Source organism: Pseudomonas sp. Root569, assembly GCF_001427465.1.
GTDB classification, from domain to species: Bacteria; Pseudomonadota; Gammaproteobacteria; order Pseudomonadales; family Pseudomonadaceae; genus Aquipseudomonas; species Aquipseudomonas synxantha.
Genome location: NZ_LMGQ01000029.1, coordinates 1 through 115,343, shown reverse-complemented (window position 1 = coordinate 115,343; position 115,343 = coordinate 1). Strand labels below are relative to the sequence as shown.

Here is a 115,343-nt window from a genome sequence, read left to right as displayed (position 1 = left end):
ACGGTTACTACCTGTACCAGCAGCGCATGAAGTTCGAGGGTTTGGCCGAGCAACCGGTACTGCCCCAGGGTGAAGCCCATAGCGATGAGTTCTTCGGCGAGCAGCAGGTATATCGCCAAGGCCTGGAAGTGAAGATCCCCGCCGGCGCCACCGGCCAGGTCAAGCTGGGCTGGCAGGGCTGTGCCGATGCGGGCCTGTGTTATCCGCCGCAATCGATTACCGTGGACCTGGGCGGCAACCCGGCCGTCGCCGCTACCGCGCAGGCCCAGGACCAAAGCCTGGCCAGCGGCTTGCAACAGCGCAGCCTGGGCTGGAGCCTGCTGGTGTTCTTTGGCCTGGGCCTGCTGCTGGCGTTTGCGCCCTGCTCGCTGCCAATGCTGCCGATTCTTGCCGGCCTGGTGGTTGGCAGTGGCGCCAGCCCCCGGCGCGGCTTTGCCTTGGCCGGCAGCTACGTGGTGTGCATGGCGCTGGTGTACGCGGCCCTGGGGGTGATGGCCGCGTTGCTCGGCGCCAACCTCGCCGCGTTACTGCAGACCCCTTGGATCCTGGGCAGTTTTGCCGCATTGTTCGTGATCCTCGCCTTGCCGATGTTCGGCTTCTTCGAACTGCAACTGCCCGCCTTCCTGCGTGACCGCCTCGACAACGTCAGCCGCCAGCAAAGCGGCGGCAGCCTGGTGGGTGCCGGCATTCTCGGCGCGTTGTCCGGCCTGCTGGTGGGCCCGTGCATGACTGCGCCACTGGCCGGCGCCCTGCTGTATATCGCCCAAAGTGGCAATGCGCTGCACGGTGGGCTGATCCTGTTCGCCATGGGTATCGGTATCGGCATTCCGCTGTTATTGCTGGTGACCGTGGGCAATCGCTTCCTGCCCAAGCCGGGCACTTGGATGAACGTGCTCAAGGGCATCTTCGGCTTCCTGTTCCTGGGCACCGCCGTGCTGATGATTCGCCCGGTGGTCGGCGACAGCCTGTGGATCGGCCTGTGGGGCGCCTTGGCCCTGGTAATGGCCTATTGCGGCTGGACGCTGGCCCGTGAGTCCGGCCCCGCAGCCAAGGTGTGTGGCGCAGGCTCACTGGTACTGGGCCTGTGGGGCGCGGTACTGGTGGTGGGCGCGGCCGGTGGCAGCGATGAGTTGTGGCAACCGTTGAAGGTCTACAGCGGCTCGCGGGTCGCCGATGCGCCGAGCGCCCACGATGCGTTCACCACCCTCAACGACCCGGGCGCGCTGCAAAGCCAGCTCGAAAGTGCCAAGGCCCAGGGCCAATGGGTACTGCTGGACTACTACGCCGACTGGTGCGTGTCGTGCAAGATCATGGAGAAACAGGTATTCGGTAAACCCGAAGTGATGGACGCACTGAAAGACGTGCGCCTGCTGCGCCTGGACGTCACCGCCGACAACGCCGCCAGCCGCGAACTGCTGGGCCGCTACAAGGTGCCGGGGCCACCGAGCTTCGTGTGGATCGGCCCGGACGGTGACGAACGCCGTGCCCAGCGCATCACCGGCGAAGTGGATGCCGCTGCCTTCCTGCAACGCTGGACCCAGACGCGGGACGCTCTCTGATGCTGACTTTCACCATCGGCACCTTCGCCATCGCCCTGAATCACCTGCTGCTGATCAGCGCGTTGATGCTCGCCACCCTGGTGGGCTGGCGGGTGGCCAAGCGTGGCGGTGAGAACCCGGAGTCGGTGCTGTTCAGCCTGTTCCTGCTGGGCCTGCTCGCCGCCCGCGTCAGCTTTGTGCTGATGTACTGGAGTTATTACAGCGACGACTGGGTCGAGATGGTCGACCTGCGTGACGGTGGCTTTCTCGCCTGGCCCGGGATCATCACGCTGATTATCGGCTCGCTGGTCTACGGCTGGCGTCGCCCGGCCCTGCGCAAGCCGCTCAGCGCCGGGGTGATCACTGGCCTGCTGTTCTGGGGCATGACCAGCCTGTCCCTCAGCGTCTACGAAAAAGGCACGCGCCTGCCGGATATCACCTTGCGCAATGCCAACGGCGAAGTGGTGCAACTGGCGGACTACCAGGGCGGCCCGCTGGTGATCAACCTGTGGGCCACCTGGTGCCCGCCGTGCCGCCGCGAAATGCCGGTGCTGGAAAACGCCCAGCGCATGCGCCCGGACGTGACCTTCCTGTTCGTCAACCAGGCCGAAAGCATGCAAAGCGTCAGCACCTACCTGGCCACCCAGGGCCTGAACCTCGACAATGTGCTGTTCGACGCCAGCGGCCGCCTCGGCCAGGCCGTGGGCTCCATGGCCCTGCCGACCACGCTGTTCTACCAAGCCGATGGGCGCCTGATCAACAGCCACCTGGGCGAACTCTCCGATGCCAGCCTGGCCCGTGCCATGGAACCCTTCGACAACACCCAGACAAGGAAACCGACATGCCTCGCCTCCGCCACCTGCTGACCCTGCTGCCTTTGACCTTCTTGTCACTCAGCGCAACCGTCACCCTGGCCCAGGCCGAAGACTGGCCGGCACCGATCAAGCAGATCGAAGCCAAGGGCGCCAAGATCCTCGGCAAGTTCGACGCCCCCAGCGGCCTCACCGGCTACGCCGCCCAGTACCAGAACCGTGGCATGGCCCTGTACCTGACGGCCGACGGCAAGAACGTGATCGCCGGCAGCCTCTACGACGCCCGAGGCAATGACCTGAGCAGCGCGCCCCTGGAAAAACTGGTGTACGCGCCGATGGCCAAGGAAGTCTGGGCCAAGATGGAAAAAAGCAGCTGGATCCAGGACGGCGATAAAAACGCGCCGCGCACCGTCTACCTGTTCAGCGACCCCAACTGCCCCTACTGCAACATGTTCTGGGAACAGGCCCGCCCATGGGTCAAGGCCGGCAAAGTGCAGTTGCGCCACATCATGGTCGGCATCATCCGCGAAGACAGCCCGGGCAAATCCGCCGCCCTGCTCGCCGCCAAGGATCCACAGAAGGCCTTGCAGGAACACGAAGCCGCCGGCAAGGGCAGCCAGCTCAAGGCCATTGAGAAGATCCCGGCCGATGTCGAGGCCAAGCTCAATGCCAATATGAAGTTGATGGATGAACTGGAGTTGTCGGCGACGCCAGCGATTTTCTATCTGGATGATAAAGGCGGGTTGCAGCAGCAGCAGGGGGCGCCGTCGCCGGATAAGTTGGTGAAGATACTCGGGCCGAAATAAGCGCTGCCTGAACTGACGCCATCGGAAGCAAGCCCCTCCCACACTTTGAACTGTAAACACATTCAAAAATGTGGGAGGAGGCTTGGCTGGTAACGACTATTACAAGCCCTCCAACTCCGCCATCAGATCACTCAACCGGTCCACCTTCTCGGCACTGATCTCGTTAGCCGCCAACCCGTCGATATACTCGGCCAATTCCGCCACCGTGCTGCATTCGAACATCGCTCGCAACGGCACATCGCGCTGCAGGGTTTTCTGCACCCGCGAGGCGATCTGCGTAGCCAGCAACGAGTGCCCGCCCAGTTCGAAGAAGTTGTCCTGTACCCCAACCCGCTCAACCTTCAACACCTCGGCCCAAATCCCGGCCAGGGTGGTTTCCAGTTCATTGCGCGGCGCCAGGTAGTCCTGGCTGTGCAACTGGCCGATCTCCAGGGCCGGCAAAGCCTTGCGGTCGAGCTTGCCGTTGGCGTTGAGTGGCAGGCGCTCGAGCCAGAGCCAGTGCAGCGGCACCATGTACTCGGGCAGCTCGGCACGCAGGCGTTGCTTGATGCGGTCCAGGCGCTCGCCGGCCTTCAACGTCTGGTCGGCTGCCACCAGGTAGCCAACCAGATGCTTGCCGTTGACGCCCTCTTGCACACCCACCGCCGCATCGCGCACTTCGGGCTGTTCGTGCAGGCGCGCTTCGATTTCACCCAGCTCGATGCGGTAGCCGCGAATCTTCACCTGATGGTCGATACGCCCGACGTATTCCAGCACGCCATCACTGCGGCGCCGCGCCAGGTCGCCGGTACGATAGAGACGCTCGCCCGGTGCACCAAATGGGTTGGGCACAAAGACCTGGGCGGTGCGCAGTGGATCGCTGACATAACCACGGCCGACACCGGTGCCGGCGACGCACAGTTCACCGACCGCACCCTGGGGCACCAACTCAAGTGCACCATCGAGCAGGTACAAACGGTTGTTGTCGGTCGGTGTGCCAATCGGCAGGTAAGTGCCACGGGTCGAGGCCAGATCGACGCGGAAGAACGCTACATCGTCCGAGCACTCCGCCGGGCCGTAGGCATTGACCAGGCCAATCTGCGGGTAACGCAACAGCCACTGGTGGGCCAACTCGGGTGGCATCGCCTCCCCGGTCGGCAGCATCCAGCGCAGGCCGTCGAGGCTGATGTGCTCCTGGGCCAACATGCCCTGGATCAGCGACGGCACACTCTCCAGCACGGTGATGCCGTGGGCTTGAACATGTTCCAACAAACCTTGCGGATCGTGGGCAAGGGTGTTTGGCACAATATCCACCCGCGCACCAAACAGCGGCGCGGCGAGGAACTGCCAGACGGAAATGTCGAAACTTTGCGAAGCGGTCTGGGCGATCACGTCCGCATCAGTCAGATCCAGGTACGGCACCTTGCTCAACTGGTTATTGAGCATGCCGCGCTGTTCGACCATCACGCCCTTGGGCAGGCCGGTGGAGCCCGAGGTATAGATCACGTAGGCGAGGTTGTCGGGGCCGCTGTAGACCCCTGGGTTTTCACCACGGGCGGGCACTTCCTCCCACACCAGCAACTGGCAATCAACACCTTCGAGCAACTCGATGGCCTGTTCGCGGCACGCCTCGGTGCACACCAGCAACGGTGTGCGGCTCAAGTCGATGATTCGACTCAGACGTTGACTAGGAAGACCCGGGTCCAGCGGCAAGTAACCGGCACCGGCCTTGAAGCTGCCGATGATCATGCCCAACAGGTCGAGGTTACGCTCAGCCAGCAACGCCACCGGTTGATCCAGGCCGACACCCGCCGCGATCAGCGCGTGGCCCAGGCCGTTACTGCGGCGGTTCAGCTCGTCGTAGCTCCATTGCTGGTCGAGGCAGCTGGCGGCGATACGTTGCGGATGTTGCGCCACCTGTTCTTCGAACAACTCAACGTAGCTGCGTTCCAGCGGATAGCTACGCTCGCTCTGGTTGCAGCCGTCCACGAGGAATTCACGCTCCTGCTCGCCAATCAGAGCCAGCTCGGCCATGTCGCCATGGAAGCCCTGCATCAGCGCCAGCAGCAGGCGCTTGAATTCGCCGAGCATGCCTTGCACGGTGCTTTCGTCGAAATAGCGCTGGTCATAAGACAGGTGTAAGCCGAGGTCATCGCCCGGATAACACACGGCAGTCAGCGGGAAGTTGGTGTGGGTACGCCCGGAATCGGACGTAGCATTCAGGCTCTGCGCACGGTCCAGCACCGAGACTTCCACCGGCGCGTTCTCGAACACGAACAGGCTGTCGAACAACGGCTGGCCCTTGGGCAATTCGCTGTGTTCCTGGATAGTCACCAGCGGCAGGTATTCGTACTCGCGCAGCTGCATGTTGCTGTCGAGCAAGCCGCTCAACCACTGGCGCACGCTGCAACGCTGGTCATCCTCAGGCAGCTTCACCCGCAACGCGATGCTGTTGATAAACAGGCCGACGGTGCGTTGCATCTGCGGCATGTCTACCGGGCGCCCGGCCACGGTGACGCCGAACAGCACGTCACGCTCGCCGCTCAAACGCCGCAGCACCAAGGCCCAGGCCGCCTGGGCGAAGGTGTTGACGGTGAGCTGGTGGGCCTGGGCCAATTCACGCAATTGCGCACCGTCACAGGCATCAAGACGGGTGTAGCAATCACCCACCACCATGCCGCCGCTGCCACCGGCATGTTCGCGCAGGAACGGGCGGTCGCTCGGGATCGGTGTGGTGCGCTCGAAACCTTGCAGGTTGCGCTGCCACCATTGGCGCGCCTCATCCAGGTCCTGGCGTTGCAGCCAGGCAATGTAGTCGCGGTAGCGCGGCGGCGTCGCCAGTTGCGCGTCGCGGCCCTCGCCCAGGGCCATGTAGATATCGAAGAAGTCATTCATCAGCAGCGAACGGCACCAGGCATCGATCAGGATGTGGTGGTTGCTCATCATGAACCAGTAGCGCGACTCGCCCACACGGATCAGGCGCAGGTGGAAAGGCGCCTGGTTGAGCAGGTCGAAACCGGCTTCGCGTTCGGCCTTGAGCAAGGCTTGCAGGCGCGGCTCCTGCTCGGCTTCGGGGTCGGCGCTCCAGTCCAGGTACTCAATCGGCGTGCTGCCGGGTTTGTGGATCACTTGCAGCATGTCTTCGCCGACGTTCCAGCAGAACGACGCGCGCAAGGCTTCATGCCGGGCGATCACCGCTTGCCAGGCCTGGGCGAAACGCTCGGGGTCCAGGGCGCTGTTGATGCGGTAGCGGTCCTGCATGTAATACAGGCCAGTGCCCGGTTCCAGCAGGGTGTGCAGCAGCAGGCCCTCTTGCATCGGGGTCAGCGGGTAGACGTCTTCGATGGCGCAGGCCGGCACCGGCAAGGCATCCAGTTGCGCCTGCGTCAGACGGGCCAGGGGGAAGTCCGACGGCGTGAGGCCGCCGGCATCATCCTGCAGGCAATGGGCGATCAAGCTGTGCAATTCGGCCAGGTAAGCCTCGGCCAGATCGCGAATCACCTGTTGATCATGACGCTCACGGCTGAAGGTCCATCGCAGCACCAGCTCACCGCCATACACCTGGCCGTCGACGCTCAACTCATTGGGCAACGGCGCATCAGGATCATGGGCCAGGCCGGCGGACTCCTCCAGCGGATGGAACAGTGCGTCGGAGCCAAAGCTCTGGTCGAACTGGCCAAGATAGTTGAAGGTAATCGGCGCGCTCGGCAGTGCGGCCATGCTCTGTTTGCACAGGTCATCGGCCAGGTAGCGCAGCACCCCATAACCCAAGCCTTTGTGCGGCAGGGCGCGCAGTTGTTCCTTGATCGCCTTGATCGAGTCGCCCTGCCCGGCCTGCGGTGTCAGGCGCAGCGGATAGGCACTGGTAAACCAGCCGACGCTGCGGGTCAGGTCAATGTCATCGAACAGGGTTTCGCGGCCATGACCTTCCAGTTGGACCAATGCCGAATCGTGCCCGCTCCAGCGGCACAGCACGCGGGCCAGGGCGGTCAGCAGCAGATCGTTGACCTGGGTGCGATAGGCGCTCGGCGCCTGTTGCAGCAACTGGCGGGTGTGTTCGGCGTCCAGGCGCACGCTGACGGTCTCGGCATCGCGATTACGCCGTGCACCTTGTGGGCGCTGCACCGGCAAGGCCACGGCCGGGCCGGCCAACTGCGCCTGCCAGACGCTCAACTCTTCGCGCAGGGATTCGCTATGGGCATAGGCCTGCAAGCGCGCCGCCCAATCGCGCAACGCGCTGGTCTTGGCCGGCAGGCTGACGGATTGGCCTTCACTGAGTTGGCGGTAGACGTTTTGCAGGTCTTCCAGCAACACACGCCAGGACACGCCATCCACCACCAGGTGATGGATCGCGATTAGCAAGCGTTGCTGGCCTTGCGGCCCGTCCACCAGCAGGGCACGCAACAACGGCCCGTGTTCCAGATCGAGGCTACGCTGGGTGTCGGTGAACAGTGCGGTGCACTGTTGCATATCACCCACCTGGGCCTGCATCAGCACGCCGCCTTCCGGCACGGCCAGGTGTTCGGCGTGCCACTGCGCGTCGCGCCGGGTGAAGCTCAGGCGCAGGGCATCGTGGTGTTCCAGCACCGCCAGCAGGGCTTGCTCCAGGCGATGGGGGTCGAGCAGTTGCAGGGGCTTGAGCACCAACGCCTGGTTCCAGTGCTGGCGTGCCGGGATGTCAGTGTCGAAGAACCAGTGCTGGATCGGCGTGAGCCCCGAGCTGCCGGTCAATACACCTTGCTCGGCGGTGACCTGCTCCGAACGAGTGGCGACGGCGGCCAGGGTCTCTACGGTCTGGTGCTGGAACAGGTCGCGGGGGCTGAAATGAATCCCGGCCTGGCGTGCACGGCTGACCACTTGGATCGACAGGATCGAGTCGCCGCCCAACTCAAAGAAGTTATCGTCGAGGCCGACTTGCTGCACGTTCAACACCGCGCACCAGATCGCCGCCAGGGTGCTTTCAAGCGCGTTGCGTGGTGCCACGTAGTGTTGACGATTGGCCTGCGGATCCGGCTCAGGCAAGGCGCGGCGGTCGAGCTTGCCGTTGGCGGTCAGCGGCATGCTGTCCAGCACGATCAAATGCGCTGGCACCATATAGTCCGGCAGTTGCGCCTTGAGGTGCGCCTTCAGCGCTTCGCGCAGCGCGCCGTGTTCGGCGTCGCTGACCAGGTAGGCCACCAGCTGTTTGCCACTCGGCGCATCCAGCGCCAACACCACCGCCTCGCGCACGTCGGGATGTTCCAGCAGGCGCGTTTCGATCTCGCCCAGCTCGATGCGGAAACCGCGGATCTTCACCTGATGGTCGATGCGCCCCAGGTATTCCACCAGGCCATCGGCGCGTTGGCGCACCAGGTCGCCGGTGCGGTAAAGACGCCCGCCATTGGCGGCAAACGGGTCGGCGACAAAACGCTCCGCCGTCATGCCCGGGCGGCGGTGATAACCCTGGGCCAGGCCGGCGCCGCCGATATACAACTCACCGCTGGCGCCTTGGGGCACCAGCGCCAGGTCGGCGTCGAGAATGTAGGCCACGCGCGCACCGATGATGCTGCCAATCGGCACGCTGCCGGCGCCCTCCTCCAACTGCTGCGGCGCCAGGCTGGCCAAGGGCATCACCACCGTTTCGGTCGGGCCATAAGCGTTGAAAAACACCTCGGGCATGAACGCCGCCCGGATGCGCTGCAGGTGCTCCCCGGTCAATGCCTCGCCACCGGTGATACACATGCGCACCGGCAAGGTCTGCTGCTGGGTCGCCAGCCACTGGGCCAACTGGCTGCCGTAGCTGGGGGTGAAACCGAGGATATTGATGCGATGGGTGCGAATCAGTGTGCAGATCTCTTCGGCATCCCACTGCCCCTGGGCGCGCAGCACCACCTGCGCACCACTGAGCAGCGGCACCAGCAAACGCTCGGTGGCGGCATCGAAGTTGATCGAATAGAAGTGCAGCTCGCAATCATCGGCACGCATGCCAAACCGCTCGATCACCGCCTGGCAATGCATGGCGATTTCAGCGTGGGACACCACCACGCCTTTGGGCTTGCCGGTGGAGCCCGAGGTGTAGATCAGGTACGCCTGGTGTTGTGGCAGGCTGACAAAGGGCAGCGTGTCGGCCGGGTAATTCGCCAGCACCGGCAGGTCATCTTCCAGGCACCAGCACGCCACCGTCGCCGGCAATTCGCCGAGGGCTTCGAACATCGCCGCATCACTGAGCAGCAGGCCGATGCCGCTGTCCTCGATCATGTAGTGCAGGCGGTCCAGCGGGTATTCCGGGTCCAGTGGCACGTAGGCGCCACCGGCCTTGAGGATCGCCAGCAGGCCAATGACCATTTCCAGCGAGCGCGGCAGCGCCAGGCCGACACGCACCTGCGGGCCCACGCCACGTTCGCGCAGCATCCAGGCCAGGCGGTTGGCGCGGGCGTCCAGCTCAGCGTAAGTCAGGGTCACCCCGGCAAAGGTCAGCGCTGGGGCATCGGCTCGCTGGCTGGCCTGCTGGCTGAACAACTGATGGATGCACTGGTCGAGGCGATGCTCGCCCTTTTCAACCCCGAGGCTGTCTTGCAGCGCACGCTGTTCATCTGCGCTCAGCAACGGCAATTCGCTGAGGCGCTGTTGCGGATTGGCGATCAAGCCTTCCAAAAGGTTGCGCCAATGCTCGGCCATGCGCGCAATGCGCGGCTCGTCGAACAGGTCGGTGCTGTAGGTCAGGCAGCAGCCCAGGCGATGATCGAGGTCGGTGACTTCCAGGTTGAGGTCGAACTTGGTCGCCCGTGCATCGTTGGCCAGGTACTCGACGGTCATGCCCGCCAGTTGGCGGCGCTGCTGGAACTCCCAGCGCTGCACGTTGCACATCACCTGGAACAACGGGTTGTACGCCGCGCTGCGCGGCGGTTGCAGGGCTTCGACCAGATGGTCGAACGGCAGGTCCTGATGGGACTGGCCCTCGATCACCGTATGACGGACTTGCTCGAACAGCTGGGCGACACTCATCTGCCCATTGAGCTGGCAACGCAGCACCTGGGTATTGAGGAACGCGCCGATCAGCCCTTCGCTTTCCGGGCGAATGCGGTTGGCCACCGGGGCGCCGATGCGCAGGTCGGTCTGGCCGCTGTAGCGGTAAAGCAACACGGCCAGGGTCGCGGTCATGGTCATGAACAGGGTCAGGCCGCGCTCGGCATTGAAGGCGCGCACACGGGCGGCCAACTCATCACTCAGGTCGAAGCGGTACAGCTCGCCCTGGTGGCTTTGTACCGCTGGCCTTGGGCGGTCGCCGGGCAGCTCCAGCAACGGGTGTTCAGTGCCCAGTTGCGCGGTCCAGTAATCCAGCTGGCGCTGGCGCTCGCCGGACTCCAGCCACTGGCGCTGCCACACGCTGTAGTCGAGGTACTGCACCGGCAGCGGCGCCAGCGGCGAGTCGCGTTCGTCGATAAAAGCTTCGTACAAGGCGCTGAGTTCACGGGCAAAGATGTCCATGGCCCAGCCTTCGGTGACGATATGGTGCAAGGTCAGCACCAGGTAGTGTTCCTGCTCGCCGGCCTTGACCAGGCAGGCCCGCAACAGCGGCCCGGTTTCCAGGTTGAACGGCGTGTGCGCTTCTTGATCCGCCAGTTGTTGCAAACGCTGTTGACGCTCGGTTTCGCTCAGCGCCGAGAAGTCCTGCCAGTCCATGCGCACAGCAGTCTGCGGCGAAACCTTCTGGTATGCCACGCCGTCGACGCTCGGGAAGGTGGTGCGCAGGGTTTCGTGGCGCATGATCAACGCCTGCAACGCCGCCTCAAAACGTTGCACATCCAGCACGCCGCGCAGGCGCGCCATGCCGCCGACGTTGTAGGCCGGGCTGTCGGGCTCCATCTGCCAGAGGAACCACATGCGCTGCTGGGAATAGGACAGCGGCACCGGTTGGCTGCGGTCGACCTTGGCGATTGCCGTTTGTTGGTTGCGTTGGCCCGCGGCCTGGATCAGCCCTACCTGCTCGACAAAGGCGCCCAACTCGCTGGCTTCGAACAAGGTGCGCAACGGCAGCTCGACGTCACACGCCTGGCGGGTGCGCGAGATGATTTGCGTGGCCAGCAACGAGTGCCCGCCCAAAGCGAAGAAGTCATCGCCCAGGCCGATGCGTGGCAGGCCGAGGACCTCGCGCCAAATCGCGGCGATTTGCAGCTGCAACGCTGTGTGCGGTTCGATGTGTTCGCGGGTTTGCCAGACCGGCTCCGGCAAGGCGCGGCGATCAAGCTTGCCGCTCGGGCTCAGGGGCATGGCATCCAGGCGCATCAGCAGCGCCGGCACCATGTATTCCGGCAACTCGGCGGCCAGGGTGGTCCTGACTTGCTGTTCGTCCAGTGCGCTGTGGGCAGTGTAGTAACCAATCAACTGCGCATCGCGTACCAGCACCACGGCTTGGGCGATGCCATCGAGGGCCAGCAGCCGCGCTTGAATTTCTTCCGGCTCCACACGGAAACCACGCAGTTTGACCTGCTGATCCAGACGCCCGAGGTATTCAAGTACGCCATCGGCATTCCAGCGCGCACGGTCACCGGTGCGATACAGGCGTGTGCCCGCCGCGCCCAAGGGGTCCGCGATAAAGCGTTCAGCGGTCAAGCCGGCGCGGCCAAGGTAACCGCGGGCCAGGCCGATACCGCCGATGCACAACTCGCCCGGCACACCGGCCGGCAACGGGTTGAGCTGCTCGTCGAGCACGCGGCAGATCACATTGCCCAAGGGCCGACCAATCGGCGAGCGCTCGCCATCGGCGGCGGTGCAATGCCAATGGGTGACGTTGATCGCCGTCTCGGTGGGGCCATAACGGTTATGCAATTGCACCGCGGGCAGCTGGGCCAGGACGCGATTACGCAACTCGGCGGGCAAGGCTTCGCCACCGGAGAACAGGCGGCGCAGGCTGGTACATTCGGCCACCAACGGCTCGTCGATAAACACCTGCAACAGCGGCGGCACGAAGTGCAGCGTGGTCACGCCATGTTCCTGCACCAACTGCGCGATGCGCTGCGGGTCGCGGTGCTCACCCGGCCCCGCCAGCACCAGGCGGCAACCGGTGATCAGCGGCCAGAAGCACTCCCACACTGACACGTCGAAACTGATCGGCGCCTTTTGCATCAGCACGTCGGTTTCATTCAGTTGGTAAGTGGCCTGCATCCACTGCAAACGTTCGGCCAGCGCGCCATGGGTGTTGCCCACGCCCTTGGGTTGGCCGGTGGAACCGGAGGTATAGATCACGTAGGCAAGGTTGTCGCCATGCAGGTGCAGGCCCGGTGCCTGGGTTGGCCAGCTGTCGAGGTGCAGGCTGTCCATGGCGATCACGCATACGCCTTCGGCAGTCGGCAACTGCGCCAGCAACGCCGTTTGGGTCAGCAGCAGGTGCACGCCGCTGTCCTTGAGCATGTAGGCCAGGCGCTCGGCGGGGTAATCCGGGTCGAGCGGCACGTAGGCGCCACCGGCCTTGATGATCGCCAGCAGGCCGACCAGCAATTGCGGCGAACGCTCGGCGGCGATGGCCACGCACACGTCCGGGCCGACGCCCTTGTCGCGCAAGTAATGGGCCAGGCGATTGGCCTGGGTGTGCAGTTGGGCGAAGGTCAGGCTGCCGTCCTGCCAGACCAGCGCGGTGGCGTCCGAGACCTGTTGATTGAGCAGGTCGGGCAGCCATTGCCGGGCCGGTTCACAAGGTGCTGCGCTCCAGGCGTGCTGTTCGTCGGCCAGCATCAACGGCAGGTCGCCGAGGGCTTGCTGGGGTTGCGCGCACACAGCTTGCAGCAGGTGGATGAAATGCTCGGCCATGCGCTGGATGGTCGCGGTCTCGAACAGCTCGTCGGCGTAGTCAAACGACAGGCTCAAGCGCCCGTTGCGGTCTTCTTCGCTGTGCAATTGCAGGTCGAACTTGGCTTCGCGGCTGTGCCATGGCAGTTCATCGGCGAGCAGGCCCGGCAGGCGACGCAAGGCGCTGAGGTCACGTTGCTGGTGGTTGAACATCACCTGGAACAGGCCCTGTTCGCGGGCCTGGGGGAAGGCTTCCAGCAGTTGTTCGAAAGGCAGGTCCTGATGGGCCTGGGCGGCCATTGCCGTCTCGCGCGTGATCGCCAACAGCTGGTTGAACGGCAGGCGCCCATCCAGTTCGGCACGCAGCACCAGGGTGTTGATAAAGAACCCGATCAGGCCCTGGGTTTCATGGCGCGGGCGGTTGGCACTGGGCACGCCGATGCGGATATCGCGCTGCCCGCTGTAGCGATAAAGCAGGGTCTGGAACGCCGCCAACAACAGCATGAACGGCGTCGACTCGTGGGCCTGGGCGGTCTGGCGAATCGCGGCGCTGAGGCGCGCATCCAGGCGCACGCTATGGCGCGAAGCACTGTGCCGATGGAGCGCGGAACGCGGGTGATCGGTGGCCAGGTCCAAGGCAGGATGCTCTTCACCCAACTGCGTTTTCCAATACGCCAGTTGTCGCTGGCCCTCGCCTTCGGCCAACCATTGGCGCTGCCAACTGCCGTAGTCGGCGTAGTGCAAGCTCAACGGCGGCAGCTCCAGGCTCTGGCCTTGGACGGCAGCGGCGTACAGCCGTGAGAATTCGTCGATGAGGATATTCAGCGACCAACCATCAGCGATGATGTGGTGCAGCGTCACCAGCAGTTGATGGTCTTCATCATCCAGGCGTAGCAGGGTGACCCACAGCAGCGGGCCTTTTTCCAGGTCAAACTGGGTATGCGCCTCGTCTTCGCGGATCTGTTGCGCACGAGCTTCGCGCTCGGCGTGCGGCAGGTCGCTGAGGTCGATGACTTGCAGCGCGAAATCCACCTGCGGTTCTACACGCTGGAAGGCTTGCCCATCGCGTTCGTAAAAGCGTGTGCGCAGGGCCTCGTGACGCTGGATCAGGTGCTGGAAGCTTGAGCGCAGCGCGTCTTCATCCAGCTCGCCGCGCAGGTGCAAGGCGCCGGGAATGGTGTAGGCGCTGCTGTGTGGGTCCAGTTGCCAGGTGATCCACAGACGGTTCTGGGCCAGGGATTGGGGCAGGTCTTCGTGGCGCGACAGCGCATGGATCGCGCCCTGGGCAACGCCGCCGTCCTGTTGCAGTTGCGCCACGCCGGCGGCAAACGCTGACAACGTCGGGGCTTCGAACAGCAGGCGCAGGTTCAGCTCAAGGCCCAGGGTTTCGCGCAGGCGGGCGACCACCTGGGTGGCGGTGATGGAGTTGCCGCCAAGCAGGAAGAAGTGATCGTCGGCGGCCACGCTGGTCAGTTGCAGTTGCTCACACCAGATCGCCGCGATCTGGTTGTGCAGGTCAGACTCCAGCGCCACCTCGCTCGCCTGCGTTGGCAAGCCGGGGAATTGCGCGTAGCTGTCGAGGCTGCCATCGGCGTGGCGAATCGCGCACGCCGAGCGCTGCACCTTGCCGCTGGAGGTCTTCGGCAAGGCACCGGGGTTGAGCAACACCACCACGCTCGGGGCTTCTTGATAAGCCTCGGCCACGGCTTGGCGGATCGCCTTGATCAGCGCTTCGGGTGGCAGGATTTTCTGCACGCTGCGGCTGATTTCCGCCGCGATACCGATGCCTTCCACACCCAGGTCATTCACCGCAAAGGCGGCGACCCGGCCCTTGCGCACCACTTCCACCTCGCGCTCGATGGTCTGTTCGATGTCCTGGGGGTAGAGGTTGTGACCACGCACAATCAGCAGGTCTTTGAGGCGACCAGTGATGTACACCTCGCCGTCGCGGATAAAACCCAGGTCACCCGTACGCAACCAAGTGCGACCAGCGTGCTGGACGAAGGTCCTGGCGCTGGCTTCTGGGTTGCGCCAGTAACCGTGGGCGATGCTCGGGCCCGTGGCCCAGAGTTCACCGATGCTGTTGTCGGCAAGCTCCATGAGGCTGTGGGGATCGGCGATCAGCACGGCGTGGTCCGGCTGGCTGGTGCCACAACTCATGATCGCACTGCCCTGCCCGGGTTCCGCGCGGTTGGCGGCCAGGGCCTGTTCGTCCATGTGCATCGCGGGGATGCCGCGGCCACGGATGCCGCCGGCAACAAACAGGGTCGCTTCGGCCAGGCCGTAGGAGGCAAAGAAACTGTTCGAGGTGAAACCGCAAGGGGCGAATTTTTCTGCGAAGCGTTCCAGGGTATCGAGGCGAATCGGCTCAGAGCCGGAATAGGCCACGCGCCAGCGGCTCAAGTCCAGGCGCTCCAGGGCCGATTCACTGACCCGTTCGCTGCACAGGCGGTAGGCGAAATCCGGGCCGCCGCTGATGGTGCCGCCGTATTCGCTGATCGCTTCCAGCCAACGCGATGGGCGCCCGAGGAAGTAGGCCGGCGACATCAACACGCAGGGCACGCCACTGAAAATGGGTTGCAGCAGGCCGCCGATCAGGCCCATGTCGTGGTAGAGCGGCAGCCAGCTGACGATCACGTCATCAGGGTTGAGGTCGATGCCGAAACCACGTCGAATCAATACTTCGTTGGCGACCAGGTTGCCGTGGCTGACCTGCACCCCCTTGGGCAAGGCGGTAGAGCCGGAGGTGTATTGCAGGAAGGCTATGTCGTCAGCTTGCAGCTCGGGCTCGAGCCAGTGCTCGGCCTGCTGTGCATCCAGGCTGTCCACGCTCAATACCGGCGGTGCATTTTCGATCTGCGCCAGGCCTTCGCTGAGACTGGCAATGGTCAATAGCAGGCGTGGCTCGGCGTCCTGGATGATCGACAGCAAACGCTCCTGGTGATGACGGCGCGTGGACTCCGGCGGATAAGCCGGCACCGCGATCACGCCGGCGTACAGGCAACCAAAAAACGCCGCGACGTAGTCCGGGCCGCTGGGGAACAGCAGCACCGCACGCTCGCCCTGGCCGGCATTGGCTTGCAAGGCGGCGGCGATGGTGCGGGCGCGCAGGTCCAGATCACGGTAGCTGAGCACCTCGCTGTGCTCGGTCGACTCGGCCAGGAAGCGCAGAGCCACCTGGTCCGGTGTCTGCGCAGCTCGGCGTTGAAGGGACTGGACCAAAGTGCGGGGGAGTTCGAAGGCGTCCATCATGGGGTTCCTGCCTGAAATCGGCTTACGGGAAATTCGGCTTGCTTGAAAATCAATAACGGTGAGCAATCAGACCGCGAGCCGTTGCCGCGCCGCGTCGATGCGCCAGCGCGCCAGGTGTTCGTCGGCATAGCGGCGCACACAACGCAGCACGGCGCTTTCGTGCTGCACGAGGAAGAAGTGGTGGCCGTCAAACATGTCCAGGGAAAAACCGCTGGCGGTGTCGAGCTGCCAGTCGAGCAGCTGATCGGCGCGCACGCTGTCCTGCTTGCCGCCGAACACATGGATCGGCAGCCCCAGGGGCTTGCGCTCGCCATAGGTGAAGCTGCCGCACAACAGGAAGTCAGCGCGCAAAATCGGCAGCATCAACTGCATCAACTCGGGGTTGGCCAGCGCTTCTTCAGCTGTGCCCTGCAATTGGCGCAAGCGGGCGATCAGTTCGGCATCGTTTTTTTCGATGGCGTATTCACTGACATCGCGCCGCGCCGGCCCGGCGGTGCCGGAAGCAAACAGCGCCAGGGGCGCCGGCACATCGCGCGCACTCAAGGCATGGGCCAATTCAAAGGCTAGCAACCCGCCAAGGCTGTGGCCAAACAGAGCATAGGGGCCGTCGAGGTCACGGCTGATTTCCTCGGCCAACTGTGCCGCAAGGGCCTTGATATCGCGCTGCAACGGCTCATCCATGCGCAGGCCGCGCCCAGGCAATTCCAGCGGGCACACCTGCAGCCAATCCGGCAGGGCGCGACGCCAGCGAGCGTAAACCGAGGCGCTGGCGCCTGAGTGGGGCAGGCAAAACAAGCGCAGCCGGATTGGCGTACTCATGAGGCGAGGACTCCAAACTGCAACATGCCGATTGCACGATAAAAACCCATCTGGTCCTCCTGCGGGTGCTGATACTTGGCCGTTTGTTAACAGGCCTGTCACCCAGAAGAACGGACGGCCCCGGCAAATAATTAGTCGCAGGCGGCGAGCGAGACGTGGTTCACACCTTCCACAAAGGCATAAGATTAGTTCGCCTTCTCATTTGACAATCATTATCATTCAGCATAATTTGTTGCCCGATGTGTAGGAGGCCTCAGCAGGGACGCCCTCCCCTAACCTAATAGCAGTAAGGTGATTTCCATGACGGAACAAGTATCCACAGGCAGGTGCGACTCACCCCTTCTCCAGGCGTTTGTCGACAATCGGCTGATGTTGGTGAAGATCGCGGCACGTATCACCGGTTGCCGCTCCCGCGCCGAAGATGTGGTTCAAGACGCCTACTTCCGACTGCAGTCTGCGCCAACCATCACTTCATCGTTCAAGGCCCAGCTGAGCTACCTGTTCCAGATCGTGCGCAACCTGGCCATCGATCACTACCGCAAGCAGGCCCTGGAGCTCAAATACTCCGGGACCGAAGAGGAAGGCTTGAATGTGGTTATTCACGGCGCTTCGCCGGAAACCTCCCACATCAATTTCAACACTCTGGAAAACATCGCCGACGCCCTGACGCAACTGCCCCAACGCACCCGCTACGCGTTCGAAATGTACCGCCTGCACGGCGTGCCGCAGAAGGACATTGCCAAGGAACTCGGGGTTTCGCCGACGTTGGTGAATTTCATGATTCGCGATGCGTTGGTGCATTGCCGCAAGGTGTCAGGCAGCCATAGCGATACGTTTGCGCGCAGGGTTTGAACGCGGCGCAAACACATGTGGAAGGAGCGGCGCGGGGATTCAACTGGTCTCTGATGACAGATGTCGAACTCGATCAATGTGGGAGGGGGCTTGCCCCCGAAGACGTCAGCCCAGCAAACATTGACGTTGGCTGACCCACCGCTATCGGGAGCAAGCCCCCTCCCACAGGGGATCTGCGCTTAACTGACCGGCATCAGGGCTTGCCCCGGTGAGCATGGGTATCAACACAACTCTGACGTAACGACCGTCAGTAACCACGATGCGAAGCGAGCCGCTCTTGATCTTGCTTTTGATCTGAGGCGCCCCGTTAAACCACGCTGGCCGCAATTCGACAGGGATTTGGGGGGTAAACCGGCAGGGATGCCGGTTTAGCCGCCCCGCGCCATGGATGGCGCGTGGCGGCGGCCCCCCAAATCCCTGTCGGATTACGGGCACACCGAGCCTAAGCGAGGTGCCGAGTGGTGGGGCAAGAGCGTTTGGTTACTTTGCGCTTTTCAAAGTGACCCGCTGTAAAAGCNCGGGCACACCGAGCCTAAGCGAGGTGCCGAGTGGTGGGGCAAGAGCGTTTTGGTTACTTTTGCGCTTTTCAAAAGTGACCCGCTGTAAGAGCGGAACCAATAGCGGCCGTTACCTAAACAATGGATATGTACACGGTCCAACATCCTCGTCAGCCGCAAGGCCGCTGTCGGGAGCAAGCCCCCTCCCACATTTTGCCCTGAGATCTCAGGGCAGCGGTGTTACATCAATGCGATACGGCTCAAAGATCTTCAGCATCTGGCCATTGTCCCGCAGTCCCTTGAGCAATGCTGAAAACGCATCACCCGTGATCGGTGCCTTGGGACGCAGCAACGCGTAATGGTGATACACCTGGTCAATGCGCTCCGACACCAGGAACTGCCTGGCCATGCTCTCGTTGCGCACCATGAAATCACTCAGGTAAGAACGGGTGACCAGCGCGATATCCGCACGCCCACGCGCCACCATCAGCAAGTTGCTGTCATGGGAATAGGTCAACGTGGCGTTGAAGTGTTCGGCCATGTTTTTGGGGTCGGGGTTGAAGTTGGCGAAGGCGTAGTGATAGCCGCTGAATACCGCCAGGCGTTTGCCGGAGAGATCGGCGAAGTAACTCTGGTCGCGCCCGACCTGGCGTTGGGCGACGAAGATTTCTGCGTCCTCCAGGCCCATGTCGACGCTGGTATGGGCAATCTCCCGCCAGCCCCACGACGGGTTTTCGAAGATCGCCATATCGACCCGACCTTGCTCGAAGTCGCGAAAACGCCGGGGGATAGAGGTGGGTACCAGTACAAACTGATAGTCGGTTTGCTCAGCGTTCAGCGCCTCGAGCAATTGCGGCAGCAAACCGGTGTCTGCCCCTTGCTCGGGACGCACGGTGTAGGGCGGAAAGTGCGCCGCACCCACTCTCACCAATTGCGCAGCGCCCGCCTGCGTCCACGCGGCGCTGCTCAGTGCCCATAATGTCAATCCTGCAGCCAGCCGCCATGGCGAAAACATCGAGGCACACACCGTTGAATTCTTTGATGCCGATAAGCTAGGCGTTTTTATCCGGAGAGACAACTTTCGCCATCAAATTTAATAACTTGCGCCTCAGTCTGACTTAAGCACCATCAGCAACGCCTCTTCAGCCAACTGCTCAAGGGTCAAGCTGCCCTGGGCGCGGAACCAGGTGGTGGTCCAGGACAGCGCGCCAGTGAGGAAGCGCCGGGTGATAAACACGTCGCCCTTGATATAGCCAGCGGCCTTGGCCTCGCCCAATACCTGCAGCCAGATCTGTTCGTACACGTCGCGCAGGGCCAGCACCTGGGCCTGACCTTCGGCCGACAGCGAGCGCCATTCGTACACCAGCACCGCCATGGCCTCGCCACTGCCGCCCATGATCGACTGCAACTCGCAGCGAATCAGCGCCAGCACACGCTCGCGCACGTTATTCGCCTCCTCCAGCGAAGCACGCATCATCGCAGTGTTGTAATGGATGGTTTCCTCCATCACTGCCCGCAGGATCTCATCCTTGCTCTTGAAATGATGAAAGATGCTGCCCGACTGGATGCCCACGGCGCTGGCCAAATCCCGCACTGTGGTGCGCTCAAAGCCCTTGTTGCGAAACAGGTGAGCTGCGGTTTGCAGCAATTTTCCCCGCGCACTTTCCGGATCAGTCAATTGGCCACCGTCGACCATGGTGCGCATCACCCCCAGGGCTTTGTGCTCATCCACGCTACTCTCCTTCACTCTACTGACGTCTTGGGCGGCAATTTAGGCCGTGGCTGTCACCCAAGCAAGCGCTTGGGTCAAACTTGTTTCGACAGTTTACAAACCAAGCGCTTGCTTGGTAGTCTCGACACCAGCCATTGGAGCAGGGACTTCTCATGAGCAAGACGGTTCGTATCGGCTGCGCCAGCGCCTTCTGGGGTGACACCTGCACCGCCGCCGCCCAGTTGGTACACGGCGGCGCCTTGGATTACCTGGTATTCGACTACTTGGCCGAAGTCACGATGTCGATCCTGGCCGGTGCGCGCATGAAAGACCCCAAGGCCGGCTACGCCACGGATTTTGTCGAGGTGCTGACGCCCTTGCTGGCGGATATCCAGCAACAGGGCATCAGGGTGATCAGCAATGCCGGCGGCATCAACCCCCAGGCGTGCGCCGCCGCCCTGCAAGCGGCCTGCGACCAGGCTGGCATCGGCCTGAAAATCGCCGTGTTGCTCGGCGATGACCTGCACCCCCAACTCAAACACCTGCCCACAGCCAACGACATGTTCACCGGTGCCCCGCTGCCGCCCGTGTGTGTGTCCGCCAATGCCTATCTCGGCGCGCCAGGCATTGCCCAGGCCCTGGGGTTGGGCGCCGATATCGTTATCACCGGCCGGGTGGTCGACAGTGCAGTGGTCAGCGCAGCATTGGTGCACGAATTCAACTGGTCATGGCAAGACTACGATCACCTCGCCCAGGCCGCGCTGGCCGGGCATATCATCGAATGCGGCGCACAGTGCACCGGCGGCAACTTCACCGATTGGCGCGACGTACCCGACTATGAGCACATCGGTTTCCCCATCGTCGAAGTCAGCGCCGACGGCCACTTCACCGTTAACAAGGTCGAGGGCAGCGGCGGGTTGATCAGCGAACTCAGCGTGGCCGAACAGCTGCTGTATGAAATTGGCGACCCGCGTGCCTACCTGCTGCCGGACGTGATCTGCGATTTGAGCCAAGTCAAATTGCAGCAACAGGGCAAACACTCTGTACGCCTGCATGGCGCCAGGGGATTGCCACCCACCGATCAGTACAAGGTCAGCGCCACCTACCCCGATGGCTTTCGCTGTACCGCCAGTTGCCTGCTTGCAGGCATTGACGCGGTAGCCAAGGCCGAGCGGGTCAGCCAGGCAATCATCAACAAGACCTCGGAACTGTTCAGCCAACGCGGCTGGGCGCCCTACACCGAAGTCAACATCGAACTGCTCGGCAGTGAAGCCACCTACGGCGCCCAGGCCCGGCGTGAGGATTGCCGTGAGGTGGTGGTCAAGCTCGCCGTACGGCACCCGAGCAAGCAGGCGCTGGTGCTGTTCGCCCGCGAGATCGCCCAGGCCGCCACTGGCATGGCGCCAGGCTTGACCGGCATCGTCGGCGGGCGGCCCACGGTGTATCCGCTGATCCGGCTGTTTTCATTCCTGATCGACAAGGCGTGCTGCCAAGTGGTCATCGACTACCAAGGCCAACGCCATGCTGTCGAGCTGCCCGCCTCTGCCGCCATGCTCACCCCAGCCGCACCCATTGACCCCGTCAAACCCCAAGGCCGCGCCGACGCCAGTGTGCCGCTGGTGAAACTGGCCGTGGCACGCTCCGGTGACAAGGGCAACCACAGCAATATCGGCGTGATCGCCCGCCACCCCGACTACCTGCCGTGGATCGCCGAAGCATTGACCCCGGAGGTGATCGTCGACTGGCTGGGCCATGTGCTCGACCCGGTCCATGGCCGTGTCGAACGCTGGTATTTGCCCGGCAGCCACAGCCTGAATTTCCTGCTGGAAAATGCCTTGGGCGGTGGCGGCATCGCCAGCTTGCGCATCGACCCGCAAGGCAAAGCCTTCGCCCAGCAGTTGCTGGAAATCCCCATCGCCGTGCCGCAGCACATTGCCGATCAACTCAGCTAAAGGACCGTCGCCGTGGCCTTCAACTCGATCTTCAAAGCCGACCTGTTCCAGGGGCAAACCGTGATCGTCACCGGTGGCGGCAGTGGCATTGGCCGCTGCACCGCCCATGAACTGGCGGCCCTCGGCGCCCGTGTCATCCTAGTGGGGCGCAAGCCGGAAAAGCTGCAGAAGGTCGCGGCGGAAATTACCGAAGACGACGGCATCGCCCATTGGCTGGCCTGCGATATCCGTGATGAAGAGGCGGTGAAGACGTTAGTCGCCCAGGTCATGCACGATCACGGCCCGATCCATGGCCTGGTCAATAACGCGGGAGGCCAATATCCGTCGCCCCTGGCCGCGATCAATCAAAAAGGCTTTGAAACCGTACTGCGCACCAACCTGGTGGGCGGTTTCCTGATGGCGCGGGAAGTGTTCAACCAGTCAATGAGCCAACACGGCGGCGCCATCGTCAACATGCTCGCCGACATGTGGGGCGGCATGCCTGGCATGGGCCACTCCGGCGCGGCGCGCTCAGGCATGGACAACTTCACCAAGACCGCTGCGTTTGAATGGGGTTATGCCGGGGTGCGTGTGAATGCCGTGGCCCCCGGTTGGATCGCCTCCAGCGGCATGGACACCTATGAAGGCGCGTTCAAGGCGGTGATCCCTACCCTGCGCGAGTATGTACCGCTCAAGCGTATCGGCACCGAGTCGGAAGTCAGCGCCGCTATCGTGTTTCTGCTCAGCCCGGCCGCGGCCTTCGTCAGCGGCAGCACCCTGCGCATCGACGGCGCCGCCAGCTTGGGCAGCCGGGCGTGGCCGTTGCACAAGGCGCAAGCGTCCAGTGAACCCTTCAACGGTTTCCACCGTGCGTACCTGCCGGATGTGCTCAAGGCGGAGCAATAACCCCATGCCGACAATTGAAAGCCTGATCGACGCCCACAGCCCGCAGTTCGCGCAAAACCGCGAAGCCATGCTGGCCGCCATCGCCCAGTTGCGCCAGCTGGAACACACCCTGCTTGCCAAAGCCCAGGAAGCCAAGCCCAAGTTCGACAAGCGCGGCCAATTGCTGCCCCGGGAGCGCCTCAATTTGCTGCTCGACCCTGGCGCGCCGTTCCTCGAGCTGGCAAGCCTTGCCGGCTACAAACTCCATGACGACAAGGATGGCAGCGCGGCCGGTGGCGGGTTGATCGCCGGCATCGGCTATGTCAGCGGCGTGCGCATGCTGGTAGTGGCCAACAACAGCGCGATCAAGGGCGGCACCATTTCCCCCTCCGGCCTGAAAAAATCCCTGCGCCTGCAACAGATCGCCATGGAAAACAAACTGCCGGTGGTGACCCTGGCCGAAAGCGGCGGCGCCAACCTCAACTATGCCGCCGAGATTTTCGTCGAGGGCGCACGCAGCTTTGCCAACCAGGCGCGCATGTCGGCCATGGGCCTGCCGCAAATTACCGTAGTGCATGGCTCAGCCACGGCAGGCGGTGCGTATCAACCGGGTTTGTCGGATTACGTGGTGGTAGTGCGCGGCAGGGCCAAGCTGTTCCTCGCCGGGCCACCGTTGCTCAAGGCCGCTACCGGCGAAATCGCCACCGACGAAGCACTGGGCGGCGCTGAGATGCACGCGCAAACCGCTGGCACTGCCGAATACCTGGCGGAAAACGATGCCGACGGCGTGCGCATCGTGCGTGAAATTGTCGGCTTGCTGGCGTGGAATCAGCGTCTGCCCCTCGCGCCCAAACGTGCCTACGCAGAGCCGCTATATCCCATTGAAGAGTTGCTGGGGCTGATCCCCGATGACCCGAAAAAACCCTACGACGTGCGCGAGATCCTCGCACGCCTGGCAGACGGCTCGCACTTTCTTGAATTCAAGGGCGAGTTCGACGCCCACACCGTCTGCGGCCACCTGCAGATCCAGGGGCGCGCCGTCGGCGTGATCGGCAACAACGGCCCCATCACGCCCAAGGGCGCGAGCAAGGCCGCGCAGTTTATCCAGCTGTGCGACCAGAGCCGCACGCCGCTGCTGTTCCTGCATAACACCACCGGTTTCATGGTCGGCACCGAGTCCGAACAGCAAGGGGTGATCAAGCACGGCGCGAAGATGATCCAGGCAGTGGCCAATGCCCGCGTGCCTAAACTCACCCTTGTGGTCGGCGGTTCCTACGGTGCCGGCAACTATGCAATGTGCGGCCGCGGCCTGGACCCACGCTTTATCTTCGCCTGGCCCAACAGCCGCACGGCGGTGATGGGTGGCGCGCAGGCCGGCAAGGTGCTGCGCATCGTCACCGAGGCCAAGCAATTGAAGGACGGCCTGGTGCCCGATCCCAAGGTACTGGACATGCTCGAACAGGTCACCGCGCAGAAGCTCGACAGCCAATCCACCGCACTTTACGGCAGCGCCAACCTGTGGGACGACGGGCTGATTGATCCACGGGATACCCGTACCTTGCTCGGGTTTCTATTGGATATCTGTGATGAAGCCGAACGGCGACAACTGCAACCGAACAGCTTTGGTGTAGCGCGTTTCTAACGACGGCCAGGAGAACTATAAAAATGATCTTCACCCAGGAACATCAGGAACTGCGCCGCACCGTGCGCGCTTTCGTCGACCGCGAGATCAACCCCCATGTGGATGAATGGGAAAAAGCCGGGCGTTTTCCCATCCATGAAATCTTCCGTAAAGCCGGCGACCTCGGTCTGCTGGGCATTTCCAAGCCGGAGCAGTTCGGCGGCATGGGCCTGGACTACAGCTACTCCATCGTCGCCGCCGAAGAATTTGGCACCATTGGCTGTGGCGGCATCCCCATGTCCATCGGTGTGCAGACCGACATGTGCACCCCGGCCCTGGCCCGTTTCGGTTCGGATGAGCTGCGCGACGAATTCCTGCGCCCGGCCATCAGCGGCGAACAGGTCGGCTGCATCGGTGTTTCGGAAACCGGCGCCGGCTCCGACGTGGCCGGGCTCAAGACCCATGCGCGCAAGGACGGCGACGACTACGTGATCAACGGCAGCAAGATGTGGATCACCAACTCGCCCAGCGCCGACTTTATCTGCCTGCTGGCCAACACCTCCGATGACAAGCCGCACATCAACAAATCCCTGATCATGGTGCCGATGAACAGCCCGGGCATCAGCGTCAGCGCGCCCCTGGAAAAGCTCGGCATGCACAGCTCCGAGACCGCCCAGGTGTTCTTCGATGGCGTGCGCGTGCCGCAGCGCAACCGCATCGGCCAGGAAGGCGCGGGCTTCATGATGCAGATGCTGCAATTCCAGGAAGAACGCCTGTTTGGCGCGGCCAATATGATCAAGGGCCTGGAGTACTGCATCGACAGCACCATCGCGTACTGCAAGGAGCGCCAGACCTTCGGCAAAGCGTTGATCGACAACCAGGTGATCCATTTTCGCCTGGCCGAACTTGCGACCGAAATCGAATGCCTGCGCGCCTTGGTCTACCAGGCCACCGAGCAATACATCAAGGGCCAGGACGTCACTCGCCTGGCGTCGATGGCCAAGCTCAAGGCCGGGCGCCTTGGCCGCGAGGTCAGCGACAGTTGCCTGCAATATTGGGGCGGCATGGGTTTCATGTGGGACAACCCGGTAGCCCGCGCCTATCGCGATGTGCGCCTGGTGTCGATTGGCGGCGGCGCCGACGAAATCATGCTGGGCATCATCTGCAAACTGATGGGCACCCTGCCCGGTAAAAAGCCATGAACACCCTGCTGCTCGAAGCCCATAGCGGCGTGCTGCATATCACCCTCAACCGGTCGGAGTGCCGCAATGCGATGAGCCTGGCAATGGTCAAGGAACTGCGTGCGGTATTGGCACAGTTGGACAGCCAGGTGCGCGCCGTGGTGATCAGTGGTGCGGGCGGGCACTTCTGCGCGGGGGCCGATGTGAAGGACTTGGTTGGCGCAGGCGCTCAGTTGCAAGCGTTGAACCGGGCATTTGGCACCTTGCTGCAAGAGGTAGAAGCCGTACCGCAGGTGGTGATTGTGTTGCTGCAAGGCGCAGTGCTGGGCGGCGGCTTTGGCTTGGCGTGCGTGAGTGATATTGCGATCGCCGACCACCAGGCCCAGTTCGGCTTGCCCGAGACCTGCCTGGGGTTGCTGCCGGCGCAGATTGCCCCCTTTGTGGTCAAGCGTATTGGGCTGACCCAGGCACGCCGACTGGCGCTGACGGCGGCGCGGTTCGATGGGGTTGAAGCCGAGCGGCTGGGGGTGGTGCATTTTGTCGAGCACGATGCCCAGGCCCTGGCCCAGCGCCTGGACGAAGTGCTGGGGCAGGTGTTGCAGTGCGCGCCGGGGGCGAATGCGCGAACCAAGGCGTTGTTGTTGGCCAGCATGGATGAGCCGCTTGATGCAGTGCTGGACCGCGGGGCGCAGTGGTTTGCCGAGGCAGTCGCGAGCGAGGAAGGGATTGAGGGCACACAGGCGTTTGTGCAAAAGCGCAAGCCACGGTGGTGCGAATGACGCCTTCGCGAGCAAGCCCGCTCCCACAGGTTGGAATGCATTTCAAATGTGGGAGGGGGCTTGCTCCCGATGAGGCCAGAACAGCCAATCCACCCTTCAAGGAATAGACCAATGCCCGCCTTCAGCAAAATCCTGATCGCCAACCGCGGCGAAATCGCCTGCCGCATCCAACGCACCGCCCAGGCATTGGGTTACCGCACCGTCGCTGTGTACAGCGACGCCGACAGCCACGCCCTGCACGTGCAGATGGCCGACGAAGCCGTGAACATCGGCCCCGCCCCCGTCCATCAGTCATACCTGAACATAGCCGCCATCCTCGACGCCGCCCAACGCACCGGCGCCGACGCCATCCACCCCGGCTACGGCTTCCTCTCCGAAAACCCCGACTTCGCCCGTGCCTGCCAGAGCGCCAATATCACCTTCATCGGCCCCAGCGTCGAAGCCATCGAACTGATGGGCAGCAAGCGCCTGTCCAAGCTCGCCATGCTCGATGCCGGCGTACCTTGTATCGCCGGCTACCAAGGCAGCGCCCAGCACGATGCCACGCTGCAACAAGAAGCCCAGCGCATCGGCTTCCCGTTGATGATCAAGGCCAGCGCCGGTGGCGGTGGGCGTGGCATGCGCCTGGTGCACCAACCCGAACAGTTGCTGGAGCAACTACGCACCGCACGCTCGGAAGCCATGAACGCCTTCGGCAACGACGAACTGATCCTCGAACAGGCGCTGGTCGACCCGCGCCACGTTGAAGTGCAACTGTTCGGCGACAGCCATGGCAACCTGATCTACCTCGGCGAGCGCGATTGTTCGATCCAGCGCCGCCATCAGAAAATCATCGAAGAAGCCCCTTGCCCGGTGATGACCGCCGAGTTGCGCCAGGCCATGGGCGAAGCCGCGCTCAAGGCTGGACGGGCGGTGAATTACGTCGGCGCCGGCACCGTGGAGTTTCTGCTCGACCGCAACGGCCGGTTCTATTTCCTGGAAATGAATACACGCCTGCAAGTCGAACACCCGGTGACCGAACTGATCACCGGCCTCGACCTGGTGGCCTGGCAACTGCACATCGCCGCAGGCCAGCCCCTTCCGTTGGCACAGGCCGATGTAGCCCTCAATGGCCATGCCATGGAGGTGCGCCTGTACGCCGAAGACCCGGCCCAGGGTTTCCTGCCGCAAACCGGTGAAGTGTTGCGTTGGGAGCCCGCCCCTGGTGTGCGTATTGACCATGGTTTGTGTGAAGGTGACCAAGTCAGCCCGTTCTATGACCCGATGCTGGGCAAGATCATCGTCCATGGCGCCAACCGTGAAGAGGCCCGACGTAAGTTGCTGCGGGCGGTGGAAGACACGGTGTTACTCGGCGTCACCACGAATCAGCAACTATTGGCTGATTTGCTCAAGCATCCGGGTTTTATCGCCGGCGATTTCAGCACCGCCTTTATCGCAGAACACTTCGGCGAAATACCGCCCCAAGTGCTCTCAAACGAACAGCTCAGCTTGGCAGCAGCGCTGTTTTATAGACACAGCGCCGACCAGCATCCCCAAGGACTGGCAGGATGGCGCAACAATGCCAATGCTTCGTGCACCTACCGCCTTGAGGCCAATGGCGAAATCCACACCGTGAGTGCCGACGCCCAGCAACTCACCACCGACGGGCGTTGGGCCACACAGGTACTCAATGGCATCCGCCGGCGTATCGCCTACCACCTCGACGACTCCCAGTTGTGGCTGCCCGGCATGACGGTGATCAACCGCACCCAGCAAGCCGCCAGCCGCCAGGTCGACGCCAGCAGCGGCACGGTCAAGGCCCCCATGGACGGCGCCATCGTCGACATACGCGTCAGCGTCGGCGAGCGGGTCAGCAAAGGCCAACTGCTGCTGGTGCTCGAAGCGATGAAAATGGAGCACCCGCTGAAGGCTGGCATCGATGGCATCATCAAGGGCGTACAGGTCTTGACGGGTGATCAGGTGCGCAATCGCCAGGTTTTGCTGGAGATCGAATAACGGCCCTGGGCGGAACTACAAGGCCGGGCTACGCTCTATCCCCATCAGAAAGGGACGAGTACGGGAACCTGCACCATGCCTCATTGGCTGATTATTGACCTTGAAGCCACAACGGATGACGGCGGTTGGCCCGTGACGGAGATGGAAGTCATCGAGATTGGCGCCAGCCTGGTCAACCGCCAGGGCCGCGAACTGGATCACTTCCAGCGCTTTGTGCGGCCACTGCGACGGCCACTGCTGACGCCCTTTTGCCGCAAACTGACCCACATCACCCAGGCCAATATCGACGCAGCCGCACCGATCACCGAGGTGTGGCCGCTGTTCGAGCGCTGGCTGGGCCAGCATCAGGCTCGCCTGGAAGGCTGGGCCAGCTGGGGTGATTACGATCGCGTGCAGCTTGAGCTGGAATGGCAACGCCATGACCTGGCCAGCGCCCTGGGCCAAACACCCCATGTGAACCTCAAGCAGCGCTTTGCCAAGGCCCGGCGCCTGGACAAGCCGCTGGGGCTCAACGGCGCCCTGCAATTGGCGGGGATGCAGTTCCATGGCCAGCAGCATCGCGCGTTGGAAGATGCACGCAACACCGCACGCCTGTTGCCGTTGATTTTGCCGGTCTAGGCAGCGCTTGCAGCCTTGGGCATACTGGACAACCACTTTCCTTGATGCTGCCCACCTGTAGGAGCGAGCTTGCTCGCGAAAAACCTGAGAGCACCGCGTTTAACCGGATGCGCTGCGTTATCGTTGACGATCTTCGCGAGCAAGCTCGCTCCTACAGTGGTGGCGTAAGCCTTGACCCTTTTTTGAGGATTCACCCATGTTCAAAGTCAACGAGTACTTCGACGGCACCGTCAAGTCGATCGCTTTCGGCACCGCAGAAGGGCCGGCGACCATCGGTGTGATGGCCCCGGGTGAATACGAATTCGGCACCGCCCAGCGTGAAATCATGCACGTGGTTTCCGGCGCCCTGACCGTCAAGCTGCCCGACAGCAGCGAGTGGGAAACCTTTGCCGCCGGCAGCCAGTTCAACGTGCCGGCCAACAGCAAGTTCCAATTGAAGGTCGCCGTGGACACCGCTTACCTGTGTGAATACCGCGGCTAAGCATCACCGGCAAACAAAAATGCCCGTCTCCAGCGAGACGGGCATTTTTTATTCCAGCACCGTCACCGGCATGCCGACTTCCAGGTGCCCGATGCCGTCGTTGACCAGGTTCTGGCCGAACATCGCGCCCTTCTCGGTCTTGCGATAGGTCTCCAGCGTGGCGAAAGGCTCACGGTCGGGACTGCGCTCGCCGGTCTGCGGGTCAATGGTGGTGAGGATGCAGCGCGAGCACGGCTTGACCACCCGAAACTCCAAGTCGCCGATGCGCAAGCGTTTCCAGCCATCTTCGGCGAAGGCCTCGGCGCCCTCGATCACCAGGTTGGGCCGAAAGCGCAGCATTTCCATCGGCCGGCCGATATGCGCGCACAGGTCGTCCAGGGAAGCCTGCCCGATCAACAGCAAGGGGTAACCGTCGGCGAACCCCACCTGATCGTGATCCTGGCCATAACCGGAGTCGGTAGAACGCGCACGCTCCAAGGGCATATGCACCAGGCGTGTGGGTTTGCCGATGAACGCGCTGACCCAAGCCGCCGCTGCATCGCCCGCATCCGGTACGCGCAAGGTGTCGCGCCAGATGGTGACACCGCGTAAGTCCTCGTCGCCGGGCAAAGCCACCTCCAGCGGCGCATGACCGGGCGAACTGAGGGTCAGGCCGCCCATGCTGTTCCACAGCGCCGACAGTTGGCTCATCTTCGCCACCGCCCGCTGCGTCAGGAACCGCCCGCTGGCTTCGTCCACCAGCATCCAGCGTCGATCCCCCTGCAACCCGAGTTTATCCAGGCCGATCTGCTGCAAAAGTTCGCCCTTGCCGGATTTCAACGGGTAACGGTACAACGCACTGAGACGAAGCATGGGCCTGCATTCCTAGGACACAAAGTGTCATCCTAACCTCAGGCAGGCACTTCGTCCAACATCAGTCGTTGGCGCACCACATCTACCAGCTTGTCCGGCTGGAATTTGGAGAGGAAATTGTCACAACCCACCTTCTTCACCATCGACTCGTTGAAGCTGCCCGACAGTGAGGTGTGCAGTACTACGTAGAGCCCACGCAGGCGCGGGTCATTGCGGATTTCGGTGGTGAGGCGGTAGCCGTCCATCTCGGGCATTTCGGCATCGGTGAAGATCATCAGCAGCTTGTCGGTCATCACCTGGCCCGTGTCAGCCCAGGCCTTGAGCATGTTCAGGGCCTTGAGGCCGTCACTGGCGATGTGCATCTTCACGCCCAACTGGCCGAGGGTGTCACGCAACTGCGACAGGGCCACGTTGGAGTCGTCCACCAGCAGCACTTCGCGGCCACGGGCACGCTCCAGGATCGGGTCTTCAAGTTTTTCCCGGGAGACCTTGGCGTTGTAGGGCACGATCTCGGCGAGGACTTTCTCCACGTCGATGATCTCCACCAACTGGTCATCGACCTTGCTGATGGCGGTGAGGTAATGCTGGCGCCCGGCGCTGGTCGGCGGCGGCAGGATGGCTTCCCAGTTCATGTTGACGATGCGGTCGACCCCGCCTACCAGGAACGCCTGCACCGAACGGTTGTATTCGGTGACGATAATGGTGCTGTTGGGCCCTGGCACCAGAGGGCGCATGCCGATGGCCTGGGACAGGTCGATCACCGGCAAGGTCTGGCCACGCAGGTTGACCACCCCGCACACGAAGGGGTGGCGCTGGGGCATCAGGGTCAGCTTGGGCAGCTGCAGCACTTCCTGCACCTTGAACACGTTGATGGCAAACAATTGCCGCCCGGCCAGGCGGAACATGAGAATTTCCAGGCGATTCTCACCCACCAATTGCGTGCGTTGATCTACCGTGTCGAGAATGCCGGCCATTGAAAGCTCCTGGTGTGCTGAGGGAATGTGCCACTGATGCGAGCGTGGCGCGCTCTCGAGGTTGTCGCGAGCCAACTCGCGCCTGTAGTGGGTTATCGGCGGCAAACGCCAGACCTTGACCTGAGTAAAATGCCATGTAAATTCATTGATGTCACACTGACATCATGCTTTACTGCAACGGCTCCTGCATAGGCAGAGACCATGACCTTGCGCGACATCCAAATCGACGCGAGGTTCCGCTATATAAGGGATTCCCCTAGGCACAATCGGGCCTAACCTGATATTCGCGATATCTAATAGCCATTAATGTGACGCCATTCTCATTGCATGAATGGAGTCAGGCTTTTGTTTGCCATCCCAAGCCCTCGGCCCACCGGCCTTTCAGGCACTTACATGTCGGCTACTAAAGGTGTGCAAGCAGTCCCGATAATGAGGACGAAGTACGGCCTTTGTCGGCATTTCAATAAACGTCCTACAGCAACATCAGAAGCGACCTACAGATTCCCGTCAAATTTCAGCGCTAGTTTTAAGCTATTCGCCCGGTGCGACATCTCATCACCCGACCTAAAGTTGTGGAGACTTGCATGATGAATAGCGCAAACGAATGGCAAACAGCACTTCCCGATTTTCTGCTGGAAGCGGAAATGCTGCTGGCCAAGTCTGAAGAATGCCTGAACCACCTGCATTTGATCCGCAACGACAGCGATGCCATCGACTGCATGAAGGCAAGCCTGGCTAAACTGGCTGAAAAAGCCGACGGCCTGGCCTTGCAGGCGATCAGCGAGTTCTCACGACATATCCAGTACCTGATCGCCAATGCCGTGAGCCCCGTGCAACTGCATGACCAGGCACTGGATGCGCTGCATGACTGCCTGACGCTACTGGCTTGGCAGTTGGAGCTGATCGACATGCGTACCGGCGAGTTGAGTCTGGACGACAGTGAACAGACATCGCTGATTGCAACGGTGACCTCGCAGATCCCGCAAAAAGATTATGCACCTGACCTGCAGTCTCGCTTGCAGCAGGGATCTTGAACCGCAAAGGTCGTATTTAATACCTGGCTATCTGAAAACGACCGTTTTTGCTCAAAAGATGAAACCCACTTAGCCTGTCATTCAATAGTTGTACAAACTACTCTAATTAATACAACTGGCTATCTTTGAACTCTGGGACTATTGCTCAGAGCGCTGACGTGGCCAACACATCCAACAGGGAAAGTGCCAGGCGACCAACGGTAATAGTGGTGGTACTATGCTCCGCTCGAAGTGACTCAACTTCATCATGGATAACCACGATTCGGCACCGCATTCCCAACAGAGCCCAGTCAACCGCCGTGACCGGTCTTCCCGCAGCGAACCCTCATTGGCTCCATCCGCTATGTACGCCAGTCTCAAGTCACTCATCGCAAGGTCCGTGTCCCGCAGTCATGCACCTCGCATAGTCCTTGCCCTGTGCCTGTGCGCAACGCTGGCCAGTCTATGGGCCTACCTGCATGGCGCGTCGCTGCCGTTATTGATCCTGCTGCTCAACTTCGCCACGCTGGTGGTGGTGGGCCTGTACCAGTGGTGCTCGCGCAAAGCCATCAAGTTCCAGCCCCAGGAACTGGCCGACCGCCTGCTGCAAGTCCAGGAAAACGAACGCCACCGTCTCAGCCGCGAACTGCACGACGACATTGGCCAACTGCTGACCGCCGCCAAACTGCAAGGCGAATGGCTGCAACGTCGCCTGCCCCAAGACCTGCAAAACCATTGTTCAGTGCTGTGCAACACGCTCAACGAAACCCTGGCTAAGGTGCGCGACGTGTCCGCGATCCTCAACCCTCGCCAGCTGGCAAGCCTGGGCCTGGAAGCCAGCCTGCGCGCGCACCTGCTCAAGACCTTGGAGAACACCCAGGTATGCTGGAGCCTGGAGTGCCAGCAACGACTGACCGGCATCCCCGAGGAAATGGCCGTGGCGGCCTTTCGCATCACCCAGGAAGCCGTCACCAACATGCTTCGCCATGCCCAGGCGCACAATCTGCTGGTGCGCCTGCAACGCCTGCCCGAAGGCCTGTCGCTGATGATCTGCGATGACGGCCTGGGTTTCTCGCCCGCCACCGACCCCGGCCGGGAAGGCCAGCGGGGCATGGCCGGCATGAGCGAACGGATAGATCAGTTGGGAGGCACGTTGTCCGTCAGCAGCCAGCCAGGCAAAGGCACACGCATCGACGCACTTTTCCCCTGGGCGCCCCGCGCCCTCAAACGGGCCAGCTCCCCTAAGGTTCTCGAGTGACCTGCACCTTACTCCTGGTCGATGACCACGCACTGATTCGCGCCGGCGTACGGGCGCTGATCCTGGATATCCCCGGCTACAGCGTGATCGGTGAGGCCAGCGATGGTGCGCAGTTGCTGGAGCAATTCAGTGCCCTGCAGCCGGACATCGTGCTGCTCGACCTGTCGATGAAACACACCGGCGGCCTGGATGCCTTGCAGCAACTCAAAAGCGCCTACCCCACGTGCAAGGTGCTGATCCTGTCGATGCACACCGACCCCGAGCTGATCATGCGTGCGCTGGAGGCGGGCGCCCACGGCTACCTGCTCAAGGACACCACCGCCAACGAGCTGGAACACGCGCTGCTGGCCCTGCGTAACAACGAACGCTACCTGAGCCCCGCAATCGCCCACACGGTGATCAACCAAGCGCTGATCCGCAGCCAGGGCCCGAACGCACCCGTCGCCAACGGCCATAACCTGACAGCGCGACAACTGGAAATCCTGCGCCTGATCGTGCGCGGCAAGTCCACCCGGGAAATCGCCCACGGCCTGGGCCTGAGCATCAAGACCGTGGAAGCCCACCGCTCGCAGATCATGAAGCGCTTGCAGATTTTCGACGTGGCGGGCCTCGTGCTATTTGCCGTGCGTGAGCAGATCATCAGCCTGGACGACTAGCGGCGACCCCAGCGGCAGGTGCACGCGCAGGGCCTTTGGCAATGCTTCGAAATGCAGATCATCGCCTTCCAGCGGCTCACCATCGAGGTTGATATACAAGCCTTGGGCGACCTTGATATTGACCCATGGCAGGCGTGCGCGAACGAACATGGTGTCCAGGCCCCAGCCGTTGTTCATCAACTCACGTAGCGTACCGACCACCTCCTGGGGGGCCGGCAGGATGCTGACGTCGAGCAATCCATCATCGGCCAATGCGCCAGGGCACAGGACATGCCCGCCACCGGCCTGACGCCCGTTGCCGATACCCAGTGCGAGCAGCTCGCCTTTCCAGTGGAAATCCGGGCCTTCCAGCTCCCCGTAGGCGGCCTTCAATTCACTGAAGCGCGATAAACCGGTGAACAGGTAGGCGGCACCGCCGAGGACCTTCTTCAGGTCTTCGGAGGTGTTGGCCGTGACCTGGCTGCCGAAACCTCCGGTAGCCATGTTCAGGAAGATCTGACCGCCCACCTGGCCAAGGTCGATAGCCCTGGGTTGAACGTCCAGCAACGCCAGGGCGCCAGCCGGTTCCAAGGGCACACCGGCGGCCTTGGCGAAGTCATTGGCGGTGCCCAGGGGCATCAGTACCAGGCTGGCATCGGTCTTGGCCAACGCCATGGCCTCGGCCACATCGCGCAGGGTGCCGTCGCCGCCACCGGCGATGATATGGGTATAGCCGTTATCCAGTGCCTCGTTGACCAGACGCTGGGCATCGCCGCCCTCCCAGGTCACCCGCACCGCCAACTCCCAACCCTGCTTGCGCCTGGCCTGCACGGCGCTGCGCACGTCCTCGTTGAGGGCTTGCTTGCCGTGGAGGATTAACAGGGCCTTGGGGGTTGTCATGGGGGAATCTCCTGGTTCAAAGGTGCTTGAAGGATGTTGACCCTGAAACAGCAGGAAAAAGTCACTGGGGATTGGAAATTAGTGACGAACTTACTCTGGGCTCAAAGATTTCGTACACGGCCCCAGGACATTGCACCTTCGTACCGTGGCCGCACTCCATCAACCTCATCGTGCACGCACCTCTCCAGACTTCAACCAAAACGAGCGGCGAACATGATGAAGATAGAACCCCAACATACAGATCACTCGACACCCCTCGAACTGATCCCCATTGCCAACTTGATCAACTCAGCGCATGAGGACGACTCAACACTCAGCCCTTTGCAGCACATCGCACGCTGGTCCAGTGAATACCTGTGCAAGCCCAGCGCGGACATCGGACGCCCCGGCGTAGTCTGCCCCTGGACGCCCAACGCGATGAAACGAGAAACGTTCTGGCTGACCGAACTGGCGACGCGCGACCGTTGCGACCAGGCCGTATGCGAAGACATGCTGTCGTTAATTGACCACTTCAACCGGGCAGCGCCGACAGAAGGTGATAAAACCCAATTCAAGACTATTGTCGCCGTCTTTCCTGATATTCATCCGGAACATAAAGTCGACGAATTCCACGCCATGTTGAAGCCCGCCTTTCTTGACGCGGGTCTAATGCTTGGCGAGTTCTATTCCACCTGCAAAAAACCTGGCCTCAGGAATCCGGAGTTCCGGCCACTGACCTCGCCCATACCGCTACTGGTGGTCAGGGAGATGGTGGATTTCGACATTGTATTTCTTGCAGATTCGCAGGCCTACGTTAACGCCTACTTGAAACGCCACGGCGCTGCGGGGTTGGACACACTCGAACGGACGCTCAAACACCGCGAACGTTTTGGCCTGGATCCGGACCAGGTTGTCATCCTTGAACGCACCCTGGCTGAACACCGCACCACCGACTCGAGGGTGAGCTAGCGACAGGACTGGCATTGGCGGGCGAGGCGCAATGGGTGCGCGAGTGCTGCCTGGCCGGTGCCTGTCGGCCAAACAGGCTCAGCTCTTGTGCAACTTGCTCATCAACTGCGCCTCGGCCTGGGTCAACCCGCAAGACTGCGTCAACTCATCCACGGTCGCGCCCATGCCCACCAGCTTGGCGGCCTGGGCAAACGACAGGTTCGAAGGATCGCGCTGCTCCAACTGCACCAACTTGTCCGGCAACGGCGCAAGTATCGCGCGCAGTTCATGCACTTCATCCCCGACCCGCACGGCACTTTGCTGGAAGTGGTCGACACGCTTGACCAGTTCCAGGATGCGCCGGTCGCGCACCGCATCGCGTTCGGCCTGTTGCAGGGCCAACTCCCGTTGCTGGCGTACATAGCGCAGCACAAACGCCAAGGTCCCGGCCCATAACAGGGCCAGGACAATCACCGCTGCCTCAAGGAACAATCAGATGCTCTCCAGTTCCGACCATTCTTCTTCGCTCATCATTTTGTCCAGCTCAACCAGAATCAACAGCTCGTTGTTCTTGTTGCACACGCCCTGGATGAACTTGGCCGATTCTTCGTTACCGACGTTCGGCGCGGTTTCCACTTCCGATTGGCGCAGGTAGACCACTTCGGCCACGCTGTCGACCATGATCCCGACCACCTGCTTGTCGGCTTCGATGATCACGATGCGCGTGTTGTCGCTGACTTCGACCGTGTCCAGGCCGAAGCGCTGGCGGGTGTCGATCACGGTTACCACGTTGCCGCGCAGGTTGATGATGCCCAGCACGTAGCTTGGCGCACCCGGCACTGGCGCGATTTCGGTATAGCGCAGCACTTCCTGCACACGCATGACGTTGATGCCGTAGGTTTCGTTGTCCAGTTTGAAGGTAACCCATTGCAGGATCGGATCATCCAAACCTTGTGCGGACGCTGACTTGTTCATCTCTCTGACCCCTTCAAGTGCCGTTCGACACGGCGTATAGGCTGCTCTGACCGCACTCGCGCACGGACCTTATTGTTCAATCAACTGCGTTTGTTCTGCGGCATCGCCTTGACCGCCCCGCTGGCGATCAACTCGGCCAGTTCGGCGACATCCAGCAAGGCGCACATGTGTTCGATCACGGTGCCCGCCAACCATGGCCGCTGGCCACGATGGCTGCGCCATTTGATTTCATTCGGGTCCAGGCGCAACGAGCGGCTGACTTGATGCACTGCCAGCCCCCACTCATAGCCCTGCACCGAGATCACGTATTGCAAACCCTGGCGGAAGTCGTCGCGGTAGCGGTCGGGCATCACCCAGCGCGCGGTATCCAGCACCTTGAGGTTGCCGGCCTGGCTGGGCAGGATGCCGAGGAACCACTCCGGCTGGCCAAACAGCGGCGTCAGCTCGTGGCCTTCCAACGAATAGATCGAGCCCAGGCACACCAGCGGCACCGCCAGGGTCAGCCCGGCGACGTCGAACAGCAGGCACTCGAACGGCTCGGCAGCCCATGCAGGGCGGCCATCGCCGGTCACCGGCGGCGGTGTGATGCTCGGCGGCAAATGCACTTCAACCAATGGCTCGACCACCACGGGCGCAACCGGGTCTGGCGTGACCGGCACCACAGGCGCAGCCTCGGCAAGTGCATCGCGGGCCTGCTCCTCGAGCACCGCCAGCTGGAACTCATCCAGCGTGCCGGGGGGTTCGACAGCAGGCTCCAGCACCAGGATCGGTTCCGGCAGCTCTTCCTCGGTCGCGTCCTGCAGCAAGGCATCCAGGTAGGATTGCAGTGCCAGTTGCGGCCGGGTCTTGAGGTCGACGGGTCGGTTCATCACGCCACCTGCGCCACAAGCTGCTGCGACAGCAGATGCTTGAGCAACGCACGATACGCCAGCACCCCACGGCTCTTGCCATCGAACTGCGACGGCGTGAGCCCGGCGCGGCTGGCGTCACGCAGGCGTGTGTCCACGGGGATATAGCCATTCCAGATCGTCTCCGGGTACGCATCACGCAATACCCGCAGGGTGCCGAGGGACGCCTGGGTACGACGGTCGAACAACGTGGGCACAATGCTGAATGGCAGCGCCTGCTTGCGCGAGCGGTTGATCATCGCCAGTGTGCTCACCATGCGTTCCAGGCCCTTGACCGCCAGGTGTTCGGTCTGCACCGGAATCACCAGTTGCTGGCTGGCCGCCAAGGCATTGACCATCAGCACACCGAGCAACGGCGGGCTGTCGATGATCGCGTAGTCGAACTCCTGCCACAGCTGCGCGAGGGTCTTGGCGATCACCAGGCCCAGGCCACTTTGCCCCGGCGACTGGCGCTCGAGGGTGGCCAGGGCGGTGCTCGACGGCAACAGCGAAATGTTGTCGTTGCTGGTGGGCAGCAACAGTTGCCCAGGCAAATCCGCCGCCACGCTGCCCTTGTGCAGGAACAGGTCATAGCAGCTGTGTTCCAGCGCATCCGGGTCATAGCCGAAATAGCTGGTCATGGAACCGTGGGGGTCCAGGTCGACCACGACCACGCGCTTGCCCGCCTCGGCCAGCAAGCCGGCTAAGGCGATGGAAGTGGTGGTCTTGCCGACTCCACCCTTTTGATTGGCAACTGCCCAGACTCTCATTCGGTTGGTTCCTCCCGGTGGGCACAGGCGCGACCGAGACATTGCATAAGGTTATTGAGCCGGTGACGGAGAATTGACGTTACTCGATCTGACCGGCGACTTGACTACGGGCGGTGCAGTTTGTGTGCCAGCACGCCTCAACGCCGCATCCGGGGTTGCATTGGCGGTGCCGGTACCGGTCAGGCTGCGGCGTACATCCAGGTTGCGCGACACCACCAGCACCACCCGGCGGTTGCGTGCACGGCCTTCCACCGTGGCGTTATTGGCCACCGGCTGGAATTCACCATAGCCCACCGAAGCCAGGCGCTGGGGGTTGACCCCCTGCATGGCCAGCATGCGCACGATGCTCGACGCTCGGGCGGATGACAGTTCCCAGTTGGTCGGGTACTGCGCGGTGCTGATGGGAAAATTGTCGGTGAAGCCTTCAACGTGAATCGGGTTTTCAAATGGTTTGAGAATCGACGCCACCTTGTCGATGATGGTAAACGCCTGGTCGCTCGGCAGCGCATCGGCGCTGGCGAACAACAGGCTGGAGTTCAGCTCGATCTCCACCCACAGCTCGTTGCCGCGTACGGTCATCTGGTTGGAGCTGATCAGGTCGCCAAACGCGGCGCTGATGTCATCGGCGATGCTTTTGAGCGGGTCGCTGGTGCCACCGACGCCGGCGGCGGTTTCATCGCTGTCGTTGACCAGTGCCTTGGCCGGGGTCACGGTCTTGGGCCGCTCGTCGCCAATGGGAATCGGCTTGAGGGCACGCTCGGTATCGTTGAACACACCCACCAGCGCCTGGGAAATGATCTTGTATTTGCCTTCGTTGACCGACGAGATGGAGTACATCACCACGAAAAACGCGAACAGCAAGGTGATGAAGTCCGCGTAGGACACCAGCCAGCGTTCATGGTTGACATGTTCCTCGGGCTCGCGACGGCGACGGCTCACTGGCAGCTCCTTCCCATCAATCCATGAAGCCCTGAAGCTTCAATTCGATGGAGCGCGGGTTCTCACCCTCGGCAATCGACAGGATGCCTTCGAGCAGCATCTCGCGATAACGCGACTGGCGCATGGCAATCGACTTGAGCTTGCTTGCCACTGGCAGCAGCACCAGGTTGGCACTGGCCACGCCGTAGATGGTGGCAACGAATGCCACGGCGATGCCGCTGCCCAGTTGCGAGGGGTCGGCCAGGTTGCCCATCACGTGGATCAGGCCCATCACCGCGCCGATGATGCCGATGGTCGGCGCGTAGCCGCCCATGCTTTCAAAGACTTTGGCAGCGTTGATATCACGGCTTTCCTGGGTATAGAAATCCACCTCGAGAATGCTGCGGATCGCTTCCGGCTCGGCGCCGTCCACCAGCAACTGCAAGCCTTTGCGTGCGTAGTTGTCGGGCTCGGCATCGGCCACGCCTTCCAGGCCCAGCAGGCCCTCCTTGCGTGCGGTGAGGCTCCAGTTGACCACGCGGTCGATGCCGCCTGGCAGGTCGACCCGTGGCGGGAAAATGATCCACACCAGAATCTGCATGGCACGCTTGAACGAGCTCAGCGGCGACTGCAACAACGCCGCGCCCACGGTGCCGCCGATCACGATCAGCGCCGCCGGGCCATTGGCCAAGGCGCCAAGGTGGCCGCCTTCCAGGTAGTTGCCGCCAATGATCGCGACAAACGCCATGGTGATGCCGATCAGGCTCAAGACATCCATCAGAGGCAGGCCTCCACCAGATGCTTGCCGATGTCGTCCAGGCTATAGACCGCGTCGGCCAGGTCAGCCTTGACGATGGCCATGGGCATGCCATAGATCACGCAACTGGCCTCGTCCTGGGCCCAGATGGTGCTGCCACCCTGCTTGAGCAGGCGTGCGCCTTCACGGCCGTCGGCGCCCATGCCGGTAAGCACCACCGCCAGAACTTTGTCGCCGTAGGACTTGGCCGCCGAACCAAAGGTGATATCCACGCACGGCTTGTAGTTCAGGCGCTCGTCGCCCGGCAGGATCTTGATCGCACCACGGCCATCCACCATCATCTGCTTGCCACCCGGGGCCAGCAACGCCAGGCCAGGGCGCAGGATGTCACCATCCTCGGCTTCCTTGACGGTGATGCGGCACAACTTGTCCAGGCGCTCGGCGAATGCCTTGGTGAACGCGGCGGGCATGTGCTGCACTAGTACGATCGGCGCCGGGAAGTTGGCCGGCAATTGCGTCAACACCCGCTGCAAGGCCACCGGGCCGCCGGTGGAGGTGCCGATGGCGACCAGCTTGTAAGCCTTGCGCTTGGGCGCTGGCGAATGAGCACTCGGTGCCGCTGCGGTACGTACCGGCGCCACCGCAGGCCGAGCCACGGGCGCAGGCGCCGGGCGTGCAAACGACGAGCCAGGCGCAGGCGCTGTGGGCGCAGGTGCGGCTGCCGGCGCCGGTGCGCTGAACAGGCTGCGACGGTTACTGCGGGAAATGCTGTGCACCTTCTCGCACAGCATCTGCTTGACCTTCTCGGGATTGCGCGAGATGTCTTCGAAATTCTTCGGCAGGAAATCCACCGCGCCGGCATCCAGTGCGTCGAGGGTTACTCGCGCGCCTTCGTGAGTCAGCGAGGAAAACATCAATACCGGGGTGGGGCAGCGCTGCATGATATGACGTACGGCCGTGATGCCATCCATCATCGGCATCTCGTAGTCCATGGTGATCACGTCCGGCTTCAAGGCAATAGCTTGATCGATCGCCTCTTTGCCGTTGGTGGCCGTGCCGACCACCTGGATCGTTGGATCGGCGGAAAGAATTTCCGAGACGCGGCGGCGGAAGAAACCCGAATCGTCCACCACCAGGACCTTGACTGCCATAAACACTCCGTTAGGCGGGGCGGGCATGACCGCCCTGCCCCACCAGAATCAAATACGCCGTGCGGCGTAACGCTTGAGCATGCTCGGAACATCGAGAATCAGCGCAATGCGACCGTCACCAGTGATGGTGGCGCCCGACATGCCCGGGGTTCCCTGCAGCATCTTGCCCAAAGGCTTGATCACCACTTCTTCCTGGCCCACCAGTTGGTCGACCACAAAGCCGATGCGCTGGGTGCCCACGGACAGAATCACCACATGGCCTTCGCGCTGTTCTTCATGGGCAGCCGAAGCCACCAGCCAGCGCTTGAGGTAAAACAGCGGCAACGCCTTGTCGCGCACGATCACCACTTCCTGGCCGTCCACCACGTTGGTGCGCGACAGGTCGAGGTGGAAGATCTCGTTGACGTTGACCAGCGGGAAGGCGAACGCCTGGTTGCCCAGCATCACCATCAGGGTCGGCATAATCGCCAGGGTCAACGGCACCTTGATGACGATCTTGGAGCCTTGGCCCTTGGTCGAGTAGATATTGATCGAGCCGTTGAGCTGGCTGATCTTGGTCTTCACCACGTCCATGCCCACGCCACGGCCGGACACATCGGAGATCTCGGTCTTGGTCGAGAAACCCGGGGCGAAGATCAGGTTGTAGCACTCGGTGTCGGTCAGGCGGTCGGCGGCGTCCTTGTCCATCACGCCGCGCTTGACGGCGATGCCCCGCAGGATGTTCGGGTCCATGCCTTTGCCGTCATCGGTGATCGACAGCAAGATATGGTCGCCTTCCTGCTCCGCCGCCAGGATCACTTTGCCGTTGCGGGACTTGCCCGAGGCTTCGCGTTCTTCCGGGGTTTCGATGCCATGGTCGACGGCGTTGCGCACCAAGTGGACCAGCGGGTCGGCCAAGGCCTCGACCAGATTCTTGTCGAGGTCGGTTTCTTCGCCCACCAGTTCCAGGTTGATTTCTTTCTTGAGCTGGCGTGCCAGGTCGCGGACCAGGCGCGGGAAACGGCCGAAGACTTTCTTGATCGGCTGCATCCGTGTCTTCATCACGGCGGTCTGCAAGTCAGCGGTGACCACATCGAGGTTCGACACGGCCTTCTGCATGGCTTCGTCGCCGCTGTTCAGGCCCAGGCGCACCAGGCGGTTACGCACCAGCACCAGCTCGCCGACCATGTTCATGATGTCGTCCAGGCGCGCGGTGTCGACGCGCACGGTGGTTTCGGCTTCACTGGCGGGCTTTTCCGCAGCCGCCGGCGCCGCTGCGCGAGCAGGTGCCGGGGCGGCCGCTGGGGCCGGGGCTGGCTTGGCGACCGGCGCGGCAGCTTTGGCGGCAACCGGTGCGGCGGCGACCGCTGCCGCGGCAGCCGGGGCTACCTCGGTGAACTTGCCTTTGCCATGCAACTCGTCCAGCAAGGCTTCGAACTCGTGATCGGAGATCAGTCCGTCGCCGGCCGGTGCGGCGCTGCTGGCCGCTGGAGCCGCTGGAGCTGCGGCAGCAGTGGCGGCGACTTCCGGCAGGGCTTCGGCTACAAACGTGCCTTTGCCGTGCAGTTGGTCGAGCAATGCCTCGAATTCATCGTCAGTAATGTCGGTGCTGGCGCTGGCAGCCGGTGCTTCTGGCGCAGCGGGTGCCACGGCATCGGCTGCGAACTGGCCTTTGCCATGCAACTGGTCGAGCAGGGATTCGAATTCTGCGTCGGTAATGTCTTCGCTGGTCGGCGTGGCAACAGGCGCCGCCGGGGCTTCGGCTTCGGCCTTGACCGCATTGAGCGAATCGAGCAGCTGTTCGAACTCGCTGTCGGTCACATCCGCCTCGGCCTCCACCACTGGTTCCGGCTCAGCTTGTGCTACCGGCGCAGCCGCAGCCGGTTCCGCCAGGCGCGCCAGGGCCGCCAGCAGTTCCGGAGTGGCCGCAGTGATCGGCGCACGTTCGCGCACTTCACTGAACATGCCGTTGACCGCATCCAGTGCTTCTAGAATCACGTCCATCAGTTCCGAGTCGACCTGCCGCTCACCCTTGCGCAGGATGTCGAACACGTTCTCGGCGATGTGACAGCACTCCACCAGCTCATGGAGCTGGAGGAAGCCGGCGCCCCCTTTTACAGTGTGAAAACCGCGAAAAATTGCATTGAGCAGGTTCGCATCATCCGGTCGGCTTTCCAGCTCGACCAGTTGCTCGGACAGTTGCTCTAGAATTTCGCCGGCCTCTACAAGGAAATCCTGAAGGATTTCTTCATCGGCGCCGAAGCTCATGGGTGTGCTCCTTAGAAGCCTAAACTGGATAACAGGTCATCTACGTCATCCTGACCTGACATAACGTCTTCACGTTTATCGGCATGAATCTGCGGACCTTCACCCTTGGCGAGATGTTTTTGTGGATCTTTTTCCGAGAGGATCGCTTCGCGGTCATGCTCGATGCCGGCAAAACGGTCGACCTGGCCGGCCATCAGCACCAATTTGAGCAAGTTGCTTTCCACTTCGGTGACCAACTGGGTCACGCGTTTGATCACCTGGCCTGTGAGGTCCTGGTAATCCTGGGCCAGCAGGATGTCGTTGAGGTTGCTGGCCACCGTGCGGTTTTCCTGTTCGCTGCGCGACAGGAAACCCTCGACCCGACGGGCCAATTCCCGAAACTCTTCAGCCCCCACTTCGCGGCGCATGAAGCGGCCCCAATCAACGCTCAAGGCCTGGGCTTCGCTGGCCATGCCGTTGACCAGCGGCGTGGCGTTTTCCACCAGGTCCATGGTGCGGTTGGCCGCCGCCTCGGTCAGCCTGACCACATAGGACAGGCGTTCGGTGGCGTCGGTGATTTGCGAAATCTCTTCGGCCTGGGGCATGCGCGGGTCAATCTGAAAATTGACGATCGCACTGTGCAGCTCGCGTGTGAGCTTGCCCACTTCCTGGTACAGGCCGCGATCACGGGTCTGGTTAAGCTCATGGATCAACTGCACCGCATCGGCGAACTGGCCTTTTTCCAGGCTGTCGACCAAGCGGTGAGCATGTTTTTTCAGGGTCGACTCGAAGTCGGCCTGCGATGATTCGTTATGCTCCATAGCTCCCCCGTGGCAGCATCAATGACCGATGCGTTCGAAGATTTTTTCAATCTTCTCTTTCAAGGCCAGTGCAGTGAATGGCTTGACCACGTAGCCGTTGACCCCGGCTTGGGCGGCTTCGATGATCTGTTCACGCTTGGCTTCAGCGGTCACCATCAGCACAGGCAGGCTGCGCAGTTTTTCATCGGCACGTACATGGCGCAGCAGATCGATACCGGTCATGCCCGGCATGTTCCAGTCGGTTACCAGAAAATCGATGCTCCCGCTGTTGAGGATCGGAATCGCCGTGATGCCATCATCCGCCTCGACCGTGTTGGTGAACCCAAGGTCACGCAACAGGTTTTTTATGATCCGCCGCATCGTTGAGAAGTCATCAACGATGAGGATTTTCATGTTCTTGTCCAATTCGACCTCCAAGCAGTCTTAAACGCGCCCAGCACCTGGACGCGCCATTTCAATCAACAGGCGTTACACAAAAAGGACTGCCCAGGGCACCACGGAACGAACCCGCGAAACCTTGCGGCTTCGCGGTAGCGTCTGCAGTGTCCCCACACTGCCTGTCAGCGCGCGCGCCACTCTCCCAAACGCCCCCGCAAGCGGGCCGCGCACTGGCTATGCAACTGGCTGACACGCGATTCGCTGACCCCCAGCACCTCACCGATTTCCTTGAGGTTCAGCTCTTCGTCGTAGTACAGCGCCAGCACCAGGCGCTCACGCTCCGGCAAATTGGCAATCGCGTCCGCCAACGCGCTCTGGAAACGTTCGTCTTCCAGGTCGCGGGACGGTTCGAGATGTGCACTCGCGCCGTCCTCGTGCAGCCCTTCGTGTTCGCCGTCCTGCAGCAGGTCGTCGAAACTGAACAGGCGGCTGCCCAAGGTATCGTTCAAAATCCCGTAATAATCGTCGAGACTCAATTGGAGTTCGGCCGCAACTTCATGATCTTTAGCGTCACGACCGGTTTTTGCTTCAATTGCACGAATTGCATCACTGACCATCCGCGTATTGCGGTGTACCGAACGCGGCGCCCAATCCCCTTTACGTACTTCATCGAGCATTGCGCCACGGATGCGGATGCCCGCATACGTCTCGAAACTCGCACCCTTGCTTGCATCGTATTTGGTCGACACTTCGAGCAGGCCGATCATGCCGGCCTGGATCAAGTCCTCGACCTGCACACTGGCCGGCAGGCGCGCCAACAGGTGATAGGCAATGCGCTTGACCAGGGGCGCATAACGCTCGATCAATTCGCCCTGGCTGTCACGTGCCGACTTTTTGTAAAGGTTGTAGCCGCTGGATGTCATAGCACCGGTCCTGCGCTCGTCTGATGCACCAAACGCTCGACGAAAAATTCCAGATGCCCCCGGGGGTTGGCGGGCAACGGCCAGGTATCGACCTTCTGGGCAATGGCCTTGAACGCCAGTGCGCACTTGGAACGAGGGAACGCTTCGTAGACCGCACGCTGCTTTTGCACGGCCTTGCGCACACACTCGTCGTAAGGAACTGCGCCGACGTATTGTAAAGCCACATCGAGGAAGCGGTCCGTGACCTTGGTCAACTTGGCGAACAGGTTGCGCCCTTCCTGCGGGCTTTGGGCCATGTTGGCCAGCACGCGGAAGCGGTTCATGCCGTAGTCACGGTTAAGCAGTTTGATCAACGCGTAGGCATCGGTGATCGAAGTGGGCTCGTCGCACACCACCAGCAGCACTTCTTGCGCTGCGCGCACGAAGCTGACCACCGATTCGCCGATCCCGGCGGCGGTATCGATCACCAGCACGTCGAGGTTGTCGCCGATATCGCTGAACGCCTGGATCAGCCCGGCATGCTGCGCGGGGCTCAGGTGCACCATGCTCTGGGTACCCGAGGCAGCCGGCACGATGCGGATGCCACCGGGGCCCTGGAGCAGCACATCGCGCAGCTCACAGCGGCCCTCGATCACATCGGCAAGGGTATGTTTGGGTGTCAGCCCCAGCAGAACGTCCACGTTCGCCAAGCCCAGGTCAGCATCCAGCAGCATGACGCGACGGCCAAGCTCTGCCAGGGCCAGGGACAAATTCACTGACACGTTAGTTTTGCCGACGCCACCTTTGCCGCCGGTCACCGCGATCACCTGTACGGGATGCATGCTGCCCATTTTATTTCTTTACCTTGTCTTGCTTAGACGCAGGCTACATGGCTTGGCCGCGTGAATCGCTTGCAGACCATCGATGTAGGTACATTTCACGGTGTTCATCCTGCCTTAACCGACCCGTTTAGCCGGGTGGTGGTAAAGGTCGGCGAACATATCGGCCATCGCTTCCTCGCTAGGCTCTTCTTGCATTTGCACACTTACGGCACGGCTGACCAACTGATGACGGCGCGGCAGATGCAGATCATCCGGGATCCGCGGCCCGTCGGTCAGGTAGGCGACCGGTAATTCATGGCTGATGGCCAAGCTCAACACTTCGCCCAGGCTCGCAGTTTCATCGAGCTTGGTGAGGATGCAACCGGCCAGGCCGCAACGCTTGTAACTGTGATAAGCAGCGGTAAGAACCTGTTTCTGGCTGGTGGTTGCAAGCACCAGGTAATTTTTCGACTTGATGCCACGCCCGGCCAGGCTTTCGAGCTGCATGCGCAGCGCCGGGTCACTGGCTTGCAGGCCGGCGGTATCGATCAGCACTACGCGCTTGCGCAGCAGCGGGTCGAGGGCATTGGCCAGGGACTGGCCCGGGTCGACGTGGGTCACCGGCACATTGAGGATGCGCCCCAGGGTCTTGAGCTGCTCCTGGGCGCCGATGCGGTAGCTGTCCATGCTCACCAGGGCGATATTCTGTGCGCCGTACTTGAGCACATAACGGGCGGCCAGCTTGGCCAGGGTGGTGGTCTTGCCCATGCCGGCGGGGCCGACCATGGCGATCACACCGCCCTCTTCCAGAGGTTCGATTTCCGGCGTGGCGATCATGCGTGCCAAGTGCGCCAGCAGCATGCGCCAGGCCTGGCGGGGTTCTTCGACTTCGGCGGTCAAGGCCAGCAAATCGCGGGACAATGGGCCAGACAGGCCGATGCGTTGCAGGCGACGCCAGAGGTTGGCCTGTTGCGGCTTGCTGCCTTGCAGTTGCGTCCAGGCCAGCGAGCCCAGCTGCACTTCGAGCAATTCGCGCAGGCCGTTGAGTTCAAAGCGCATCGAATCGAACACACGTTGGTCGACAGCGGCGGCCGGGGCTGGCGCAGCTGGACGCGGTGGCTCGACGAACGTCGGTTCTACCAGCGGCTCGGCAGCCGTCAACGGCAGGCCGGCGAACAATTGGCGATTGGTGCTGGCGTCGCTGTCGCCACGCATGCTCAGTTCAGCCTGGGCCGACACAATGCGCGAGGCAGTCTTGCGCAGCTCGTCTTCGAGTTCCATGTTCGGCACACGCGGGGCCAGGGCCTGGGGCGTGTAATCCAGCGCAGCCGTCAGCTCGACACCGCCGGCAATCCGACGGTTACCGATAATCGCGGCGTCGGCGCCCAGCTCATCACGGACCAGTTTCATGGCCTGACGCATATCGGCGGCGAAAAAACGCTTAACTTGCATAACCCACTACCTCAGCCATTGGGCCCTACTGTCGCGACGATAGTCACTTGCTTATTGTCAGGAATTTCCTGGTAAGCCAACACGTGCAAATTCGGTACAGCCAGGCGTCCAAACCGCGACAACATCGCCCGAACCGGGCCGGCCACCAAAAGAATGACCGGGTTGCCCTGCATTTCCTGGCGCTGCGCGGCGTCGATCAACGAACGCTGCAGCTTTTCAGCCATGCTTGGCTCCAGCAAAACACCTTCTTCCTGGCCCTGACCGGCCTTCTGAATACTATTGAGCAATATTTGTTCCAACCTTGGCTCCAAGGTGATAACAGGCAGCTCAGACTCAATGCCTACAATGCTTTGCACGATTGCACGGGACAATCCGACGCGCACTGCCGCCACCAGCGCGGCAGTATCTTGACTCTTGGCGGCATTGTTGGCGATGGCCTCGGCAATGCTGCGAATGTCGCGCACCGGCACCTGTTCGGCCAGCAGCGCCTGCAGCACCTTGAGCAATTGCGACAGCGTCAGCACGCCCGGCACCAGCTCTTCGGCCAGTTTCGGCGACGACTTGGCCAGCAAGCCCATCAATTGCTGGACTTCCTCATGGCCGATCAGCTCGTGGGAGTGCTTGTAAAGAATCTGGTTGAGGTGGGTGGCGACCACCGTGCTGGCATCGACCACGGTGTAACCCAGGGACTGCGCCTGGCTACGCTGGCTGACTTCGATCCACACCGCTTCCAGGCCAAAAGCCGGATCTTTGGCGGTGATGCCGTTGAGGGTACCGAACACCTGGCCGGGGTTGATCGCCAGTTCGCGGTCCGGGTAGATCTCGGCTTCGGCGAGGATCACCCCCATCAGGGTCAGGCGGTAGGCACTGGGGGCCAGGTCGAGGTTGTCGCGGATATGCACGGTGGGCATCAGGAAGCCCAGGTCCTGGGACAGCTTCTTGCGCACGCCCTTGATCCGCGCCAGCAATTGCCCGCCTTGGTTTCGGTCCACCAGCGGGATCAGGCGGTAGCCGACTTCCAGGCCGATCATGTCGATCGGGGTTACGTCGTCCCAACCCAACTCCTTGGTTTCCTGGGCGCGGGCTGGGGATGGCAGCAGTTCCTGTTGGCGTGCAACCTCCTGCAGGGCCTGGACCTTGACCTGGTTCTGTTTTTTCCAGAACAGGTAGGCACCGCCACCGGCCAAGGCGGCCATGGTCAGGAACGACACGTGGGGCATGCCCGGCACGATGCCCATGATCGCCATGATGCCCGCCGCCACGGCCAAGGCCTTGGGAGACGCGAACATCTGCCGGCTGATCTGCTTGCCCATGTCTTCGGAGCCCGAAGCACGGGTCACCATGATCGCCGCCGCTGTGGATAACAACAGTGATGGCAATTGCGCCACTAAACCGTCACCGATGGTAAGCAAGGCGTAGACCTTGCCGGCATCGCCGAAGGTCATGCCGTGCTGGAAGATGCCGACCGCCATGCCGCCGATCAGGTTGATAAACAGAATCAACAGGCCGGCGATGGCGTCACCGCGCACAAACTTACTCGCACCGTCCATGGAGCCGTAGAACTCGGCCTCCTGGGCCACTTCCAGGCGGCGGGTCTTGGCTTGGTTCTGGTCGATCAGGCCGGCGTTGAGGTCGGCGTCGATGGCCATCTGCTTGCCGGGCATCGCATCGAGGGTAAAGCGCGCGCTCACCTCGGAAATCCGCCCGGCGCCCTTGGTCACCACCACGAAGTTGATGATCATCAGGATCGCGAACACCACGATACCGACTACGTAGTTACCGCCGATCACCACCTCACCAAAGGCCTGGATCACCTTACCGGCGGCGGCGTGGCCGTCCTGGCCATGAAGCATCACCACCCGCGTCGACGCCACGTTCAGCGCCAGGCGCAGCAGGGTCGCAATCAGCAGGATGGTGGGGAATACCGCGAAATCCAGCGGCCGCAGGGCGTACACGCACACCAGCAGCACCACGACGGACAGGGCAATGTTGAAGGTAAAGAACACATCAAGCAGGAACGGCGGCATCGGCAACATCATCATTGCCAGCATCACCAGCAGCAACAACGGCACACCCAGATTGCCCCGCGACAGGTCAGTCAGGGTGCCACGGGCCGTGTTGAGCATTTGAGAGCGATCTACCACCGGTATTCCTCGTGTCCTTGAAGCAAAGTTTTGACGCTGGAAGGCGACTTGGAGGCGGTATTGCAAGAAGCCTTCCAACTTTGCTTTTGGGCCCGGAGAACCTCGCAAACACCCCGGGTCACCGGGTTTAAATCAATCCAAATGTGGGAGGGGGCTTGCTCCCGATAGCGGTGTATCAGGCACTGATGTTTGGCTGATTCACCGCTATCGGGAGCAAGCCCCCTCCCACATTTGATCTGTGTACAGCCGGTGCTATCGAGGAAATTTCTGACAAGGATTTGGGGTTGCCCCTAGGAAACCGGCTCTCTAGTCTCCGTACACCGCTGCAAACGCAGCGGTCGGGCGTCGCGGCCCGGATTACCTAGGAGCAAAAGCACCATCTCCCTTTCAGTAAAAGGAGCTTCACAGTGATCAAACCCGCCCCAAATTCCCCCACCCGGCTATTTACCGTAGCCGATGGCATCAACACCGAAGACCTGCTGGTCAACCTCAGCGAAACCCTCGCCTCGGCCAATGCCTTGAGCTGTGATCTGGCCTTTGACCTGGAAGGCTCGAAACGAGAGGAATTGCTCGGCGTTGCGCAACTGATCGAACTGGCGCAGTTACTGGCTGATCGCCTATACCTTGGCGCCGGAATAACGAGCGCCGCAAGCGGCGGGTGACACGGTCAAAACTGTGGGAGGGGGCTTGCCCCCGATGGCGGTGTATCAGGCAATGGATTCATTGACTGAGCCACTGCTATCGGGGGCAAGCCCCCTCCCACATTTGAGCCTTTAAATAGGCCGTATATTCACGGCCTGAGGGCCTTTGGGTCCCTGTTCTATCTCAAACTCCACTTTTTGGTTTTCTTCCAGACTTCTGAATCCACCCGACTGAATTGCCGAGTAATGGGCAAAAACATCCGGCCCCTCATCATCCCGGGTAATAAAACCAAAGCCCTTCTCCGCGTTGAACCACTTCACAGTACCCGTTGCCATTGCCTTTCTCCTTACACCTATAGACCCGCCCTGCACGCTCGCGCCGACGGGAAGCGCATAAACGCCCTTGGGTTTATGGATCATCTGAAACGTTATCTGCTCACCAATCGACAGTGCAGCCCAATGCCAATCGCTCCAGTCGATGAAAACGCTTTCTTGCTCGTCGTCCAGCGCAATCAACCACTCGCCCCGGGTCAACTCATAGGATCTGACAGTACCTGTAGCCAGCCTCAATACCACTCTCCCCTGCATCTGGTTTACTACATGCGCGAAGTGCTTGACCTGTACTAAACAACGGCATGCGCCCTTTGGCTACTGTCAAAGTTGACAGGTAGACGCGAGCGGTCGATGGGTGCTAGAGCGCCGGTTCATACATCCGGTGATGGTTTTCGCTTGCGGGGTTTTCGTCGCTTGGGCGCGGCGGGCGGGGCTTCACTGCCCTTGGCATCTTTAGACTCCACTGCAACCTCATTGCCATCACGGTCTCGGGCAATAAAGCCAATGCCCTTGACCGCATCGAACCACCTGACCGTGCCCTTATTCATCTGTGCCTCCCGAGACGCGCATGCCTGCGCGCCTCATCGCTGTATCAAACAGTGAAGGCGGCGTCGTGGCTACTGTCAAAGTTGACAGGTAGACCGCACACCTCTGTAGGAGCGAGCTTGCTCGCGAAGGTGGGTAACGATAACGCGGGGAAACAGGATGAACTCAGCGACTCTGAGTTTTTCGCGAGCAAGCTCGCTCCTACAGAGGCAGGCATAAAAGCGCGTTTTCAGGAATCGCGGCGCAAATCCGGCGGGATCGGCAGGTCTTTGAGCGGGTCCGGGCGCTTACCCTTGCCGGCGCGGTATTGGCGGATCTGGTAGACGTAGGCCAACACCTGGGCAACGGCCAGGTACAAGCCGGCCGGGATTTCCTGGTCGAGGTCGGTGGAGTAGAAAATTGAGCGCGCCAATGCTGGCGACTCCAATAACAGGATGTCGTTGGCCACGGCGATTTCGCGGATTTTCAGCGCGGTAAAGTCGCTGCCCTTGGCCAGCAACATCGGCGCACCACCCTTCTCGGGGTCGTACTTGAGGGCCACGGCGTAGTGAGTCGGGTTGGTAATGATCACGTCGGCGTCGGGCACCGAGGCCATCATCTTGCGCTGGGACATTTCGCGCTGCAGTTGGCGGATGCGTTGCTTGACCTCGGGGCGGCCTTCCTGGTCCTTGTGTTCGTCGCGCACTTCCTGCTTGGTCATCAGCAGTTTCTTGTGGCTTTCCCACAGCTGGATCGGTGCATCCACGGCGGCAATGAGGATCAGCCCCAGGGCCATCCACAGGGAACTCCAGCCCACCACTTGCACGCTATGGATGATCGCGGATTCGAGCGGCTCATGGGCGATGCGCTGCAAGTCATCGATGTCGGACGACAGTACGGCCAGGGCCACGAACAGAATCAGGATGAACTTGGCCAGGGCCTTGAGCAGTTCCACCAGGGCCTTGGCGGAAAACATGCGTTTGAGCCCGGCGCCGGGGTTCATGCGGCTGAATTTGGGCGCCATGCTGCCGGCGGCGAACAACCAGCCGCCGAGCGCCACCGGGCCGATCAGCGCGGCGAGCAACAGGGTGATCAGGATCGGTTGCACCGCCAGGATCGCGATCTGGCCCGAGTGCAGCAGATACTGGCCCATGGCGCCGGGGCTGAGCAGCACCTCGCGGGGCAGGCTGAAGTTGTGCTTCATCAGCTCCATCAGGTCCAGCGCCAGGCCACCGCCGTAGATCAGCAAGGCACCGGCGCCGGCCATCATGGTGGCGAAGGTATTCAGCTCTTTGGAGCGCGCAATCTCGCCCTTTTCCCTGGAGTCCTTTTTACGTTTCTCCGTGGGGTCTTCTGTCTTGTCCTGACCACTCTCGCTCTCGGCCATGGCTCAGCGCGCCCGTGCCAGATCACGTAAGAACTGCAGGGCGTCGGTGGCCAGCGGTTGATACTGATTGAGAATGTCAGCCAGGCCGACCCAGAAAATCCCCATGCCCAACACCAGGGTCAGGGGGAAACCAATCGAGAAGATGTTCAGTTGAGGCGCCGCACGGGTCATCACGCCGAACGCAATGTTGACCACCAACAGCGCCGTGATCGCCGGCAGCACCAGCAACAACGAGGCGCCCAGCACCCAGCTGAGGCGTCCCACCAGCTCCCAGAAATGATTGACTACCAGCCCCGAGCCCACCGGCAAGGTGGTGAAGCTCTCGGTGAGCACTTCGAATGCCACCAGATGGCCGTTCATAGCCAGGAACAGCAAGGTCACCAGCATGGTCAGGAATTGCCCGATCACCGCCACGGACACGCCGTTGGTGGGGTCGACCATCGAGGCGAAGCCCATGCCCATCTGAATCGAGATGATCTGCCCGGCGATCACGAACGCCTGGAAGAACAGTTGCAGGGAGAACCCCAGCAGCGCGCCGATCAGGATCTGTTCGGCAATCAACATCAAGGCACTGAGGTCCAGGGCGTTGACCGGCGGCATCGGCGGCAGGCCAGGCACGATCACCACCGTGATCGCCACGGCGAAATACAGCCGCACACGCTGCGGCACCAGGGTAGTACCGAACACCGGCATGCTCATCAGCACCGCCGCCACGCGAAACAGCGGCAGGATGAACGAGGCCACCCAGGTGCTGATCTGGGTGTCGGTGAGGGCCAGCAACGACTGCATCAGGTCAGCCGATCAACTGCGGAATACTGCCGTACAGCTGCAGGATGTATTCCATGAAGGTTTGCACCAGCCACGGGCCGGCGACGATCAGGGTGACCAGCATCACCAGCAGGCGCGGCAGGAAGCTCAGGGTCTGTTCGTTGATCTGCGTGGCGGCCTGGAACATCGCCACCAACAGGCCTACCAACAGGCTCGGCACCACCAGCACGGCGACCATCATGGTGGTCAGCCACAGCGCTTCACGGAACAGGTCGACGGCGACTTCTGGGGTCATGCTGCTTCACCTAACAAATCACACGCCTCCGAAACTGCCGGCCAGGGTGCCGATAATCAGCGCCCAGCCGTCCACCAGCACAAACAGCATGATCTTGAACGGCAGCGAGATGATCAGCGGCGACAGCATCATCATACCCATGGCCATCAGCACGCTCGCCACCACCAGGTCGATGATCAGGAACGGGATAAAGATCATGAAACCTATCTGGAACGCAGTCTTCAATTCAGACGTGACGAACGCCGGCACCAGGATAGTCAGCGGTGCCTGGTCCGGGGTGGCGATGTCGGTGCGCTTGGACAGGCGCATGAACAGCTCAAGGTCGCTGGAGCGGGTCTGCGACAGCATGAAGTCCTTGATCGGACCCTGGGCCTTGTCGATGGCGTCCTGAGCGTTGAGCTTTTCCGCGAGGTAAGGTTGCAGGGCTTGCTGGTTTACCTTGTCGAACACCGGCGCCATGATGAACAGCGTCAGGAACAAGGCCATGCCGGTAAGGATCTGGTTCGACGGCGTCTGCTGCAGGCCCAGGGCCTGGCGCAGGATCGAGAAGACGATGATGATCCGCGTGAAGCTGGTCATCAGCATGACAAACGCCGGGATAAAGCTCAGCGCGGTCATGATCAGCAGGATCTGCAGGCTGACCGAATACTCCTGGGCACCGGTCGCGTTGGTGCCCAGAGTGATCGCCGGGATCGACAATGGGTCGGCCCCCAGGGCAATCGGCGCGGCCAGCAACAGCATGAGCGTCAAGAAAACGCGCATTACTTCTTATCCTTCTGATCCTTGCCCAGCAACTCCATCAGGCGCTGGGCGAATTCTGGCGTGGCCGGCTGGGATTGATCCACGTTCACCGGTGTCTTGAGTACATGCAGCGGGGTAATGCGGCCGGGAGTGATACCGAGCAGGATCTGCTCCTCGCCAACCTGAACCAGCACCAGGCGATCCCGTGGGCCGAGGGCGCGCGAGCCAACCAGCTCGATGACCTGGGCATTGCCCGGGCCGATACCCTGTACGCGGCGCATCAGCCAGGCCAGCACAAAGATCAAGCCGACCACCAGCAACAGGCCCAGCACCAGCTGGGTCAATTGCCCGCCGACACCGCTGCCGACCACCGGCGCCGCAGCCGCCTGGGCAACCGGCTCCGCCGCCAGGGCGCTCAATGGCAGCGCCAGCAACAGTCCCGCCATCGAATACTTCATCTCAGCGCAACTTCTTGATGCGTTCGCTCGGGCTGATCACGTCCGTCAGGCGAATGCCGAACTTCTCGTTGACCACCACCACCTCGCCGTGGGCGATCAGGGTGCCATTGACCAGCACGTCCAGAGGCTCACCGGCCAGGCGGTCGAGCTCGATCACCGAACCCTGGTTGAGTTGCAGCAGGTTGCGGATGTTGATTTCGGTGCTGCCCACTTCCATGGAGATCGACACCGGGATGTCGAGAATCACATCCAGGTTCGGGCCATCGAGGGTCACCGGCTCGTTGTTCTTCGGCACGCTGCCGAATTCTTCCATCGCCAGGCGATTGCCAGCCGGTGCGGTGGCGGCGTCGGCGGCCAGCAGCGCGTCGATGTCGTCCTGGCCGACATCGCCGGTTTCTTCCAGGGCCGCAGCCCACTCGTCAGCCAGGGCCTGGTCTTCCGCGGAAGTGTTTTCGTGTTCGGTAGCCATTACATGTCCTCGGCGAAGCAAACATTCATAAATAGGGGTGCATCAGCGGCGGTTGATCGGCTCAACCACTTGCAGCGCCAGGTTGCCCTTGTGGGAACCGAGCTTGACCTTGAACGACGGCACGCCGTTGGCGCGCATGATCAGTTCTTCCGGCAACTCGACGGGGATGATGTCCCCCGGTTGCATGTGCAAAATATCCCGCAGGCGCAACTGGCGACGAGCCACGGTGGCGCTCAGGGGCACGTCGACGTCCAGCAGGTCTTCGCGCAGGGCCTTGACCCAGCGCTCGTCCTGGTCGTCGAGGTCGGACTGGAAGCCGGCGTCGAGCATCTCGCGCACCGGTTCGATCATCGAGTACGGCATAGTCACGTGCAGGTCACCGCCACCGCCATCGAGCTCGATGTGGAAGGTCGACACCACAATCGCCTCGCTGGGGCCGACGATGTTAGCCATGGCCGGGTTCACTTCCGAGTTGATGTACTCGAAATTGACTTCCATGATCGCCTGCCAGGCTTCCTTCAAGTCGATGAAGGCCTGTTCCAGCACCATGCGCACTACACGCAATTCGGTGGGGGTGAACTCACGCCCTTCGATCTTGGCGTGGCGGCCGTCGCCACCGAAGAAGTTGTCCACCAGCTTGAACACCAGCTTGGCGTCGAGGATGAACAGTGCGGTGCCGCGCAACGGCTTGATCTTGACCAGGTTGAGGCTGGTGGGCACGTACAGCGAGTGCACGTATTCACCGAACTTCATCACCTGCACGCCGCCCACCGCCACGTCCGCCGAGCGGCGCAACATGTTGAACATGCTGATGCGGGTATAGCGAGCAAAGCGTTCGTTGATCATTTCCAGAGTCGGCATGCGTCCACGGACGATGCGATCCTGGCTGGTCAGGTCGTAGCTTTTGACGCTGCCGGGTTCGGCAGACATTTCGGTCTGTACCAGACCATCGTCCACGCCGTGCAACAGCGCGTCGATTTCATCCTGGGACAGCAGGTCCTGCACGGCCATGTCGTGATCCTACTGCAATACGAAGTTAGTGAAGAGCGCCTGCTCGACCACGACTTTGCCGAGTTCTTTCTGGGCCACTTCCTGCACGCTGGCAGTGACCTTCTGACGCAGCATTTCCTGGCCGACCGGGGTGGCGAGGCTGTCGAAGGCCTGCCCGGAGAACAGCATCACCAGATTGTTACGGATCACCGGCATATGCACTTTGAGGGCATCCAGGTCCGCCTGGTTGCGCGCCAGCAAGGTGATGCTCACCTGCAAGTAGCGCTGACGACCGTTGACGTTGTAATTGGCAACAAACGCTGGAAGCATCTGTTCGAAGATTGCCGGTTGCTTGACGTTAGTGGCGGTTTCAGCGGCGGGCACCGGCTTGCTTGCACTGCTGTGCATGATGTACCAGGTGCCGCCAATCGAGGCACCGATGGCCAGGAGCAAGCCCAGCACAATCAACAGGATCAGCTTGAGCTTGCCTTTGCCTGCTGCGGGGGGAGTTGCTGCGTCGTCGCTCTTCGCCATGCCAATAATCCGTCACTATTCTGGGATTCATAGATCTACGGGAAGGCAAGAGCAAGTGTTATGCCAGAGTTGTCTGGCAATACGGGAAGAACCAACACCACAAAACAAATGTGGGAGGGGGCTTGCTCCCGATTGCGGTGTATCAGCAACGGATTTGTTGACTGACACACTGCTATCGGGGGCAAGCCCCCTCCCACATTTTGACCTTCACAGGGCTTGAATCAGGCGTAGTAGTCGACGGCGCTGGAGCCGATGACAGTCTGGGTCACCGGCGCCACGGCTTCAGCCACATCCACCTGGCCGCCGCTATCGCCACTGCGCCCGCCGCCAGCGCTCATACCACGGGTATGGGCCTGCTGTTGCTGCTGCTCCTGTCCACGGGACTGGTCAGACACATTCACATCCACCTGCCCCATACCCTGCTGGGCGAACATTTCGCGCAAGCGTCCGGACTGGCTTTCCAGGGCTTCACGTACCACCGCATGGCCGCTCATGAAACTGACCTGGGCCTGCTGGTCTGCGGTCATGTTGACCTTGATATCCAGGCGCCCCAACTCGGCCGGCTGCAACTGGATCTCCGCCGACTTGAGGTTGGCGCTGGAGAGGTACATTACGCGGTTGACCACTTCTTCGGTCCAGCCGCTCTGGTGCATGGCCAGCGGCGCATTGTTGACCGGCGGCAAGGCATTCGCGGTTTTCGGCGTGGCGGCCTGGGTCAGCGCGGCCAGGCGGTTGGCGAAATCATCCACGCGGGTGTCACTGTTGGCGTTCTTGAGGTCCTTTAGGCCGTCATCGATCAGCCCGCTGAAAGCATTGTCGCCACCCTGGTCGGTGCTGTCCTTGGTGGCTTGCTGGTCGACCATAGTGGCCAGGCCGGCGGCAAAGCTCTGCGCGGCGGTCGGTTGATCCTGGATCGCGGTTTTCTGCGCCGCCTGGCTGCTGGCCGACACGTGGCCGCCCTGCTCCATCGCCAGGCGCACAGCCGGCATCGCATCCAGGGGGTCAGCCTCCGGGTCGAAGGCCGTCGGCTTGGCTTCATCGGTCACGGCGACGGGCAGGGCCGCGTCCTCGGCGGCCACGGCGGGAGCTGAGGCTTGCACGGGCACAGGCACCGGAGTCACTGCAGCGATCACCGCCGGATCGACCACCGGGTCAACCGGGGGCTGTTGCGCCTGGGACGGGTCGGTGGCTTTGTCGCCGTCGCTGCCAGCGCCGTCGTCGGCCTTGGCCGCCGGCTTGGCAGGCAAGGAATTGCCGCTATCGGCAACCGCTGGTTTGCTGGCGGCAGGGGTGACGCTATCGGCGGCCGGTTTGGCGTTGGTATCAGCAGGCTTGTCACGTGTGACTTTGCCTGGGCTGTCGCCGGCCTTCGGCGCCGGCTTGGGACCTTGGTTGGCAAACACTTGAGCAAAGCCAGCACCCTTGTCACGCGGGGCCGCAACCGCTACCGCCGGGGTGGCGACAGGCGCTTGAGGCTTGGCCGCGGGGGCAGCCTGTAGAAGCGAATTGGGAGCGACTGGCATAAGTAAGGGTCTCCACTGCATGAAGGTCGGGGATGCAGTCTATGGAGTTAGAGCAAGAGTCGGGCCAGGTTTGGCGCGACGATTCAGAAACTGAAGCGCTGGCGTTCGGACTCATACAGCGGACGGACCAACGCGAACTCATGGTCGATCTGGTCAACCAATTCGCCCAGATCCGATGATGGCTTGACGGACTCAGCCTCCAGCCGCTGACACAACTGCGCCAGCCGCACCGCCCCGAGGTTGCCACTGCTGCCCTTGAAACTGTGCGCAATCCGCCCCAATGCCTTGGCATCGTCGCGCGCGTTGCGCAGCGCTTCGATGCGTTTTTGCGAGTCATCAAGGAAGGTGTCGAGCAGTTTGGGATACTCACCCTCCATGACGTCCTGCAAACCCGACAACACGTCGGGGTCCAAATGAATCTCAGCCACTTGCTCGCTCCTTGATCAAGAATCGGCGGATTATGCCAGAGCCTCCCAACAAAATTCCACGCAGACGCTGCGCCCGCCATCGGACCAGCGTACGGCGCTGCTCAATTGACGCACCAGGCTCAAGCCCCGGCCAGACAGACGGTCGGCGTCCACCGGCCGCGCCAATTCCTTGTCTACGTCAAAACCCGACCCGCTGTCTTCAACCCGCAAGGTCATAGTGCCGCCCTGGTCGGTCGGCGCCACCTGTACATGCACGCGCACATAGCCACTATTCAATTGCGCCAGCCGCTCATTGCGTTGACGATAATACTGCGCAAAACCCTGCGCATCGCGCTTGAGCGCTGAATCCAGGCCCAGCACGCCATGCTCCAAGGCATTGGAATACAACTCGGCCATCACGCTGTAGAGCGCCCCGCTCTGCTCGCGCAGGCCGTGGACCTCCAGCAGCAGTTGCAGCAAGTACGGCAGCGGGTTGTAGTTTTTGAGAGTCTGGGCGCGAAACTCGAAACTCACCGACCAGTCCAGCGGGCTCGACTGGCCGCTGTCGGCATACATCGGCTCAGCCACACGCAGCGGCGGAGCGGACAGCAAAGTGATCTCGACCATGCTCACATCGTCCCGCGCCTGGCCGCGAAAGGCTGCCAGGGCCTGTTCGATATCCTCGAACAGGCGGTCGGGCTCGCGGTTGGCCGCGAACACCTGTTGCAAGCGGGCGGCGCCGAACAGCTGGTCGTTGGCGTCAGCGGTATCCAGCACGCCATCGGAGAGCAGGAACACCCGGTCGCCCAAGGCCATGGGCCAGACCTCGGTGCTGTCATCGAACGCCTCCGCCGACAACACCCCCAAGGGCAGATGTCGCGATATCAACGGCGTGCGCCGGCCGGTGGCGACTTCATGCACATAGCCTTCGGGCATGCCGCCGTTCCACACCTCCACCGCCCGCCGCTGGGCGCTCAGGCACAGCAAGGTGGCGCAGCAGAACATGTCCACCGGCAGGATACGCTTGAGCTTGGCGTTCATCTCTCGCAACGTCTGGGTCAAGCCATAACCCTTGGCGGTCATGCCGTAGAACACTTCGGCCAATGGCATGGCGCCGATGGCGGCCGGCAGGCCATGGCCGGTGAAATCGCCGAGCAGTATGTGCATGTCACCGGACGGTGTGTAGGCCGCCAGCAGCAAGTCACCGTTGAACAGCGCATAGGGCGATTGCAGGTAGCGGATATTCGGTGCGGCGTTAATACAACCGGAATGGGCAACCTTGTCGAACACCGCCTTGGCCGCCCGCTGCTCATGCAGCAGGTGTTCGTGGTGCCTGGCGATCAGGTCACGCTGTTGCAGGACCGTGGCCTGCAGGCGCCGCAGGCGGTCCATAGCGTTGATCTTCGCCGCCAGGATCAGTGGGTTGTAGGGTTTGGCCAGGAAGTCGTCGCCACCGGCATCCAGGCACTGGGCCAGGGCTTCGCTCTCACGCAACGAGGTGAGGAAGATAATCGGCACCAGCGCCTCCCCCGCCAATTGCTTGATCTGTCGGGCGGCTTCGAAGCCATCCATCAGCGGCATCAGCGCGTCCATCAACACCAGTTGCGGGCGCTCGTGGGCAAAGACCTCAACCGCCTCGACACCATTACTGGCAGTCAACACCTGATGGCCCTGGCGACGGATGATGGTCGACAGCAACAGACGGTCGGCGGCGCTGTCTTCGGCGATCAGGATGGTCAGCGCCTCAAGGACAGGGGCCAGGGCGCTCAACTGATGTCGAACAGCTTGTCGAAGTTGGAGATGGCGAGGATCTTGCGCACGTCGGAGTTGCTGTTGAGCACACGAACCTCGGCGTCATCTCCGCCCGCATGATCACGTAGCAGCAGAAGCATGCCCAAGGCAGAACTGTCCATATAGGTGGTCTCCTTGAGATCGACAATATAGGTCTCGGGCACCTTGTAGAACCGCTCGTAGGCCTCCCGAAACGCCTGATGGCTACCGAAATCGAACCGGCCCTTGATTGCGATCGTCAACTTCTTCCCATCCAGGGATACTTCTGACTCGATTGACATGTGACTGCTTCCTTGTCGTTGGCACTGTGCAACAAGGTGTAGCAGGCGAACCGGATCCAAGCAACACATCGAATCAAATGTAAGAGCAAACCCCTCCCACATTTGTCCTGCGTCGTTAGTTAGAACTGTTCGTGGCGGGGAAGCCGCTGTGACAGCTCATCCAGCAGCTTTTGCTCGCGCTTGTCTTCAATCGCCCGCGCTTCGTCGATATAACGCTGCACCAGCTTGCGCAACCCTTCCACACGGGCAAACGCCGCTTGCCAGGCCTCGCGGGCCTTGTCGAGGTTGTTCTGGTGCCAGGCCAGGCTTTGGCGCTGTTGGCCGACAGCCGTCTCAAGCTGGTTGAGAAAGCCCTGGTAACCCATCAGCCACTGGCCCGACACGCCTTTGCTGCCGCGCTCGATCCATTGCTGCTGGTATTCGACGCGAAAGCGCTCCAGGTCGCCCAGCTTGCTCTCCGCCAGGCGCACCTGGCCCTGGAAATAACCCAGGCGCTGCACGGCGGCTTTTTCGGCCTTCTCGGCCATGTCCACCACCGGGGCCAGGCGGGCGGCGCGGCTGTTGGCCATGGCTTAGCCGCCCGGCGCGGGGGCGAAGATGGACTGCAGATGCGCCTGGCTTTCGGCCATGCTGATCTTGTCGTTGAGGCCCTGGCGCAGGTAGGTCACCAGTTGCGGTTGCAAGGCGATGGCCAGGTCGGTGTCGCGGTCGCCACCGGCTACATAGGCACCGACGCTGATCAGGTCGCGGCTCTGCTGATAACGCGACCACAGCTGCTTGAACTGCTGGGCACGGGCCATATGCTCAGGGGTAACCACCGACGGCATGACCCGGCTGATAGATGCTTCGATGTCGATGGCCGGGTAGTGCCCCTCTTCCGCCAACCGCCGCGACAGCACGATATGCCCGTCGAGCACGCCCCGCGCCGAGTCAGCAATCGGGTCCTGCTGGTCGTCGCCTTCGGACAATACCGTATAGAACGCCGTGATCGAGCCACCGCCGGCCTCGGCATTACCAGCGCGTTCCACCAGTTTGGGCAACTTGGCGAATACCGACGGCGGGTAGCCCTTGGTGGCGGGCGGTTCACCGATGGCCAGGGCGATTTCCCGCTGGGCCTGGGCGAAACGCGTCAGCGAGTCCATCAGCAACAGGACATTCTTGCCCTTGTCGCGAAAATATTCAGCGATGCGCGTGCAGTACATGGCGGCGCGCAGGCGCATCAGCGGCGCATCGTCCGCAGGCGAGGCCACTACCACCGAACGCTTGAGCCCTTCTTCACCGAGGCTGTGCTCGATGAACTCCTTCACTTCGCGCCCCCGCTCACCGATCAAGCCCACCACAATGATGTCGGCCTCGGTAAAGCGCGTCATCATGCCCAGCAACACCGACTTACCCACGCCGGTACCGGCGAACAGGCCCAGGCGCTGGCCGCGACCGACCGTCAATAAACCGTTGATGCTGCGAATGCCCACGTCGAGCGGCACGCTGATGGGGTTGCGCTTGAGCGGGTTGATGGTGGGGCCGTCCATGGGCACCCAGTCTTCGGCTTTCATGCCGCCCTTGCCATCCAGCGCGCGCCCGGCGCCGTCGAGCACGCGACCGAGCATGCCCATACCCATGGGCAGGCGGCCGGTATCGGCCAGGGGCACCACGCGGGCGCCGGGGGCGATGCCGGCGAGGCTGCCCACCGGCATGAGGAAAATCTTGCTGCCGGAAAAGCCCATTACTTCAGCTTCGACCTGCACCGGGTGGTAGCTGTCGCTGTTGATCACCAGGCAGCGGCTGCCCATGGCGGCGCGCAACCCCTCAGCTTCGAGGGTTAGGCCGACCATGCGCAACAGGCGCCCTTCGAGAATCGGCTGGCCGGGCAACTCGGTCGCCTCGGCGTAGCTGCCCAGGCGCTTGGCGAAACTGGTGCGATCAAGGCGCATCGGGGGCGTCCAGGTCAACGCTCAAGTCTGGCTCTGCCGGGTGCAGTGCTTGCTCATGCAGTTGGTCCAGCAATTTGTCCATGATCTGGCTGATGCGGGTTTCCACCGTGGCATCGATGCGGCTGTGTTCGGTCTCGACACGGCAACCACCGGGCAACAACGCGGCGTCCTCGACGATGCGCCAGGTTTCTTCATGGCGCTCGCGCAGGGCCTTGACCTGCTCGAAATCCTGCGGGTTGATGTACAACCGCACATTGCCGACACCCAGGGGCAGCAGCTTGAGGGCTTCGCGCATCACGCTTTCGATCTGGCTGGAATCCAGCACCAGCTCGCGCTGGATCACCTGGCGGGTGATGTGCTGTACCAGGCCGACCATGGATTTTTCCAGCTGCGTGTCCTGTTCGGCAATCGGGTCGAACAGGTTACCCATCAGGCGCTCCAGGCTGGCCAGCTGGGTGGCCAGCGCCGCCTCGGCTTCCTGGCGGACCTTGAGGGTGGTGCTGCGAAAACCGTCTTTTTCACCCGCGGCAAAGCCTTCGTTGTAGGCCTCCTGGCGGATGGCCTCCAACTCGTCGAGGGTCAGTGGCTGGACTTCATCCAGCGGCACCTCTTCCATCTCCACCGGCGTTTCTACGACCGGTTCAGGCTCAGGCTGCGGCACATGGGGATCGAAGCTGGGCAGCGACCAGATGTCGAACCCACCGACATCCCGCGCGCGAATCAGATCGCTGGGCGTCTCATCTTTGTTCGACATGGGAGGCGCCTTAGATCATTTCTTCGCCGCCCTTCCCGCCGAGAACGATTTCTCCGGCTTCGGCCATACGGCGGGCAATGGTGAGGATTTCCTTCTGGGCGGTTTCCACGTCGCTGACGCGCACCGGGCCTTTGGCTTCCAGGTCGTCGCGCAACAGTTCCGAGGCCCGCTTGGACATGTTCTTGAAGATCTTCTCCTTGACGTTTTCGTCCGAACCCTTGAGGGCCAGCACCAGCACGTCGGAGGACACTTCGCGCAGCAGCGCCTGGATGCCACGGTCGTCGACATCGGCAAGGTTGTTGAACACGAACATCAGGTCTTCGATCTGGCCGGACAGGGTGTCGTCGATCTCGCGGATCGAGTCCATCAACTGGCCTTCGACCGAGCTGTCGAGGAAGTTCATGATGTCGGCCGCGCGCTTGATGCCACCCAGGGTGGTGCGCGAGGCATTCGAGTTACCCGAGAATTGCTTCTCGAGAATCGTGTTGAGTTCTTTCAGCGCCGCCGGCTGCACGGTGTTCAGCGACGACACGCGCAGGATGATGTCCAGGCGCACTTTATGGTCGAAGTGGCCGAGCACTTCACCGGCCTGGTCCGGGTCCAGGTAGGCCACCACAATCGCCTGGATCTGCGGGTGCTCGTAGCGGATCACGTCAGCCACCGCACGCGGCTCCATCCATTTGAGGCTGTCCAGGCCACTGGTGTTGCCACCCAGCAGGATGCGGTCGATCAGGCCGTTGGCCTTGTCTTCGCCCAGGGCCGAGGTGAGCATCTTGCGGATGTAGCTGTCGGAGCCGACGCCCAGGCTGGTCTGGTCGCCGACGATCTCGACGAACTCACTCATCACCTGCTCGACTTGCTCGCGGTGCACATTGCGCATCTGCGCCATGGCCACGCCTACACGCTGGACCTCTTTAGGGCCCATGTGGCGCAGCACTTGGGCGGCGTCGGTTTCACCCAGGGACAGCAGCAGGACTGCGGCTTTGTCGACCCGGGAGAGCTTGGCCACAGCGGCTCGATCATTCATCTGCGTTAATCCACTCTTTCACGACCTGAGCCACACGGCCCGGGTCTTCTGCTACCAGACTCTTGATTGCGTTCAACTGAGCGTCATAGCCTTCGCTCGGGCTTGGCAACAGGATGCTTTGCGGGCCGCCGAGGCTGACGCGGTCGTTGGCCAGCTCGCCGTCCAGGCCGCCCATGCCACCCAACTCCACATCGCCACCGGCCAAGGCCAGCTGTTTCTTGCTGCCACCGGTGATGTTGTTGAGCACCGGGCGCAGCACGCCGAACACCAGCACCAGGATGAACAACACCCCCAGCACTTGCTTGACGATGTCCCAGAACCACGGCTGGGTGTAGAACGCAGGGTCGGCGATCACTTCACTGCGTTCGGCGGAGAACGGCATGTTGATCACGCTGACGCTGTCACCACGGCTGGCGTCGAAACCGACGGCGTCCTGCACCAGGCGCGTGAAGCGCGCCAATTCGTCGGCGGTCCAGGGTGCACGGGTGACAGCACCGTCAGCGGCGTTGACCTTGACCTGGTCATCGACCACCACCGACACCGACAGGCGATTGATCTTGCCCTGTTGCTGCTTGGTGTGGCTGATGGAACGGTCGAGTTCGAAGTTCTTGGTGGACTGGTTACGCTTGTCCGCCGGGTATGGCGCAAGCATCGGCTGGCCGGTGGCCGGGTCCATGATCTGCTGGCCGTTGGCATCCAGCAGCGGCTGGCCGGGCTGGATCGCGCCAGCAGTGGCAGCGGCGCCACCGGTGGTCTGCGGTGCCGAGGCGGCCGACGGTGGCTGGTTGCTCAAGGCCCCCGGCACACCTTGCGGGCCATTGGCGGCGGTGCGCTGCTCGCTGGTGGACTGCTCGCTGCGCAGCGCCGGCTGGTCAGGGTTGAACTGCTCGGAGGTGGACTCAACGGCGCTGAAGTCCACGTCGGCAGACACTTCCGCCTTGTAGCGGTCGTTGCCCAGCACCGGTTGCAGGATGTTGTGCACGCGCTGGGTGAGCATGCTTTCCATGCGGCGGCTGTAATCGAATTGCTTGCCGGCCTGGGTCAGCGCCGAGTTTTCCGCCATGTCGGAGAGCAGGTTGCCCTTCTGGTCGACCACGGTGATTTGCGACTTGCTCAATTCGGGGACGCTGGTGGCCACCAGGTTGACGATCGCCAGAACCTGGCCAGGCTCCAGGGAGCGGCCGGAGAACAGCTCCACCAGTACCGAGGCGCTAGGCTTGCGTTCGTCACGCACGAACACCGAGCTTTTCGGAATCGCCAGGTGCACACGGGCACCCTTGACGTTATTCAGGCTGGAGATGGTGCGCGCCAGTTCGCCTTCCAGGCCACGACGGTAGCGGGTGGCTTCCATGAACTGGCTGGTCCCGAGGCCCTGGTCCTTGTCGAGGATTTCAAAACCGATATTGCTGTCGGACGGCGTCACGCCAGCGGCAGCCAGTTTCATCCGCGCACGAGCCACATCATCGGCCTTGACCAGCAGCGCCCCGGAGTTGGGCTCCACGGTGTAGGCGATGTCGGCGGCGGCGAGGGTTTCCATGATCTGCTTGGAATCCATGCCCGCCAGGCTGCCGTACAGCGGGCGGTAATCAGGTTGTTGCGACCACAACACCACGGCAAAACCGATCGCCACGCTGGCCGCCAGGCCGACCATCAGGCCTACCTGACGCAGCATGGTCATTTCCGAGAGGTTTTCCAGGAACGACAGGCCAAACAGCGGCGGCTTGCCGTCTGTCTTGGCGGGGAGGTTGTCGGAGAGTGCTTCTGCCATGACTTAAATCTCGTCCTTAAACCGGCATCTGCATGATGTCTTGGTAAGCCTGAACCAGCTTGTTACGCACTTGAGTCAGGGCCTGGAAAGACACACTGGCCTTCTGCGAGGCGACCATCACATCGGTGAGGTCCACGCCGCTTTTACCGATCTCGAACGCAGTGGCCAGTTGGCTGGACGCCTGCTGGGTATCACTGACTTTATTGATTGCCTGGCCGAGCATGTCGGCAAAACTGCTTTGGCCCAATTCCGGTGCTGGCGCGACGGATTTCGGCTGAGCCATGGCGTCCATTTGCATGGCGCGCATATCCAACATCAACCGATTGAACTCAATACCCTGGCTCATGAACTTCTCTCTCCGACAACCCGCATTTTTTTGACGCTACGCCGCTCTTACAGGGGAGGTAGCAACAAGGGTGCCAGGTCCGTGGCGACTCGTAAGAAAAGGCGACAAACCATGTCAGCCGAAGCATTTTTCAGGTGGCGAAAAGGTAGGCTTCCACGTCCATTCCGGCATCGCGCATCTGTGCCAGCTTGTAGCGCAAGGTGCGCGGGCTGATGCCCAGGCGCTCGGCCGCTTCTTTGCGGCGGCCGCGTTCGGCGCGCAGGGTGTCGATGATCATCTGGAATTCGCGGCGACGCAGGTCATCGCCCAGGGCACCGGCCGATTCCGCCTCGGCAACCACCGGCGCCGGCGCCAGGCTCGGCAACGGCGCCGCGCCATTGCCCATGGCCAGGCAGAAGTCCTGGGGCTGGATCAGGCCGCCCTGTTGCAAAATCAACGCACGCTGGATCGCGTTGTCCAGCTCGCGCACGTTACCCGGCCATGGGTAGCTGACCAGGCAGGCCTGGGCCTCGGCCGACAGCCGCGCCTGGGCGTGCTTCATTTTTTTGACGTGGTTGTTCAGCAGGCGCTCGGCCAGCGGGAGGATATCCGCCGGGCGTTCGCGCAACGGGCGCCAGGCCAGCGGAAACACCGATAGCCGGTAGAACAGGTCTTCACGGAAGCGCCCCGCCGCTACCTCGCCAGCCAGGTCGCGGTTAGTGGTGGCGACCACGCGGATATCCAGCTGGATCGGCTTGCGTGCGCCCACGCGCTCCACTTCGCGCTCCTGCAACACGCGCAGTAACTTGGCTTGCAGGCCCAGGGGCATTTCCGAGATCTCGTCGAGCAGGATGGTGCCGCCGTCGGCCTGTTCGAACTTGCCGGCCTGGGCCGCGATGGCGCCAGTGAACGAGCCCTTTTCATGGCCGAACAAGGTGGCTTCAAGCATATTGTCGGGGATCGCCGCGCAGTTGATCGCAATGAAGGGTTGCTTGGCACGGCTGGATTGCTGGTGAATATAACGCGCCAGCACTTCTTTACCGGTGCCGGACTCGCCGGAAATCAGCACGGTGGAATCACTGCGCGCTACCCGCGCCGCCAATTCCAGCAATTGCGCGCTGGCCGGTTCAAAGGCAATCGGGCCATCGCCCTCGCCCGCCGAAATCACACCCAGGGCGTGTCGGGCCACCAGTTCGATCAATGCCTTGGGTTCGAACGGCTTGACCAGGTAATCCGCCGCGCCCTGGCGCATGGCGTCCACCGCCCGCTCGACGGCACCGTGGGCGGTCATCAGCAGCACCGGCAGCTGCGGCTGGCGTGCGCGCAGCAGGCCGAGCAACTGGTGACCGTCCATGCCGGGCATGTTGACGTCGCTGACCACCAGGCTGAAGGCTTCCTGCTCGACTGCCTCCAAGGCTTCCTCGGCAGAGCCGACCGCACGGTAGTCATGGCCCGCCAACAGCAGCGTGTCAGCCAATGCTTCACGCAGGGCGCGATCGTCTTCCACCAATAAAACCTTGATAGCCATAATTCTTTTACTCCGCGCTTGCCGCACTGGAAAACAGCGGCAAGGTCATCAATGCACAGGTGCCACGCCCCAGGCGGGAACGCAGCTGCAATTGTCCCTGATGGGCCCGGGCCACCGCCTTGACCACGGTCAGGCCCAGGCCAGTACCGTTGGTCTTGGTGGTAAAAAACGGTTCGCCCAGGCGTTGCAACACCTGGGGGTCGATGCCGCTGCCGCTGTCGCTGATACACAGGCGCAGGGTTTGTTCACGGGTATAGAGGTGCACTTTCAGGCGTGCGCCCGGGCCGCTGGCCTGGGTGGCATTTTCGATCAGGTTGAGCAGCGCGCCGACCAGGGTGTCGCGGTTGCACAGCAACTCGCCCTGGTGGCTGTCACACTGCCAACGCAGGTTGGCGTCCTGGACATGGGTGGCCGCCGCCGCTTGCAGGGACTGCATCAGGCCGGCAGGCGTGACGCGGTCGGTCAGCGGCAATTCGCCGCGGGCAAACACCAGCATGTCGCGCACCTGGTGCTCCAATTCATGCAGGCGCTCCTTGAGGCGCCCGGCAAAGCGTTGGTGGGTGGCGGCCGGCAATTGCTCATCAGTCAAATGACTGGCGTAGATCAACGCCGCCGACAACGGCGTGCGGATCTGATGGGCCAAGGACGCGACCATTCGCCCCAGCGACGACAAGCGTTCGTGGCGGGCCAACTGGTCTTGCAGGTGACGGGTTTCTGTCAGGTCGTTGAGCAACACCAATTGGCCCGGCTCGGCGTCCAGGGAGCGGGTGGCAATAGAGAGGCGACGCCCGTCCTTGAGGGAGACTTCATGGCCGTCGTCTTCACGCGGCGCAAAGCAGCGGGTGATGACTTCACGCCACAGCTCGCCTTCCAGCGGCAGGACGAGCAGGTCGCAGGCCGCCGGGTTGGCTTCGCGCACGCGGCCCTGGTCGTCAATGACGATCACGCCCCCGGGCAGCAGGTCCAGCAGGTTTTGCAGACGGTTGGCCAGGCGCTCTTTCTCGGCCAGCTCTTGCATGCGCTGGGCGCTGACCACCGCCAGTTCGCCTTTAAGCTCGGACACCCGGGCTTCCAGCAGACTGTAGGAGTCGGTCAGTTGGCTCGACATCTGGCTGAACTGTGAGAACGCTTGCTCCAGGCCCTGGCGGGTCGGCGGTTCTACAGGCGAAACCAGCCCCTGGATGGCAGGGGCCGTAGCTAGTTGGGCGGCGTGGGGCATGATGCTCTCTCGCTTGGCTGACCGTCAGTTAAACGGAACGTTGCGAGGGCTGTAGCAATACCCGTGCCGAAAAAATCGCCGGTGTCCGACCTCGCCAATACAGTTCCGTTTTGACGAGTGACTGTTGCTGTCAGACAAGGCGCCGCGACGACTCATAGCTCGCTATGGGGAGGAGCGGCAACGCAGTATGACGGCAACAGGCACCGTCATAAACTGAACAGTATTGGTGAGGTCGGGCACCCTAAATCAATGTGTTGAAAAACAGGCGTCAATCATCCGCCTGTTCATCACCTTCTTTGCGGCTCATACCGTACTTGCGCATCTTCTCCACCAGGGTGGTTCGACGGATACGCAAACGCTCGGCGGCGCGGGCGACGATGCCATGGGCGTCGTCCAGGGCCTGTTGGATCAGCCCCTGTTCCAGGTTGCCGAGGTAGTCTTTCAGGTCCAGGCCTTCGGGCGGCAACAGCGCGGTAGCACCGAAGTCCGGGGTATGGCCGTTGATCGCCACGCGCTCTTCCATGTCACTGCGCAGGCTGTCCAGTTGCTCGTCTTCATCGTCGACGTAGCGGAATTTCTTCGGCAACTCGACCACGCCGATCACACCGTAGGGGTGCATGATCGCCATGCGCTCCACCAGGTTGGCCAATTCGCGGACGTTGCCCGGCCAGCCGTGGCGGCACAGGGACATGATCGCGGCGGAGTTGAAGCGAATCGAACCGCGTTTCTCATGCTCCATGCGCGAGATCAGCTCGTTCATCAGCAACGGGATGTCTTCCACGCGCTCACGCAGCGGCGCCATCTCGATGGGGAATACGTTGAGGCGGTAATACAGGTCTTCGCGGAAGCTGCCGACCTCGATCATGCTTTCGAGGTTCTTGTGGGTGGCGGCAATGATGCGCACGTCGACGCTCTGGGTCTTGTTGCTGCCCACGCGCTCGAAGGTACGCTCCTGCAGCACGCGCAGCAGCTTGACCTGCATCGGCAGTGGCATGTCGCCGATTTCGTCGAGGAACAGGGTGCCGCCATTGGCCAGTTCGAAACGCCCGGCACGGCTGGTGATCGCCCCGGTAAAGGCGCCCTTCTCGTGGCCGAACAGTTCGCTTTCAAGCAGCTCTGCCGGGATCGCCCCGCAGTTGACCGGCACAAAAGGCCCGTCGCGGCGCTTGGAGTGATAGTGCAGGTTACGTGCGACCACTTCCTTGCCGGTGCCCGACTCGCCGAGGATCAGCACACTGGCGTCGGTATCGGCCACTTGCTGCATCATCTGGCGCACGTGCTGGATCGCCCGGCTGGTGCCGACGAGGCTGCGGAACAGGTTGGGTTCACGGTGACGGCCGCGCTCGCGGGCCTGGTCGTACATCTCGCGATAGACCTGGGCGCGGTGCAGGGAATCGAGCAATTTGCTGTAGCTGGGCGGCATTTCCAGATTGGAAAGCACACGGCGGCGCTGGTCTTCCGGCAGGTCCACGGAAGAAATATCGCCCATCAGCAACACCGGAAGGAACTCATCCCAGGTTGACAGTGTCTTTAACAAGCCCAGAACTGCGCCAGGAGCGTTTACCGTCCCGATCAACACACAGATGACTTCACGGCTCGACGCCAACGAGCTGACCGCCTGCTGCCAATCGTGGCTGCCGCAGGGCAAATTTTCTTCACCGAGAAAATTTAAAATCACCGCTAAATCGCGGCGGCGGACGCTATCGTCATCGATCAGCAGAATTTTGGTTTCACGCCACATGCAATAGCAACTTCCCTAGTAAAACTTCCTGCCCCGGAATGAGGGCAATCAAGACGCTTGTAAGATTTCTTACTTACTAGACGTCTGAAATCTGAAAACAGCACTAGTTAAGTCAAAAATGCTGGCACAGTCAAATATATGACGCACCGTTCGGACCAACTGAGCCCATTCATCCGAACAGATGGTAAACCTTTGACGCATTTTTAGCTTGGTTGATCTGCGACATCTCTTCGAAAATCGCCTGGCGCTCGCCGGTCGTGACTTCCAGCAACTGCTGATAAACCACCAGCAGGCTCTCCAATTTCTCGCGCAATGCACCCTCGTCCACCGGCACTTCGCTGAGCACCTCATCAATCACCGCACGGCAACCCAGGTCCAACTCGCCGACAGCTTCCCAATTACGCTCAGCCAGCGCGCCGAGAAGGGCTTCGCGGGTTTCGTCGATGCGTTGCAGTGCATGGCTCATGATGTGTACCTCAAGGCGATCGGCCTTATTGTGGAGCGATGGCATCCCAGCCTTCTTTGACGGTTATCAGCAAGCGGGCAACTTCATCGATGATTTCTGGGTCATTGCTGGCGTTTGCTTTCAACAGGCGCACGTTCATGTAGTCGTACAACGCCGCAAGACGCTGGATAGTGGCGGGATCCTCGGCCTTCGTTTCGTCCAAGCCTTGACGCAACCCGGTGATGATGTCGATAGCCTTTGTGAGTAACAAACCTTTTTGTGGAATATCCCCACGCGCCATTGCGCCCTTGGCTTGGGCGAGGCGCTCAAGCCCACCTTCCATCAGCATCTGAATCAGACGATGAGGGCTGGCCTCGGATACTTGAGCGTGGGAATTGACCTTCTGGTATTGGCGAAGGGCTCTCATAGGGTTCATGTTGCTACCTCAAAACAGGCCACGGGCGAATAGGATTGCTCTATCCAGTCTTTCGACTGCACCGGCAAAAACTTTAATCCAGAACCGAAGCCGAGGGCGCAAAGCGCGCCCTACTTCAATCAGTTCGATTTAGGATTATTCAATGCGTTGAGCGTGGTCATGATGCTGGAGCTGGTGTTGTTGATCTGCGCAATCATAGTGTCCATCGCGGTGTACTTAGCCGTGAGAGACGTCTGCAGGGCCTCCATTCGGCGATCCAGGGTGCTCTGCTCAGTGGTCAGCTCCGTCAACTTGTTGTTGAGGTCTGTTGCGCGTGCGGCCAGCGTGCCAGTGGCGCCAACATAGCCTGAGGTCACATTGTTCATGCGGCTGATCAAGCCTTTGTCACCGGTGAACATCTTGGCAATATCACCCGCTCCGGTGACCACAGCCTTGTCCCAGGTCTTGTCGTCAAGGCTGAGCAGGCCGGTCTTCTGGTCGGTGGTGATGCCCATTTGGGCCAGGCTGCTGATGGCGCCGCTGCCCGAACCGTTGACCAGCTCACCACGCAAACTGTTCACCAGTTGGCGCATCGATGAGTCGCCAGTCAAAGCCGCCGCGGTAGTAGTCGAGGAATCACCCGTGGCCGTGACTTTGGTCTGCGCATTGACTGATGTCATCAGCGCGTTGTAGGCCGTGACGAACGATTGCACCGACGTCTTCAGAGTCTCAGTGTTACTGCCCACGGTAATGGTGGTAGTGAGCGGCTTGGTCGGGTCCTCAGTCAGCAACTCCAGGCTTACACCACTGATCGCCGAGCTGATCTTGTTGGTGGTGGACTCCATCGCAACGCCATCGATCGAGTATTTGGCGTTCTTCGGAACCTGGCCCGGATCATAACCGGCGGCCAGCTCCGAGTTACCACTGAGGGTAATCGCAGTGCCGTCACCGCTGTTGCTGGAGCCGATAACCAGACGCGAACCCTTAGAGTCACTCAATACGTTGGCATTGATACCTTGCGCCGACAACTGAGTGTTGATGGAGTCACGCACCTGCTGCAAGGTCGCACCACCGGGTATGGTCACATCGTAACTTTTACCCGACTGATTGATAGTAAGCGTCTGATTGTCGTCAGAGCTGTTTGCCTTGGCAGAGGTACCGCCCTCGAAAACCTTGGTCGTCACTTTCGACGTCGTTGCCAGGTTGTTCACGATGAGTGTGTACTTCCCGCTGGAAGCCCCATCCCCGAGGGTAACCTTGACGTTCTTCTCTTCGGAACTGGTAGCCGCAAGACCGTTGAACGAGGAAATGTTGTCCAACTTGGTGATTGCCGCCCGGTAGGCTTCCAACGCCGTCTTCACCGTGCCAACGGCCGACAGTTTGACGGTCGTATCTTTTTGCTGACTGGTGATCTGGGTCTGCTTCGGCGCCCTTTCAGCACCTACCAGAGCCTTGACGATAGATTGCGTGTCGTAGCCCGAACCCGGGCCGGAAATCGTTGAACTTGCCATTTGCAATTCTCCTTGTCCTGCGGCTGCTGCTTTTTTGGCGCATTAACGCTCAGGCAGCAATCAGAAACATGTTTCGTGCCAACTCACGCCTTGGTATCAAACAACAGGCTGCCGGCCTTGCTCAGATCCTGGGCCAGCTTCAGCGCAGTTTCCGAGGGAATCTGTCGGATCACTTCACCGCTATCGGTGGCGATCACTTTGACGACGACTCTATGGGTAGTGTCATCTATGGAGAAGTCCAGGTTGCGTTGGCTCGCCTGAACAAACTCACGAATATCGGTTACAGCTTGCTCCAATGCCGCACGCTTGGGCTCATCGGCAAGAGCTGATTCAGCCTGCGCCACAGGTTTGGCCACGCTAGCAGGCGTGCCAGCGGCAGGGGTTGCACCAGACGGGTAAGACGCGTTCAGCTTAATGCTCATGTCCATGTCATCACCTCATAACTGAAAAAACGAAAGGGTACGTAAACGCACCCTTCCGTTAGTCAACCGTTACCGATGTTACTGAAGCAGCTTCAGTACAGCGGATGGCAGCTGGTTGGCCTGTGCCAGGATCGCAGTGGAAGCCTGTTGCAGGGTTTGTTGCTTGGTCAGCTCAGCAGCTTCGGCAGAGAAGTCAGCATCTTCTACGCGGCCTTTGGCAGCGCTGGAGTTCTGCGAAATGCTCTGCAGGTTGGCAGTGGTGCTGTCGAAGCGGTTTTGTACGGCACCCAGCTGCGAACGCTGGCTGTCGATCTGCTGCATGGCGCCTTCCAGAGCCTGGATGGCCTGTTGCGAGCTTGCCGCAGTCAGGACGCTCAGGTTGGAAACGGTGGTTTCCAGGGTGGTAGCTTTGCTGGAGCCAGCAGTCAGACCCAGTGCAGCCAGGCCAGTGCCCGCGCTACCGTCAGCCACTACGATGTCTTTCTTGGAGAACAGAGCCAGGCTGCCGTCAGAGTTTTTGCTGGCGGTAGCACCGGTGCTTGCACTGTTGATCGAGGAAACGATCGCGTCAGTGTTATCACCTGCCTTGAACTTCACTTCAACGCCGTTCAGGCTGATCGAGGTGTCAGCGCTCAATTTAGCCTGGGAGGTACCGGCCGACAGACCCAGAGCCGACAGGGAACCAGCAGTGGTGTTGGACAAGGCTACGTCAGCACCGCCAGAAGATTTGACCTGGATACGACCATCAGAACCGATAGTCGCATCACCAGTGCCGCCTACAGCAGTTTTGATGCTGGCCAGTACAGTAGTAATAGTTGCGTTGGCAGCCCAAGTTACAGCTTTGCCATTGACGCTGATTGCGCCGGCAGCGGACAGGGTAGTGGCACCCGTGGCAGGCGTCGTTGGAGTGGTCACGTCAGTCAGGCCAACAGCAGCGCCGCCAGTTACGCTGATCGCGCTAGGAGAGCTCAGGGTCATTTTGTTGGCAGTGTCATCCCAAACAGCGGTTGCACCGGTGTTGGCAGCATTGATAGCGGTAGCGACGGCAGCGCCTTTGTCAGCAGCAGCGATCGCAACATCTTTGCCATTGATGGTCAGAGTGGACGCAGCAGCAGCACCAGCACCAGCGGAGTTCAGGGCGGCAGTAGCAGCACCCGTCACTTTGGCACCCGACAGAGAAGCGCCGGTTGCAGTGGCGCTGATACCAGCCAGAGCAGCACCGTTCACACTGGCTTCGCTGTACGAACCTTTCAGGGCAGTGGCGCTGGTGTCACCCATACCGAACGAAATAGTCTCGTTGGCGTTGGCACCAATCTGGAAAGCAACGTTGTTGAACGTACCGTCCAGCAGGTTACGACCACCGAAGGTAGTGGTGTTGGCGATACGGGTCAGCTCACCCACTTTAGCGGTGAATTCTTGCTGCAGGGAAACACGGTCAGCGTCGCTTTTATCACCGTTGGCCGCTTGCAGGGCGAGTTCACGCAGACGCTGCAGGGTGTTGGTGGATTCCTGCATTGCGCCTTCAGCGGTCTGGGCGATCGAAGTACCGTTGGCGGCGTTGGCGATTGCAACGTTCAAGCCTTTAACCTGGTTGCCCAGACGGTTGGCGATCTGCATGCCGGCAGCGTCGTCTTTGGCGCTGTTGATTTTCTTGCCGGTCGACAGACGGTTCATCGCAGTGCTCAGAGCGTCGGAAGCTTTGTTCAGGTTCTTCTGGACACCCAGGGAGGTGATGTTGGTGTTTACTGATAATGCCATGACGAAATCCTCGTTGGTTGGATACTGCGGCTTCCGGCCCTGGCGACCGCCGGGTGTGGCCTAGAGAACCTACGTAATAGTTATCGTCGTGGTAGCCGGTTGCTTGAGGACTTTTTTGATTTTTTTTAGTAGCCCTGTGCCAGCCCTTGTATTTCAAGGCCTTATAGAGACGTGAAACGCCAGCAATCACGGGTTACTGGCGCCAAAACTTCGCCTTCAAGACAGCCCCCTGTAGGAGCGAGCTTGCTCGCGAAGAGCGTTAACGATGACGCGGGCATTCAGGATGCACGCGGCGCTCTCAGGTTCTTCGCGAGCAAGCTCGCTCCTACAGGGGGCACAAAAAAACGCCGATGATCGAAGGATCATCGGCGTTTTTTATGCAGCGGCTAAAACATCACGGGCGATAGAGAATCGCCGAGCCCCACGACAGGCCCACACCAAAACCACTGATCGCAACACGCTTCCAGGTGGCGTCCATCACATGCTTTTCCAACAGCAACGGAATGCTCGACGACACGGTGTTACCGGTCTCGACCATGTCCTTGATGAACTTGTCCACCGGCGCTTCTTCAAAGCGGCGTGCCACGGCATCGACGATGGCCGCACTGCCCTGGTGGATACAGAAGGCGTCGATGTCATCGGCCTTGAGGTCCGACTCGGCGAGCAACTCGTGCAGGTGCGCCGGCACCTTGAGCAAGGCGAAGTTGAACACCTGGCGGCCATTCATGAAAAACACACCGTCGCTGACCTTCAGGTGCGGCGCGCCGGAGCCGTCGGTGCCGAACTTGGACTTGCCGAGCAACCACGGCGCGTCTTCGCCCATCCAGGTGGCGGTGGCCGCATCACCGAACAGCATGGTGGTGTTGCGGTCTTCGGGGTCGACAATCTTCGAATACGGGTCGGCGGTGATCAGCAGGCCGTTTTTCAGGCCGGCGGCTTCCATGAAGCCCTTCATCGCGTAGATGCCATAGACGTAGCCGGAACAGCCCAGGGAGATATCGAAGGCTGCCACGTGGGTGGGCAGGCCCAGTTTGTCCTGGACGATGGCTGCGGTGTGAGGCAAGCCCTCTTCATCGCCGTTCTGGGTGACGACGATCAGCGCGTCGATAGACTCGCGCTTCAACGCCGGGTTGTTGGCAAATAAAGCGTTGACCGCTTCGACACACAGGTCGGACGTCTCCTGTGCAGCTTCCTTGCGCGGCAGGAACGCCGAACCGATCTTGCCGATGATGAACTCTTCATCCTTGGCGAATTTGGCACCCTGGGCGTAGTTATCGATCCCGTCTGCCGGCACGTAACTGGCGATGCTTTTTATGCCAATCATTATGGCTTCCCAATACTAAATAGCTGGAGAACACCCCTCGGGCTACGCCGGGAGTGCTGACAATGAAGGGGATAACCCCATGAAAATCTCGCTGAAAGCCACCGCGCAAGGACCCTGCGACGACTTATCCTTTTCACACGATACAGTGAAGATGCGCTTTATGACTCACAGGTCACTCAATTTTGTGTGCTTTGTGCAAAACCTTTCAACAATTAAACCCCATAAACGACAACGGCCCGCCCTGTTTCCAGAGTAGGCCGCTTGACGAAACACCGTTTACATCTTGTTGAACAGGCTCAACTGCGAGATTTTCACAAAGGCCAGCTGCGAGGCCTGCAACATGGTCTGCTGCAAACTCAGGTTGATGGCCGCTTCGGCGAAGTCGACGTTGCCCAAGGCGCTCATGGTGGTGGTATTGGCCAGGTCCAGACTGACGTTTTCCTTGGACTGAATGTCCAGGCCATTGAGGCGCGCGCCCAGGGAACCACGCGCCTGGTCGATCTGGCCGTAGGCATTGGTCAGATTGCCGATGGACTTGGCCACCACGTCCTTGAGCTCCTTCTGCGCCGCTGGATTGCCGTCTGACGGGGTTTCCAGGATTTTGCGCAAATGGCTCAGGGTGTCGAGGACGTTTTCGTTCTTGTTGCTGGTGGCGCCGATCGAAAATTGGTCGCCAGCGGCTGGAGCCGGTGCGGTGGTGACATCGAAGGTCACCCCTGCCGCCGTGATCGAAGTTGCGCCAGCCGCCAGGGTACCGCTGGCGATGGACTGGCTGTCTGCCGTATAAGGCTGCGCGTACAGGTCATAGGCGCCGGCCGCACCGAACTTGACGATGACGCCGGAGTTGGGAAAGGTGCTGGCGTAGGCCGCCGGATCGCTCACCGTGCCGCCGCTCAGCTGTGCCGTGGAGGGGTTACTCGGGGTGCGCGATACGCTGAAGGTGTCCGGCTTGACCGAGAGGCTGAACTCACGATCCTTGACGATGGCGTCCGCTGGCGCGCCGGGCAGTATGTCCTTGCCCAGCGCGTCCTTGCCCAGATTCAAGCCAATGTCGAACTTGACCCCACGCAGCTTGATACTCGATCCGCCTTCCTTAGTGGCATCGAAGGTGCCATTGCCCGGAATCTCCGAGGTAATGTCCTTGCCGGCATTGTCGGTTACTACATATTGGGTGCTGCTGGTGAACGTCAGCTTATACGGCTGGCCATCCGAAAAGCTGCTGTCGTAGTTGGAGTTAGCCGCAATCAGGCCGGCCGACACCGTGACCTTCCCATCATCGACCGCTGGCGGCACGAGGATAGGTGCTGTTTGCGTACGGCCAGTGTTCGCCGAGCTTTCCAGCATGCTTTTGGCGGTATTGCCCATGGCTACCGACAGATTTTCCGCAACTTTCAGGCTCAACGGCGTGTCATCGCCCTGGTAGCTGTAGGTGCCATCATTGTTACGGGCGTAGGGAGGCGTGTCGGTCTTGCTCCCGGAGAACATGTAATTACCACTGGAGTCCTTGGTATTGAGCAAGCCCAGGACCTGGTCTTCAATGGCGCCGATCTCCGCGGCGGTCGATTTGCGGTCAGCGTCACTGATGCCGACGTTGCCCGCTTTGAGCGCCAACTCACTGGCCCTCTGAATCGCGATATTGATATTTTCCAGCACGCTGTCCTGGGTGGTCAGCGAGTTTTTCAGGGTGTCGATGTTGCCATTGAACTGCCCCAGCATGTCTTTCTGCTGTTGCAGCATCAGCAAGCGCGCCGCCGCCACCGGATCATCCGCGGCGGTTTGCACGCGTATACCGGTGGTGGCCTGGTCCTGGGCCTTGACCACACTGGAATAGTTGCTCTGGTACTTGGCGGAACTGGTCTCGAAATACTGCTGTGTAGAAATACGCATCGTCCCAGCCTCCCTTAAAGAGCATTCATCAGTGTGGTGAAGGTTTCCTGCGCAGCCTTGATGATTTGCGACGACGCGGTGTAGTACTGCTGGAACTTGATCATGTCACCCGCTTCATCATCCAGGTTGACCCCGGACACCGAGTTGCGCGCTTCCTTGTTGGCGCTCAGCAACGCGCCGGTGGCGGCGGTGTCGACCCCGGCCTGGCTGGCCTTGGCCCCCACTTGCGAGACCAGCTTGCTGTTGGCCCCCACCAGGCTGGTGCCGCCGTTGCCATCGCCCATGCCAACGGTGGCTTTGGTTTGCAGGTTCAGCAGTTCCTGGGCGTTGCGGCCGTCGGACTTGCCGCCACTGTTGAAGGCGAAGGTGGTGCTGTCGCCTTGTGCCGGTGAGCCGTTGACGGTGGTGTCGAACTTGAAGCTCTTGCCGGGGATCGCGGCCCCGTTGGCGTCACGCATCGGCACGTCCACGGTGATCTTGTTGCCCTGCCCCGGAATAATCGAGCCGGTGCTGATCGGGTTGCCCTTGGAATCGCTGATCGTGTAGGACTGCGTACCATCAGCGGCCGGTTTGGCAAAGACCATTTTCACCGGCATCGAGTTTTCAATACCGGCGCGCAGCTGTGCGGTGTCGGCGCCGCCATTAATATCCAGCGGTACTGTCAGGGACGGCTGGGTGAACGTGCCCGTGCCACTGTTGGTGTTGCTGCTGGTACCCGCCAACGGGCCGGCAAACGCCAGCTTGTTCGCATCGGTGAGCGCCACGCCAATCGCGCTGGCCCCAGTGGCAGTCGGGCTGACCTTGAAGCTGTCGCCATAGGCCATCGTGCCCTTGCCATCCAGTGCCAGGGTGAAGCCGTCCATGGTCGGCGGCGGCGTGGCGGACATATCAAAGGTGCCCATGGCCTTGCCGTCCGAGCGCAGTACCGTGACCTTGTTGGGGTCGGTCTTGTCGTTGAAGCTCACGGTGTAGTCAAACGCGGACAACTTGCTGCTGTCCTTGATCGTCACATTCAGGTTGCCTGCCCCGGCACTGTTGCCCAATGCGCCCTGGCTGCGCGAGGCAACGGCGACGGCGCTGTTGATGTCTTTGAACAGCGAAACGCCAAAGTCACCATTGAGGTCCAAGCCCTGGCCCAGTTGGTTGTTGATGGTGTCTGCGGTCGCTATGGCGATACGGCCCAGGTCATTGATAGCCGGCATCAAGGCATCACTGCGATAACGCAACAGGCCGCCGATGCTGCCGCCGCTGATCACGCCACCCAAGTCCATGGGGGTGCCGTTGGTATTCAACTGGATGGTGTACTGGCTGTTATCGGTTTTGCTCGGCACTGCAGAAATCGTATTGGAGATCCCGCCTTCTACCAGGGACTGGCCGGTGCCGGTGGTCACGCTGAATTGGCCGTTCTTCTCGGTGGCCGTTACGCCGATCAATTCATTGAGCGAGCGTACCGCCTCGTTGCGCGAGTCCAGCAGGTTGGCCGGCGCATTGCCCGACGCGCCTTGCACCTGGGTGATCTGCTTGTTAAGCGAGGCAATCGAGGCGGTCAATTGATTGACCTGCTCACTCATGCTGCTCAGTTGGTTGTTGATGGTCTCTTTCTGCTGGGTCAACTGCGTCGAAATCGAGTTGAAACGACTGCTCAGGGTCTGGGCGTTGGTCACCAGCAGCTGCCGCGCAGACAGGTCACTGGGGTTGGACGCCGCGGTCTGCAGGGTGGCGAAAAACGAACTGAGCACCGAGGACAAACCGGTGGTCTTGTCCGACAACACTTTGTCGACGGCACCGACCTGATCCAGATACGCCTTGGCATCGTTATTCAGGGCCGTGCTGTTCTGGTAGGCGGTGTCGAGGTATTCGTTGTACACCCGGCGCACGTCAGCCAGGGTGGTACCGGTGCCGATGAACACACCGCCGAACGGGTTCGACGCGTTGGTATTCTGCGTGGTCTGCTGCCGCGAGTACCCTGGGGTATTAACGTTGGCGATGTTATTACTCAAGACCGACAGCGATCCTTGAGCGGCGTTGAGCCCTGACATCCCGATACTGAGCAAACTCATGGTTCAGACCTTATAAATGTGTGGTTGCGCCAGCGGCAGCGTAGTTCTGGTAACTGTTCATATTTTTTGCGATCTGCGAAATCTTGCTGGCGTAAGCCGGGTCGGTTGCATAACCGGCTTTTTGCAACTCGCGTACAAACTGTTCCGGGTTATCGGCTGATTTCAAGACTTCTTTATAGCGATCATGGCTTTGCAGCAGGGTCACAAGGTCGTGGAAGCTGTCCTGGTAGGAGCTGTAGGAACGGAACTGCGCCGTTTCCTTGACCATCGCGCCATCGCGGAACTCGCTGGTGATCGCACGGGCCTGGCCGCCCTGCCAACTCTGGCCGGCCTTGATGCCGAACAGGTTGTGGCTGCTGCTGCCGTCCTCGGCGCGCATCACCGATTTGCCCCAGCCGGTTTCCAGCGCGGCCTGGGCCACCAGGTACTTGGGGTCGATACCGATACGCGCGGCGGCCGCCTTGGCCATCGGCAACATGGTGGCGACGAATTCGTCCTGGGAGCTGAAGGCTTTTTTCGCCGGCGCCAGCGGTGGCTGGGCAATGGCGCGGCCATAGACCTGCATTTGTCCGCTTGGCACGGCAAAGCTGCGGGCGGCGCTGCTGACCACATTGTCGTCGGCGGCGCTGTTGCGCAGGGGCGCGCTTTTGGCTTCGGCGGCAACCGGGGCACTCGGCACGATGCCAGCCAGCAGGCGGTCGGCCAGTTTGCTTGGCAAGGCGATACGGCGCTGGTTCATCAGCTCCATGTCGTTGGTGTGCGCACTGGTGCCCTCAGGAACCGCCACGCGATAAGCCCACAAAGGCCGCTGGCCATTGGAGCGGCCCAGCGGCCCGTCGGCCTGGGTACCGGCGCCAATCTCGGTCGGCACATCGACTTTCTTCACCGGCACATCCGCCGCCGGGCCTTGCAAGGTGGCGGCCTGGGCCTGCACCGGCTTGTTCTTCTGCATCTGGCGCATCAGCACGTCGGCCAGGCCGATACCGCCGCCTTCGCGGGACATCGAGACCGCCAGCTGCTGGTCGTACATTTCCTGATACTGCTTGGCCGCCGGGGTGTTCAGCGGGTTGTCCTTGCCCAGGGCGTCGGTGGCCGAGCGCATGGACTTGAGCATCTCGTTGAGGAACAGCGACTCGAACTCCTGCGCCACCTTGCGCATATTGCCGTCGCTGTTCTTGTCGGCGCCGACTTTGAGCTGGTTAAGCCGGTTCAAGTCGGAGTAAGACCCCGAGTCCGCCGTGCTGCTGATGCCGCTTTTGCGCATATCCATGGCCATGGCCTCAGATCACAATGAGGTCGGCTTGCAAGGCGCCGGCCTGTTTCAAAGCTTCAAGGATCGCCATCAAGTCACCGGGCGCTGCGCCCACCTGGTTCACCGCGCGGACAATCTCGTCCAGGGTGGTACCGGGGCCGAACTTGAACATCGGCTTGGCTTCTTGCTGGGCATTGACCCGCGAGCGCGGGACCACGGCGGTCTGGCCGTTGGACAGCGGCCCCGGCTGGCTGACGATCGGGTCTTCGGTGATGGTCACCGTCAGGCTGCCGTGGGTCACCGCTGCCGGCGAAACCTTGACGTTCTGGCCGATCACGATAGTGCCGGTACGCGAATTGATAATGACTTTTGCCACGGCCTGGCCAGGGTCGACCTCAAGGTTTTCCAGGATCGACAGGTAGTCCACGCGCTGGCTTGGGTCCAGCGGCGCGGTGACGCGAATCGAGCCGCCGTCGATGGCCTGGGCTACACCAGGGCCAAGCATGTCGTTGATCTTATCGACCACGCGCTTGGCGGTGGTGAAGTCGGAACGGTTGAGGTTCAGGGTCAGGCTGTTGCCCTGGTTGAACCCGCTCGGCACGGTGCGTTCAACCGTGGCGCCACCGGGGATGCGCCCGGCCGACGGCACGTTGACGGTGATCTTCGAGCCATCGCGGCCTTCGGCGTCAAACCCGCCCACCACCAGGTTGCCCTGGGCGATGGCGTAGACGTTGCCGTCGATACCTTTGAGCGGCGTCATCAGCAGGGTGCCGCCGCGCAGGCTCTTGGAGTTGCCCATGGACGACACCGTGATGTCCACCACCTGGCCCGGCTTGGCGAACGGCGGCAAGTCGGCGCTGATCGACACGGCAGCGACGTTTTTCAACTGGACGTTGCCCGAGCCTGGCGGCACCTTGATGCCGAACTGCGAGAGCATGTTGTTGAAGGTCTGCAGGGTGAACGGCGTCTGGGTGGTCTGGTCACCCGTACCGTTGAGCCCCACCACCAGGCCATAGCCGATCAACTGGTTGGAACGCACGCCGGAAATACTGGCGATGTCCTTCAGGCGTTCGGCCTGGGCCACAGCGCTTAAGGCCAGCAAGAGTGCCGTCGCCATCAGCTGTTTGAAGTTCAAAGTGGCCACCTAGAAAGGGAACAGCGGGCTAAGGAAGAACCGGTCGAACCAGCCCGGCTGACTGGCATCAGCAAACGAACCCGTACCCGAGTAGGTGATGCGTGCATCGGCAATCCGCGTCGAAGGCACGGTGTTGTCGGTGGAAATGTCATCGGCGCGGACCATCCCGGCAATGCGCACCAGCTCGTCGCCGGTGTTGAGGGTCATCCACTTTTCACCGCGTATGGCAATGATGCCGTTGGGCAATACGTCGGCCACAGTCACGGTGATCGAACCGGTCAGGCTGTTGCCCTGCCCCGCCGCACTCTTGCCGTTGGTAGCGCGGTCGCCGCTGTAGCCGGCATCCAGGCTCAGGTCACCACCGCCCAGGGGGTTGTTGGTGCTGAGGCCACCCCCGAACAACGAGGTCAGGCCGATGCTCGCCTTGCTGTTCTTGCCGATCTGCGAGTTGGCGTTCTTGCTGGCCTGGGTCTTCTCGTTAAGGGTGATGGTGATGATGTCACCGACCCGGAACGCCTTGCGGTCGCTGTACAGGTTCTGTTCGAAACCGGCCTGGTAGATCGAGCCGTTATTGGCCGCCGCCGGCAATGGCGTGCGCGGCAACACCGGCGCGTAGTACGGGTCATTGGGCTTTGGCGTCGGGGCAACACACCCCGCGAGCACGGCGATCCCACTCAATGCCAAAACGGAAACATAGCGATTCATGACCCTTACCTCATGGTGTTGCAGGCGCTTTCGAAAGCGCCCCAGACTGGATTACAGATTCTGCGTAACGAACGAAAGCATCTGGTCGGCGGTGGAAATCACCTTGGAGTTCATCTCGTAGGCGCGCTGGGTGGTGATCATGTTGACCATCTCCTCAACGGTGCTGACGTTGGAGGTTTCCAGGGTGCTTTGCAGGGTGGTGCCGAAACCGTTCAAGCCAGGGGTGCCGATTTGCGGCGCGCCGCTGGAGGCGGTTTCCAGGAACAGGTTGTTGCCCATTGCCTGCAGGCCGGCCGGGTTGATGAAGTCGGCGGTTTGCAGGTTGCCGATCACTTGCGACGCCGGGTTGCCGGCCACGGTGATCGACACGGTACCGTCGTTGCCCACGGTAAAGGTCTTGGCATCCGGTGGTACCACCACGGCAGGTTCCAGGGCGAAACCGTTGGCGGTGACGATCTGGCCATTGGAGTCCAGGTGGAAAGTACCGTCACGGGTATAGGAAGTAGTGCCATCCGGTTGCAGCACCTGGAAGAAGCCACGGCCGTTGATGGCCATGTCCAGGGGTTGTCCGGTTTGTTGCAGGTTGCCGGCGCTGAAGTTTTTCTGGGTGCCGACGATCTGCACACCGGTACCCAGTTGCAGGCCCGACGGCAATTCGCTGTCCTGGGTCGACTGGGCACCTGGTTGCTTCTTGATCTGATAGAGCAGGTCTTGGAACTCGGCGCGATCACGTTTGAAGCCCGTGGTCGAGACGTTCGCCAGGTTGTTGGAAATGGTGGTCAGGTTGGTGTCCTGGGCGGACAGGCCTGTCTTGGCAACCCATAGAGCCGGAAGCATGCTGTTCTCCTTCGTGCGCCTGTTTGTTGGCGCCGTGCGACGAAATTAATTAGGGGCTTAGCTCATCTGCATGACGCGAGTCATGGCCTGGTCGTCTTCTTTAGCGCTGTTCATCATCTTGATGTGCAGCTCGAACTGCTTGGAGAGCGCCAGCACCGCGGTCATTTCCTCCACCGCGTTGACGTTGCTCGCCTGCAGGAAGCCCGAGGTCAGGGTGACGTTCGCGTCGGCCTGGGCCGGCTGGCCATCCCTGGTGTGGATGGTGCCGTCCAGGCCCTTGGTCATGTTTTTGAGGTCGGGCTGGACCAGCTTGATGCGGTCCACTTCCGCCATCACCCGTGGGCCTTCGCCCATGGCACGGATACTGATGGTGCCGTCTGCACCCACTTCGATTTTCTGCTGGGGTGGCACGGCAATCGGGCCGCCGTTGCCCATGATCGGCATACCGTTGCCGGCACGCAGCACGCCCAGGGCATCCACATTCATGCTGGCGCTGCGCACGTAGGCTTCGCCGCCATCCGGAGTTTGCACGGCCATCCAGCCGTCGCCGCTGACGGCTACATCCAGGTCACGACCGGTTTCGATCATCGCCCCCGGAGAGAAGTCAGTGGCCGGCCGCTCGGTCATGGCAAATGCCCGCGCCGGAAAGCTGTCACCGAACACCGGCATCGAACGCGCCTGCTCCAGGTCACGCTGGAAGCCGTTGGTGGAAATGTTCGCCAGATTGTTGGCATGGGCCTTCTGCGCCAGTGCGTTCTGACTGGCGCCGGTCATTGCCACATAAAGGTATTTGTCCACGCTCTATCCTCTTTCTGACGGACGCTTGCCGTCCACCGCTGTACTAATGAGGCTTAAGCAATTTGCGAACCAACTTTTAAAAAGAGGCTGAAGTCCAGGCGCGACGGGGGTTTGCGGCGAAACAGGATGATTTGAGGCTTGAGCGCGAGTCGAAAAAACGGCGGACTACTGCCGCCTGCGGCAACCACCGACCTGGAAAACGACGAAGATCAAATGTGGGGCTTGCTCCCGATGGCGGTGTGTCAGCTCACCTGTAGCTGACACACCGCCATCGGGAGCAAGCCCCCTCCCACATTTTTGACCGCGTAGTGTCAGCGAATTATTTGTCGGCCTTGAGGATTTCGTAATCGCGCAGCTTATTGGCGATGGTGGTGTGCGACACGCCCAAGCGTTTGCCAAGCTGCCGGCTGCTGGAATGCTCGGCATAAAGGCTTTCCAGCACGGCCTTCTCGAACCGTCCAACAATCTCCTCTAACCCGCCCTCCAGGGAAAAATCGCCAAGGGGCTGGCGCACCCCGTAGTCCGGCAAGCGGATATGCTCGGCCTTGACCACCCCACCGTCGCACAGCGACACGGCCTGGAACAGCACGTTTTCCAGCTGCCTTACGTTGCCTGGCCAGTGGTAGTGACTCAAACGATCCATCGCGGCGGGCGCAAGCTTAGGCAAAGGGCAGCCGATCTGTCGGCTGGCCTGGTCGAGGAAGTGCTCAACCAGTGGCACCAGGCCGTCGAGGCATTCGCGCAACGGCGGGATATGCAACGACAGCACATTGAGCCGGTGATAAAGATCCTGGCGAAACTCACCTCGGGCGCAGAGTTCCGACAAGTCCACCTGAGTGGCGCAGATCACGCGCACATCCAGGTACACCTCTTCGTCACTGCCAACCCGCCGGAAACAGCCGTCCTGCAGGAAGCGCAACAACTTCACCTGCAAGCGCGCGCTCATTTCCCCCACCCCATCAAGGAACAAGGTGCCGCCCGCCGTCAATTCCAGCAGCCCGAGCTTGCCTTCCGCCCGCGCGCCTTCAAAAGCGCCGGGGCCGTAGCCGAACAGTTCGGTCTCGGCCATCGACTCGGGCAAGCCTGCGCAGTTGAGCGCCATCAGCGGTGATTGCCCACGGGGGCTGGCCAAGTGGCACGCACGGGCCAGCAACTCTTTACCGGTGCCGGTTTCACCTTCTATTAATAGAGGCGCATCCAGTGGCGCCATGCGCCGCGCTTCGCGGACCACCGCGGCCATGACCTTGGAGCTCTGGAAAATGCTGTCGAACCCGCGCAGCTCTTGCTTGCGCACGTTATAGATACGCTCACCGACGCGGTCGGCGCGATGCAGGGTGAGCACCGCGCCGGCCATGGCTTCGCTGTCATCGTGTTCGGAGGATTGCAGCGGCGCGATATCCGCCAGGAACACGTCCCCCTTGACCTTGACCCGAAGCCCATTGATGCGCGATTTGCTGGCGCGTACCAACTCCGGCAAGTCGAAATCCTCAGCGTAGCGCGACAACGGAATGCCCGGCACTTCGTCCACACGCACGCCGAGCAACTGCGCCGCCGCACGGTTGGCGGCCACGATGGAGCCGCCCATGTCGATGGACAGCACTGGAAACTCCAGGGCGCCGAGCAGCGCATTGAGTTCCATATGCCGCCGCTCGCTGGGCATCAGCCCCACTCGCTTGACGCCGAACACGCCGCCAATCGCTTCGAACTGCGGGCGTAGCGCCTGGAACTGCATATTCACCAGGTTCGGGCAGAACAGGTAGACGGCATTGCCATGCTCCCCGCCGACCTCGCCCTTGGCGACGTTGACGCCGTACTCCACCAGCAGGTTGAGGATGTCCCGCAGGATGCCAATGCGGTTCTGGCAATGCACTTTGATACGCATGAAAAGGCTCGAAAAGTAGGTAGGCGCCGCGTCTTTTTGTCGCCCAGCGCAGATAGTCGTCAAGATTATGTGACAGAGCGTAGGCGTTTCCCAGCCCATAACGCGGATAAGTCATCCATTCGTAACGAATACTTTACGAAAAACGGTAATTTTTCCTACATACCCTGGTGCAACGTAGATGGAATCCTGGGCCCACCGGGTTATCAATAATGCATCGCAGGACATAACAAGAACGAATGCCTAGCAGGAGAGCCGTATGAAGCAGACGCACTACGTGGCCCGCGAGCCCGATGCGCAAGGTTTTATCCACTACCCGCCGGAAGAACACGCGGTGTGGAATACCCTGATCACTCGTCAACTCAAGGTGATCGAGGGTCGCGCCTGCCAGGAATACCTGGACGGCATCGACAAGCTCGGCCTGCCCCTGGATCGTATCCCCCAGTTGGGCGAAATCAACAAGGTGCTGGCCGAAACCACCGGCTGGCAAGTGGCCCGCGTGCCGGCGCTGATTCCCTTCCAGACCTTCTTCGAACTCCTCGCCAGCAAGCAGTTTCCGGTGGCGACGTTCATTCGCACCCGCGAAGAATTGGACTACCTGCAAGAGCCGGATATTTTCCACGAGATCTTTGGCCACTGCCCTTTGCTGACCAACCCTTGGTTCGCCGAATTCACCCACACCTACGGCAAGCTCGGCCTGGCGGCGACCAAGGAGCAACGGGTATACCTGGCGCGTCTGTACTGGATGACCATCGAGTTCGGCCTGGTGGACACCCCCCAAGGGCGGCGCATCTATGGTGGCGGCATTCTGTCGTCACCTAAAGAAAGCGTGTATTGCCTGTCGGACGAGCCGGAGCATCAAGCCTTCGACCCGCTGGAAGCGATGCGCACCCCATATCGCATCGACATCCTGCAACCGCTGTACTTCGTATTGCCCGAACTCAAGCGCCTGTTCGACGTGGCGCAGGAAGACATCATGGGCATGGTTGAACGCGGTATGGAATTGGGGCTGCACGCTCCGAAATTCCCTCCGAAACCCAAAGCCGCGTGAACCTCAGGTTTTAACGCCAGGTGAGTCTGTTCCCTGGCCCCGCGTTGCTTTAGGGTGACGCCACTGACCTTCAAACATTCGAATTCAGGACACCGCCCATGACCACCTTGAACCAAGCCCACTGCGAAGCCTGCCGCGCCGATGCCCCGCAAGTCAGCGATGAAGAACTGCCAGTGCTGCTCAAGCAGATCCCCGACTGGAACATCGAAGTGCGCGACGGCGTCATGCAGTTGGAAAAGGTTTTCCTGTTCAAGAACTTCAAGTTCGCCCTGGCCTTCACCAACGCCATGGGTGAAATCTCCGAGGCCGAAGGCCATCACCCTGGCCTGCTCACCGAATGGGGCAAAGTCACTGTGACTTGGTGGAGCCACTCGATCAAGGGCCTGCACCGCAACGACTTCATCATGGCCGCACGCACCGATGAAGTGGCCAAGACCGCCGAGGGCCGCAAGTAATGCACTTCGACGCCATTGGCCGCGTGCCCGGCGACCCGATCCTCGGGCTGATGGACCTGTATGCCCAGGACGCCAACCCGGACAAATTCGACCTGGGTGTGGGCGTCTATAAGGACGACCAGGGCCTGACGCCGATTCCCCACTCGGTGAAGCTTGCGGAGCAGCGCCTGGTCGATACCCAGGTGACCAAGACCTACATCGGCGGCCATGGCGATGCGGCTTTCGGCACGCTGATCAGCCAGTTGGTACTCGGTGCCGATTCGGCCTTGCTGCGCGAGCGCCGTGCCGGCGCCACCCAGACCCCAGGCGGCACCGGTGCCCTGCGCTTGAGCGCCGATTTTATCGCCCAGAGCCTGCCTGGCCGTGGCGTGTGGCTGAGCAATCCGACCTGGCCGATCCACGAAACCATCTTCGCCAAGGCTGGACTCAAGGTCAGTCATTACCCTTACGTGGGCAGTGACAACCGCCTGGATGTGGCGGCGATGCTGGCAACCCTGGCGACGGTGCCCGAGGGCGATGTGGTGCTACTGCACGCCTGCTGCCACAACCCGACCGGCTTCGACCTGTCACAGGATGATTGGCGCCAGGTGTTGCAGATTGTGCGTGAACGCCAGTTGCTGCCGCTGATCGACTTTGCCTACCAGGGCTTTGGCGATGGCCTGGAGCAGGACGCTTGGGCGGTGCGATTGTTCGCAGCTGAACTGCCGGAAGTGCTGGTCACCAGTTCCTGCTCGAAAAATTTTGGTTTGTATCGCGATCGTGTGGGCGCGTTGATCGTATGTGCAGCGGATGCGGAAAAACTCACCGATGTGCGCAGCCAACTGGCGAATATCGCGCGCAATCTGTGGTCGACGCCGCCTGATCATGGTGCTGCCGTGGTCGCGACCATTCTTGGTGATGCCGAGCTGAAAAAACTGTGGAGCGAGGAAGTCGAGGCCATGCGTTCGCGGATCGCGCACTTGCGTTCCGGGTTGGTGGAAGCCTTGGCGCCCCATGGCTTGGCCGAGAAGTTTGCCCATATCGGCGCACAACGCGGGATGTTTTCCTATACCGGTTTGAGTGCCGATCAGGTCAAGCAACTGCGCGAGAAGCACAGCGTGTATATGGTCAGTTCAGGCCGGGCCAACGTGGCCGGGGTGGATGCGACACGTTTGACGCTGCTGGCCCAAGCTATCGCCGACGTTTCCAGCTGAAAACCCCGGGACCCAATGTGGGAGGGGGCAAGCCCCCTCCCACATTTTTAACCGAGTTGGTTTTTAGCCCGTGACCATTTCAGCCTTGAGCTGCGCCTCCCTGGCCTGAGCATCCGCCAACCGATACAGCTCGATATGCCCATCCCAGTGCTCGATCAACGCCGTGCATGACTCCACCCAATCCCCGCAATTGAGGTAATCCACCTCCCCCACCTTGCGAATCTCGGCATGATGGATATGCCCGCACACCACCCCATGCAGTTCGCGCCTGGTGACTTCGTGGGCGATGGCCTCTTCGAAATCGCTGATAAAGCTCACGGCGGTTTTCACCTTGTGCTTCAGGTACGCCGACAGCGACCAGTAGCCGTAGCCATAGCGTGCACGCCAATGATTGAGCCAGCGGTTGAGGGTGAGGGTGAATTCGTAGGCCGAGTCACCGAGGAACGCCAACCAACGGTGATAGCGGGTGATCACATCGAACTGGTCGCCGTGGATGACCAACAGATGCCGACCATCGGCGGTTACATGCACGGCCTCGTCCACCAACTGGATATTGCCGAGGATCAGCTTGGAATAGCGTCTTAAAAACTCATCATGGTTGCCGGTGACGTAGATCACCTCGGTGCCGCGCTTGGCCATGGTCAGCAGGCGGCGGATCACGTTGGTGTGGGCCTGGGGCCAATACATGCCGCCGCGCATTTTCCAACCGTCGATAATGTCGCCCACCAGGTAAACCTTGTCGGCGTGATAGCCCTTGAGAAACTGTGACAGGTGTTCAGCCTGGCAATCCCGGGTGCCCAGATGCACGTCGGAAATCCACAGGGTTCGCACCCGTTGCTTGCGGCTGGGCTTGGTGAACTCGGCATGGCTCATGGGCATCCCTCGACGCTGTTTTCGCGAGCTTGCGCCTTGGCGATTAATAGCCCATGACAGCCATGCGTCAGTCTGATGACAGCGCTCGATGCCCGCAAAGCGTTGTAGACTGGCGCATTGCCGCCCTGGAGACCGCGATGAGCCCGAGCCTCACGCTACGCCATTACCTCGAAGCGCCCATCGCCCACAGCCATGATCATGCGCAGCTGGTGTTCGGTCTGTCCGGGCACCTGGACCTGGAAGTCGATGGCCGTGGCAGCCAGGTACGCGAAAGCAGTGTGATGGTGCTGCCCTTCTCCACCCACCACGCCTGTGGCAGCCGCGACGGTAGCCGCTGCCTGGTGCTGGATGTACCGACCGAGCATTGGGTGGTGCAATCTTTGGGTGAGCATGCCGATGCCAGTCGTCGCTTGCTGGGGCAACCGTCGCGACTGACGCTGAATCCGCGGCAAAGCCAACTGGTGCAGTGGCTGGCGCACAGCCCGGTGCACGACCCGCTGATCGTCCAGCAAGGTGCGGTGCTGTTACTGGCCAGTCTCAATCAGCCCCAGGCCCAAGCGCTGCCAGGTCGACGCTTGCCTTATGCGGCGTTCAATGCCCATATCCAGCGCCACGCTGCGCACCCGTTGCAGGTGGCTGACCTTGCGCGTATCGCCGGGCTTAGCGTGGCGCGCCTGCATGCACGCTTCATGGCCGAATGCGGGCAGACGCCGATGGATTATCTACGCAGTCGTCGCCTGCATATGGCGCTGGAGCTTTTGCGCGGCACACCGTTGGCCATCGGTGAGATTGCCGAGCGCGTTGGCTATGCCTCGCAGAGCGCATTCAGTGCAGCCATGCTTCGCGAGTTTGGCGCCTCCCCTAGCGCCCTGCGCCGGGGCGACTGACAAGAGCCCCACGCTAAAAAACGCGAGACCGGCGACAGACGCCCGCGAACCAACCCTCTAGACTGCGAGGCTGTTACCCCGTTGGTTCAAGGATCACAATGACTCCCCGCTCAGCCCTTGGCGCCCTGCATATCGGCGCACTGATGTTTGGCCTCACTGGCGTATTCGGCAAGCTGGCAGCGGCCTCCCCTGCCATCATCGTGTTTGGGCGTGCGGCGTTTGCCGTGCTTGCCCTGGCGGTGTTTGCCCGCTTTGCCAGCAACGCGCCCTGGAAGAAACTGGAGATGCGCGACTGGCGCCGCTTGCTGGTCAGCGGTGTGCTGCTGGCCGCCCATTGGGTGACGTTCTTCATTGCCGTCAAAGTCGCCGGCGTGGCCGTGGCAACCCTGGGGTTCACGGCCTTCCCGGCCTTTACCGTGATCCTTGAAGGGTTGATCTTCCGCGAGCGCATTCGTGCCAATGAAGTGCTGTTGGTGGTCCTGGTCAGCGTTGGCCTGGTGCTGGTCACCCCGGATTTCAACCTCGCCAGCGAGGCCACGGGCGGGTTGCTGTGGGGGATCGCCTCGGGGTTGTTGTTCTCCTTGTTGTCGCTGAACAATCGCGCCAGCTCCGGGCGCGTTCCTGCCGTGCAGGCAGCGCTGTGCCAGAACGTGGTGGTCGCCGTGTGCCTGCTGCCGGTGGCCGCTCCGGGACTCGCGGACGTGCGCGCCATTGACTGGTTGTGGATCGGGCTGCTGGGCGTGTTTTGTACTGGCCTTGCCCATAGCCTGTTTGTCGCCAGCCTCGCCGTGATCAAGGCACGCACCGCCTCGGTGGTGTTTGCCATGGAACCGGTCTACGGCATCACCGTAGCCTGGCTGTTGTTCGCCGAAACGCCGACCTTGCGCATGCTGCTGGGCGGTGCCTTGATCATCGTCGCCATCGTGCTTTCCGGCTTGATGGGCAGCGCCAGCCAGGCGAAACAACCGACGGCAACGGCCTGATCTATACTTCAAGCGTCCGCAACAGTCTGTAGTCGTTCAACGGATAAAGACTCCTCGACGACAGCCATGGTGTTTTCTGAAGTTGCTGCAAGCGAGTGGTCATCCCTCAATGCGATGCAGGAGCTTCATCATGGAAATGCTCATCAGCTTGCTGGTCCAGATCATCAGCGGTGCCGTCGGCGGCAACATTGCCGGCATGACCAGGCAGAGCCTGGGGACAGGGCTCAATACCTTTCTCGGCGGGGTCGGCGGCCTGGTGCTGGGCCAGATTGTCGCCGCACTCACCGGCACCACCCATGGCGAAGCGCTGGATGTGGCTGCGGTCGGCAGCAATATTGTCGGCGGTGGCGTCGGTGGCTTGGTGTTGACGTGGGTGGTCGGTTTTATCAAGCAAAAGCTTGCCGCCAAGTAGCGATAGGGTCACCGCCCCTCTGTGGCGGTGACCTTCATTGCGTACGATCGTTATGGCCCAGGTCGCGCTGCGGGTCGATCTGGTCACGCACCCGCTGTTTAAGCACCTTGGCTTCGGGAAAGCCGCCGTCGGCCTTGCGCTCCCAAATCTGCACCCCATCGCAGGTGATGCGAAAGGTGCCGCCGGTGGCCGGTTCCAACGCCACGCGCCCCAGGTCATCGGCAAATGTACTGAGCAGCTCCTGGGCCAGCCAGGCAGCGCGCAACAGCCACTGGCACTGGGTGCAATAAGTGATAACGATCTCAGGTTTGCTTGCAGACATAATTTAAGCGGCTCCTCACATGACGGGCCCGGCGAATCGGGTGGCTATAATAGCGGCCTTTATCGCCCAGCCTCGAGATTGATGATGCGCCGCCTGTTGTCCTGCCTGCTCCTGTGCCTTGTCCCCCTGCTTGCCGACGCCTTGGAAACATCACGCCCCAAAATCGGCCTGGTGCTGTCCGGCGGTGCCGCCCGCGGCCTGGCGCATATCGGCGTGCTCAAGGCCCTTGAGGAACAGGGTATCCATATCGACGCGATTGCCGGCACCAGCATGGGCGCGGTGATCGGTGGGCTGTACGCGTCGGGCTACAAGATCGATGAACTGGAGAAGCTGGCGCTGGGTATCGACTGGCAGCAGGCCCTGTCGGACGCCCCACCGCGGGAAGACGTACCGTTTCGACGCAAACAGGACGACCGGGATTTCCTGGTCAAGCAGAAACTCAGTTTCCGCGACGACGGCAGCCTCGGCCTGCCGCTGGGCGTGATCCAGGGCCAGAACCTGGCGCTGCTGCTGGAAAGCATGTTTGCCCATAGCAGCAACACCCGTAACTTCGACAAGCTGCCGATCCCGTTCCGCGCCGTGGCCACTGACATCACCACCGGCGAAAAAGTCGTGTTCAGCAAGGGCCACCTGCCCCAGGTGATACGCGCCAGCATGTCGATCCCTGCCGTGTTCGCTCCGGTGGAGCTCGACGGGCGCCTGCTGGTGGACGGCGGCATGACCGACAATATTCCGTTGGATGTGGCGCGGGAGATGGGCGTCGACATCGCCATAGTGGTCGATATCGGCACCCCGCTGCGCTCGCGCAAGCAACTGGCAACCGTGGTGGACGTGCTCAACCAATCCATCACCCTGATGACCCGGCGCAATTCCGAAGAACAACTCAAGGCCCTGAACCCCAAGGATGTGCTGATCCAGCCGCCCCTGGCCGCCTATGGCGTGACGGACTTCGGCCGCGCCAAGGACATGATCGACGCCGGCTACCGCGCCACCCGCGCCCTTGATGTACGCCTGGCGCACCTGCGCCCCGCCGAGCCTATCGACCCTGAGCTGGTGGCTGCTCGCACGCCAGGCGAGCGCACCCCGGTGATCACCGCGATACAGGTGGAAAACGACTCCAAAGTCAGTGACGACGTGATCCGCTACTACATCCGCCAGGGGCTGGGCGAGCCACTGAACCTGGGCCGCCTGCAATCGGACATGGGCACCTTGTACGGCCTGGATTACTTCGAGCAGGTGCAATACCGCGTGGTGAAAAAAGGCCAGGACAATACCCTGGTGATCAGCGCGCGCGGCAAACGCAGCGGCACCGATTACCTGCGCCTGGGCTTGAACCTGTCCGATGATATGCGCGGCGACAGCGCCTTCAATCTCGGCGCCAGCTATCGCGTCAACGGTATCAACCGCCTCGGCGCCGAATGGCTGACGCGGGTGCAGATCGGTGATCGGCAAGAGCTGTACAGCGAGTTCTACCAGCCGATGGACACCGGCTCGCGTTACTTTGTCGCGCCGTATATCAGAGCCGAGGCGCAGAACGTAGAACTGGTCCTGGACAATGACCCCATTTCCGAATATCGCCTGGAACGCTACGGTTTCGGCTTGAACGTGGGCCGGCAGATCGGCAACAGCGGCGAGATCCGCTTCGGCGTTGGCGAAGCCTGGGGCAAGGCCGACGTACGTATTGGCGACCGCGACCTGCCGAGCGTGAGCTTCAGCGAAGGCTTCTATGAACTTAAATATTCATTCGACTCCTTTGACAACGTGTACTTCCCCCATAGCGGCGAGGACATCGGCCTGGCCTATCGTGAGTTCGAACCGGGGCTGGGCTCGGACCAGCGTTACCGCCAATGGGAGTTCAAGCTGGACAAGGCCATGAGCCATGGCCCGGACACGTTGATACTGGGCGGTCGTTACGGACGTACCCTGGATGATTCCGATGTGGTGATTTCCAGCTTCCAGCTGGGTGGAGCGCGGCAATTGTCGGGCTTTCGCCAGGATGCGATCTCTGGGCAGAACGTCAGCCTGATGCGTGCGGTGTACTTCCGCCGACTGACCCCGCGTTCGTACCTGCCGCTGGACTTCCCGTTGTACCTGGGCGCCTCACTGGAACGGGGCCGGGCGTGGAATAACGATAATGAGTTCGACAGCGGCTATATCAACGCCGCGAGTATCTTCCTCGGGTTTGATACGCCTCTGGGACCGCTGAATTTCAGCTATGGGTTCAATGATGATAACCAGAAGGCGGTGTACCTGAACCTCGGCCAGACCTTCTGACACAACACCGAACTAATGTGGGAGGGGCTTGCTCCCGATGGCGGGGTATCAGTCAACAATTCTGTAGCTGGCCCACCGCAATCGGGGGCAAGCCCCCTCCCACATTTTGATCCCCAGTGAATGGGCGATCAGGACTTTTCCAGGTTCGCCAGGATGTGCTCATGCACACGCATGCACACGCGCAGATCCTCTTCATTCACCCCAACGAACAACTCATGACGCAACGCCGTGGCAATGGTCTCGATCTGATCAATCAGCGGCTGGGCGGTATCACACAGCAGGATGCGTTTGGCGCGGCGGTCTTCCACCACGGCCTGACGTTGCACCAGGCCCTGGCCTTCCAGGCTGTCGAGCAGACGCGCCAGGGTCGGCCCTTCCACGCCAACACTTTGTGCCAATTCACGCTGGGTAGGGGCTTGTGCAAAACGGGCCAAATGCAACAGCACCAGCCATCGCGCCTGGGACAAGCCCAGCCCCGCCAGGCGGCGGTCCAGCTCGGCGCGCCAACCTCGGGACATTTGCGCCAATTGCATGCCAAAACGGTGTTGATCGGTTAACGGCATAAAAAACTCATGTTTAAGACTGAAAATAAAGTATGGCTAATTATTAGTCAGCTAAGCATGAGCCATGTCAGTAGGCAAGGCCCGGTATGTACTGATTCGTTACATTGTCGTAATTGGCGCATTAAATTTCGAATTCCGACTGCAAAGCGGCACGTACGCAGTACAAAACGCCCTCAGGAACACGTCCGGTGAACAACGAGGCGATCTCCGCGACAGGTGGCAATTCGCCTTCTCCATCGAGAAATGCATCCTGAATCTCGCCGAGCAAATCCTCAGGCAAATCAAGGGCCTGCTCCAACGACAATTGCTGCTTGCCGATGGCTTCGGCGAGCAAGGTATACACATTTTTTTCCGAGCATTGCAGCTGGCCAGCGATCTGGATCGGGGTCATTCCGGCGCGGGCCAGGCTGATCAGTTCGTGGCGAATATCGGCCACTTCCTTCGGTGCTTCGGCCTGGCCACCAAGCACTTCGAGGAACGCCTGGCCGTAACGCTCAAGCTTGCGCGCACCCACACCGCTGACCCGGGCCATCTCGGCCATGGTAGTGGGTTGTTCGCGAAGCATCTCCAGCAAGGTGGAGTCGGGGAAGATAACGTAGGGTGGCACGCTGTGTTCCTGCGCCAGTTTGCGCCGCAAGGTGCGCAGGGCTTCCCACTGTTCGCGCTCCTCGCCCCGTACAAGCTGACTGGCCTGGCTGGTGCTGCTGCTCTTGGCGGTGGTCTGGGGCTTGAGGTCACGGCGCAGCTCCAGGCTCACCTCACCCTTGAGCAACGGTCGGCAACTGTCATTCAGGCGCAGCCCGCCGTAACCCTCAATGTCGATATCGACGAGGCCACGGGCAACCATCTGCCGGAACAGCGAGCGCCACTCGCCTTCGGCGCGGGCCTTGCCAACGCCGTAGACCGAGAGTTTCTCGTGGCCGAAGCTGCGGATTTTTTCGTTGTCCTTGCCCAGCAATACATCCACCAGGTGACCCACGCCATAGCGCTGGCCGGTGCGGTAGATCGTCGACAATGCCTGGCGCGCCGGCTCGGTGGCGTCCCAGGTCTGCACACCGTCGATGCAGTTATCGCAGTGGCCACAGGGCTCGGGCATGTCTTCGTCGAAATAGGCCAGCAGCGTCTGGCGCCGGCAGCGGGTCTCTTCACACAATGACAGCATGGCATCGAGCTTGTGCTGCTCCAGGCGTTTATGGCGTTCGTCGCCTTCGGAGTTCTGCAGCATCTGCTTGAGCATCACCACGTCTTGCAGGCCGTACACCATCCAGGCATCTGCCGGCAGGCCATCACGGCCGGCGCGCCCGGTTTCCTGGTAATAGGCCTCCAGGGACTTGGGCAGGTCCATGTGCGCGACGAATCGCACGTTGGATTTGTCGATGCCCATGCCGAAGGCGATGGTCGCCACCATGATCAGGCCCTCCTCGTTGAGGAAGCGCTTCTGGTGATAGGCACGCAGATCGTTCGGCAGGCCTGCGTGGTAAGGCAACGCCGGATAGCCCTGTTCGCAAAGGAATGCGGCGACTTCGTCGACCTTCTTGCGCGACAGGCAATAGACAATGCCCGCATCGCTACGCCGCTCGGACAGGAACGCCAGCAACTGTTTGCGCGGCTGCTCCTTGGGCACGATGCGGTAGAAAATATTCGGTCGGTCAAAGCTCGACAGGAAACGCTCGGCGTTCTGCAAATGCAGGCGCTCGACGATCTCTTCGCGGGTACGTTTGTCGGCGGTGGCGGTCAGGGCGATGCGCGGCACGTCGGGGAACAGTTCCGCCAACTGGCCAAGCTGCAGGTATTCGCGGCGGAAATCGTGCCCCCATTGCGATACACAGTGGGCTTCGTCAATGGCGAACAGGGCAATGTCCAGGCTCTGCAGGAAGGACAGCATGCGCGGCTGCACCAGGCGCTCGGGTGCCAGATACAACATCTTCACCTCGCCACGCTTGATGCGGGCGGCCAGGTCGCGCTGCTGTTCGGCGCTGAGGGTGGAGTTCAACGACGCAGCGGCGACACCGAGCTCTTCAAGGGTGGCGACCTGATCGTCCATCAGCGCAATCAGTGGTGACACCACCACGGCCAGGCCATTGCGCAACAGTGCCGGCACCTGGAAGCACAAGGATTTGCCGCCACCGGTAGGCATCAGCACCAGGGCATCGCCGCCATTGGCCACGCGCTCAATGATCGCACCCTGGCGGCCACGAAAACTGTCGTAGCCGAAGATGTCCTTGAGGACGCGTTGAGCCTGCTCGAGCATGTAAAACTCCAAAATGGTGCCGAAATCCCTCTGTACAGGCTGGCCGAAAAAATGCGCTGCCACGGTAAATAATCCGTAAGCGAAGTTTTCCCGGATTGGCGCTGGGCCTGCAGGGGCATCACAAAACGCGGCAGTATACCCGAGCATCATCCGCCAAAGGGCGCGCCTGACGAATAGACGCCCACGCTAAAACCGGGCAAATGTGCGGTGCGGCTGGCCTGGGCGCTCAAGAAAGCCTAGAATTCAGCATCGTTTATTCCCAAGGTAGCCCTTCAATGTCCTTCGCTGAGCAACTAACCCGCCTGCAAGCCTTCCTCGACGCCGATGAGCTGCATGACGAGGCGCTGGACTACGTGGCCGCCCACGGCTACCTGACCGCCCTGTCGATCTCTTCTGACGTGGTACCGGACCGTGAGTGGATCGACGCCTTGTTCGCCGAAGAGCCTCACTACGCCGACGCCGCCCAGCGCGAAGAAATCGAAGCCACCCTGCTGGCCCTCAAGGCCCACATCGGCCGCCAGCTGGCCTCCGATGAGGAATTCGAGCTGCCATGCGACCTGGACCTGGGTGAAGAGCCGGACGACTCCGACCTGCGCGGTTGGTGCATCGGTTTCATGGAAGGCGTGTTCCTGCGCGAAGCCGCCTGGTTCGAAACCGCCGAGGAAGAAGTCAGCGAAATGCTGCTGCCGATCATGGTCGGTTCCGGCCTGTTCGACGACCAGCCGGAGTTCGCCGACATCGCCGCCGACGCCAACCTGATGGACGACATGATCGTACAGATCCCGGAAGCCCTCACCGCGCTGTACCTGCTGTGCAACGCGCCTGACGAAAAACCGGCGATCCTCAAGCCACGTCACCACTGAGTCGCTTGCCCGTGGCACCCATGGGCAACCGCTCGCTGCTCCTGCGCTACGCGCTGCTGGCCATTGGCTGGCTCAGCGTAGCGCTGGGAGTGATAGGCATTTTCCTACCGGTGTTGCCGACCACGCCCTTCCTCCTGCTCGCCGCCGCCTGCTTCGCTCGAAGCTCCCCGCGTTTCTACCGCTGGCTGGTGGAGCACCCGCGCCTGGGCCCCTGGATCCGTGACTACCTGGACGGCAATGGCATCCCGCTCAAAGGCAAGGTCTACGCCATCGGCTTGATGTGGTTGAGCATCGCGATCTCCTGCTATCTGGTACCCCTGCCCTGGGCACGCGGCTTCATGCTGACCAGTGCGGTCCTGGTGACGATCTATATCCTGCGCCAGAAAACCCTGCCACCGCGCTGACGCACCTGCGACATTAGATCCCACACGACCTTGGTCGACACTGACTAACCCCAGGCATCATGCGAGACTGTCCAACCGGGCCTGGAGTGCCTGGGTGTTCTTATGCTCGGAGTTACCATGACGCTGTCCAGCGGGCTGATTGCCGCCGTTGCCCTGGCCTATATGGCCATTATGTTTGCCATTGCCTTTTACGGTGACCGCCGCCATGCGCCGCTGCCACCGCGTGTGCGTGCGTGGGTCTACAGTTTGTCGCTGGCCGTGTACTGCACCAGCTGGACTTTCTTTGGCGCTGTAGGCCAGGCCGCCGAACAGTTGTGGGCATTTTTACCGATCTACCTGGGACCGGTGCTGCTGCTGGTGTTGGCACCCTGGGTGCTGCAGAAGATGATCCTGATCAGCAAGCAGGAAAACATCACGTCGATTGCCGACTTTATCGCCGCCCGCTACGGCAAATCCCAGTCCCTGGCGGTGGTGGTGGCGTTGATCTGCCTGGTCGGCGTGCTGCCCTATATCGCGTTGCAACTCAAAGGCATCGTACTGGGGGTGAACCTATTGATCGGCGCCGGCCCCGACACCACCGGCACCCGGGCCCAGGACACGGCTTTGATCGTGTCCCTGGTGTTGGCGCTGTTTACCATTGTGTTTGGTACGCGCAACCTCGACGCCACCGAACACCATCGCGGCATGGTGCTGGCGATTGCGTTTGAGTCCCTGGTCAAGCTGTTTGCTTTTCTTGCCGTCGGTGCGTTTGTCACCTACGGCTTGTACGACGGTTTCGGCGACCTGTTCAGCCAGGCGATGCTCGCGCCACGCCTGGAGGAATACTGGAAAGAGACCATCAATTGGCCCTCTATGGTGGTACAGACCGGCGTCGCCATGATGGCGATTATCTGTCTGCCACGGCAATTCCATGTGACCGTGGTTGAAAACATCGACCCCCAGGATCTGCGCCTGGCCAAATGGGTGTTCCCGGCCTACTTGATCCTGGCTGCACTGTTCGTGGTGCCTATCGCCCTCGGTGGCAAGATGCTGCTGCCTGGCTCGGTGCTGCCAGACTCCTATGTGATCAGCCTGCCAATGGCCCAGGCCCATCCAGCTCTCGCTGTGCTGGCGTTCATTGGCGGTGCCTCGGCCGCCACCGGCATGGTGATCGTGGCCAGCATCGCCTTGTCGACCATGGTTTCCAACGACATGCTGCTGCCCTGGCTGTTACGGCGCTCCAGCGCCGAGCGGCCATTTGAAGTATTCCGCCACTGGATGCTCTCGGTACGCCGGGTGAGCATTGTGATTATCCTGTTGCTGGCGTATGTGAGCTACCGCCTGCTGGGTTCTACCGCCAGCCTGGCTACCATCGGCCAGATCGCCTTTGCCGCCGTGACCCAACTGGCCCCGGCAATGCTCGGCGCACTCTACTGGAAGCAGGCCAACCGCCGGGGCGTCTTTGCCGGCTTGGCCGCGGGTACATTCCTGTGGTTCTACACCTTGGTCCTGCCAGTTACCGCGAAAAGCCTGGGTTGGTCGCTCAGCCTTTTCCCCGGCCTGACCTGGATGCATTCCCACCCGTTCGGACTATCGGTGACATCGCTGACCTTAGGCACCGTATTTTCCCTGGCGGGTAACTTCACCTTGTTCGTGTGGGTGTCAATGCTGTCACGCACACGGGTGTCCGAACACTGGCAGGCTGGGCGTTTTATCGGCCAGGAAATCAGCCAGCGTGCCAATGCCCGGTCCATGTTGTCGGTGCAGATCAGCGACCTGCTCAGCCTGGCGGCACGCTTTGTCGGCGAAGAACGTGCCCAGCAGAGCTTTATTCGCTTTGCCTATCGCCAGGGCAAAGGCTTCAACCCCAACCAGAATGCCGATAACGATTGGATTGCCCACACCGAACGCTTGCTGGCGGGTGTACTGGGTGCCTCTTCGACGCGAGCCGTGGTGAAAGCGGCGATTGAAGGGCGGGAAATGCAGCTGGAGGACGTCGTACGAATCGCCGACGAGGCCTCCGAGGTGCTGCAGTTCAACCGTGCCCTGCTGCAAGGCGCCATCGAGAACATTACCCAGGGCATCAGCGTGGTGGACCAGTCCCTCAAACTGGTGGCCTGGAACCGGCGCTACCTGGAGCTGTTCAACTACCCGGACGGCCTGATCAGCGTCGGCCGGCCGATTGCCGACATTATTCGCTACAACGCCGAGCGCGGCTTGTGCGGGCCTGGCGAGGCAGAAGTGCACGTGGCGCGCCGCCTGCATTGGATGCGCCAGGGCCGTGCGCACACATCCGAGCGCCTGTTTCCCAATGGTCGGGTGATCGAGCTGATCGGCAACCCGATGCCCGGCGGCGGCTTTGTCATGAGTTTCACCGACATCACCGCGTTCCGCGAAGCCGAACAAGCGCTGACCGAGGCCAACGAGGGCCTGGAACAGCGGGTCACCGAACGCACCCATGAACTGTCGCAGCTCAATGTGGCCCTCACCGACGCCAAGGGCGTGGCCGAGTCCGCCAGCCAATCGAAGACGCGATTCCTGGCGGCGGTGAGCCACGATCTGATGCAACCGCTGAACGCCGCACGGCTGTTCTCCGCCGCCCTCTCCCATCAGCACGACGGCCTGTCCAGCGAGGCACGGCAGTTGGTGCAGCACCTGGACAGCTCGTTGCGCTCGGCCGAAGACCTGATCAGCGACCTGTTGGATATCTCCCGCCTGGAAAACGGCAAGATCAATCCACAACGCCAGCCCTTTGTACTCAATGAGCTGTTCGACACCCTGGGCGCTGAGTTCAAGGCGCTGGCCCATGAGCAAGGCTTGCGCTTCCGTTGGCGCGGCAGCCGCTTGCGGGTAGACAGCGACATCAAGTTGCTACGGCGGATCCTGCAGAACTTTCTGACCAATGCCTTCCGTTATGCCGACGGCCCAGTGCTGCTTGGCGTACGTCGACGCCAAGGCGAACTGTGCCTGGAAGTCTGGGATCGCGGCCCAGGCATTCCGCTGGATAAACAAAAGGTGATTTTCGAAGAGTTCAAGCGCCTGGACAGCCACCAGACCCGGGCTGAAAAGGGTCTGGGCCTGGGCCTGGCGATTGCCGACGGCTTGTGCCGTGTGCTGGGGCATCAATTGAGCGTGCGCTCCTGGCCGGGCAAGGGCAGCGTCTTCAGCGTGTGCGTGCCGCTGGCGCGCAACCAGGCCAGCCCGCAACCCAAGGCGCCGGCGGAAAACGGCCTGCCTTTGAGCGGCGCCCGGGTGCTGTGTGTGGATAACGAGGAGAGCATCCTGATCGGCATGCGCAGCCTGCTCACGCGCTGGGGCTGCGAAGTCTGGACCGCAGCCAATCAGGCCGAATGTGCGGCACTGCTGGCCGACGGCATGCGCCCGCAACTGGCACTGGTGGATTACCACCTGGACCATGGCGAAACCGGCACCGAGCTGATGGGCTGGCTACGAGCGCAACTGGCCGAGCCGATTCCCGGTGTGGTGATCAGCGCCGACGGGCGCCCGGAGATGGTCGCCGAGGTGCATGGCGCGGGGTTGGATTACCTGGCCAAGCCGGTGAAGCCGGCGGCGTTGCGGGCACTGTTGAGCAGGCACCTGCCTCTGTAAATGGCTTGTACTCGGTCAAAATGTGGGAGGGGGCTTGCCCCCTCCCACATTTTGACCCTGTGTTTATTCGGGGAGATGCGCTACGCCATCCGAATCTGTCATCGCCCGTTCCAGCAGATCCGCCGGCAGGCTCTTACTGGCACGGGCACCGAGCAGCCTTAGTTGCTCGGTACGACTGACCAGATTCCCGCGTCCATCTGTCAGTTTGTTTCGCGCCGCGCTGTAAGCCTTGTCCAACTGCTGCAACCGATTGCCCACCTCGTCCAGGTCCTGGATAAACAGCACGAACTTGTCGTACAGCCACCCGGCACGCTCGGCGATTTCCCGGGCGTTCTGGCTCTGGCGCTCCTGCTTCCACAGGCTGTCGATCACCCGCAGGGTGGCGAGCAAGGTGGTCGGGCTGACAATCACGATATGGCGGTCAAAGGCCTCCTGGAACAGGTTGGGCTCGGCCTGCAATGCCGCGGAAAAAGCCGCTTCGATCGGCACGAACAGCAGGACGAAGTCCAGGCTGTGCAAACCTTCGAGGCGCTTGTAATCCTTGCCGGCCAAGCCTTTGACGTGATTGCGCAGAGACAGCACGTGCTGCTTGAGCGCCGCCTGGCCAATTACCTCATCATCCGCCGCGACGTATTGCTGATAGGCGGTCAAGCTGACCTTGGAGTCGACCACCACCTGCTTGTCGCCCGGCAACATGATCAGTACGTCCGGCTGGAAACGCTCGCCATCCGGGCCTTTGAGGCTGACCTGGGTCTGGTATTCACGGCCTTTCTCCAGGCCCGCGTGCTCCAGCACCCGCTCAAGGATCAGCTCGCCCCAGTTGCCCTGGGTTTTCTGGCCCTTGAGGGCCCGGGTCAGGTTGGTGGCTTCATCCGACAGGCGCAGGTTCAGTTGCTGCAAGCGCTCCAGCTCCTTGGCCAGGGAAAAACGCTCGCGGGCTTCGTTCTGGTAGCTTTCTTCGACTCGCTTCTCGAACGACTGGATGCGCTCCTTGAGCGGATCGAGCAGTTGGCCCAGGCGTTCCTGGCTGGTTTCGGCAAAGCGCTGCTCACGCTCATCGAAGATTTTGCCGGCCAGCTCGGCGAACTGCGCACGCAGCTCATCCCGTGAGCCTTGCAGGTCAGTGAGGCGTTGTTGATGGCTCTCTTGTTGCTCGCGCAGCTCCGCGCTCAGGGCCGCCGCCAGGGCGTCGAGACGCCGCAGCTCGGTTTCCTTGGCACTGCGGTCGAGGTTCCAGGCGTGGGCGGCGTCGCGGGCGTTATCGCGGTCGATCTGCAGCAGCTCGACTTCGCGGCGCAGGGCAGCCAGGTCGGCCTGTTTGGCGGCATTAGCGTGGCTCAGGTCACTGATCTCATCGCGGCTGGCGTCCAATTGGGCAGCGAGCCCCTCCTGGGCCAGTTGCGCGGTCGCCAGGCGCTCTTCCAGCAGTTCCCAGCCGGTGGCCCGCGCGCTTAGACGTCGCTGGAGTTGCCAGCACAGCGCCAACAAAGGTACTGCTGCGCCAACAAGTCCCAAGGCGATACTGGTCCAGTCAACAACCATAGCCATTTCTGCCATCACCGAAAAAAACAAGGGTAACCAAGCGCAGGGCTGGAGGACAGCTCAGTCTTCGACCTGCCCCAGTTCGCGCTGGGCGCGCCGGTCGCCGGCGCGGGCGGCCGAGCGCAGCAGGTCGTAGCCTATACGGCGGTCGCGGGCGTTCCCGCATTCCCGACACATCAGTTGGCCCAGACGGCTCTGCGCGGCCACCACCCCTTCCCGGGCTGGCTGTTTGAGCAAGCGTCCAGCGAAGTGTTTGATGTTGGTACTTTGCCCCAGGCGAGGGCTATCGAGCAGCCACAAAGCGACCTTCAAGGAGAAACGCTTGGGGGCGGTAACAGTTTGACGAGTGTCGGTAACAGAAGGTGATACTGAGCGAAACTTCATAAAGCACTGCGGGACAGAACAGAAGGCGCGCCACTCTACTCTTTTTTTCGTACAGGTAAAGCTGAAAAAACCCGGCACGCCCGTTCTAGAGCAAGCGCTCGGGACAATCCACAGAAGCTGTGGATAACTCAGTGGACAACCCCCCTTGAACGGGCGCAAAGGCCCACGGAACGGGGGCCGCAGTCAAACTGACGATTTTTTCACCAATAAAAAAAAGCGAGATTTTTCATTGACTTAAATTTTGAATGCAGGCAAATGCGCGCCGTTCAAGGTCAGGAACAGAGGGGTTACACACGTCGCAACCAATGTGCACAAGTACCCGCGTGGGGGTTATAAGGTCAGCGTTTTTTGATTCAACATGCCTTAAACATGTTACTGCCCGGACAAACCCAGGGACTTTCCAAATGTGTCGCGTCTCGCCACACTGCCCCACCGACAACGCAACCCTGTAGGGCCGATGAAAGGAATTCTGTTATTCGCCGTGCTGCTATTGGCCATCTGCGCGACCTCCCTGGGCATCAATGCCGTGCTACCTTCCCCGGACGGCGCGCTGTTCGCCAGCGCGATCCTGTTGGCGGCGGCTTTCACCGCAGTGAGCCTGTGCATTGAATTGGGTGACGGCAGGATCAATGACATGCGCGAGGTCATGGGCGTGATCGAGAGCGGGCAGTCCTTGCGCCTGACGCTTGCGGCCTACGGCTTGGGTTGCGCTCTAGCAGCCTCGATAACGGTACTGGTCTACCGCGGGTGGCTCGGCGGTTGATTGAAGTTTTTTTGCCATTGCCCTTCCCTTCCCCGTTTCGATCCGTTACTATCCGCGGCGTTAGTACCAAGCTGAAAGTCAATTCTGGTCGAACAAATCCCCTGAACACATGGGATCGACCACCTCGATGGTTTCCAGGTATTCCTTGCGACGACACAGCCTTTGAACAAGCAAAGGGTGTCGCGAAGTTTCAATACTCTGACCGAACCAACCTGCAAATTGATCAGGATCTTCACCCTGGGCCCAGAACCTTTGCCCCTGTTGTGTTGCCTGCCCTCCTAAGTACCTACCTGCCAGCCCAAGCGCGCCTAATTTATCAGCGCTTCAAACTGGCTGCTTTGTTCCAGTCAGGTTCTTCGCTTGATCAATGGTGATCAGCGTTACTGGAACGTTTTAACGTTGCACGGTTCTTATCCGTGTCATTTGTAGGAACACCAATAATATGAACGCTCAAATCCACACTCAGGATGCCATTCGCACCCTCACTAACGCTTTTGCCCCAATGAACTGCCTGATCATGGCCGCTCGCAAAGGCTGCTTCAGCTTCACCCTGGTCAACGAACACGGCATCGCACGTCACAGCGAACGCCTGTACCCCGATCAATACTCCAGCGCAGAGCCGCTGCAGGCCGTGATCGAGCGTACCCGTCAGGCATTGACTGCCTGATCGACCCGAGTCGCTGAAATACAAAAACCCTGTCTGAAAAACAGGGTTTTTTATTGCCTGGAATATGGTCGCCAAGCCCTTGAATTAAGTACAAATAGATATAAACGTTATAACCGAATGAAGAAGATGTTTTAAAAACAGTCCTTTACATCATAAATATGACACTACACTTCAACTCGAGCGGCATGATCCGCTTGCGACGGGCCTGAGATCCGATTCACCGCTGCCAAGCCCTCCCTTCTCAGGCTCGTCCCCCCCTATATTGGACTGAGGCTTGTATGGGTATTGCCGCCAGCGAATTGTGTCGTTATGTGATCAGGCCGACGTTGATGTACCTCGGCCGCCATGACGCTGCAGCCGAATCCCTGCTACTGGGCATTGCTGCCAGCCAATCGGAACTGGGTTCGGCCTTGCATGATCGACGCGGCCATGGCCTCTACAGCATCACCGAACCGCGCCACCGTGCGCTCTGGGATGACTACCTGGCGCTGGACCCCGAGCGGGCGAGCCTGGTCCGCGGGCTGGCCAGCCAACATGCCTTCCTCAGTGCACCTCAGTTGGAACTGACTGTAAACCTGCGCTACGCCACGGCCATCGCTTGGCTGTTGGTGGAACAGCGTCGCTACACCCTGCCTGCGCCCGGCGATGTGCTGGCCATGGCGCGTATATGGAAAGAAATTTTCCATCCACAAGGTCGTCTGCGGGATTTCACTCAAGCGTGGCAAACCTGCGCCTGCCCCATAAAACAGGCGGCGTGTTGACCGGGCAAAATGCAAGATTCGCCAAAAAACCTGAATTCTGGTCTGATTGTCCTACAAAACCGCTCTATCTCCTGTATTACAGCCTATAGCGCGATGCGAAATTTATTGATACTTTCCGCAGCGGTGATCACCACGGAGTTCTAATAATGAAAAAAGTAATGCTCAAGACCACACTTAGCCTCGCCGTTGCCATGGCATCCTCCCAACTGTTCGCCAGCGGCTTTGCCCTGAACGAGCAGAGCGTCAGCGGGATGGGTACCGGTTTCGCAGGTCGCTCGTCCTCTGCCGATGATGCAAGCACTGTGTTCGGTAACCCTGCCGGTATGGCACGTCTGGAAGGTCAACAGATCACCGGCGGTGTTGCTGCCATTGATGCCTCCACTGATATCAGCGACGTCAGCGGCCGCTCCCGCGGTAGCAACAAAGGCGACATGGTGCCTTTCACTGCCGTCCCTTTCGGTTTCTACACCAATAAACTCAATGATCAGTGGGCTGTCGGCTTCGGCGTCTATGCACCGTTCGGGCTGGTGACTGACTACGAAAGCGGCTTCCAGGGCCGTGGCTTTGGCAGCAAGAGTGAAGTGAAAGTCATCACCTTCCAGCCAACGGTCAGCTACGCCTTCAACGACCGTGTTTCCGTTGGTTTTGGCCCGACCATCAACCGCATCGCCGGCACCCTGGAATCAGACCTGACGCTGAATGCTCGTGCGCCAGACACCAACATCAAGATCAAGGGCGACGACACCGCGCTGGGCTTCAATATTGGCGTGCTGGTACAAGCCACCGATACTACCCGCGTTGGCCTGACCTATCACTCCAAGGTCAGCTACAAGCTGGACGGCCACACTGAAGTCACTGCCCCTGCAGCGACCGCTGCAGCCCTGCGCAGCAATCGCTACGATGCATCGCTGAAGATTGATACACCTGAGTCCTATGACCTGTCGGTCACCCAAGACCTGACCGACGCCTGGAAACTCTATGCGGGTGCAACGTGGACACGCTGGAGCCGCTTGAAAGACATCACCGTCAAGAACGACGGCGTGAGCGGCGCAACGGGTGGTGCGCTCGCTCCTGCCCTGGTGGGCACTATCAAGGAAGACCAGAACTGGCACGATACCTGGGCCTACGCCGTGGGTACCTCGTACCAGCTCACCAAGCAAGTGGTGTTGCGTACCGGCCTGACCTTTGACCAATCGCCAACCAACAACACGGATCGCTCGCCACGCATCCCGACTGGCGACCGCACGATCTTCAGCCTGGGCCTGGGCTACGAGGTCATGCCGAACATGACCGTCGACCTGGCCTACTCCTACCTGAAGGAAGAAGACGTCAAGGTTTCGCGCTCCAACGCATTGGCCAGCTACAACGCCAAGTATGAAAACAGTGCCAACGGTTTCGGCCTGGGTATGACCTACCGCTTCTGATTCGCAGCGGTATAAAAAAGCCCCGCTCTTCTGCACAGGAGGCGGGGCTTTTCATTGGTCGCGGCTCAGGGTTTGGACGCCAATGCCTCTTCCACCGCCTTGATCAGGTCCGGGCTGTCCGGCTTGGTCACACTGGAAAAGTTGGCAATTACCTTGCCCTGGCGGTCCACCACGTATTTATAGAAATTCCACTTCGGCGCACTGCTCTGCTGCGCCAGCAGCTTGAACAGGTGCACTGCATCCGGCCCCCTGACTTTCTGCGGCTCGGTCATGGTGAAGGTCACGCCGTAGTTCACGTAGCAGACCTTGGCGGTCTCTTCGCCGGTCTTGGCTTCCTGCTTGAAGTCATCCGACGGCACGCCAATCACTTCCAGACCTTGGTCCTTGTAGCGCTGGTATAACGCCTCGAGGCCTTTGAATTGCGGTGCAAACCCACAAAAGCTCGCCGTATTTACGATAACGAGGGGCTTGCCGGCGAAGCGCTGGCACAGGTCAATGGATTCCTTGGCCCGCAGCTTGGGCAGTTGGCCCTCCAAGAGCGGCGGGCAGTCGGCAGCCATGGCCAAGCTGCCAACAGCCATGAGGACGGGTACAGCGAGCCAGCGCATCAGCATGATCAAAGTCCTTGAGTCAGTTCAGGCATTGAACTTAACAGATCGCCATGCCCAGTTGCATCAACGCCAGACCGCCCTGTTGCCAACCCCACCAGGCCAGCAGCAACAGGACCAACCCGGCCGCCATGGCCATAACGCGCACCGCTAGCCTCATGCCGCCTCCATCTGCGCCTGCATACGCGCCACCGGGCGCTCACGCACCGGCCAGTTCAGGGCCGCAGCGAGCAGGCTGAGCAGAATCGCCACCTGCCAGATCAAATCGTAGCTGCCGGTTCGATCATAGACCACCCCGCCCAGCCAACCACCAAGGAATGAGCCGAGTTGGTGGAACAGGAACACGATCCCACCGAGCATTGAGAGGTTGCGTACACCAAACAAGGTCGCGACGGTGCCGTTGGTCAGGGGGACGGTGGACAACCACAGGAACCCCATCGCCATGCCAAACAGATAGGCGGTGACTTCAGTGACCGGCGCCCATAGGAACAATACGATCACCACGGCCCGTAACAGGTACAGGCCGGTGAGCAGGCGCGGCTTGGACATGCGCCCGCCCAGCCACCCGGCCGTGTAAGTGCCGAACACGTTGAACAGGCCGATCAAGGCCAGCACCGTCGTGCCCACCGTGGCCGGCAGGTGCTGGTCGACCAGGTATGCCGGCAAATGCACACCGATAAATACCACTTGGAAACCACAGACAAAAAAACCGAAGGACAACAGCCAGAACCCTGAGTGAGAGCAGGCTTCCTTGAGAGCTTCGCCCAGGGTTTGCTGACCGACCGTGGCCGGCAGCGGCCGATCCTTGAGCATCGCGACCAGCGGCAGGATCAACGCCACCATAAAGCCCAACGCCAGCAGTGCCGCAGACCAGCCCAACCAACCAATCAAGCCGAGGGTGCCGGGGACCATGGCGAACTGGCCGAAGGAGCCGGCGGCGCTGGCGATGCCCATGGCCATGCTGCGTTTTTCCGGGGCTACGGCGCGGCCGACCACACCAAGAATCACCGAGAACGAAGTACCGGACAGGCCAATACCAATCAGCAAGCCTGCGCTCAGGGACAGCGACCACGCAGAGTCGGACATGCCCATCAGCACCAGGCCCACGGCATACAACACGCCGCCGACAAACACTGCCTTGGTCGCGCCGAACCGGTCTGCCAAGGCCCCGGTAAACGGTTGGGCCAGGCCCCAGATCAGGTTCTGCAAGGCAATGGCGAAGGCAAAGGTCTCACGCCCCCAGCCAAATTCGCTGCTCATGGGCGACAGGAACAAGCCGAAGCCATGCCGTACGCCCAGGGAGAGCGCCAGGATCAGCGCACTCCCCACAAGGATCCAACCGCTGGTGCGCCACATCGAGGTCATTTCTTATTCTCCGCTCGCGGGTATATACCCGCTTATAGTCGAACAAACCGCGCGTCAGGCGAGTTCGTCCAGCAAGGCCAACAACGTTTCGCGCTTTTCGGCGCCCAACTTATCAATCAGTTTCTGTTGCGCCGCTTCCCAGGCCGGCAAGGCCGCGGCCAGTCGCTCCTGCCCCGTTTCGGTCAACACCACCAGGCGGTTGCGCAGATCGTCACCCTCGACCAACTGCACCAGCCCTTCGCCTTCCAACACGCGCAGATTACGCCCCAAGGTGCTACGGTCCAGGCCCATGGCCTCGGCCAGGCTGGAAATGCTCGGTTGGTCAAGGCGCTGCAAGTTACACAGCAGAGAATACTGGGCAACGTTGATCCCGAAGCCGTCGAGAGCGCCGTCGTAGTGCCTGCTGACGCCACGGGCGGCGCGTCGCAGGTTGGTGCATAAACATTGGGAGGCAAGCATGGAGCGTGTATATACCCGGAGTTAAGGAAATGCAAGAAAGGGTTACAGGGCCAGCCCGACCAGTACAGCGACTTCGAGCAACTCCAAGAGCGCGCCAGCCGTATCGCCCGTGGTACCACCCAGACGCTTGACCATCAAGTGACGCAGCCACACGAAGCACAGCGCCGCCAGCAACACCGCGATGCCGCCGTTGAAACCACCAATCAGGACGCACGCCAGGCCGCTGAGGATCAGCACCTGTTGGCCGACAATCCGCGGTAAATGATCGGACAATGCCTGGCCCAATCCTCCTGCACGTACGTAGCGCGTGGTGAGAAACAGCGCCAACATCGAAGCCCGCCCGATCAGCGGCGCCAGGATCAAGGCCACGCCATTGTGCTGTTCGATCAGGGCCACCAACGCGCTGAACTTGAGTAGCAACACCAGGCCCAGGGTGACCACCGCAATCGGCCCGCTGCGCGGGTCTTTCATGATGCTGAGGGTGCGCTCGCGGTCACCAAAGCCACCCAACCATGCATCGGCGCTGTCCGCCAGGCCATCCAGGTGCAGGCCGCCACTGAGCAGCACCCAGGCCACCAATAGTAGTGCGGCATGCAGCAACAAGGGCGCGCCCATCAACATCAGGTTCAGGCCCCATAGCAATACGCCGAACAGCAACCCCACCAGCGGATAAAACAGCAACGAGCGGCCCAGCTCCTGGGGCTGTGGCATGCCCGGCAAGCGGATCGGCAGGCTACTGAGAAATTGCAGGGCGATCCAAAATGGCAGCATCGTCAGGCTCCTTCCTTCAAGACACTGTCGGCGCCAACCTGCAGGCTGAACAAAGCGCCGTGGCCGACTTCGACATTAAGCAATTGCTCACGGGGCAAACCGCGTGCGCGGGCCAACAGCAGGCGCATCACGCCGCCGTGGCTGATCAGTAGCACGCGCTGGCCAGCATAAGCCCGATGCAGTCGTGAGACAGCGCCGAGCACGCGCTCGGAAAACTCACTGACCGGCTCGCCTTGCGGCGGCGTGAAAGCGTAGGGATCCGCCCAGAACAGGCCGAGCCCTTCGGCATCAGTCTGCATCAACGCGGCTGCGCTCTGACCTTCCCAGGCGCCGAAGTGAAGCTCCTGCACATCAGGCTCAAGACTTACCGGCACATTAAGCTGCGCCCCCAACTCCTGGGCAAACAAGGCACAGCGTTGCAGCGGTGAACTGATCAGACGATCCCACGGCCCCTGCCCCACCACGGCGGCACGCATCTGCGCCCAGCCCGTGGCAGTCAATGCATCGTCCAGGCTGCCACGCAAGCCGCCACCCAACTCGGTTTCGCCGTGACGCAGCAGGTCCAGGTGCAAGGTCATGCGGGGCGATCCGCCACGGCCGCTTCGGCAAACGTTGCCATCTGCCCATGCAGTGCACACGCCAGGCGCAACAACGGCACCGCCAGCGCCGCGCCACTGCCCTCGCCCAGGCGCAGGCCCAGCTCCAGCAAAGGTTGGGCATCCAGGCTGTGCAGCACATGGCGATGGCCCGGCTCGGCGCCCCGATGGCCGAACAACAGCCATTGGCGGCACGCCGGGTTCAAGCGCACCGCCACCAGTGCGGCAACGCTGCAGATAAAGCCATCCACCAGCACCGCAATACCTTCTTGGGCACAGGCCAGATAAGCGCCGACCAGCGCCGCGATTTCAAAGCCGCCGAGGTTGAACAGCGTTTGCAACGCATCACCACGCTGAACGGCATGCAACGCCAATGCCCGCTCGATGACCGCAATCTTGTGGCTGACACCCGCGGCATTCAAACCCGTGCCCGGGCCTGTCAGGTCACTCACCGGGCAATCCAGCAAGGCACAGGCCAAGGCGCTGGCCGCAGTAGTATTGCCGATGCCCATCTCGCCGCCGATAAACAACTGCGCGCCGCTGTCCAGGGCGCGGCTCACGCTGTCTCGTCCGGCTTGCAGGGCCAGTTGCCCCTGGGCCTGAGTCATCGCCGGGCCTTCGACAAAATTGGCCGTGCCCGCGCCGATATTCAGGTGACGCACGCCGGGCAAATCCAGCGACGGCGTGACGGTGCCGAGGTCGACCACTTCCAACTGCGCACCCAGCTGCCGCGCCAACACGCTGATCGCCGCACCACCGGTGACAAAGTTATGCAGCATCTGCCCAGTCACCTCCTGAGGAAATGCCGACACGCCTTCGGCAACCACGCCATGATCGCCGGCAAAAATCGCGATCCACAGTCGATCTACCGACGGTTTGACCTGGCCTTGCAAGCCCGCCAACTGCACCGCCAGCGCTTCCAACTGCCCGAGGGAACCAGCCGGCTTGGTCAACTGCTGCTGGCGTGCCAGCGCCTGTTCGTGGGCAGCGGCATCAATGGCCTTGCAGGGCTTGAGCCACCAGGAATCCGTCATAACGCAGTACCTTTCAAAGTCAGGGGCAGACCGGCGACCGTCAACACAACACGCTGACACCGCTCGGCCAAAGCTTGATGCAGCCAACCGGCTTCATCCACATAACGGCGAGTCAATTCGCCCAGCGGCACGACACCCAGACCGGTCTCGTTGCTGACAAAAATAATTTCCCCCGGCAGCGACGCCAGGGTTTGCAGCAGTTGATCACGCTCGAACGCCAGGCGATCGGCGTCTTCGAGCATCAGAAGATTGGTGAGCCATAACGTCAGGCAGTCCACCAACAGGCAATGGTCGGCAGCGGCGTATTCACCCAGTACCCGCGCCAGCTCAAGGGGTTCTTCAATCAACCCCCAATGGTCTGGACGACGCCCACGATGCAGGGCAATCCGCTGATTCATTTCACCGTCCAGCGGCTGGCTGGTGGCGATATACGTGACGGATAAACCGCTGTCGCTGGCGAGCTTTTCAGCAAGGCGACTCTTGCCAGAGCGTGTGCCGCCCAAGATCAGTTGGAGCATGGAATAAGCCCTGTAAAAGTCATGAATGGAGCGGAAAGCCAGAATGAACGCGGCGCTCTCAGGTCTTTCGCGGGCAAGCCCGCTCCCACAGAAAAGCAAAAGCCCGCCGCCAACCGTAACCACGATGCGCAGCGAGCCGCTCTTGATGTTGCTTTTGATCTTAGGCGCCCCGTTAAACCACGCTG

At 61.3% G+C, this 115,343-nt stretch carries 102 protein-coding genes (1 of these 102 running past the window's edge); 31 read left to right on the top strand and 71 right to left on the bottom strand.

All coding sequences use genetic code 11. The features are described from left to right. The 3 genes in view from dsbD to dsbG are tightly spaced (each overlapping or abutting the next) and all read left to right on the top strand, a layout consistent with a single transcriptional unit that may run on beyond the window. Window positions 1-1,559, top strand: the 3' portion of a protein-coding gene (gene dsbD / locus ASD70_RS27185) for a protein-disulfide reductase DsbD (RefSeq protein WP_056847938.1). It extends 169 nt beyond the left edge of the window; 1,559 of the gene's 1,728 nt are visible here — the last part of the coding sequence; its start codon lies off the left edge, out of view; the stop codon is at window positions 1,557-1,559. Then, complete coding sequence (locus ASD70_RS27180) at window positions 1,559-2,404, top strand: TlpA disulfide reductase family protein (RefSeq protein WP_056847937.1); 846 nt, start codon at window positions 1,559-1,561, stop codon at window positions 2,402-2,404. The genes dsbD and ASD70_RS27180 overlap by 1 nt, the downstream gene beginning before the upstream one ends. Continuing rightward, window positions 2,380-3,156: a thiol:disulfide interchange protein DsbG gene (gene dsbG, locus ASD70_RS27175; RefSeq protein WP_056847936.1), complete on the top strand. Its 777-nt coding sequence runs from the start codon at window positions 2,380-2,382 to the stop codon at window positions 3,154-3,156. The genes ASD70_RS27180 and dsbG overlap by 25 nt, the downstream gene beginning before the upstream one ends. A gap of 99 nt (window positions 3,157-3,255) precedes the next feature. Here dsbG and ASD70_RS27170 read toward each other — a convergent pair whose 3' ends face one another. Both ASD70_RS27170 and ASD70_RS27165 read right to left on the bottom strand, forming a co-directional pair. Next, on the bottom strand, window positions 3,256-16,152 hold the full coding sequence (locus tag ASD70_RS27170; protein WP_056847935.1) for a non-ribosomal peptide synthetase: 12,897 nt from the start codon (window positions 16,150-16,152) through the stop codon (window positions 3,256-3,258). 66 nt (window positions 16,153-16,218) lie between these two features. After that, window positions 16,219-16,971 carry a thioesterase II family protein gene (locus ASD70_RS27165; protein ID WP_046071825.1) on the bottom strand — a complete coding sequence of 251 codons (753 nt, stop codon included), beginning with the start codon at window positions 16,969-16,971 and terminating at the stop codon, window positions 16,219-16,221. A 300-nt stretch (window positions 16,972-17,271) separates the two neighbouring features. Between ASD70_RS27165 and ASD70_RS27160 the strand changes: the two genes are divergently transcribed. Then, on the top strand, window positions 17,272-17,823 hold the full coding sequence (locus tag ASD70_RS27160; RefSeq protein WP_043049829.1) for an RNA polymerase factor sigma-70: 552 nt from the start codon (window positions 17,272-17,274) through the stop codon (window positions 17,821-17,823). A gap of 723 nt (window positions 17,824-18,546) precedes the next feature. On the opposite strand, the gene ASD70_RS27155 is transcribed toward ASD70_RS27160, so the two are convergent. Continuing rightward, window positions 18,547-19,335 (bottom strand): substrate-binding periplasmic protein, encoded by a 789-nt coding sequence (locus ASD70_RS27155; protein ID WP_056847934.1) that lies wholly within the window; start codon window positions 19,333-19,335, stop codon window positions 18,547-18,549. A gap of 93 nt (window positions 19,336-19,428) precedes the next feature. Beyond that, on the bottom strand, window positions 19,429-20,052 hold the full coding sequence (locus ASD70_RS27150; protein ID WP_046071823.1) for a TetR/AcrR family transcriptional regulator: 624 nt from the start codon (window positions 20,050-20,052) through the stop codon (window positions 19,429-19,431). A 152-nt stretch (window positions 20,053-20,204) separates the two neighbouring features. Here ASD70_RS27150 and ASD70_RS27145 point away from each other — a divergent pair, with 152 nt between their 5' ends. From ASD70_RS27145 to ppnP, 8 genes are all read left to right on the top strand, one after another. Next, a complete protein-coding gene (locus ASD70_RS27145) occupies window positions 20,205-21,983 on the top strand; it encodes an acyclic terpene utilization AtuA family protein (protein WP_046071822.1) in 1,779 nt (592 codons plus the stop codon). 12 nt (window positions 21,984-21,995) lie between these two features. Further along, window positions 21,996-22,868 (top strand): SDR family oxidoreductase, encoded by an 873-nt coding sequence (locus tag ASD70_RS27140; RefSeq protein WP_056847933.1) that lies wholly within the window; start codon window positions 21,996-21,998, stop codon window positions 22,866-22,868. Between the two features lie 4 nt (window positions 22,869-22,872). Next, a complete protein-coding gene (gene atuC / locus ASD70_RS27135; protein WP_046071820.1) occupies window positions 22,873-24,489 on the top strand; it encodes a geranyl-CoA carboxylase subunit beta in 1,617 nt (538 codons plus the stop codon). Between the two features lie 23 nt (window positions 24,490-24,512). Then, the gene (gene atuD / locus ASD70_RS27130; protein WP_056847932.1) at window positions 24,513-25,670 is read left to right on the top strand and encodes a citronellyl-CoA dehydrogenase; all 1,158 of its coding nucleotides are present in this window, start codon (window positions 24,513-24,515) and stop codon (window positions 25,668-25,670) included. Beyond that, window positions 25,667-26,428, top strand: a complete 762-nt coding sequence (locus tag ASD70_RS27125; RefSeq protein WP_056847931.1) for an enoyl-CoA hydratase/isomerase family protein — start codon at window positions 25,667-25,669, stop codon at window positions 26,426-26,428. Before atuD ends, ASD70_RS27125 begins: the two co-directional genes overlap by 4 nt. Before the next feature lie 111 nt (window positions 26,429-26,539). Further along, entirely contained in the window at window positions 26,540-28,423 is a 1,884-nt protein-coding gene (locus ASD70_RS27120) for an acetyl/propionyl/methylcrotonyl-CoA carboxylase subunit alpha (protein ID WP_056847930.1), read from the top strand. A gap of 75 nt (window positions 28,424-28,498) precedes the next feature. Next, entirely contained in the window at window positions 28,499-29,041 is a 543-nt protein-coding gene (locus tag ASD70_RS27115; protein WP_046071816.1) for an exonuclease domain-containing protein, read from the top strand. 196 nt (window positions 29,042-29,237) lie between these two features. Next, the gene (ppnP, locus tag ASD70_RS27110; protein WP_046071815.1) at window positions 29,238-29,522 is read left to right on the top strand and encodes a pyrimidine/purine nucleoside phosphorylase; all 285 of its coding nucleotides are present in this window, start codon (window positions 29,238-29,240) and stop codon (window positions 29,520-29,522) included. Window positions 29,523-29,570: 48 nt separating this feature from the next. Here ppnP and ASD70_RS27105 read toward each other — a convergent pair whose 3' ends face one another. Beyond that, entirely contained in the window at window positions 29,571-30,374 is an 804-nt protein-coding gene (locus ASD70_RS27105) for an MOSC domain-containing protein (RefSeq protein WP_056847929.1), read from the bottom strand. A 38-nt stretch (window positions 30,375-30,412) separates the two neighbouring features. Further along, the gene (locus ASD70_RS27100) at window positions 30,413-31,348 is read right to left on the bottom strand and encodes a chemotaxis protein CheV (RefSeq protein ID WP_046071813.1); all 936 of its coding nucleotides are present in this window, start codon (window positions 31,346-31,348) and stop codon (window positions 30,413-30,415) included. A 584-nt stretch (window positions 31,349-31,932) separates the two neighbouring features. On the opposite strand from ASD70_RS27100, the gene ASD70_RS27095 reads away from it, so the two are divergent. The 3 genes from ASD70_RS27095 (at window position 31,933) to ASD70_RS27085 (ending at window position 34,275) form a co-directional block, all read left to right on the top strand. Beyond that, window positions 31,933-32,382 carry a hypothetical protein gene (locus ASD70_RS27095; protein ID WP_046071812.1) on the top strand — a complete coding sequence of 150 codons (450 nt, stop codon included), beginning with the start codon at window positions 31,933-31,935 and terminating at the stop codon, window positions 32,380-32,382. Window positions 32,383-32,725: 343 nt separating this feature from the next. Continuing rightward, a complete protein-coding gene (locus ASD70_RS27090) occupies window positions 32,726-33,619 on the top strand; it encodes a sensor histidine kinase (protein ID WP_046071811.1) in 894 nt (297 codons plus the stop codon). Continuing rightward, on the top strand, window positions 33,616-34,275 hold the full coding sequence (locus tag ASD70_RS27085) for a response regulator transcription factor (RefSeq protein ID WP_046071810.1): 660 nt from the start codon (window positions 33,616-33,618) through the stop codon (window positions 34,273-34,275). The genes ASD70_RS27090 and ASD70_RS27085 overlap by 4 nt, the downstream gene beginning before the upstream one ends. On the opposite strand, the gene yegS is transcribed toward ASD70_RS27085, so the two are convergent. Further along, window positions 34,234-35,154: a lipid kinase YegS gene (gene yegS, locus ASD70_RS27080; RefSeq protein WP_056847928.1), complete on the bottom strand. Its 921-nt coding sequence runs from the start codon at window positions 35,152-35,154 to the stop codon at window positions 34,234-34,236. The two genes, ASD70_RS27085 and yegS, sit on opposite strands and share 42 nt — an antisense overlap. A 213-nt stretch (window positions 35,155-35,367) precedes the next feature. On the opposite strand from yegS, the gene ASD70_RS27075 reads away from it, so the two are divergent. Beyond that, the gene (locus tag ASD70_RS27075; protein WP_056847927.1) at window positions 35,368-36,102 is read left to right on the top strand and encodes a DUF6875 domain-containing protein; all 735 of its coding nucleotides are present in this window, start codon (window positions 35,368-35,370) and stop codon (window positions 36,100-36,102) included. Window positions 36,103-36,180: 78 nt separating this feature from the next. Here ASD70_RS27075 and ASD70_RS27070 read toward each other — a convergent pair whose 3' ends face one another. The 14 genes from ASD70_RS27070 to flhA form a co-directional block, all read right to left on the bottom strand. Beyond that, complete coding sequence (locus ASD70_RS27070; RefSeq protein ID WP_046071807.1) at window positions 36,181-36,573, bottom strand: DUF2802 domain-containing protein; 393 nt, start codon at window positions 36,571-36,573, stop codon at window positions 36,181-36,183. Further along, the gene (locus ASD70_RS27065) at window positions 36,574-37,056 is read right to left on the bottom strand and encodes a chemotaxis protein CheW (protein ID WP_005790025.1); all 483 of its coding nucleotides are present in this window, start codon (window positions 37,054-37,056) and stop codon (window positions 36,574-36,576) included. It abuts the gene before it with no gap. Between the two features lie 80 nt (window positions 37,057-37,136). Next, window positions 37,137-37,925, bottom strand: a complete 789-nt coding sequence (locus ASD70_RS27060; RefSeq protein ID WP_046071806.1) for a CheW domain-containing protein — start codon at window positions 37,923-37,925, stop codon at window positions 37,137-37,139. Continuing rightward, complete coding sequence (locus ASD70_RS27055; RefSeq protein WP_043051089.1) at window positions 37,925-38,713, bottom strand: ParA family protein; 789 nt, start codon at window positions 38,711-38,713, stop codon at window positions 37,925-37,927. The genes ASD70_RS27060 and ASD70_RS27055 overlap by 1 nt, the downstream gene beginning before the upstream one ends. A gap of 51 nt (window positions 38,714-38,764) precedes the next feature. Then, window positions 38,765-39,652 (bottom strand): flagellar motor protein MotD, encoded by an 888-nt coding sequence (gene motD, locus ASD70_RS27050; RefSeq protein ID WP_056847926.1) that lies wholly within the window; start codon window positions 39,650-39,652, stop codon window positions 38,765-38,767. Window positions 39,653-39,668: 16 nt separating this feature from the next. Next, window positions 39,669-40,409 (bottom strand): flagellar motor protein, encoded by a 741-nt coding sequence (locus ASD70_RS27045; RefSeq protein ID WP_043051091.1) that lies wholly within the window; start codon window positions 40,407-40,409, stop codon window positions 39,669-39,671. Beyond that, window positions 40,409-41,539, bottom strand: coding sequence for a protein-glutamate methylesterase/protein-glutamine glutaminase (locus ASD70_RS27040; RefSeq protein WP_056847925.1), 1,131 nt, complete (start codon window positions 41,537-41,539; stop codon window positions 40,409-40,411). The genes ASD70_RS27045 and ASD70_RS27040 overlap by 1 nt, the downstream gene beginning before the upstream one ends. A 48-nt stretch (window positions 41,540-41,587) precedes the next feature. Further along, a complete protein-coding gene (locus ASD70_RS27035; RefSeq protein WP_056847924.1) occupies window positions 41,588-43,786 on the bottom strand; it encodes a chemotaxis protein CheA in 2,199 nt (732 codons plus the stop codon). An 11-nt stretch (window positions 43,787-43,797) separates the two neighbouring features. Further along, a complete protein-coding gene (locus tag ASD70_RS27030) occupies window positions 43,798-44,586 on the bottom strand; it encodes a protein phosphatase CheZ (protein WP_043049702.1) in 789 nt (262 codons plus the stop codon). 18 nt (window positions 44,587-44,604) lie between these two features. Then, complete coding sequence (locus ASD70_RS27025; protein ID WP_005790040.1) at window positions 44,605-44,979, bottom strand: chemotaxis response regulator CheY; 375 nt, start codon at window positions 44,977-44,979, stop codon at window positions 44,605-44,607. 167 nt (window positions 44,980-45,146) lie between these two features. Further along, complete coding sequence (gene fliA / locus ASD70_RS27020) at window positions 45,147-45,887, bottom strand: RNA polymerase sigma factor FliA (protein ID WP_046071802.1); 741 nt, start codon at window positions 45,885-45,887, stop codon at window positions 45,147-45,149. Beyond that, on the bottom strand, window positions 45,884-46,717 hold the full coding sequence (gene fleN, locus ASD70_RS27015; RefSeq protein ID WP_003192912.1) for a flagellar synthesis regulator FleN: 834 nt from the start codon (window positions 46,715-46,717) through the stop codon (window positions 45,884-45,886). The genes fliA and fleN overlap by 4 nt, the downstream gene beginning before the upstream one ends. Before the next feature lie 105 nt (window positions 46,718-46,822). Then, window positions 46,823-48,139, bottom strand: coding sequence for a flagellar biosynthesis protein FlhF (gene flhF / locus ASD70_RS27010; RefSeq protein WP_005790047.1), 1,317 nt, complete (start codon window positions 48,137-48,139; stop codon window positions 46,823-46,825). A gap of 11 nt (window positions 48,140-48,150) precedes the next feature. Next, on the bottom strand, window positions 48,151-50,265 hold the full coding sequence (gene flhA / locus ASD70_RS27005) for a flagellar biosynthesis protein FlhA (RefSeq protein WP_046071801.1): 2,115 nt from the start codon (window positions 50,263-50,265) through the stop codon (window positions 48,151-48,153). 425 nt (window positions 50,266-50,690) lie between these two features. Here flhA and ASD70_RS27000 point away from each other — a divergent pair, with 425 nt between their 5' ends. Next, window positions 50,691-50,945, top strand: coding sequence for a DUF6124 family protein (locus ASD70_RS27000; RefSeq protein ID WP_056847923.1), 255 nt, complete (start codon window positions 50,691-50,693; stop codon window positions 50,943-50,945). 111 nt (window positions 50,946-51,056) lie between these two features. On the opposite strand, the gene ASD70_RS26995 is transcribed toward ASD70_RS27000, so the two are convergent. The 37 genes from ASD70_RS26995 to ASD70_RS26820 form a co-directional block, all read right to left on the bottom strand. Further along, complete coding sequence (locus ASD70_RS26995) at window positions 51,057-51,260, bottom strand: cold-shock protein (protein ID WP_056848033.1); 204 nt, start codon at window positions 51,258-51,260, stop codon at window positions 51,057-51,059. A gap of 368 nt (window positions 51,261-51,628) precedes the next feature. Then, window positions 51,629-51,805: a cold-shock protein gene (locus ASD70_RS29030; protein ID WP_156382950.1), complete on the bottom strand. Its 177-nt coding sequence runs from the start codon at window positions 51,803-51,805 to the stop codon at window positions 51,629-51,631. Window positions 51,806-52,032: 227 nt separating this feature from the next. Next, window positions 52,033-53,169 (bottom strand): flagellar biosynthesis protein FlhB, encoded by a 1,137-nt coding sequence (gene flhB, locus ASD70_RS26990; protein ID WP_043049695.1) that lies wholly within the window; start codon window positions 53,167-53,169, stop codon window positions 52,033-52,035. A 3-nt stretch (window positions 53,170-53,172) separates the two neighbouring features. Next, a complete protein-coding gene (fliR, locus tag ASD70_RS26985; protein WP_046071799.1) occupies window positions 53,173-53,958 on the bottom strand; it encodes a flagellar biosynthetic protein FliR in 786 nt (261 codons plus the stop codon). 4 nt (window positions 53,959-53,962) lie between these two features. Continuing rightward, window positions 53,963-54,232 carry a flagellar biosynthesis protein FliQ gene (gene fliQ, locus ASD70_RS26980; protein ID WP_003175300.1) on the bottom strand — a complete coding sequence of 90 codons (270 nt, stop codon included), beginning with the start codon at window positions 54,230-54,232 and terminating at the stop codon, window positions 53,963-53,965. An 18-nt stretch (window positions 54,233-54,250) separates the two neighbouring features. Continuing rightward, window positions 54,251-54,994, bottom strand: a complete 744-nt coding sequence (gene fliP / locus ASD70_RS26975; protein WP_046071798.1) for a flagellar type III secretion system pore protein FliP — start codon at window positions 54,992-54,994, stop codon at window positions 54,251-54,253. Continuing rightward, window positions 54,994-55,431: a flagellar biosynthetic protein FliO gene (gene fliO, locus ASD70_RS26970; RefSeq protein WP_046071797.1), complete on the bottom strand. Its 438-nt coding sequence runs from the start codon at window positions 55,429-55,431 to the stop codon at window positions 54,994-54,996. The genes fliP and fliO overlap by 1 nt, the downstream gene beginning before the upstream one ends. Window position 55,432: 1 nt before the next feature. Continuing rightward, the gene (gene fliN, locus ASD70_RS26965; protein WP_043049691.1) at window positions 55,433-55,900 is read right to left on the bottom strand and encodes a flagellar motor switch protein FliN; all 468 of its coding nucleotides are present in this window, start codon (window positions 55,898-55,900) and stop codon (window positions 55,433-55,435) included. Window positions 55,901-55,942: 42 nt separating this feature from the next. Then, window positions 55,943-56,911 (bottom strand): flagellar motor switch protein FliM, encoded by a 969-nt coding sequence (gene fliM / locus ASD70_RS26960; protein ID WP_046071796.1) that lies wholly within the window; start codon window positions 56,909-56,911, stop codon window positions 55,943-55,945. Between the two features lie 9 nt (window positions 56,912-56,920). Continuing rightward, on the bottom strand, window positions 56,921-57,424 hold the full coding sequence (gene fliL / locus ASD70_RS26955) for a flagellar basal body-associated protein FliL (protein WP_043049689.1): 504 nt from the start codon (window positions 57,422-57,424) through the stop codon (window positions 56,921-56,923). A gap of 221 nt (window positions 57,425-57,645) precedes the next feature. Next, entirely contained in the window at window positions 57,646-58,947 is a 1,302-nt protein-coding gene (locus tag ASD70_RS26950) for a flagellar hook-length control protein FliK (RefSeq protein WP_056847922.1), read from the bottom strand. A gap of 83 nt (window positions 58,948-59,030) precedes the next feature. Beyond that, the gene (locus ASD70_RS26945; RefSeq protein ID WP_056847921.1) at window positions 59,031-59,375 is read right to left on the bottom strand and encodes an Hpt domain-containing protein; all 345 of its coding nucleotides are present in this window, start codon (window positions 59,373-59,375) and stop codon (window positions 59,031-59,033) included. A gap of 30 nt (window positions 59,376-59,405) precedes the next feature. Then, window positions 59,406-61,124, bottom strand: a complete 1,719-nt coding sequence (locus ASD70_RS26940; RefSeq protein WP_046071793.1) for an ATP-binding SpoIIE family protein phosphatase — start codon at window positions 61,122-61,124, stop codon at window positions 59,406-59,408. Then, window positions 61,121-61,426, bottom strand: a complete 306-nt coding sequence (locus ASD70_RS26935) for an STAS domain-containing protein (RefSeq protein WP_046071792.1) — start codon at window positions 61,424-61,426, stop codon at window positions 61,121-61,123. The genes ASD70_RS26940 and ASD70_RS26935 overlap by 4 nt, the downstream gene beginning before the upstream one ends. Before the next feature lie 119 nt (window positions 61,427-61,545). Further along, entirely contained in the window at window positions 61,546-61,995 is a 450-nt protein-coding gene (gene fliJ, locus ASD70_RS26930; RefSeq protein ID WP_043049684.1) for a flagellar export protein FliJ, read from the bottom strand. A gap of 3 nt (window positions 61,996-61,998) precedes the next feature. After that, window positions 61,999-63,357, bottom strand: coding sequence for a flagellar protein export ATPase FliI (gene fliI, locus ASD70_RS26925; RefSeq protein WP_046071791.1), 1,359 nt, complete (start codon window positions 63,355-63,357; stop codon window positions 61,999-62,001). Beyond that, window positions 63,347-64,111, bottom strand: coding sequence for a flagellar assembly protein FliH (gene fliH, locus ASD70_RS26920; protein ID WP_046071790.1), 765 nt, complete (start codon window positions 64,109-64,111; stop codon window positions 63,347-63,349). Before fliH ends, fliI begins: the two co-directional genes overlap by 11 nt. Window positions 64,112-64,121: 10 nt before the next feature. Further along, the gene (gene fliG, locus ASD70_RS26915; RefSeq protein WP_003192957.1) at window positions 64,122-65,138 is read right to left on the bottom strand and encodes a flagellar motor switch protein FliG; all 1,017 of its coding nucleotides are present in this window, start codon (window positions 65,136-65,138) and stop codon (window positions 64,122-64,124) included. Beyond that, the gene (gene fliF / locus ASD70_RS26910) at window positions 65,131-66,906 is read right to left on the bottom strand and encodes a flagellar basal-body MS-ring/collar protein FliF (protein WP_043049681.1); all 1,776 of its coding nucleotides are present in this window, start codon (window positions 66,904-66,906) and stop codon (window positions 65,131-65,133) included. Before fliF ends, fliG begins: the two co-directional genes overlap by 8 nt. A gap of 16 nt (window positions 66,907-66,922) precedes the next feature. Continuing rightward, window positions 66,923-67,252 (bottom strand): flagellar hook-basal body complex protein FliE, encoded by a 330-nt coding sequence (gene fliE / locus ASD70_RS26905; protein WP_005790083.1) that lies wholly within the window; start codon window positions 67,250-67,252, stop codon window positions 66,923-66,925. 130 nt (window positions 67,253-67,382) lie between these two features. After that, entirely contained in the window at window positions 67,383-68,759 is a 1,377-nt protein-coding gene (locus tag ASD70_RS26900) for a sigma-54-dependent transcriptional regulator (protein WP_043049680.1), read from the bottom strand. Window positions 68,760-68,766: 7 nt separating this feature from the next. Continuing rightward, window positions 68,767-69,978 (bottom strand): sensor histidine kinase, encoded by a 1,212-nt coding sequence (locus tag ASD70_RS26895; protein WP_056847920.1) that lies wholly within the window; start codon window positions 69,976-69,978, stop codon window positions 68,767-68,769. A 268-nt stretch (window positions 69,979-70,246) separates the two neighbouring features. Beyond that, window positions 70,247-71,719, bottom strand: a complete 1,473-nt coding sequence (locus ASD70_RS26890; protein ID WP_043049678.1) for a sigma-54 dependent transcriptional regulator — start codon at window positions 71,717-71,719, stop codon at window positions 70,247-70,249. A gap of 169 nt (window positions 71,720-71,888) precedes the next feature. Beyond that, complete coding sequence (locus ASD70_RS26885; protein ID WP_005790088.1) at window positions 71,889-72,185, bottom strand: hypothetical protein; 297 nt, start codon at window positions 72,183-72,185, stop codon at window positions 71,889-71,891. A 25-nt stretch (window positions 72,186-72,210) separates the two neighbouring features. Continuing rightward, entirely contained in the window at window positions 72,211-72,600 is a 390-nt protein-coding gene (gene fliS / locus ASD70_RS26880; protein ID WP_034117091.1) for a flagellar export chaperone FliS, read from the bottom strand. A 119-nt stretch (window positions 72,601-72,719) separates the two neighbouring features. After that, entirely contained in the window at window positions 72,720-74,090 is a 1,371-nt protein-coding gene (fliD, locus tag ASD70_RS26875; protein ID WP_056847919.1) for a flagellar filament capping protein FliD, read from the bottom strand. Window positions 74,091-74,173: 83 nt separating this feature from the next. Beyond that, window positions 74,174-74,518: a flagellar protein FlaG gene (locus ASD70_RS26870; protein WP_056847918.1), complete on the bottom strand. Its 345-nt coding sequence runs from the start codon at window positions 74,516-74,518 to the stop codon at window positions 74,174-74,176. 72 nt (window positions 74,519-74,590) lie between these two features. Beyond that, entirely contained in the window at window positions 74,591-76,270 is a 1,680-nt protein-coding gene (locus tag ASD70_RS26865; protein WP_056847917.1) for a flagellin N-terminal helical domain-containing protein, read from the bottom strand. A gap of 394 nt (window positions 76,271-76,664) precedes the next feature. After that, the gene (locus ASD70_RS26860; RefSeq protein ID WP_046071783.1) at window positions 76,665-77,594 is read right to left on the bottom strand and encodes a ketoacyl-ACP synthase III; all 930 of its coding nucleotides are present in this window, start codon (window positions 77,592-77,594) and stop codon (window positions 76,665-76,667) included. A gap of 276 nt (window positions 77,595-77,870) precedes the next feature. Further along, window positions 77,871-79,481, bottom strand: a complete 1,611-nt coding sequence (locus tag ASD70_RS26855; protein ID WP_056847916.1) for a flagellar hook-associated protein 3 — start codon at window positions 79,479-79,481, stop codon at window positions 77,871-77,873. Window positions 79,482-79,495: 14 nt separating this feature from the next. Further along, window positions 79,496-81,541, bottom strand: coding sequence for a flagellar hook-associated protein FlgK (gene flgK / locus ASD70_RS26850; protein WP_056847915.1), 2,046 nt, complete (start codon window positions 81,539-81,541; stop codon window positions 79,496-79,498). Window positions 81,542-81,551: 10 nt separating this feature from the next. After that, complete coding sequence (gene flgJ / locus ASD70_RS26845) at window positions 81,552-82,817, bottom strand: flagellar assembly peptidoglycan hydrolase FlgJ (protein WP_046071780.1); 1,266 nt, start codon at window positions 82,815-82,817, stop codon at window positions 81,552-81,554. Between the two features lie 4 nt (window positions 82,818-82,821). Further along, window positions 82,822-83,910 (bottom strand): flagellar basal body P-ring protein FlgI, encoded by a 1,089-nt coding sequence (locus tag ASD70_RS26840; RefSeq protein ID WP_162252765.1) that lies wholly within the window; start codon window positions 83,908-83,910, stop codon window positions 82,822-82,824. Between the two features lie 27 nt (window positions 83,911-83,937). Continuing rightward, window positions 83,938-84,633, bottom strand: a complete 696-nt coding sequence (gene flgH / locus ASD70_RS26835) for a flagellar basal body L-ring protein FlgH (RefSeq protein WP_046071779.1) — start codon at window positions 84,631-84,633, stop codon at window positions 83,938-83,940. 51 nt (window positions 84,634-84,684) lie between these two features. Continuing rightward, window positions 84,685-85,470, bottom strand: coding sequence for a flagellar basal-body rod protein FlgG (flgG, locus tag ASD70_RS26830; protein WP_003192986.1), 786 nt, complete (start codon window positions 85,468-85,470; stop codon window positions 84,685-84,687). A gap of 57 nt (window positions 85,471-85,527) precedes the next feature. Further along, complete coding sequence (locus ASD70_RS26825) at window positions 85,528-86,268, bottom strand: flagellar basal body rod protein FlgF (protein ID WP_046071778.1); 741 nt, start codon at window positions 86,266-86,268, stop codon at window positions 85,528-85,530. Window positions 86,269-86,587: 319 nt separating this feature from the next. Further along, complete coding sequence (locus tag ASD70_RS26820; RefSeq protein ID WP_056847914.1) at window positions 86,588-88,150, bottom strand: sigma-54-dependent transcriptional regulator; 1,563 nt, start codon at window positions 88,148-88,150, stop codon at window positions 86,588-86,590. A gap of 256 nt (window positions 88,151-88,406) precedes the next feature. On the opposite strand from ASD70_RS26820, the gene phhA reads away from it, so the two are divergent. The 3 genes from phhA to ASD70_RS26805 all read left to right on the top strand — a co-directional run bounded on the left by phhA (window position 88,407) and on the right by ASD70_RS26805 (window position 90,846). Continuing rightward, window positions 88,407-89,198, top strand: a complete 792-nt coding sequence (gene phhA, locus ASD70_RS26815; RefSeq protein ID WP_043049667.1) for a phenylalanine 4-monooxygenase — start codon at window positions 88,407-88,409, stop codon at window positions 89,196-89,198. A 98-nt stretch (window positions 89,199-89,296) separates the two neighbouring features. After that, window positions 89,297-89,653 carry a 4a-hydroxytetrahydrobiopterin dehydratase gene (locus tag ASD70_RS26810; protein WP_005790113.1) on the top strand — a complete coding sequence of 119 codons (357 nt, stop codon included), beginning with the start codon at window positions 89,297-89,299 and terminating at the stop codon, window positions 89,651-89,653. Further along, window positions 89,653-90,846, top strand: coding sequence for an amino acid aminotransferase (locus tag ASD70_RS26805; protein WP_046071776.1), 1,194 nt, complete (start codon window positions 89,653-89,655; stop codon window positions 90,844-90,846). The genes ASD70_RS26810 and ASD70_RS26805 overlap by 1 nt, the downstream gene beginning before the upstream one ends. 63 nt (window positions 90,847-90,909) lie before the next feature. Here the strand turns inward: ASD70_RS26805 and ASD70_RS26800 are convergent, their stop codons facing one another. Continuing rightward, on the bottom strand, window positions 90,910-91,719 hold the full coding sequence (locus ASD70_RS26800) for a UDP-2,3-diacylglucosamine diphosphatase (RefSeq protein ID WP_056847913.1): 810 nt from the start codon (window positions 91,717-91,719) through the stop codon (window positions 90,910-90,912). A gap of 137 nt (window positions 91,720-91,856) precedes the next feature. On the opposite strand from ASD70_RS26800, the gene ASD70_RS26795 reads away from it, so the two are divergent. From ASD70_RS26795 to ASD70_RS26785, 3 genes are all read left to right on the top strand, one after another. After that, on the top strand, window positions 91,857-92,606 hold the full coding sequence (locus tag ASD70_RS26795) for an AraC family transcriptional regulator (protein ID WP_056847912.1): 750 nt from the start codon (window positions 91,857-91,859) through the stop codon (window positions 92,604-92,606). Between the two features lie 98 nt (window positions 92,607-92,704). Then, the gene (locus ASD70_RS26790) at window positions 92,705-93,589 is read left to right on the top strand and encodes a DMT family transporter (RefSeq protein ID WP_056847911.1); all 885 of its coding nucleotides are present in this window, start codon (window positions 92,705-92,707) and stop codon (window positions 93,587-93,589) included. A gap of 130 nt (window positions 93,590-93,719) precedes the next feature. Then, window positions 93,720-94,001, top strand: a complete 282-nt coding sequence (locus tag ASD70_RS26785; RefSeq protein WP_056847910.1) for a hypothetical protein — start codon at window positions 93,720-93,722, stop codon at window positions 93,999-94,001. Between the two features lie 34 nt (window positions 94,002-94,035). Here the strand turns inward: ASD70_RS26785 and ASD70_RS26780 are convergent, their stop codons facing one another. Beyond that, the gene (locus tag ASD70_RS26780) at window positions 94,036-94,323 is read right to left on the bottom strand and encodes a SelT/SelW/SelH family protein (RefSeq protein ID WP_046071771.1); all 288 of its coding nucleotides are present in this window, start codon (window positions 94,321-94,323) and stop codon (window positions 94,036-94,038) included. Between the two features lie 84 nt (window positions 94,324-94,407). On the opposite strand from ASD70_RS26780, the gene ASD70_RS26775 reads away from it, so the two are divergent. Beyond that, complete coding sequence (locus ASD70_RS26775) at window positions 94,408-96,597, top strand: patatin-like phospholipase family protein (protein WP_056847909.1); 2,190 nt, start codon at window positions 94,408-94,410, stop codon at window positions 96,595-96,597. Between the two features lie 128 nt (window positions 96,598-96,725). Here the strand turns inward: ASD70_RS26775 and ASD70_RS26770 are convergent, their stop codons facing one another. After that, entirely contained in the window at window positions 96,726-97,160 is a 435-nt protein-coding gene (locus ASD70_RS26770; protein WP_046071769.1) for a MarR family transcriptional regulator, read from the bottom strand. A gap of 121 nt (window positions 97,161-97,281) precedes the next feature. Next, complete coding sequence (recQ, locus tag ASD70_RS26765; protein WP_046071768.1) at window positions 97,282-99,411, bottom strand: DNA helicase RecQ; 2,130 nt, start codon at window positions 99,409-99,411, stop codon at window positions 97,282-97,284. Between the two features lie 275 nt (window positions 99,412-99,686). On the opposite strand from recQ, the gene ASD70_RS26760 reads away from it, so the two are divergent. The 3 genes from ASD70_RS26760 to ASD70_RS26750 all read left to right on the top strand — a co-directional run bounded on the left by ASD70_RS26760 (window position 99,687) and on the right by ASD70_RS26750 (window position 104,266). Then, window positions 99,687-100,274, top strand: a complete 588-nt coding sequence (locus tag ASD70_RS26760; RefSeq protein WP_043049657.1) for a UPF0149 family protein — start codon at window positions 99,687-99,689, stop codon at window positions 100,272-100,274. Window positions 100,275-100,294: 20 nt separating this feature from the next. After that, entirely contained in the window at window positions 100,295-100,678 is a 384-nt protein-coding gene (locus ASD70_RS26755; protein ID WP_046071767.1) for a YbaN family protein, read from the top strand. Window positions 100,679-100,795: 117 nt separating this feature from the next. Further along, the gene (locus ASD70_RS26750; RefSeq protein WP_056847908.1) at window positions 100,796-104,266 is read left to right on the top strand and encodes a hybrid sensor histidine kinase/response regulator; all 3,471 of its coding nucleotides are present in this window, start codon (window positions 100,796-100,798) and stop codon (window positions 104,264-104,266) included. Between the two features lie 63 nt (window positions 104,267-104,329). Here ASD70_RS26750 and rmuC read toward each other — a convergent pair whose 3' ends face one another. Both rmuC and ASD70_RS26740 read right to left on the bottom strand, forming a co-directional pair. Continuing rightward, entirely contained in the window at window positions 104,330-105,694 is a 1,365-nt protein-coding gene (gene rmuC, locus ASD70_RS26745; protein WP_177342334.1) for a DNA recombination protein RmuC, read from the bottom strand. Between the two features lie 174 nt (window positions 105,695-105,868). Beyond that, window positions 105,869-106,192 (bottom strand): sel1 repeat family protein, encoded by a 324-nt coding sequence (locus ASD70_RS26740; protein ID WP_046071764.1) that lies wholly within the window; start codon window positions 106,190-106,192, stop codon window positions 105,869-105,871. A 457-nt stretch (window positions 106,193-106,649) separates the two neighbouring features. Here ASD70_RS26740 and ASD70_RS26735 point away from each other — a divergent pair, with 457 nt between their 5' ends. The 4 genes from ASD70_RS26735 (at window position 106,650) to ASD70_RS26720 (ending at window position 109,807) form a co-directional block, all read left to right on the top strand. Then, window positions 106,650-106,955 (top strand): hypothetical protein, encoded by a 306-nt coding sequence (locus tag ASD70_RS26735; protein ID WP_046071763.1) that lies wholly within the window; start codon window positions 106,650-106,652, stop codon window positions 106,953-106,955. A gap of 442 nt (window positions 106,956-107,397) precedes the next feature. Continuing rightward, on the top strand, window positions 107,398-107,622 hold the full coding sequence (locus ASD70_RS26730; protein WP_005790139.1) for a hypothetical protein: 225 nt from the start codon (window positions 107,398-107,400) through the stop codon (window positions 107,620-107,622). 278 nt (window positions 107,623-107,900) lie between these two features. Continuing rightward, complete coding sequence (locus tag ASD70_RS26725) at window positions 107,901-108,383, top strand: hypothetical protein (RefSeq protein ID WP_046071762.1); 483 nt, start codon at window positions 107,901-107,903, stop codon at window positions 108,381-108,383. A gap of 146 nt (window positions 108,384-108,529) precedes the next feature. After that, the gene (locus ASD70_RS26720; RefSeq protein WP_046071761.1) at window positions 108,530-109,807 is read left to right on the top strand and encodes an OmpP1/FadL family transporter; all 1,278 of its coding nucleotides are present in this window, start codon (window positions 108,530-108,532) and stop codon (window positions 109,805-109,807) included. A 65-nt stretch (window positions 109,808-109,872) separates the two neighbouring features. Here ASD70_RS26720 and ASD70_RS26715 read toward each other — a convergent pair whose 3' ends face one another. The 7 genes from ASD70_RS26715 to cobU all read right to left on the bottom strand — a co-directional run bounded on the left by ASD70_RS26715 (window position 109,873) and on the right by cobU (window position 115,158). Beyond that, window positions 109,873-110,421 carry a glutathione peroxidase gene (locus ASD70_RS26715; RefSeq protein ID WP_046071760.1) on the bottom strand — a complete coding sequence of 183 codons (549 nt, stop codon included), beginning with the start codon at window positions 110,419-110,421 and terminating at the stop codon, window positions 109,873-109,875. 150 nt (window positions 110,422-110,571) lie between these two features. Then, on the bottom strand, window positions 110,572-111,771 hold the full coding sequence (locus tag ASD70_RS26710; RefSeq protein WP_162252764.1) for an MFS transporter: 1,200 nt from the start codon (window positions 111,769-111,771) through the stop codon (window positions 110,572-110,574). 63 nt (window positions 111,772-111,834) lie between these two features. Beyond that, complete coding sequence (locus ASD70_RS26705; protein ID WP_046071758.1) at window positions 111,835-112,239, bottom strand: MarR family winged helix-turn-helix transcriptional regulator; 405 nt, start codon at window positions 112,237-112,239, stop codon at window positions 111,835-111,837. Window positions 112,240-112,281: 42 nt separating this feature from the next. Further along, a complete protein-coding gene (locus tag ASD70_RS26700) occupies window positions 112,282-113,010 on the bottom strand; it encodes an adenosylcobinamide-GDP ribazoletransferase (RefSeq protein WP_056847906.1) in 729 nt (242 codons plus the stop codon). Between the two features lie 2 nt (window positions 113,011-113,012). Further along, a complete protein-coding gene (gene cobC / locus ASD70_RS26695) occupies window positions 113,013-113,588 on the bottom strand; it encodes an alpha-ribazole phosphatase family protein (protein WP_056847905.1) in 576 nt (191 codons plus the stop codon). Beyond that, window positions 113,585-114,640 carry a nicotinate-nucleotide--dimethylbenzimidazole phosphoribosyltransferase gene (cobT, locus tag ASD70_RS26690; RefSeq protein WP_056847904.1) on the bottom strand — a complete coding sequence of 352 codons (1,056 nt, stop codon included), beginning with the start codon at window positions 114,638-114,640 and terminating at the stop codon, window positions 113,585-113,587. The genes cobC and cobT overlap by 4 nt, the downstream gene beginning before the upstream one ends. Next, window positions 114,637-115,158: a bifunctional adenosylcobinamide kinase/adenosylcobinamide-phosphate guanylyltransferase gene (cobU, locus tag ASD70_RS26685; RefSeq protein WP_056848032.1), complete on the bottom strand. Its 522-nt coding sequence runs from the start codon at window positions 115,156-115,158 to the stop codon at window positions 114,637-114,639. Before cobU ends, cobT begins: the two co-directional genes overlap by 4 nt. Window positions 115,159-115,343 lie beyond the last annotated feature (185 nt).

Excerpts from the sequence above, each read along its gene's own strand:
- ASD70_RS27180 (WP_056847937.1), top strand. The coding sequence starts at position 1,559 with ATGCTGACTTTCACCATCGGCACCTTCGCCATCGCCCTGAATCACCTG.
- dsbG (WP_056847936.1), top strand. The coding sequence starts at position 2,380 with ATGCCTCGCCTCCGCCACCTGCTGACCCTGCTGCCTTTGACCTTCTTG.
- ASD70_RS27170 (WP_056847935.1), bottom strand. The coding sequence starts at position 16,152 with ATGATGGACGCCTTCGAACTCCCCCGCACTTTGGTCCAGTCCCTTCAA.
- ASD70_RS27165 (WP_046071825.1), bottom strand. The coding sequence starts at position 16,971 with ATGAGTACGCCAATCCGGCTGCGCTTGTTTTGCCTGCCCCACTCAGGC.
- ASD70_RS27160 (WP_043049829.1), top strand. The coding sequence starts at position 17,272 with ATGACGGAACAAGTATCCACAGGCAGGTGCGACTCACCCCTTCTCCAG.
- ASD70_RS27155 (WP_056847934.1), bottom strand. The coding sequence starts at position 19,335 with ATGTTTTCGCCATGGCGGCTGGCTGCAGGATTGACATTATGGGCACTG.
- ASD70_RS27145 (WP_046071822.1), top strand. The coding sequence starts at position 20,205 with ATGAGCAAGACGGTTCGTATCGGCTGCGCCAGCGCCTTCTGGGGTGAC.
- atuC (WP_046071820.1), top strand. The coding sequence starts at position 22,873 with ATGCCGACAATTGAAAGCCTGATCGACGCCCACAGCCCGCAGTTCGCG.
- atuD (WP_056847932.1), top strand. The coding sequence starts at position 24,513 with ATGATCTTCACCCAGGAACATCAGGAACTGCGCCGCACCGTGCGCGCT.
- ASD70_RS27125 (WP_056847931.1), top strand. The coding sequence starts at position 25,667 with ATGAACACCCTGCTGCTCGAAGCCCATAGCGGCGTGCTGCATATCACC.
- ASD70_RS27120 (WP_056847930.1), top strand. The coding sequence starts at position 26,540 with ATGCCCGCCTTCAGCAAAATCCTGATCGCCAACCGCGGCGAAATCGCC.
- ASD70_RS27115 (WP_046071816.1), top strand. The coding sequence starts at position 28,499 with ATGCCTCATTGGCTGATTATTGACCTTGAAGCCACAACGGATGACGGC.
- ppnP (WP_046071815.1), top strand. The coding sequence starts at position 29,238 with ATGTTCAAAGTCAACGAGTACTTCGACGGCACCGTCAAGTCGATCGCT.
- ASD70_RS27105 (WP_056847929.1), bottom strand. The coding sequence starts at position 30,374 with ATGCTTCGTCTCAGTGCGTTGTACCGTTACCCGTTGAAATCCGGCAAG.
- ASD70_RS27100 (WP_046071813.1), bottom strand. The coding sequence starts at position 31,348 with ATGGCCGGCATTCTCGACACGGTAGATCAACGCACGCAATTGGTGGGT.
- ASD70_RS27095 (WP_046071812.1), top strand. The coding sequence starts at position 31,933 with ATGATGAATAGCGCAAACGAATGGCAAACAGCACTTCCCGATTTTCTG.
- ASD70_RS27090 (WP_046071811.1), top strand. The coding sequence starts at position 32,726 with ATGTACGCCAGTCTCAAGTCACTCATCGCAAGGTCCGTGTCCCGCAGT.
- yegS (WP_056847928.1), bottom strand. The coding sequence starts at position 35,154 with ATGACAACCCCCAAGGCCCTGTTAATCCTCCACGGCAAGCAAGCCCTC.
- ASD70_RS27075 (WP_056847927.1), top strand. The coding sequence starts at position 35,368 with ATGATGAAGATAGAACCCCAACATACAGATCACTCGACACCCCTCGAA.
- ASD70_RS27065 (WP_005790025.1), bottom strand. The coding sequence starts at position 37,056 with ATGAACAAGTCAGCGTCCGCACAAGGTTTGGATGATCCGATCCTGCAA.
- ASD70_RS27060 (WP_046071806.1), bottom strand. The coding sequence starts at position 37,925 with ATGAACCGACCCGTCGACCTCAAGACCCGGCCGCAACTGGCACTGCAA.
- ASD70_RS27055 (WP_043051089.1), bottom strand. The coding sequence starts at position 38,713 with ATGAGAGTCTGGGCAGTTGCCAATCAAAAGGGTGGAGTCGGCAAGACC.
- ASD70_RS27045 (WP_043051091.1), bottom strand. The coding sequence starts at position 40,409 with ATGGATGTCTTGAGCCTGATCGGCATCACCATGGCGTTTGTCGCGATC.
- ASD70_RS27040 (WP_056847925.1), bottom strand. The coding sequence starts at position 41,539 with ATGGCAGTCAAGGTCCTGGTGGTGGACGATTCGGGTTTCTTCCGCCGC.
- ASD70_RS27035 (WP_056847924.1), bottom strand. The coding sequence starts at position 43,786 with ATGAGCTTCGGCGCCGATGAAGAAATCCTTCAGGATTTCCTTGTAGAG.
- ASD70_RS27030 (WP_043049702.1), bottom strand. The coding sequence starts at position 44,586 with ATGGAGCATAACGAATCATCGCAGGCCGACTTCGAGTCGACCCTGAAA.
- ASD70_RS27025 (WP_005790040.1), bottom strand. The coding sequence starts at position 44,979 with ATGAAAATCCTCATCGTTGATGACTTCTCAACGATGCGGCGGATCATA.
- fliA (WP_046071802.1), bottom strand. The coding sequence starts at position 45,887 with ATGACATCCAGCGGCTACAACCTTTACAAAAAGTCGGCACGTGACAGC.
- fleN (WP_003192912.1), bottom strand. The coding sequence starts at position 46,717 with ATGGGCAGCATGCATCCCGTACAGGTGATCGCGGTGACCGGCGGCAAA.
- flhF (WP_005790047.1), bottom strand. The coding sequence starts at position 48,139 with ATGCAAGTTAAGCGTTTTTTCGCCGCCGATATGCGTCAGGCCATGAAA.
- flhA (WP_046071801.1), bottom strand. The coding sequence starts at position 50,265 with ATGCTCAACACGGCCCGTGGCACCCTGACTGACCTGTCGCGGGGCAAT.
- ASD70_RS26995 (WP_056848033.1), bottom strand. The coding sequence starts at position 51,260 with ATGGCAACGGGTACTGTGAAGTGGTTCAACGCGGAGAAGGGCTTTGGT.
- ASD70_RS29030 (WP_156382950.1), bottom strand. The coding sequence starts at position 51,805 with ATGAATAAGGGCACGGTCAGGTGGTTCGATGCGGTCAAGGGCATTGGC.
- flhB (WP_043049695.1), bottom strand. The coding sequence starts at position 53,169 with ATGGCCGAGAGCGAGAGTGGTCAGGACAAGACAGAAGACCCCACGGAG.
- fliR (WP_046071799.1), bottom strand. The coding sequence starts at position 53,958 with ATGCAGTCGTTGCTGGCCCTCACCGACACCCAGATCAGCACCTGGGTG.
- fliQ (WP_003175300.1), bottom strand. The coding sequence starts at position 54,232 with ATGACCCCAGAAGTCGCCGTCGACCTGTTCCGTGAAGCGCTGTGGCTG.
- fliP (WP_046071798.1), bottom strand. The coding sequence starts at position 54,994 with ATGCGCGTTTTCTTGACGCTCATGCTGTTGCTGGCCGCGCCGATTGCC.
- fliO (WP_046071797.1), bottom strand. The coding sequence starts at position 55,431 with ATGAAGTATTCGATGGCGGGACTGTTGCTGGCGCTGCCATTGAGCGCC.
- fliN (WP_043049691.1), bottom strand. The coding sequence starts at position 55,900 with ATGGCTACCGAACACGAAAACACTTCCGCGGAAGACCAGGCCCTGGCT.
- fliM (WP_046071796.1), bottom strand. The coding sequence starts at position 56,911 with ATGGCCGTGCAGGACCTGCTGTCCCAGGATGAAATCGACGCGCTGTTG.
- fliL (WP_043049689.1), bottom strand. The coding sequence starts at position 57,424 with ATGGCGAAGAGCGACGACGCAGCAACTCCCCCCGCAGCAGGCAAAGGC.
- ASD70_RS26950 (WP_056847922.1), bottom strand. The coding sequence starts at position 58,947 with ATGCCAGTCGCTCCCAATTCGCTTCTACAGGCTGCCCCCGCGGCCAAG.
- ASD70_RS26935 (WP_046071792.1), bottom strand. The coding sequence starts at position 61,426 with ATGTCAATCGAGTCAGAAGTATCCCTGGATGGGAAGAAGTTGACGATC.
- fliJ (WP_043049684.1), bottom strand. The coding sequence starts at position 61,995 with ATGGCCAACAGCCGCGCCGCCCGCCTGGCCCCGGTGGTGGACATGGCC.
- fliI (WP_046071791.1), bottom strand. The coding sequence starts at position 63,357 with ATGCGCCTTGATCGCACCAGTTTCGCCAAGCGCCTGGGCAGCTACGCC.
- fliH (WP_046071790.1), bottom strand. The coding sequence starts at position 64,111 with ATGTCGAACAAAGATGAGACGCCCAGCGATCTGATTCGCGCGCGGGAT.
- fliG (WP_003192957.1), bottom strand. The coding sequence starts at position 65,138 with ATGAATGATCGAGCCGCTGTGGCCAAGCTCTCCCGGGTCGACAAAGCC.
- fliF (WP_043049681.1), bottom strand. The coding sequence starts at position 66,906 with ATGGCAGAAGCACTCTCCGACAACCTCCCCGCCAAGACAGACGGCAAG.
- fliE (WP_005790083.1), bottom strand. The coding sequence starts at position 67,252 with ATGAGCCAGGGTATTGAGTTCAATCGGTTGATGTTGGATATGCGCGCC.
- ASD70_RS26900 (WP_043049680.1), bottom strand. The coding sequence starts at position 68,759 with ATGGCTATCAAGGTTTTATTGGTGGAAGACGATCGCGCCCTGCGTGAA.
- ASD70_RS26895 (WP_056847920.1), bottom strand. The coding sequence starts at position 69,978 with ATGCCCCACGCCGCCCAACTAGCTACGGCCCCTGCCATCCAGGGGCTG.
- ASD70_RS26890 (WP_043049678.1), bottom strand. The coding sequence starts at position 71,719 with ATGTGGCGTGAAACCAAAATTCTGCTGATCGATGACGATAGCGTCCGC.
- ASD70_RS26885 (WP_005790088.1), bottom strand. The coding sequence starts at position 72,185 with ATGAGCCATGCACTGCAACGCATCGACGAAACCCGCGAAGCCCTTCTC.
- fliS (WP_034117091.1), bottom strand. The coding sequence starts at position 72,600 with ATGAACCCTATGAGAGCCCTTCGCCAATACCAGAAGGTCAATTCCCAC.
- fliD (WP_056847919.1), bottom strand. The coding sequence starts at position 74,090 with ATGGCAAGTTCAACGATTTCCGGCCCGGGTTCGGGCTACGACACGCAA.
- ASD70_RS26870 (WP_056847918.1), bottom strand. The coding sequence starts at position 74,518 with ATGGACATGAGCATTAAGCTGAACGCGTCTTACCCGTCTGGTGCAACC.
- ASD70_RS26865 (WP_056847917.1), bottom strand. The coding sequence starts at position 76,270 with ATGGCATTATCAGTAAACACCAACATCACCTCCCTGGGTGTCCAGAAG.
- ASD70_RS26860 (WP_046071783.1), bottom strand. The coding sequence starts at position 77,594 with ATGATTGGCATAAAAAGCATCGCCAGTTACGTGCCGGCAGACGGGATC.
- ASD70_RS26855 (WP_056847916.1), bottom strand. The coding sequence starts at position 79,481 with ATGCGTATTTCTACACAGCAGTATTTCGAGACCAGTTCCGCCAAGTAC.
- flgK (WP_056847915.1), bottom strand. The coding sequence starts at position 81,541 with ATGAGTTTGCTCAGTATCGGGATGTCAGGGCTCAACGCCGCTCAAGGA.
- flgJ (WP_046071780.1), bottom strand. The coding sequence starts at position 82,817 with ATGGCCATGGATATGCGCAAAAGCGGCATCAGCAGCACGGCGGACTCG.
- ASD70_RS26840 (WP_162252765.1), bottom strand. The coding sequence starts at position 83,910 with ATGGCGACGGCACTCTTGCTGGCCTTAAGCGCTGTGGCCCAGGCCGAA.
- flgH (WP_046071779.1), bottom strand. The coding sequence starts at position 84,633 with ATGAATCGCTATGTTTCCGTTTTGGCATTGAGTGGGATCGCCGTGCTC.
- flgG (WP_003192986.1), bottom strand. The coding sequence starts at position 85,470 with ATGCTTCCGGCTCTATGGGTTGCCAAGACAGGCCTGTCCGCCCAGGAC.
- ASD70_RS26820 (WP_056847914.1), bottom strand. The coding sequence starts at position 88,150 with ATGCGTATCAAAGTGCATTGCCAGAACCGCATTGGCATCCTGCGGGAC.
- phhA (WP_043049667.1), top strand. The coding sequence starts at position 88,407 with ATGAAGCAGACGCACTACGTGGCCCGCGAGCCCGATGCGCAAGGTTTT.
- ASD70_RS26810 (WP_005790113.1), top strand. The coding sequence starts at position 89,297 with ATGACCACCTTGAACCAAGCCCACTGCGAAGCCTGCCGCGCCGATGCC.
- ASD70_RS26805 (WP_046071776.1), top strand. The coding sequence starts at position 89,653 with ATGCACTTCGACGCCATTGGCCGCGTGCCCGGCGACCCGATCCTCGGG.
- ASD70_RS26800 (WP_056847913.1), bottom strand. The coding sequence starts at position 91,719 with ATGAGCCATGCCGAGTTCACCAAGCCCAGCCGCAAGCAACGGGTGCGA.
- ASD70_RS26795 (WP_056847912.1), top strand. The coding sequence starts at position 91,857 with ATGAGCCCGAGCCTCACGCTACGCCATTACCTCGAAGCGCCCATCGCC.
- ASD70_RS26790 (WP_056847911.1), top strand. The coding sequence starts at position 92,705 with ATGACTCCCCGCTCAGCCCTTGGCGCCCTGCATATCGGCGCACTGATG.
- ASD70_RS26785 (WP_056847910.1), top strand. The coding sequence starts at position 93,720 with ATGGAAATGCTCATCAGCTTGCTGGTCCAGATCATCAGCGGTGCCGTC.
- ASD70_RS26780 (WP_046071771.1), bottom strand. The coding sequence starts at position 94,323 with ATGTCTGCAAGCAAACCTGAGATCGTTATCACTTATTGCACCCAGTGC.
- ASD70_RS26775 (WP_056847909.1), top strand. The coding sequence starts at position 94,408 with ATGCGCCGCCTGTTGTCCTGCCTGCTCCTGTGCCTTGTCCCCCTGCTT.
- ASD70_RS26770 (WP_046071769.1), bottom strand. The coding sequence starts at position 97,160 with ATGCCGTTAACCGATCAACACCGTTTTGGCATGCAATTGGCGCAAATG.
- recQ (WP_046071768.1), bottom strand. The coding sequence starts at position 99,411 with ATGCTCGAGCAGGCTCAACGCGTCCTCAAGGACATCTTCGGCTACGAC.
- ASD70_RS26760 (WP_043049657.1), top strand. The coding sequence starts at position 99,687 with ATGTCCTTCGCTGAGCAACTAACCCGCCTGCAAGCCTTCCTCGACGCC.
- ASD70_RS26755 (WP_046071767.1), top strand. The coding sequence starts at position 100,295 with ATGGGCAACCGCTCGCTGCTCCTGCGCTACGCGCTGCTGGCCATTGGC.
- ASD70_RS26750 (WP_056847908.1), top strand. The coding sequence starts at position 100,796 with ATGACGCTGTCCAGCGGGCTGATTGCCGCCGTTGCCCTGGCCTATATG.
- ASD70_RS26740 (WP_046071764.1), bottom strand. The coding sequence starts at position 106,192 with ATGAAGTTTCGCTCAGTATCACCTTCTGTTACCGACACTCGTCAAACT.
- ASD70_RS26735 (WP_046071763.1), top strand. The coding sequence starts at position 106,650 with ATGAAAGGAATTCTGTTATTCGCCGTGCTGCTATTGGCCATCTGCGCG.
- ASD70_RS26730 (WP_005790139.1), top strand. The coding sequence starts at position 107,398 with ATGAACGCTCAAATCCACACTCAGGATGCCATTCGCACCCTCACTAAC.
- ASD70_RS26725 (WP_046071762.1), top strand. The coding sequence starts at position 107,901 with ATGGGTATTGCCGCCAGCGAATTGTGTCGTTATGTGATCAGGCCGACG.
- ASD70_RS26720 (WP_046071761.1), top strand. The coding sequence starts at position 108,530 with ATGAAAAAAGTAATGCTCAAGACCACACTTAGCCTCGCCGTTGCCATG.
- ASD70_RS26715 (WP_046071760.1), bottom strand. The coding sequence starts at position 110,421 with ATGCTGATGCGCTGGCTCGCTGTACCCGTCCTCATGGCTGTTGGCAGC.
- ASD70_RS26710 (WP_162252764.1), bottom strand. The coding sequence starts at position 111,771 with ATGTGGCGCACCAGCGGTTGGATCCTTGTGGGGAGTGCGCTGATCCTG.
- ASD70_RS26705 (WP_046071758.1), bottom strand. The coding sequence starts at position 112,239 with ATGCTTGCCTCCCAATGTTTATGCACCAACCTGCGACGCGCCGCCCGT.
- ASD70_RS26700 (WP_056847906.1), bottom strand. The coding sequence starts at position 113,010 with ATGCTGCCATTTTGGATCGCCCTGCAATTTCTCAGTAGCCTGCCGATC.
- cobC (WP_056847905.1), bottom strand. The coding sequence starts at position 113,588 with ATGACCTTGCACCTGGACCTGCTGCGTCACGGCGAAACCGAGTTGGGT.
- cobT (WP_056847904.1), bottom strand. The coding sequence starts at position 114,640 with ATGACGGATTCCTGGTGGCTCAAGCCCTGCAAGGCCATTGATGCCGCT.
- cobU (WP_056848032.1), bottom strand. The coding sequence starts at position 115,158 with ATGCTCCAACTGATCTTGGGCGGCACACGCTCTGGCAAGAGTCGCCTT.